General features: G+C 72.0%; 103 protein-coding genes, 4 tRNA genes and 2 pseudogenes (2 of these 109 running past the window's edge). 45 read left to right on the top strand and 64 right to left on the bottom strand.

From position 1 onward, the window contains the following. On the top strand, nt 1-1,473 hold the 3' portion of the coding sequence (locus ACQEUU_RS32880) for a transketolase (RefSeq protein ID WP_433073169.1). It extends 354 nt beyond the left edge of the window; 1,473 of the gene's 1,827 nt are visible here — the last part of the coding sequence; its start codon lies beyond the left edge, outside the window; it ends in the stop codon at nt 1,471-1,473. Between the two features lie 93 nt (nt 1,474-1,566). Here ACQEUU_RS32880 and ACQEUU_RS32875 read toward each other — a convergent pair whose 3' ends face one another. Both ACQEUU_RS32875 and ACQEUU_RS32870 read right to left on the bottom strand, forming a co-directional pair. After that, entirely contained in the window at nt 1,567-1,953 is a 387-nt protein-coding gene (locus ACQEUU_RS32875) for a ChaB family protein (protein WP_433073166.1), read from the bottom strand. An 18-nt stretch (nt 1,954-1,971) separates the two neighbouring features. Continuing rightward, entirely contained in the window at nt 1,972-2,253 is a 282-nt protein-coding gene (locus tag ACQEUU_RS32870) for a DUF6458 family protein (protein ID WP_270156851.1), read from the bottom strand. 37 nt (nt 2,254-2,290) lie between these two features. On the opposite strand from ACQEUU_RS32870, the gene ACQEUU_RS32865 reads away from it, so the two are divergent. The 5 genes from ACQEUU_RS32865 (at nt 2,291) to ACQEUU_RS32845 (ending at nt 6,677) form a co-directional block, all read left to right on the top strand. Further along, on the top strand, nt 2,291-2,800 hold the full coding sequence (locus ACQEUU_RS32865) for a shikimate kinase (RefSeq protein WP_433073162.1): 510 nt from the start codon (nt 2,291-2,293) through the stop codon (nt 2,798-2,800). Between the two features lie 12 nt (nt 2,801-2,812). Further along, nucleotides 2,813-3,367, top strand: a complete 555-nt coding sequence (locus tag ACQEUU_RS32860) for a GNAT family N-acetyltransferase (protein ID WP_433073159.1) — start codon at nt 2,813-2,815, stop codon at nt 3,365-3,367. Nucleotides 3,368-3,477: 110 nt separating this feature from the next. After that, nucleotides 3,478-4,719: a protein kinase domain-containing protein gene (locus ACQEUU_RS32855; protein ID WP_433073156.1), complete on the top strand. Its 1,242-nt coding sequence runs from the start codon at nt 3,478-3,480 to the stop codon at nt 4,717-4,719. Nucleotides 4,720-4,793: 74 nt separating this feature from the next. Beyond that, complete coding sequence (locus tag ACQEUU_RS32850) at nt 4,794-5,765, top strand: sugar kinase (RefSeq protein ID WP_433073153.1); 972 nt, start codon at nt 4,794-4,796, stop codon at nt 5,763-5,765. 60 nt (nt 5,766-5,825) lie between these two features. Further along, the gene (locus tag ACQEUU_RS32845) at nt 5,826-6,677 is read left to right on the top strand and encodes a DUF4429 domain-containing protein (protein ID WP_433073150.1); all 852 of its coding nucleotides are present in this window, start codon (nt 5,826-5,828) and stop codon (nt 6,675-6,677) included. Here ACQEUU_RS32845 and ACQEUU_RS32840 read toward each other — a convergent pair whose 3' ends face one another. The 4 genes from ACQEUU_RS32840 to ACQEUU_RS32825 all read right to left on the bottom strand — a co-directional run bounded on the left by ACQEUU_RS32840 (nt 6,678) and on the right by ACQEUU_RS32825 (nt 10,264). Then, nucleotides 6,678-8,339, bottom strand: coding sequence for a catalase (locus tag ACQEUU_RS32840; RefSeq protein WP_433073147.1), 1,662 nt, complete (start codon nt 8,337-8,339; stop codon nt 6,678-6,680). Nucleotides 8,340-8,484: 145 nt separating this feature from the next. Beyond that, nucleotides 8,485-8,561, bottom strand: a tRNA-Lys gene (locus ACQEUU_RS32835). Between the two features lie 54 nt (nt 8,562-8,615). Continuing rightward, nucleotides 8,616-9,539, bottom strand: coding sequence for a nucleoside hydrolase (locus ACQEUU_RS32830; protein ID WP_433073144.1), 924 nt, complete (start codon nt 9,537-9,539; stop codon nt 8,616-8,618). Between the two features lie 332 nt (nt 9,540-9,871). After that, nucleotides 9,872-10,264 carry an OsmC family protein gene (locus ACQEUU_RS32825; protein WP_433073141.1) on the bottom strand — a complete coding sequence of 131 codons (393 nt, stop codon included), beginning with the start codon at nt 10,262-10,264 and terminating at the stop codon, nt 9,872-9,874. A gap of 52 nt (nt 10,265-10,316) precedes the next feature. Here ACQEUU_RS32825 and ACQEUU_RS32820 point away from each other — a divergent pair, with 52 nt between their 5' ends. Next, nucleotides 10,317-10,847, top strand: coding sequence for a hypothetical protein (locus ACQEUU_RS32820; RefSeq protein WP_433073138.1), 531 nt, complete (start codon nt 10,317-10,319; stop codon nt 10,845-10,847). An 82-nt stretch (nt 10,848-10,929) separates the two neighbouring features. Continuing rightward, on the top strand, nt 10,930-11,703 hold the full coding sequence (locus ACQEUU_RS32815) for an FAD:protein FMN transferase (protein ID WP_433073136.1): 774 nt from the start codon (nt 10,930-10,932) through the stop codon (nt 11,701-11,703). Here the strand turns inward: ACQEUU_RS32815 and ACQEUU_RS32810 are convergent. Then, nucleotides 11,700-11,975: a hypothetical protein gene (locus ACQEUU_RS32810; protein WP_270156836.1), complete on the bottom strand. Its 276-nt coding sequence runs from the start codon at nt 11,973-11,975 to the stop codon at nt 11,700-11,702. The two genes, ACQEUU_RS32815 and ACQEUU_RS32810, sit on opposite strands and share 4 nt — an antisense overlap. A gap of 110 nt (nt 11,976-12,085) precedes the next feature. Here ACQEUU_RS32810 and ACQEUU_RS32805 point away from each other — a divergent pair, with 110 nt between their 5' ends. Continuing rightward, nucleotides 12,086-12,466 (top strand): phage holin family protein, encoded by a 381-nt coding sequence (locus tag ACQEUU_RS32805; RefSeq protein ID WP_433073133.1) that lies wholly within the window; start codon nt 12,086-12,088, stop codon nt 12,464-12,466. Here ACQEUU_RS32805 and ACQEUU_RS32800 read toward each other — a convergent pair. The 3 genes from ACQEUU_RS32800 to ACQEUU_RS32790 are packed head-to-tail and all read right to left on the bottom strand — an operon-like array spanning nt 12,447 to nt 15,345. Continuing rightward, the gene (locus ACQEUU_RS32800; protein WP_433073131.1) at nt 12,447-13,448 is read right to left on the bottom strand and encodes a LacI family DNA-binding transcriptional regulator; all 1,002 of its coding nucleotides are present in this window, start codon (nt 13,446-13,448) and stop codon (nt 12,447-12,449) included. The two genes, ACQEUU_RS32805 and ACQEUU_RS32800, sit on opposite strands and share 20 nt — an antisense overlap. A 56-nt stretch (nt 13,449-13,504) precedes the next feature. Next, on the bottom strand, nt 13,505-14,164 hold the full coding sequence (locus tag ACQEUU_RS32795) for a hypothetical protein (RefSeq protein ID WP_433073128.1): 660 nt from the start codon (nt 14,162-14,164) through the stop codon (nt 13,505-13,507). Nucleotides 14,165-14,175: 11 nt separating this feature from the next. Continuing rightward, nucleotides 14,176-15,345: a CynX/NimT family MFS transporter gene (locus tag ACQEUU_RS32790; protein ID WP_433073125.1), complete on the bottom strand. Its 1,170-nt coding sequence runs from the start codon at nt 15,343-15,345 to the stop codon at nt 14,176-14,178. Nucleotides 15,346-15,415: 70 nt separating this feature from the next. Here ACQEUU_RS32790 and ACQEUU_RS32785 point away from each other — a divergent pair, with 70 nt between their 5' ends. Further along, a complete protein-coding gene (locus ACQEUU_RS32785) occupies nt 15,416-16,396 on the top strand; it encodes a LacI family DNA-binding transcriptional regulator (protein ID WP_433073122.1) in 981 nt (326 codons plus the stop codon). A 6-nt stretch (nt 16,397-16,402) separates the two neighbouring features. On the opposite strand, the gene ACQEUU_RS32780 is transcribed toward ACQEUU_RS32785, so the two are convergent. Beyond that, nucleotides 16,403-17,656, bottom strand: a complete 1,254-nt coding sequence (locus tag ACQEUU_RS32780; protein ID WP_433073119.1) for an MFS transporter — start codon at nt 17,654-17,656, stop codon at nt 16,403-16,405. A 122-nt stretch (nt 17,657-17,778) separates the two neighbouring features. Here ACQEUU_RS32780 and ACQEUU_RS32775 point away from each other — a divergent pair, with 122 nt between their 5' ends. The 9 genes from ACQEUU_RS32775 (at nt 17,779) to ACQEUU_RS32735 (ending at nt 27,998) form a co-directional block, all read left to right on the top strand. After that, nucleotides 17,779-18,783 (top strand): ArsR/SmtB family transcription factor, encoded by a 1,005-nt coding sequence (locus ACQEUU_RS32775; protein ID WP_433073116.1) that lies wholly within the window; start codon nt 17,779-17,781, stop codon nt 18,781-18,783. Nucleotides 18,784-18,903: 120 nt separating this feature from the next. Next, entirely contained in the window at nt 18,904-19,854 is a 951-nt protein-coding gene (locus ACQEUU_RS32770; RefSeq protein ID WP_433073114.1) for a sugar-binding transcriptional regulator, read from the top strand. Between the two features lie 205 nt (nt 19,855-20,059). Further along, nucleotides 20,060-21,151 carry an ABC transporter substrate-binding protein gene (locus ACQEUU_RS32765; RefSeq protein ID WP_433073111.1) on the top strand — a complete coding sequence of 364 codons (1,092 nt, stop codon included), beginning with the start codon at nt 20,060-20,062 and terminating at the stop codon, nt 21,149-21,151. A gap of 9 nt (nt 21,152-21,160) precedes the next feature. Further along, nucleotides 21,161-21,952: an ATP-binding cassette domain-containing protein gene (locus tag ACQEUU_RS32760; RefSeq protein WP_433073108.1), complete on the top strand. Its 792-nt coding sequence runs from the start codon at nt 21,161-21,163 to the stop codon at nt 21,950-21,952. Beyond that, nucleotides 21,949-23,181, top strand: coding sequence for a sugar ABC transporter permease (locus ACQEUU_RS32755; protein WP_433073105.1), 1,233 nt, complete (start codon nt 21,949-21,951; stop codon nt 23,179-23,181). Before ACQEUU_RS32760 ends, ACQEUU_RS32755 begins: the two co-directional genes overlap by 4 nt. Further along, on the top strand, nt 23,181-24,653 hold the full coding sequence (locus ACQEUU_RS32750) for an FGGY family carbohydrate kinase (RefSeq protein ID WP_433073103.1): 1,473 nt from the start codon (nt 23,181-23,183) through the stop codon (nt 24,651-24,653). Before ACQEUU_RS32755 ends, ACQEUU_RS32750 begins: the two co-directional genes overlap by 1 nt. Then, nucleotides 24,650-26,248, top strand: coding sequence for an FGGY-family carbohydrate kinase (locus ACQEUU_RS32745; protein WP_433073100.1), 1,599 nt, complete (start codon nt 24,650-24,652; stop codon nt 26,246-26,248). The genes ACQEUU_RS32750 and ACQEUU_RS32745 overlap by 4 nt, the downstream gene beginning before the upstream one ends. 71 nt (nt 26,249-26,319) lie before the next feature. Next, nucleotides 26,320-26,958 carry a histidine phosphatase family protein gene (locus ACQEUU_RS32740; RefSeq protein WP_433073097.1) on the top strand — a complete coding sequence of 213 codons (639 nt, stop codon included), beginning with the start codon at nt 26,320-26,322 and terminating at the stop codon, nt 26,956-26,958. After that, nucleotides 26,955-27,998 (top strand): 2-hydroxyacid dehydrogenase, encoded by a 1,044-nt coding sequence (locus ACQEUU_RS32735; protein ID WP_433073094.1) that lies wholly within the window; start codon nt 26,955-26,957, stop codon nt 27,996-27,998. The genes ACQEUU_RS32740 and ACQEUU_RS32735 overlap by 4 nt, the downstream gene beginning before the upstream one ends. Here the strand turns inward: ACQEUU_RS32735 and ACQEUU_RS32730 are convergent. From ACQEUU_RS32730 to ACQEUU_RS32720, 3 genes are read right to left on the bottom strand one after another with little or no spacing between them, the layout of a single operon-like run. Then, complete coding sequence (locus ACQEUU_RS32730; protein ID WP_433073091.1) at nt 27,961-28,821, bottom strand: carbohydrate ABC transporter permease; 861 nt, start codon at nt 28,819-28,821, stop codon at nt 27,961-27,963. The genes ACQEUU_RS32735 and ACQEUU_RS32730 overlap by 38 nt on opposite strands. Then, on the bottom strand, nt 28,818-29,699 hold the full coding sequence (locus ACQEUU_RS32725) for a carbohydrate ABC transporter permease (RefSeq protein ID WP_433073088.1): 882 nt from the start codon (nt 29,697-29,699) through the stop codon (nt 28,818-28,820). Before ACQEUU_RS32725 ends, ACQEUU_RS32730 begins: the two co-directional genes overlap by 4 nt. A gap of 46 nt (nt 29,700-29,745) precedes the next feature. Next, nucleotides 29,746-31,038, bottom strand: coding sequence for an ABC transporter substrate-binding protein (locus tag ACQEUU_RS32720; RefSeq protein ID WP_433073085.1), 1,293 nt, complete (start codon nt 31,036-31,038; stop codon nt 29,746-29,748). A 222-nt stretch (nt 31,039-31,260) separates the two neighbouring features. On the opposite strand from ACQEUU_RS32720, the gene ACQEUU_RS32715 reads away from it, so the two are divergent. Then, entirely contained in the window at nt 31,261-33,123 is a 1,863-nt protein-coding gene (locus ACQEUU_RS32715; protein WP_433073082.1) for an ABC transporter ATP-binding protein, read from the top strand. On the opposite strand, the gene ACQEUU_RS32710 is transcribed toward ACQEUU_RS32715, so the two are convergent. Both ACQEUU_RS32710 and ACQEUU_RS32705 read right to left on the bottom strand, forming a co-directional pair. Then, the gene (locus ACQEUU_RS32710) at nt 33,114-34,034 is read right to left on the bottom strand and encodes a hypothetical protein (RefSeq protein WP_433073079.1); all 921 of its coding nucleotides are present in this window, start codon (nt 34,032-34,034) and stop codon (nt 33,114-33,116) included. The two genes, ACQEUU_RS32715 and ACQEUU_RS32710, sit on opposite strands and share 10 nt — an antisense overlap. 78 nt (nt 34,035-34,112) lie before the next feature. After that, a complete protein-coding gene (locus ACQEUU_RS32705) occupies nt 34,113-34,478 on the bottom strand; it encodes a MerR family transcriptional regulator (protein WP_433073076.1) in 366 nt (121 codons plus the stop codon). A gap of 123 nt (nt 34,479-34,601) precedes the next feature. Between ACQEUU_RS32705 and ACQEUU_RS32700 the strand changes: the two genes are divergently transcribed. Further along, on the top strand, nt 34,602-35,522 hold the full coding sequence (locus tag ACQEUU_RS32700; RefSeq protein WP_433073073.1) for an aldo/keto reductase: 921 nt from the start codon (nt 34,602-34,604) through the stop codon (nt 35,520-35,522). A 272-nt stretch (nt 35,523-35,794) separates the two neighbouring features. On the opposite strand, the pseudogene ACQEUU_RS32695 reads toward ACQEUU_RS32700, so the two are convergent. After that, nucleotides 35,795-36,466: pseudogene (locus tag ACQEUU_RS32695) on the bottom strand (helix-turn-helix domain-containing protein); the annotation flags it as partial. 208 nt (nt 36,467-36,674) lie between these two features. On the opposite strand from ACQEUU_RS32695, the gene ACQEUU_RS32690 reads away from it, so the two are divergent. Further along, entirely contained in the window at nt 36,675-37,568 is an 894-nt protein-coding gene (locus tag ACQEUU_RS32690) for an ABC transporter ATP-binding protein (protein WP_433073070.1), read from the top strand. Next, nucleotides 37,565-38,413: an ABC transporter permease gene (locus ACQEUU_RS32685; protein WP_433073067.1), complete on the top strand. Its 849-nt coding sequence runs from the start codon at nt 37,565-37,567 to the stop codon at nt 38,411-38,413. The genes ACQEUU_RS32690 and ACQEUU_RS32685 overlap by 4 nt, the downstream gene beginning before the upstream one ends. Nucleotides 38,414-38,493: 80 nt before the next feature. Here ACQEUU_RS32685 and ACQEUU_RS32680 read toward each other — a convergent pair whose 3' ends face one another. Further along, nucleotides 38,494-39,132 carry a TetR family transcriptional regulator gene (locus tag ACQEUU_RS32680; RefSeq protein WP_433073064.1) on the bottom strand — a complete coding sequence of 213 codons (639 nt, stop codon included), beginning with the start codon at nt 39,130-39,132 and terminating at the stop codon, nt 38,494-38,496. A gap of 80 nt (nt 39,133-39,212) precedes the next feature. On the opposite strand from ACQEUU_RS32680, the gene ACQEUU_RS32675 reads away from it, so the two are divergent. Beyond that, complete coding sequence (locus ACQEUU_RS32675) at nt 39,213-40,532, top strand: GH1 family beta-glucosidase (RefSeq protein WP_433073061.1); 1,320 nt, start codon at nt 39,213-39,215, stop codon at nt 40,530-40,532. On the opposite strand, the gene ACQEUU_RS32670 is transcribed toward ACQEUU_RS32675, so the two are convergent. Beyond that, complete coding sequence (locus ACQEUU_RS32670) at nt 40,521-41,411, bottom strand: coiled-coil domain-containing protein (protein WP_433073058.1); 891 nt, start codon at nt 41,409-41,411, stop codon at nt 40,521-40,523. The genes ACQEUU_RS32675 and ACQEUU_RS32670 overlap by 12 nt on opposite strands. Nucleotides 41,412-41,642: 231 nt before the next feature. Here ACQEUU_RS32670 and ACQEUU_RS32665 point away from each other — a divergent pair, with 231 nt between their 5' ends. Both ACQEUU_RS32665 and ACQEUU_RS32660 read left to right on the top strand, forming a co-directional pair. Beyond that, complete coding sequence (locus ACQEUU_RS32665; RefSeq protein WP_433073056.1) at nt 41,643-44,627, top strand: M14 family zinc carboxypeptidase; 2,985 nt, start codon at nt 41,643-41,645, stop codon at nt 44,625-44,627. A gap of 127 nt (nt 44,628-44,754) precedes the next feature. Further along, nucleotides 44,755-46,188: an aldehyde dehydrogenase gene (locus ACQEUU_RS32660; RefSeq protein WP_433073053.1), complete on the top strand. Its 1,434-nt coding sequence runs from the start codon at nt 44,755-44,757 to the stop codon at nt 46,186-46,188. A 190-nt stretch (nt 46,189-46,378) separates the two neighbouring features. Here the strand turns inward: ACQEUU_RS32660 and ACQEUU_RS32655 are convergent, their stop codons facing one another. Next, on the bottom strand, nt 46,379-47,140 hold the full coding sequence (locus tag ACQEUU_RS32655) for an alpha/beta hydrolase (RefSeq protein WP_433073050.1): 762 nt from the start codon (nt 47,138-47,140) through the stop codon (nt 46,379-46,381). Between the two features lie 9 nt (nt 47,141-47,149). Continuing rightward, nucleotides 47,150-48,382, bottom strand: a complete 1,233-nt coding sequence (locus ACQEUU_RS32650) for a hypothetical protein (RefSeq protein WP_433073047.1) — start codon at nt 48,380-48,382, stop codon at nt 47,150-47,152. A 177-nt stretch (nt 48,383-48,559) separates the two neighbouring features. On the opposite strand from ACQEUU_RS32650, the gene typA reads away from it, so the two are divergent. Both typA and ACQEUU_RS32640 read left to right on the top strand, forming a co-directional pair. Continuing rightward, nucleotides 48,560-50,410 carry a translational GTPase TypA gene (typA, locus tag ACQEUU_RS32645; protein ID WP_433073044.1) on the top strand — a complete coding sequence of 617 codons (1,851 nt, stop codon included), beginning with the start codon at nt 48,560-48,562 and terminating at the stop codon, nt 50,408-50,410. A 319-nt stretch (nt 50,411-50,729) separates the two neighbouring features. Further along, complete coding sequence (locus ACQEUU_RS32640; protein ID WP_433073041.1) at nt 50,730-53,255, top strand: hypothetical protein; 2,526 nt, start codon at nt 50,730-50,732, stop codon at nt 53,253-53,255. On the opposite strand, the gene ACQEUU_RS32635 is transcribed toward ACQEUU_RS32640, so the two are convergent. The 5 genes and pseudogenes from ACQEUU_RS32635 to ACQEUU_RS32615 all read right to left on the bottom strand — a co-directional run bounded on the left by ACQEUU_RS32635 (nt 53,256) and on the right by ACQEUU_RS32615 (nt 56,244). After that, on the bottom strand, nt 53,256-53,909 hold the full coding sequence (locus tag ACQEUU_RS32635) for a DUF2461 domain-containing protein (RefSeq protein WP_433073038.1): 654 nt from the start codon (nt 53,907-53,909) through the stop codon (nt 53,256-53,258). A 30-nt stretch (nt 53,910-53,939) separates the two neighbouring features. Then, nucleotides 53,940-54,704 carry a polysaccharide deacetylase family protein gene (locus ACQEUU_RS32630; protein WP_433074471.1) on the bottom strand — a complete coding sequence of 255 codons (765 nt, stop codon included), beginning with the start codon at nt 54,702-54,704 and terminating at the stop codon, nt 53,940-53,942. A gap of 63 nt (nt 54,705-54,767) precedes the next feature. After that, the gene (locus ACQEUU_RS32625) at nt 54,768-55,073 is read right to left on the bottom strand and encodes a hypothetical protein (protein ID WP_433073035.1); all 306 of its coding nucleotides are present in this window, start codon (nt 55,071-55,073) and stop codon (nt 54,768-54,770) included. A gap of 120 nt (nt 55,074-55,193) precedes the next feature. Continuing rightward, nucleotides 55,194-55,409 (bottom strand): annotated as a pseudogene (locus tag ACQEUU_RS32620) (cupin domain-containing protein); the annotation flags it as partial. A gap of 253 nt (nt 55,410-55,662) precedes the next feature. Next, a complete protein-coding gene (locus ACQEUU_RS32615; protein WP_433073032.1) occupies nt 55,663-56,244 on the bottom strand; it encodes a sigma-70 family RNA polymerase sigma factor in 582 nt (193 codons plus the stop codon). A 247-nt stretch (nt 56,245-56,491) separates the two neighbouring features. Between ACQEUU_RS32615 and ACQEUU_RS32610 the strand changes: the two genes are divergently transcribed. Then, a complete protein-coding gene (locus ACQEUU_RS32610; RefSeq protein WP_433073029.1) occupies nt 56,492-57,565 on the top strand; it encodes a PLP-dependent cysteine synthase family protein in 1,074 nt (357 codons plus the stop codon). On the opposite strand, the gene ACQEUU_RS32605 is transcribed toward ACQEUU_RS32610, so the two are convergent. The 6 genes from ACQEUU_RS32605 to ACQEUU_RS32580 all read right to left on the bottom strand — a co-directional run bounded on the left by ACQEUU_RS32605 (nt 57,562) and on the right by ACQEUU_RS32580 (nt 66,316). Then, a complete protein-coding gene (locus tag ACQEUU_RS32605) occupies nt 57,562-59,154 on the bottom strand; it encodes a tetratricopeptide repeat protein (protein WP_433073026.1) in 1,593 nt (530 codons plus the stop codon). The two genes, ACQEUU_RS32610 and ACQEUU_RS32605, sit on opposite strands and share 4 nt — an antisense overlap. A 376-nt stretch (nt 59,155-59,530) precedes the next feature. Next, on the bottom strand, nt 59,531-60,694 hold the full coding sequence (gene ftsY, locus ACQEUU_RS32600; protein ID WP_433073023.1) for a signal recognition particle-docking protein FtsY: 1,164 nt from the start codon (nt 60,692-60,694) through the stop codon (nt 59,531-59,533). Nucleotides 60,695-60,765: 71 nt separating this feature from the next. Beyond that, nucleotides 60,766-64,488 (bottom strand): AAA family ATPase, encoded by a 3,723-nt coding sequence (locus tag ACQEUU_RS32595; protein WP_433073020.1) that lies wholly within the window; start codon nt 64,486-64,488, stop codon nt 60,766-60,768. A 201-nt stretch (nt 64,489-64,689) separates the two neighbouring features. After that, entirely contained in the window at nt 64,690-64,884 is a 195-nt protein-coding gene (locus ACQEUU_RS32590; RefSeq protein WP_049556952.1) for a hypothetical protein, read from the bottom strand. 191 nt (nt 64,885-65,075) lie between these two features. Then, nucleotides 65,076-65,351, bottom strand: a complete 276-nt coding sequence (locus ACQEUU_RS32585; RefSeq protein WP_270158031.1) for an acylphosphatase — start codon at nt 65,349-65,351, stop codon at nt 65,076-65,078. A gap of 80 nt (nt 65,352-65,431) precedes the next feature. Further along, nucleotides 65,432-66,316, bottom strand: coding sequence for a LysR family transcriptional regulator (locus tag ACQEUU_RS32580; protein ID WP_433073017.1), 885 nt, complete (start codon nt 66,314-66,316; stop codon nt 65,432-65,434). Between the two features lie 91 nt (nt 66,317-66,407). Here ACQEUU_RS32580 and ACQEUU_RS32575 point away from each other — a divergent pair, with 91 nt between their 5' ends. Further along, nucleotides 66,408-67,706, top strand: coding sequence for an MFS transporter (locus ACQEUU_RS32575; RefSeq protein ID WP_433073015.1), 1,299 nt, complete (start codon nt 66,408-66,410; stop codon nt 67,704-67,706). On the opposite strand, the gene mutM is transcribed toward ACQEUU_RS32575, so the two are convergent. The 8 genes from mutM to ACQEUU_RS32535 all read right to left on the bottom strand — a co-directional run bounded on the left by mutM (nt 67,654) and on the right by ACQEUU_RS32535 (nt 75,352). Beyond that, entirely contained in the window at nt 67,654-68,499 is an 846-nt protein-coding gene (gene mutM, locus ACQEUU_RS32570; protein WP_433073013.1) for a bifunctional DNA-formamidopyrimidine glycosylase/DNA-(apurinic or apyrimidinic site) lyase, read from the bottom strand. The two genes, ACQEUU_RS32575 and mutM, sit on opposite strands and share 53 nt — an antisense overlap. A 1-nt stretch (nt 68,500) precedes the next feature. Beyond that, a complete protein-coding gene (rnc, locus tag ACQEUU_RS32565; RefSeq protein WP_433074468.1) occupies nt 68,501-69,220 on the bottom strand; it encodes a ribonuclease III in 720 nt (239 codons plus the stop codon). Between the two features lie 212 nt (nt 69,221-69,432). Beyond that, nucleotides 69,433-69,612, bottom strand: a complete 180-nt coding sequence (rpmF, locus tag ACQEUU_RS32560; RefSeq protein ID WP_082535183.1) for a 50S ribosomal protein L32 — start codon at nt 69,610-69,612, stop codon at nt 69,433-69,435. A gap of 1 nt (nt 69,613) precedes the next feature. Then, on the bottom strand, nt 69,614-70,183 hold the full coding sequence (locus ACQEUU_RS32555; RefSeq protein WP_433074465.1) for a YceD family protein: 570 nt from the start codon (nt 70,181-70,183) through the stop codon (nt 69,614-69,616). 50 nt (nt 70,184-70,233) lie between these two features. After that, a complete protein-coding gene (gene coaD / locus ACQEUU_RS32550) occupies nt 70,234-70,710 on the bottom strand; it encodes a pantetheine-phosphate adenylyltransferase (protein ID WP_433073011.1) in 477 nt (158 codons plus the stop codon). A gap of 28 nt (nt 70,711-70,738) precedes the next feature. Beyond that, nucleotides 70,739-71,302 carry a 16S rRNA (guanine(966)-N(2))-methyltransferase RsmD gene (rsmD, locus tag ACQEUU_RS32545; RefSeq protein ID WP_433073009.1) on the bottom strand — a complete coding sequence of 188 codons (564 nt, stop codon included), beginning with the start codon at nt 71,300-71,302 and terminating at the stop codon, nt 70,739-70,741. A 293-nt stretch (nt 71,303-71,595) separates the two neighbouring features. Then, nucleotides 71,596-73,773 carry an ATP-dependent DNA helicase RecG gene (gene recG, locus ACQEUU_RS32540; RefSeq protein WP_433073007.1) on the bottom strand — a complete coding sequence of 726 codons (2,178 nt, stop codon included), beginning with the start codon at nt 73,771-73,773 and terminating at the stop codon, nt 71,596-71,598. Nucleotides 73,774-73,807: 34 nt separating this feature from the next. Further along, complete coding sequence (locus ACQEUU_RS32535) at nt 73,808-75,352, bottom strand: DAK2 domain-containing protein (protein WP_433074462.1); 1,545 nt, start codon at nt 75,350-75,352, stop codon at nt 73,808-73,810. 200 nt (nt 75,353-75,552) lie between these two features. On the opposite strand from ACQEUU_RS32535, the gene rpmB reads away from it, so the two are divergent. Then, a complete protein-coding gene (gene rpmB / locus ACQEUU_RS32530) occupies nt 75,553-75,738 on the top strand; it encodes a 50S ribosomal protein L28 (protein WP_043618345.1) in 186 nt (61 codons plus the stop codon). Nucleotides 75,739-75,931: 193 nt separating this feature from the next. Here the strand turns inward: rpmB and thiD are convergent, their stop codons facing one another. The 3 genes from thiD to ACQEUU_RS32515 all read right to left on the bottom strand — a co-directional run bounded on the left by thiD (nt 75,932) and on the right by ACQEUU_RS32515 (nt 79,783). Next, nucleotides 75,932-76,717 carry a bifunctional hydroxymethylpyrimidine kinase/phosphomethylpyrimidine kinase gene (gene thiD / locus ACQEUU_RS32525; RefSeq protein ID WP_433073005.1) on the bottom strand — a complete coding sequence of 262 codons (786 nt, stop codon included), beginning with the start codon at nt 76,715-76,717 and terminating at the stop codon, nt 75,932-75,934. A 65-nt stretch (nt 76,718-76,782) separates the two neighbouring features. Beyond that, nucleotides 76,783-78,648 carry a hypothetical protein gene (locus tag ACQEUU_RS32520; protein ID WP_433073003.1) on the bottom strand — a complete coding sequence of 622 codons (1,866 nt, stop codon included), beginning with the start codon at nt 78,646-78,648 and terminating at the stop codon, nt 76,783-76,785. 91 nt (nt 78,649-78,739) lie between these two features. Beyond that, complete coding sequence (locus ACQEUU_RS32515) at nt 78,740-79,783, bottom strand: thiamine-phosphate kinase (protein WP_433073001.1); 1,044 nt, start codon at nt 79,781-79,783, stop codon at nt 78,740-78,742. 47 nt (nt 79,784-79,830) lie between these two features. Between ACQEUU_RS32515 and ACQEUU_RS32510 the strand changes: the two genes are divergently transcribed. Further along, nucleotides 79,831-80,064 carry an Lrp/AsnC family transcriptional regulator gene (locus tag ACQEUU_RS32510; RefSeq protein WP_138708324.1) on the top strand — a complete coding sequence of 78 codons (234 nt, stop codon included), beginning with the start codon at nt 79,831-79,833 and terminating at the stop codon, nt 80,062-80,064. An 11-nt stretch (nt 80,065-80,075) separates the two neighbouring features. Beyond that, entirely contained in the window at nt 80,076-80,504 is a 429-nt protein-coding gene (locus ACQEUU_RS32505) for a DUF3515 family protein (RefSeq protein WP_433072999.1), read from the top strand. Here ACQEUU_RS32505 and ACQEUU_RS32500 read toward each other — a convergent pair. The 3 genes from ACQEUU_RS32500 to ACQEUU_RS32490 are packed head-to-tail and all read right to left on the bottom strand — an operon-like array spanning nt 80,487 to nt 83,367. Then, the gene (locus tag ACQEUU_RS32500) at nt 80,487-81,584 is read right to left on the bottom strand and encodes a D-alanine--D-alanine ligase family protein (protein ID WP_270158043.1); all 1,098 of its coding nucleotides are present in this window, start codon (nt 81,582-81,584) and stop codon (nt 80,487-80,489) included. The genes ACQEUU_RS32505 and ACQEUU_RS32500 overlap by 18 nt on opposite strands. A 57-nt stretch (nt 81,585-81,641) precedes the next feature. Next, nucleotides 81,642-82,652: an NAD(P)H-dependent glycerol-3-phosphate dehydrogenase gene (locus ACQEUU_RS32495; protein WP_433072997.1), complete on the bottom strand. Its 1,011-nt coding sequence runs from the start codon at nt 82,650-82,652 to the stop codon at nt 81,642-81,644. Nucleotides 82,653-82,656: 4 nt separating this feature from the next. Continuing rightward, nucleotides 82,657-83,367, bottom strand: a complete 711-nt coding sequence (locus ACQEUU_RS32490; protein ID WP_433072995.1) for a lysophospholipid acyltransferase family protein — start codon at nt 83,365-83,367, stop codon at nt 82,657-82,659. 77 nt (nt 83,368-83,444) lie between these two features. Here ACQEUU_RS32490 and cofC point away from each other — a divergent pair, with 77 nt between their 5' ends. Both cofC and ACQEUU_RS32480 read left to right on the top strand, forming a co-directional pair. Continuing rightward, nucleotides 83,445-84,083 carry a 2-phospho-L-lactate guanylyltransferase gene (cofC, locus tag ACQEUU_RS32485; protein WP_433072993.1) on the top strand — a complete coding sequence of 213 codons (639 nt, stop codon included), beginning with the start codon at nt 83,445-83,447 and terminating at the stop codon, nt 84,081-84,083. Between the two features lie 18 nt (nt 84,084-84,101). Continuing rightward, nucleotides 84,102-84,302, top strand: a complete 201-nt coding sequence (locus ACQEUU_RS32480) for a hypothetical protein (RefSeq protein ID WP_433072991.1) — start codon at nt 84,102-84,104, stop codon at nt 84,300-84,302. Between the two features lie 48 nt (nt 84,303-84,350). Here ACQEUU_RS32480 and ACQEUU_RS32475 read toward each other — a convergent pair whose 3' ends face one another. The 4 genes from ACQEUU_RS32475 to leuC form a co-directional block, all read right to left on the bottom strand. Further along, a complete protein-coding gene (locus tag ACQEUU_RS32475; protein WP_393406089.1) occupies nt 84,351-84,650 on the bottom strand; it encodes an HU family DNA-binding protein in 300 nt (99 codons plus the stop codon). 98 nt (nt 84,651-84,748) lie between these two features. After that, nucleotides 84,749-84,976, bottom strand: a complete 228-nt coding sequence (locus ACQEUU_RS32470) for a hypothetical protein (protein WP_433072989.1) — start codon at nt 84,974-84,976, stop codon at nt 84,749-84,751. Further along, complete coding sequence (gene leuD, locus ACQEUU_RS32465) at nt 84,955-85,542, bottom strand: 3-isopropylmalate dehydratase small subunit (protein WP_433072987.1); 588 nt, start codon at nt 85,540-85,542, stop codon at nt 84,955-84,957. Before leuD ends, ACQEUU_RS32470 begins: the two co-directional genes overlap by 22 nt. Before the next feature lie 13 nt (nt 85,543-85,555). Beyond that, the gene (gene leuC, locus ACQEUU_RS32460; protein WP_433072985.1) at nt 85,556-86,941 is read right to left on the bottom strand and encodes a 3-isopropylmalate dehydratase large subunit; all 1,386 of its coding nucleotides are present in this window, start codon (nt 86,939-86,941) and stop codon (nt 85,556-85,558) included. 180 nt (nt 86,942-87,121) lie between these two features. On the opposite strand from leuC, the gene ACQEUU_RS32455 reads away from it, so the two are divergent. Beyond that, complete coding sequence (locus ACQEUU_RS32455; RefSeq protein ID WP_433072983.1) at nt 87,122-87,838, top strand: IclR family transcriptional regulator; 717 nt, start codon at nt 87,122-87,124, stop codon at nt 87,836-87,838. A gap of 125 nt (nt 87,839-87,963) precedes the next feature. Continuing rightward, complete coding sequence (locus ACQEUU_RS32450) at nt 87,964-89,679, top strand: hypothetical protein (protein WP_433072981.1); 1,716 nt, start codon at nt 87,964-87,966, stop codon at nt 89,677-89,679. 152 nt (nt 89,680-89,831) lie between these two features. Here the strand turns inward: ACQEUU_RS32450 and ACQEUU_RS32445 are convergent. The 4 genes from ACQEUU_RS32445 to ACQEUU_RS32430 all read right to left on the bottom strand — a co-directional run bounded on the left by ACQEUU_RS32445 (nt 89,832) and on the right by ACQEUU_RS32430 (nt 90,840). Further along, nucleotides 89,832-89,904, bottom strand: a tRNA-Glu gene (locus ACQEUU_RS32445). A gap of 18 nt (nt 89,905-89,922) precedes the next feature. Continuing rightward, nucleotides 89,923-89,998: transfer RNA gene (locus ACQEUU_RS32440), tRNA-Glu, on the bottom strand. A 149-nt stretch (nt 89,999-90,147) separates the two neighbouring features. Next, nucleotides 90,148-90,726, bottom strand: a complete 579-nt coding sequence (locus tag ACQEUU_RS32435; protein ID WP_433072979.1) for a hypothetical protein — start codon at nt 90,724-90,726, stop codon at nt 90,148-90,150. 42 nt (nt 90,727-90,768) lie between these two features. Further along, nucleotides 90,769-90,840 (bottom strand) — tRNA-Gln (locus ACQEUU_RS32430). A gap of 144 nt (nt 90,841-90,984) precedes the next feature. Between ACQEUU_RS32430 and ACQEUU_RS32425 the strand changes: the two genes are divergently transcribed. Then, a complete protein-coding gene (locus tag ACQEUU_RS32425) occupies nt 90,985-92,952 on the top strand; it encodes a M3 family metallopeptidase (RefSeq protein WP_433072977.1) in 1,968 nt (655 codons plus the stop codon). Between the two features lie 116 nt (nt 92,953-93,068). Here ACQEUU_RS32425 and ACQEUU_RS32420 read toward each other — a convergent pair whose 3' ends face one another. From ACQEUU_RS32420 to ACQEUU_RS32410, 3 genes are all read right to left on the bottom strand, one after another. Beyond that, entirely contained in the window at nt 93,069-93,182 is a 114-nt protein-coding gene (locus tag ACQEUU_RS32420) for an NmrA family NAD(P)-binding protein (protein WP_433072975.1), read from the bottom strand. Nucleotides 93,183-93,258: 76 nt separating this feature from the next. Then, nucleotides 93,259-94,632 (bottom strand): glutamate--tRNA ligase, encoded by a 1,374-nt coding sequence (gltX, locus tag ACQEUU_RS32415; RefSeq protein ID WP_433072973.1) that lies wholly within the window; start codon nt 94,630-94,632, stop codon nt 93,259-93,261. Further along, a complete protein-coding gene (locus ACQEUU_RS32410; RefSeq protein ID WP_433072971.1) occupies nt 94,625-95,401 on the bottom strand; it encodes a fumarylacetoacetate hydrolase family protein in 777 nt (258 codons plus the stop codon). Before ACQEUU_RS32410 ends, gltX begins: the two co-directional genes overlap by 8 nt. Nucleotides 95,402-95,502: 101 nt before the next feature. On the opposite strand from ACQEUU_RS32410, the gene ACQEUU_RS32405 reads away from it, so the two are divergent. Beyond that, entirely contained in the window at nt 95,503-95,883 is a 381-nt protein-coding gene (locus ACQEUU_RS32405) for an antibiotic biosynthesis monooxygenase family protein (RefSeq protein ID WP_433072969.1), read from the top strand. A gap of 7 nt (nt 95,884-95,890) precedes the next feature. Here the strand turns inward: ACQEUU_RS32405 and ACQEUU_RS32400 are convergent, their stop codons facing one another. Continuing rightward, nucleotides 95,891-96,490 (bottom strand): HD domain-containing protein, encoded by a 600-nt coding sequence (locus tag ACQEUU_RS32400; protein ID WP_433072967.1) that lies wholly within the window; start codon nt 96,488-96,490, stop codon nt 95,891-95,893. Nucleotides 96,491-96,671: 181 nt separating this feature from the next. On the opposite strand from ACQEUU_RS32400, the gene ACQEUU_RS32395 reads away from it, so the two are divergent. After that, nucleotides 96,672-98,303 carry a heparinase II/III family protein gene (locus tag ACQEUU_RS32395; RefSeq protein ID WP_433072965.1) on the top strand — a complete coding sequence of 544 codons (1,632 nt, stop codon included), beginning with the start codon at nt 96,672-96,674 and terminating at the stop codon, nt 98,301-98,303. A gap of 15 nt (nt 98,304-98,318) precedes the next feature. Here ACQEUU_RS32395 and cimA read toward each other — a convergent pair whose 3' ends face one another. Continuing rightward, entirely contained in the window at nt 98,319-99,893 is a 1,575-nt protein-coding gene (gene cimA, locus ACQEUU_RS32390) for a citramalate synthase (protein ID WP_433072963.1), read from the bottom strand. A 192-nt stretch (nt 99,894-100,085) separates the two neighbouring features. Continuing rightward, nucleotides 100,086-100,733, bottom strand: coding sequence for a DsbA family protein (locus tag ACQEUU_RS32385; protein WP_433072961.1), 648 nt, complete (start codon nt 100,731-100,733; stop codon nt 100,086-100,088). 248 nt (nt 100,734-100,981) lie between these two features. On the opposite strand from ACQEUU_RS32385, the gene ACQEUU_RS32380 reads away from it, so the two are divergent. The 3 genes from ACQEUU_RS32380 to ACQEUU_RS32370 all read left to right on the top strand — a co-directional run bounded on the left by ACQEUU_RS32380 (nt 100,982) and on the right by ACQEUU_RS32370 (nt 103,195). Next, on the top strand, nt 100,982-101,326 hold the full coding sequence (locus tag ACQEUU_RS32380) for a YciI family protein (protein ID WP_433074459.1): 345 nt from the start codon (nt 100,982-100,984) through the stop codon (nt 101,324-101,326). 1 nt (nt 101,327) lies between these two features. Continuing rightward, nucleotides 101,328-102,569, top strand: coding sequence for an RNA polymerase sigma factor (locus ACQEUU_RS32375; RefSeq protein WP_433072959.1), 1,242 nt, complete (start codon nt 101,328-101,330; stop codon nt 102,567-102,569). Nucleotides 102,570-102,649: 80 nt separating this feature from the next. Further along, nucleotides 102,650-103,195 (top strand): Uma2 family endonuclease, encoded by a 546-nt coding sequence (locus tag ACQEUU_RS32370; RefSeq protein ID WP_433072957.1) that lies wholly within the window; start codon nt 102,650-102,652, stop codon nt 103,193-103,195. Nucleotides 103,196-103,212: 17 nt separating this feature from the next. Here the strand turns inward: ACQEUU_RS32370 and ACQEUU_RS32365 are convergent, their stop codons facing one another. From ACQEUU_RS32365 to serA, 3 genes are all read right to left on the bottom strand, one after another. Beyond that, nucleotides 103,213-104,310 (bottom strand): branched-chain amino acid aminotransferase, encoded by a 1,098-nt coding sequence (locus tag ACQEUU_RS32365; protein WP_433072955.1) that lies wholly within the window; start codon nt 104,308-104,310, stop codon nt 103,213-103,215. Between the two features lie 169 nt (nt 104,311-104,479). Then, entirely contained in the window at nt 104,480-105,526 is a 1,047-nt protein-coding gene (locus ACQEUU_RS32360) for a 3-isopropylmalate dehydrogenase (protein ID WP_433072953.1), read from the bottom strand. A 686-nt stretch (nt 105,527-106,212) separates the two neighbouring features. Beyond that, the gene (serA, locus tag ACQEUU_RS32355) at nt 106,213-107,802 is read right to left on the bottom strand and encodes a phosphoglycerate dehydrogenase (protein WP_433072951.1); all 1,590 of its coding nucleotides are present in this window, start codon (nt 107,800-107,802) and stop codon (nt 106,213-106,215) included. Nucleotides 107,803-108,040: 238 nt separating this feature from the next. Between serA and ACQEUU_RS32350 the strand changes: the two genes are divergently transcribed. Further along, nucleotides 108,041-108,892, top strand: a complete 852-nt coding sequence (locus ACQEUU_RS32350; RefSeq protein ID WP_433072949.1) for a hypothetical protein — start codon at nt 108,041-108,043, stop codon at nt 108,890-108,892. Between the two features lie 61 nt (nt 108,893-108,953). Then, nucleotides 108,954-110,336, top strand: coding sequence for an MFS transporter (locus ACQEUU_RS32345; RefSeq protein WP_433072947.1), 1,383 nt, complete (start codon nt 108,954-108,956; stop codon nt 110,334-110,336). Here ACQEUU_RS32345 and ACQEUU_RS32340 read toward each other — a convergent pair. Next, nucleotides 110,293-111,422, bottom strand: the final stretch of a protein-coding gene (locus tag ACQEUU_RS32340; protein ID WP_433072945.1) for an FtsX-like permease family protein. Its footprint extends 1,510 nt past the window's final position; 1,130 of the gene's 2,640 nt are visible here — the last part of the coding sequence; its start codon lies off the right edge, out of view; its stop codon occupies nt 110,293-110,295. The two genes, ACQEUU_RS32345 and ACQEUU_RS32340, sit on opposite strands and share 44 nt — an antisense overlap.

Genomic DNA, 111,422 nt, shown 5'->3' with positions numbered 1-111,422 from the left:
CTCGGCCAGGGCCTGCCCGTCGGGGTCGGCGTCGCGATGGCCGGGCGGCTGGAGCGCGGACCGTACCGGGTGTGGGTGCTGTGCGGCGACAGCGAGCTGGCCGAAGGCTCCATCTGGGAGGCGGCGGAGCAGGCCGGCGACACGGGGCTGGACAACCTGACGCTGATCGTGGACGTCAACCGCCTGGGCCAGCGCGGGCCCACCCGGCACGGCTGGGACACCGGGGCGTACGCGCGCAGGTTCGGCGCGTTCGGCTGGCACACGATCGAGATCGACGGGCACGACCCCGGCCGGATCGACGAGGCGCTGGAGCAGGCGCGCGGCACTCGCGGCCGGCCCGTCGCCATCCTGGCCGCGACCCGCAAGGGCGCGGGCGTGCGGGCGGTCGAGGATCGCGAGGGCAAGCACGGCAAGCCGCTGAAGGACCCGGACGTGGCCGTCGCGGAGCTCGGCGGCCGGCGCGACCTGCGGGTGACGGTGCGCCGCCCGGAGCGCTGGGCCGAGCCGCGGCGGTTCGAGGGCGGCGAGCTGGTCGTCCCCGAGTACAAGGTCGGCGACCGGGTGGCGACCAGGAGCGCGTACGGCGAGGCCCTGGCCGCTCTGGGCGCCGCGCGCGGCGACGTGGTGGCGCTCGACGGCGAGGTCGCCGACTCGACCAAGGCCGAGGAGTTCGCGCACGCGTTCCCCGAGCGGTTCTTCGAGCTGTACATCGCCGAGCAGCAGCTCGTCGCCACCGCCATGGGCATGGCCACGCGCGGCTGGGTCCCGTACGCGGCCACCTTCGCCGCCTTCCTCACCAGGGCGTACGACTTCATCCGGATGGCCGCGGTGAGCCGGTCGCCGATCCGGCTGGTCGGCTCGCACGCCGGGGTGTCCATCGGCGAGGACGGCCCGTCCCAGATGGGGCTGGAGGACCTGGCCATGATGCGGGCCGTGTACGACAGCACCGTCCTCTACCCGTGCGACGCCAACCAGGCGGCGGCCCTGACCGTGGAGATGGCGGACCTGGCCGGCGTGTCGTACCTGCGCACCACGCGCGGCGCGACGCCCGTCATCCACCCGCCCGGCGAGCGCTTCCCCGTGGGCGGCTCGCGCGTGCTGCGCCGCTCGCCGTCGGACCGGGCCACGGTCGTCGCCGCGGGGATCACCGTGCACGAGGCGCTGGCCGCCGCCGACACGCTGGCCGACGACGGGGTGCGGGTCGGCGTGCTCGACATGTACTCGGTCAAGCCGATCGACAGGGCGGTGCTGGTGGAGGCGGCGACCACGACCGGCAACCTCATCACGGTGGAGGACCACCGGCCAGAAGGCGGTCTCGGCGACGCCGTGCTGGACGCGGTCTGCGAGCTGGGGCCGCGGGTGGTGAAGCTGGCAGTGCAGGGCATGCCCGGCTCCGCCACGCCGCAGGAGCAGCTCGCCGACGCGCGCGTCGACCGCCACGCCATCGTCGCGGCCGTCAAGGGACTGATCTGAGGGCTCCACCCGGGGCGGCGGGCCGAGCCGAGTCTCCGCATGGGACCGGGCCGGCCGCCTTCCCGGCGACCGGCCCGCCCCACGCGGTGCGGATCAGCGACGCGCCTTGGCGGTCGCCTTCCTGTTGGCCTTCTTGATGGCGTCCACGAGCTCCTGCTTGTTCATCTTCGAACGACCGCTGATGTCCAGCTCGGCGGCCACGCGCCGCAGGTGCTCCTTGCTGGCGTTGGCGTCGACGCCCTCCGCCGTACGTCCCGAGCGGTCCGTCGCGCCCTTGTCCGACGGCCCCTTCTCCGCCTTCGGCTCCCAGTGGTCGCCCACCTTCTCGAAGGAGTGCTTCAGCGCGGAGAAAGCCGTCATGTGGGCGCGCCGGCCCTCGCCGTACGTCTCGACGGCCGAGTCGTGCGCCTTCATCCACGTGTCCTGCGCCTTCTTCGGGGAGCGGCGGACGGTGGACGGGAGTTCCTCTCTGGCCGGCATGCGCGGCCCACCTCCTCCTTACAACGGCGGCTCGTCGTAGCGGCGACGCTCCTCGTACACGGTCGTCCTGCGTGCCTCGGGCTCCTCGTAGATCTCGTGACGATGGACCGGCTCCTCGATGGGGCCGACCGCCCTGCGGGCAACCTGGATCCGGTAGAGCGCGAACAGGAGCCCGACCAGCCCACCGAGCATGATGATCACACCGACGACATTGATGTCCACACCGGCGAGATCGAATTCGACGGCCCACGTCAGGATCGCGCCGAGCATGATGAGGATGATGCTTCCGGCGATGGTCATTTGATTTACCTCCTTGACACGAGGAACCTCTATCCACATGACGAAAATCAAACCCATCGTGGTGATAGGGCTGATGGGAAGCGGTAAAAGCACGGTAGGCCGCCTCATCGCCGGTGCTCTCGGGCTTCCTTTCAGCGACAGCGACCCCTTTCTGAAGGAGAAGTACGGGGGCAGCGCCGCCGAGTTCGCCGCCCGTGAGGGGGTCGACGTGCTGCACGCGCGGGAGGCCGAGCATCTGGTCCAGGAGCTCGCCGGCGAGCCGAAGGTGGTCGCCGCCGCGGCCAGCACGGTGGAGAGCGCGCCGGCCCGAGAGGCGATGCGCGAGGCGCTGGTCATCTGGCTCGACGCGGAGGACGCGGTGCTCGCCGAACGGATGCGCTCCAGTGACCACCGGCCCGGCTTCTCCCCGGCCGACATGCGCGCCCGGCGCGAGGGCCATTTCCGGGAGGTGGCGGATCTGACGTACGACGTGGGCGCGTCGAAACCGGAGGAGGTGCTGGCGGCCGTGTTGCGCGATATCGGCTTGCCCGCCGCCGGCCAGGGCTGATAACCAGGGGCGATGTTCTCCGAGAAACCTGTCCTGACCGGCGAGCGGGTGACGCTGCGGCCGGTCGGGCCCGAGCACGCCGACGGTCTGTACGCGCTGGTCTCCGATCCGGAGGTGCGGCGGCTGACCGGCTCGCACGCCGCCTTCGACCCTGAGGCGTGCCGCCGCTGGTGCGCCACCAGGGGTGACCAGCCCGACCGCCTCGACCTGGCCATCGAGGCCGGCGGCGAGTACGTCGGCGAGGTGGTGCTCAACGAGGTCGACCCGGCCAACCTGTCGTGCAACCTGCGCATCGCGCTGATCGGCGCGCGGGCCTTCGGCAAGGGGTACGGCACCGAGGCCATCGCGCTCACCCTCGGCCACGCCTTCGGCACCACGCCGCTGCACCGGATCAGCCTGGAGGTGTTCGCGTTCAACGACCGGGCCCGGCACGTCTACAAGAAGCTGGGTTTCGTCGAGGAGGGCCGGCTCCGCGACGCCCTGCGCTGGGAGGGCGCCTGGCACGACGCCGTGGTGATGTCCGTGCTGCGGCCCGACTGGCTTTCAAGATCTGACTTCCTGACATAATGATCATCACCCACGGGCTCCCCGAGGCGCGCGGGGGGCCTGTGGTGCCCGGGAGCCCTGCGCAACCAATGCGCGTCCGGCCGCGTCTAAGCCTTCTGATGATGCGTTCGGTGCCTGGCGATCCCGAGAAGCTCGGCGGCTACTGGCTGGCGGGGCGGATCGGCGCGGGCCGGCACGGCGTGGTCTACGACGCCTACGACGACGCCGGCCGCCGCTTCGCGGTCCGGGTCCCGCGCGGCCCGCTCCCCCGCCTCCGGCCCGTGACCCACCCGCACCTGGCCGGCGTGGTCGACGTCCGGCCCGGCGGGCCGTTCCCCTACGTGGTCAGCGAGTACGCGTGCGGGACGTCCCTGCGCGAGGCGGTCGCCCTGCGCGGCCCGTACGCGGGCGAGCAACTGGTCGCGCTGGCCACCGCCGTGGCGTCCGCGCTCTCCTGCCTGCACGCCGCCGGCCTGACCCACGGCGACCTGCGGCCCGGCAAGGTGCTGCTCACCGGCGACGGGCCGAAGGTCGTCTGCCCCGGCGGGCCCGGCGCGGTCGGCTGCGCCCGCACCTACCTCGCCCCCGAGGTCGTCACGGGCACGCGGCCTGGGGCGGCGGGCGACGTGTTCGCCTGGGGGGCGCTGGTGCTGTTCGCGGCCACGGGCGAGGACCCGTTCCGGGGCGGGTCCATGGGCGAGGTCATGCACCGCCTGCTGTCCTGCGACCCGGACGTGACCGTGCTCCCGTGCCGGCTGCGCGACCCGGTGGCGCGCGCCCTGTCCAAGGACCCGGCGTCCCGTCCCGGCGCCGCCGGCCTGCTGATTCCGACGCCGGCCCGGGTGCCGCCGCTGCCTGGGCCGCCCGCCCTGGGCGAGGTGGCGGAGGAGCTGTACGCGTCCTTGACCGCCGGCGATCGGGCCCGGCTGAGGGACCTGCTGGTGGAGCTGGACTCCGGCACGGCGCCGGTCGTCGGCCACGGGCCCGTCGAGCCGGTGATCTCCCGGCTGCTGGAGTCGGGGCTGCTGGTCCGGCCCGGCGTCGCCGTCCCGCCCACCCGCGCGGAGGCCGGCACGCTGGTGGCCGTCACCGGCGACCGCCTGGCCCCGGCCAGCCGCGCGCTCTTCCACGCCTGGCCGCGCCTGCGCGGCTGGCTCGACCAGCCGCGCGAGGAGACCCGCTCCTGGGCGCCGGCCTGCCTCCCACCCTTTCGGCCCCGCCGGCCCGGGTTACGGTGGCCGTCGGCGGCGGCCGTGGCCGCCGCCGCGTTGGCCGCGTCCGTCGCCCTCCGGGACGCCCGCCGGACGGCCGAGCGGCTCGGCGCCGCCTTCTCCCGCCCCCGCTCCCCCTTCCGCCCACACGCCAGACCCTGAACGGGAAGCTCTGCGCGGGGTGAGCCTCGACGAGCCGCTGGCGTACGGGCCCGCGCCGAAATAGGTTTCTGCCCGTGCCCGAACTCGATCCCGCGCCGGACCTGGTGACCTTCGGCGAGACGATGGCCCTGTTCGTCTCCCGCCGCACCGGCCCGCTGCGCTTCGCCCGCGACTTCGACCTGGGGCTCGGCGGCGCCGAGTCCAACCTGGCGGTCGGGGTGACCCGGCTGGGCCGCTCGGCCTGCTGGGTGGGCCGGGTGGGCGCCGACGAGTTCGGTGACCTCATCCGCTCGGCCCTCACGGGCGAGGGCGTGGACGTGCGGGCCCTCCCCGACCTGGAGGCGCAGACCGGGCTGATGATCAAGGGCAGGCGTACGGCCGACCACGTCGACGTGCGCTACTACCGCGCGGGCAGCGCCGGCTCCCGCCTGCGGCCAGAGGACCTGGACCCCGCCCTGATCAGGGGCGCGCGGGTGCTGCACGTCACGGCGATCACCCCGGCCCTGTCGGAGTCCGCCCGCGCGACCGTACGGCACGCCGTGGAGGAGGCGCGGGACGCGGGGGTGCCGGTGTCGCTGGACGTCAACTACCGCAGGGCGCTGTGGAGCCAGGACGCGGCGGGCGCATGGCTGCGCGAGGTGGCGGGGCGGGTGGACGTGCTGTTCGCCACCGCGGACGAGGCCCGCCTGATCGCCGCCGACGCCCCGCGGGACGACCCGGCCGCGACGGCGGCGGCGCTGGCGGCGCTGGGGCCGCGGCACGTGCTGGTCAAGCTGGGGTCGCGGGGCGCGGTCGAGTGGTCCGACGGGGTCTGCCGCCGGGCGCCGGCCTACCAGGTGACCGCGGTGGACCCGGTGGGCGCGGGCGACGCGTTCGCCGCCGGATGGCTGGCCGACTGGCTGGAGGGCGCCGAGCCCGACCAGCGGCTGCGCACGGCCTGCGCGGCCGGGGCGTTCGCGGTCACCTCGCAGGGCGACTGGGAGAGCCTGCCCACCCGCGCCGACCTGACGCTGCTGGAGCGCTCAGCCGACGGGGTCAGCCGGTAGCGGCCGGCCGGAGCCGATCAGCGCGGTGCGTGACCGTTTCGCCCCACTAGGCTGGCAATCATGGCTGAGATCGCACTTGCCGACGGGGTGTGGACGTTCAACGGCGAGACCCTGAGGGTCGTGCCCGGCAGCGGGCGCGACGTGCACGAGGTGCGGAAGACGCTGGGCGAGCTGGTCATCCCGCTGGAGGCGATCGCGGGGGTCACGTTCGAGCCCGCGCGCAAGGGCGGCCACCTGCGGCTGCGGCTGCGCAAGGGGGCCGACCCGCTGACCGACGCGGTGGCGGGCTCCCTCACCGCGCCCGCCGACCCGTACCGGCTGCAGATCCCGAAGGACCGCACCGGCGCGGCCGAGTACTTCGCCGACGAGATCCGCGACAGCCTCACGGTCTGGCAGACCCCGGCGGGGCCGTGCGAGGAGTTCCTGCTGCCCGGCCCCGCCGTGCCGATCACCGCGACCGCGGGCGACGGCACGGTCAGCTTCGACGGGGAGCGCGTCCGCATCGAGTGGACCGGGTTCGCCTCGACGTCCAAGGAGGAGGCGGGTCCGCAGGAGTTCGCGGTGACGGACCTGACGGGCGTGGAGTGGAAGCCGCAGACCGGCATCAGCCACGGCGTCCTGCGCTTCCACCCCAAGGGCGAAGGGCCGCTCAAGCAGCCGCAGAAGGACCCGCGCTGCGTGGCGTGGGGGATGCAGCGCTTCGGCGGGACGACCTGCCTGGTGGCGGCGGCCGTCCTGGCCCGCATCCCGCGCGGGCCCGCCGAGCTCCCCCCGCCGCCGCCGAACACGACGGCGGAGACGGAGACGATCCTGCGTCACCTGTCGGAGCTCGGCGAGCTGCACCGCCAGGGCGTGCTGACGGACGAGGAGTTCAGCGCGGCGAAGCAGGCCCTGCTCCGCCGCCTGGGGTGACTACCTCTCGGCGTGCGCGGCCCGCTCGTTGGGCACGCAGTGCGTCATCTTGAGGTCCCCCACCTCGCGCGGCCCGTTCCGGCCCAGGTTGGCCAGGCGCTCCTGCTCCTCCTTGGTCAGGTCCTGGGTCGCGAGCGGCTTGAGGTGCTTGACGTCGTCGGGCGTGATGCCGAGTCCCTCGCCCACGCGCAGGCCCAGTTCGTCGTCGACCATGAGGAAGTGCCAGACCATGCGCTCGGCGATGCGCCGGTCGCACTGCTTGAGGTTCGTCACGAAGTTGAGGACCAGGTCGTCGCGCTCCCAGTCCTCCATGAGCCGGAAACGCTGCCCGGCCTGGGTGTAGTCGTTGGTCCTCGGGATGCGCTTGCGGGTCAGCCGCCCGCTGAGGACCGGCCCCTCCTCGTCCACGGTCGGGTACTCGGCCTCGCGCAGCCCGTCGAGCAGCGACGGCTCGTAGTTGATGTGCGGCGACTCACCGGCGGTGTCGACGAAGTACGTCATCTGGCCGTCGCGCTGGTTGGTGTTGATCTCCGCGTTCTTCGCCTGGTTGACCGGCAGCTGCAGGTAGTTCGGGCCGACCCGGTAGCGCTGCGTGTCGCTGTACGAGAACGTCCGGCCGACCAGCATCTTGTCGTCGGAGAAGTCCAGCCCGTCGACCAGCACACCGGTGCCGAACGAGATCTGCTCGTTCTCGGCGAAGTTGTTGGACACGTTGCGGTTGAGCACCAGGCGCCCGACCGGCCGGGCGGGGAACTCGTTCTCCGGCCACAGCTTGGTGTCGTCGAGCGGGTCGAAGTCCAGCTCGGGATGCTCGTCGTCGCTCATGATCTGGACGAGCAGCTCCCACTCGGGGTAGTCGCCCCGCTCGATCGCCTCGTGCAGGTCGCGGGTCGCGTGGCCGAGGTCGTTGGCCTGGATCGCCGCCGCGTCCGCCTCGGTCATGCTGCGCACGCCCTGCTTGGGCATCCAGTGGTACTTGACCAGCACGGTCTCGCCCTGCTGGTTGACCCACTTGTAGGTGTTGACGCCGAACCCCTGCATGTGGCGGTAGTCCGCCGGGATGCCGCGCGGGCTGAACAGGTTGACCAGCATGTGCATGCTCTCGGGCGTCTGCGACATGAAGTCGAAGATCCGGTTCGGCTCCTGGCGGAACGTCACCGGGTCGGGCTTGAGCGAGTGGATCACGTCGGGGAACTTGATCGCGTCCCGGATGAAGAACACGGCCAGGTTGTTGCCCACCAGGTCCCAGTTGCCGTCCTCGGTGTAGAACTTGACCGCGAACCCCCGAGGGTCGCGGGCCGTCTCCGCCGAGTCGCGACCGCCGATGACGGTGGAGAACCGCAGCGCCACGTCGGTCCGCTTGCCCGCCTCCTGGAACAGCTTCGCCCGGGTGTAGCGGCTGACCGGCTCGTCGCCGATCTTCCCGTACGCCTCGAAGTAGCCGAAAGCGGTGACGCCCCGGGCGTGCACGACCCGCTCGGGGATGCGCTCCCGGTCGAAGTGGCTGATCTTCTCCAGGAACTGGTAGTTCTCGAGCGTCGCGGGGCCGCGAGCGCCGACCGTCCGCTGGTTCTGGTTGTCGTAGACAGGGTGCCCCTGCCGGTTCGTCAGGATCCGCCGCTGGTCCTCCGGGCCGGACCCCTGACCGGAAACATCAGTCATGTCACCGTTCCTCTCCTTTGATGAGCCTCTTCCCCCCATGCCCTCAACTCCGGGCAGCTCACGGGCAAAGACTCATCGGGCGGACCGGCCGCACCGGTCCAGGAACGAGAAAAACCCAAGCCGACCAGTGGCTTGGGTTTCCCGGTGGTGCGCCGCCAGGGACTCGAACCCCGGACCCGCTGATTAAGAGTCAGCTGCTCTGACCAACTGAGCTAGCGGCGCCCGCAACACGTGTAACTCTATCAGCCACCGCGTACTGCCCGCACCACGCGTGGATCAGCCGAGGCGCTCCGCCAGCCTCCCGTACGCGGCCAGCACCGCGTCCCAGAAGCGGTCCACCTCCAGGCGGGTGCCGACCAGCGCGTTGGGGGCGCGGCCGTCCGTCCGGAAGTCCACGACGGTCATGCCCCGCGTGTACTCACCCCTGGTCTCCACGTTCACCACCGCCGGCGTCATCGTCACCAGGGTCGGGTCCATCGCGTACGCCACCGCGCACGCGTCGTGGACGGCCGGGCCGGCGTCGGCGGTGACCGTGCCGTACGCGGTGGCGGCCGGGACCAGGAGCTCGGCCAGACGGCCGAGCGGGCGCATGCGGTCCAGCACCTCGGCGTTGATGACGGCCGTCAGGGTCACGTCCAGGCCCAGCATCCGCACCGTCCAGCCGGACTCGAAGACGATGGCGGCGGCCTCGGGGTCGGCGAGCATGTTGAACTCGGCGGCGGGGTTGTGGTTGCCGCGGGTCCAGGAGCCGCCCATGATGACGAGGTCGCGGGCCCACTCCACGACGCGCGGCTCCTTGCGCACGGCGAGCGCGAGGTTGGTGAGCGGGCCGATCGCGATGAGCGTGACCTCGCCGGGGGCGGCGCGCAGGGTGTCGATGATGAGGTCGACCGCGTGCCCGTCGGCCGCGGCGCGCACCGGCTCGGGCAGCACGGCGTCGCCGAGTCCTGTGGGGCCGTGCACGTGGCCGGCGCGCACCACGGGGTGCAGGAGGGCGCCGGGGCTGCCGGGGGCGACCGGGATGTCGCCGAGGTCCAGGAACTCCCGGAGCGCCAGGGCGTTCCTGGTGGTCACCGCCAGGTCGGCGTTGCCGCCCACGGTCGTCACGCCCACGAGCTCCAGGCCCGGGGCGCCCGCCGCGAGGGCCAGCGCCATGGCGTCGTCGATGCCGGGATCGCAGTCGATGAGCACTTTCGTCACGGGACCGTACGATACGCACCGCTTGGACCGGCTGATCGGGGCGGCCGGCTCGCGAGCCCGGATACGCGGAGACGGGGGCCCGATACGCATGAGATCGGGGCCGGGCAGTTCCCCCAAATCTGCCCGACCCCGATCCGGTTGGCGGTCCAGGCCGGCGGCTTTCCCCCAAAAGCCCCGGCGGTCCCGCGCCGCAGACGAGCGGTCCCCCTCCGCCGTCTGCTTTTTCGGTGTAGGTCCTCGGTCGGTCGCACTGCTTCCGACCTGTCTACGACGCTACCGGGGCCTATGCAACGACCGCGTCATAACGCAGTCGAATATCCGTTTAATCAGGGCTACGGGATGTCCAACCGGACCTCGGTGCCCTCTTCCAGCGAACGCCCCACGGTGCAGTACTTCTCGTGCACCCGGTGCGCCACCGCCCTGAACACCTCGTCGGCCTCCTCCGAGGGCAGCTCGACGTCGTAGCGGACGGTGATGGGCCCGAGCCGGTTGGGCTCGGCCTTGTCGGCGGAGATCTCCATGGCCAGGCGCACCAGGCGCTGGCCCCGCTTGGCCGTCAGCGGCTCGACGGTGACGATGTGGCACCCGCCCAGCGCCGCCAGGAGCAGCTCGACGGGGGTGAACACGCCCTCGTCCGTCCCGCCGCCCATCCGCACCTCGGCGCCTCTGGCGTTCGTCGCCAGGAAACCGCCGTCCTCGGTCCGCTCAACCCGCACGTTAGCCATGATTTAGACCCTACTCACCCGGCTCTCATCTTCGGCACGCATGGTGGCTGTCATGGCCAGCGAGCGGAACGTCCTCGGTCCTGTGCTCTTCCTGCTCGGGGTGTGCGCGCCGCTGGCCGCCCACCGGCTCGGCTACGCCTCCCCGGTCACCGGCGCGGCTCTCGCCGTGTACGCGATGGCCGCGGCGATGGCGGCAGGCGTCCTCGATCGGCGCACCAACCGGCACGCCAAGCGGCGTACCAGGGGCACCGTGCTCATCGCCGCCGGGCTGGAGCCGGCCGCGCTGCGGCGGCTGCTCGCCGGCGGGGGCGCCGACACCGTCGCCGTCTACCGCACCGACCGGGTCACCGCCGAACTGCTCGACCTGCGGGATCGCCACGGCGTGGTGCTGGTGGTCGGCGCCGAGCACGACCCGCGGGCCAAGGAGCGGCTGAGCGCCTCCGGCCTGAGCAGGCAGGTGCCGGACATCGCCGAGCGCGAGGTGATCCTCGCCGGTCCGCGGCACTTCCAGCGGTACGTGCGAGGCGCGCTGTCCAGGCTGGCCGTCCCCGGCACACAGGTTCACACCGCAAGGAACCGGTAAAGGACCGGTCAAGCAGGGGTTTCGGTTTAGGACGACATTACCTCTGTTATGAGAGTGTTACTGGTCTAAGGAGGCAAAGGTGATGGCTTTCCCCGGTACCGCCCGCGCCGGACAGTTCATGGGCGCGCACGTCAGCGTCGACATCCGCACCGCCCTGCCGTCACGGGAGCTGGCTCCCGTGCTGGACCACGCGTTCAGGTGGCTGCGCTGGGTGGAGGAGACGTTCGACCCGGACGACGAGGACAGCCAGATCGGCCGGCTCAACCGGGGTCAGACCCTGCGCCAGGTGCCGGAGATCGTCGAGGTGCTGCACCGGTGCGACGAGATGAGCGCCGCGACCGACGGCTGGTTCGACGCCCGGATCAACGGCAAGGTGGACCCGTCCGGCTACATCAAGGGCTGGGCGCTGGAACGCCTGTCACGGGCGCTGACGCAGGCGGGCGCCGTCGACCACCTCATCGACGCCGGCGGCGACATCCGGGTGCGCGGCTCGGTCTCCCCGGGCAGGCGCTGGCGCGTCGGCGTCCGCGACCCGCGCACCGGCGCGGTGCGCCGGGTCCTGTTCGCGCACGACGTGGCCGTCGCGACCTCCGGCCGCGCCAAGATCGTGGACCCCCGTACGGGCGAGCCCCGGCAGGACCTGTCCTCCGTCACCGTGCTCGGCCCCGACCTGGGCGTGGCGGACGCCTACGCCACCGCCATGTACGCGATGGGCCCGGTCGTCGCCCGGCGCTTCGCCACCGGACTGGCCGCCGAGGGACCGTACCAGACCTTGATCGTGGACCTCGACGGGCAGCTCTTCGGCACTCCCGGACTGGCCGCCTACAGCGGAGCGGGCACGCTGCTCGCCGGCTAGGCGTCGGGGTGCTCGCGCAGGTATTCCAGGTAGACCGGGCGGAGCGCCGCCCCCAGGTTTCCCTCACCCGCCGTGATCGCGTCGCTGAGCAGCGCCGACACGCGGGTGAGGTCGGCCGTCGTCTCGCTGTGGTGGCCGGTGGCCGCCTCGGCGGCGGGGATCACCTTGAGCAGGTTCCACAGGAACCCGAGGTCCCCGTGGCGGACGGCGTAGCGCACGGCCCGCTCGTGCAGTTCGCTGTCCGACAGCGTTTCGAGTCCGGTGGCGTCCATCTCGCTCCTTCCTGGTAGAAGCCCCTCTTTCCCCAGTGAGCGGGGCGGTAACGCATCGAAACCAGCCTCGGCCTATCGGTCCGGCACGGTCAGTGGGAGGATCAAGCAGCGTGAGATTCATCATCAGAACCCTGGCGGCCGCGGTCGCGCTCTGGGTGGCGGTCCAGTTCATCGACGGCATCGACGTGACCGCGCCGGAGAACTCCGCGACCTACTGGGGCACGCTCCTGATCGTCGCGCTGATCTTCGGCATCATCAACGCCATCGTCAAGCCCATCGTGAAGGGCCTCGGGTGCGCGCTGATCGTGCTCACCCTGGGGCTGTTCCTCCTGGTCATCAACGCCGCCATGCTGCTGCTGACCAGCTGGGTCGCGGGCCAGCTGGACATCCCCTTCCACGTCGACGCCTTCTGGCCGGACGCGTTCGTCGGCGCGATCATCGTCAGCGTGGTGACCTGGCTGCTCAGCTGGCTCATCCCCGACGGAGACTGAGGTCGGCCACCGAACCACGCTCCCGCAGGGTGGGTCGCTGGACGACGCGCCGGCGCTCACCCCGCCCGTCTGCCGCCTCGCTCATGAGCCGGACGGACGCGGAGACGATGCCGTCGATGTTCCAGTCGACGGTGGCCAGCCCCGGCGTGAGCAGCCCCGACATCGGATGGTCGTCGTAGCCCATCACCGAGACGTCGCCCGGGATGGACAGCCCCAGGTCGCGGGCGGCGGCGTAGACGCCGTAGGCGATCGAGTCGGCGAAGCAGAAGACGGCGCTGGGCCGGGCGCCGGTCAGCAGGTCGCGGGCGGCCCGCGTGGCGCCGGACGGGCCGTGGGCGGCGCTGGCCATCTCGATGTGGAGGCCGAGCCGCTCGGCCTCGGCCATGACGTGCACGTCGGCCGGGCGGTCGGGGGTGCTGGGCCGGGTCGGGGTGAGCACGCCGACGCGGCGGTGGCCCTGCGAGCGCAGGTGTTCGAGCGCGAGGGTGACGCCGCGCCGGTTGTCGAAGATCACCTCGGCGGCGGTGCCGCGCAGCGAGTCGCCGATCGCCACCACCGGCAGCGACGCGCACAGCTCCGGCCAGAACGGCGCGGCCGGGTCGAGCGGCTGCACGATGAGGCCGTCGACGCGCTGGTCGCGCAGCTGCTGGGCCAGGGCCTGCTCGCGCGCGGGGTCGCCGACGGCGTCGAGGATGAGGGCGTAGCGGTCGTGCTCGCGCAGGCCCCGGCTGATGCCCACGGCCAGCGACTGCTGCCAGAGGTCTTCGAGCGAGCCGCAGAGCAGGCCGATCATGCCGGTGCGCCCGCTGGCCAGGGCGCGGGCGATCGGATCGGCCTCGTAGCCCAGCTCGGCCGCGACCGCGCGGACCCGCTCGACGGTCTGCGGGGAGACCTGGATGCCGCGCAGGGCGTAGGAGACGGCGGCGGGTGACAGGCCGGTCGCCCGCGCCACCTCGCGGATCGTCGCTCGCTTGCGGGGCATCCCGTCACGATAGACCGTGCCGCCGACATTCCGGTGACCACGCGGTCACACCACGGTCACGCCGCGTCGGACGTCCGCAGCACGCAGCAGGTCCCGCACGCCTCGGCGTCCGGCAGCGTCACCCACAGGCAGCAGGTCCGGCGGAAGAAGCCGTCGCCGGCCGGCTCGATCAGGCCGTCCACCGGCTTGCCGATCCGCCTGAGCAGCTCCATGTAGTCGCCGGGCACCAGCTCGGTCAGCGGGTGCGCGAACGCCTCGGCCGTCGAGCCCCACAGGGTCCGCTCCCCCACCCGGGCCAGCGCGCCGAGCGCCCTGACCAGGGGCCGCTGCGACTCCTCCAGCGCCTCACGGATCGCCTCCGCGCCCTCCGCCCAGCTCACGCGGGTGGCCGCGACCGTCACCCCGGCGTCGGAGCGCCTGACGTACGTGTCCGCCAGCTTCATGATCGGCACCCGCCCGTCCAGCGCCCAGCCGAGCGCCATCGGCATCGTGTGCCAGTAGCCGTAGGTCTTCCAGAACAGGGCCGCGCCGACGTGGCGCGGCGCGTTCCAGCGCGCCGCCGTCTCGTCGACCAGCTCGCCCAGCGGGACGTACGGCTCGCGCACCAGCTCGGCGACGGCCGTCCAGCTCTCGTCGGGCTCGATGACCAGGCCGGGCTCCACCCCCAGCACGCCACCGCGTGCGGCGGCGGCGCGTTCGAGCACCTCGGTCAGCACGCAGGAACCCCCTAGTTAGGCTTACCTAAGGTAGCAGGGCGTCCCGCGAACCAGCCACTGACGAGCTGCGCGCCCACCACGCCCAGCCCGGCCATCAGCGGCACCGACCAGCCTCCGGACATCTGGGCCAGATACCCGAACAGCAGCGGCCCGAGCGCCGCGATCACGTACCCGACCGACTGCGCCACCGCGGACAGCGCCGTCACGGACGCCGGGTCGGCCGGCCGCAGCGCGATGATCAGCAGCGCCAGCGCGAACGACGCCCCCTGCCCGATGCCCAGCACGATCATCCACAGCCACGGCACGGTCGTCGGCGCCACCAGCACCGCCAGGTAGCCCGCGCCCGTCAGCACCCCCGCCGCCATCACGTACGGGACCTGCGACGCCCGCCGCCCGGCCAGCACCGGCACCCCCAGCGTGGCGGCCACCTGGACCAGGGTCGTCAGCCCGAGCAGGTAGCCCGCCTGGTCGGCGGGCAGGCCGGCGTCCAGGAAGATCTTCGGCAGCCAGGCCAGCATGATGTAGAAGCTCGCAGACTGCAGCCCCATCCAGGCCGTGATCTGCCAGGTCAGCGGGCTGCGCAGGATGGCCCGGATGGGCCGCGGGCCCTGTTGCGGCGCCGCCTGCCTGCCGAACGCCTGCGGCAGCCAGAGCAGGGCGGCCGCCACGGCCGGCACCGCCATGAGCGCCGACACGCCGCGCCAGTCGTGGCCGGTGGCCCGCTCCAGGGGGATGACCAGGGCCGAGCCGCCCGCCGCGCCGCCGACGATGGCCGAGGAGTAGACGCCGGTGAGCAGGTTCACCCGGCCGGGGAAGTGCTGCTTGACGATCGCGGGCATGATCACGTTCATCACCGCGATGGCCGTCGCCGCGATGGCCGAGCCCGCGTACAGGACCGGGGCGCCGTCCAGCACGCGCAGCAGCAGGCCGAGCGCCAGCACCAGCAGGCCGGCCAGCAGCGTGCGGTCCAGGCCGATGCGGCGGGCGAGCAGCGGCGCGAGCGGCCCGAACACGCCCAAGCAGATCACCATGACCGTGGCGATGCCGCCGCCGGCGGCGGGGGTGAGCCCGAGGTCGGTCATGATCTCGTCGAGGAGGGGCGAGATCCCCGCGATGGCGGGCCGGAGGTTCAGCGCGGCCAGCACGAAACCGGCGACGAGCAGCGCGGACCTGAACGACATGGGGCTCCTCCCTTCGCACAGTGGGTTGACAACGTTGTCCGGCACTGCGCGGTGAGAAAGGATCCTAGACGTGAGACCGACGATGAAGGACGTCGCCTCGGCAGCGGGCGTCGCGCTCAAGACCGTGTCCCGCGTGGTCAACGGCGAGCCCGGCGTCCACCCCGCGACCGCCGACCGGGTGCGCGCGGCCATCGACCGGCTCGGCTACAGCCGCAACGAGAGCGCCCGCGTGCTGCGCCGGGGCCGGACCTCCACCGTCGGGCTGGTCATCGAGGACGTGGCCGACCCGTTCTACGCAGGGCTGGGCCGGGCCGTGGAGTCCGTGGCCGCGGCCCACGGCTGCCTGCTGCTGAGCGCGTCGTCCAGCGAGGACCCGGCGCGGGAACACGAGCTGGTGCGGGCGTTCTGCGCGCGGCGGGTGGACGGGCTGATCGTGGTGCCCGCCGGCGCCGACCACTCCTACCTGCGGCCCGAGCTGGACGCGGGCACCCCGGCCGTGTTCGTGGACCGGCCGCCGGGGCCCGGCCTCGACGTCGACACCGTGCTCGCCGACAACGCCGGCGGCGCCGCCCTGGCCACCCGCCACCTCCTGGCGCACGGGCACCGCAGGATCGCGTTCCTCGGCGACCAGCCCACGATCTTCACGGCCGCGCGGCGGCTGCACGGCTACCGGACCGCGCTCGGCCGGCTCTACGACGAGCGGCTGGTGTCCATGCGGGCGCCCACCCTCGACTCCGTACGGGAGGCGCTCGACCGGATGCTGGCCCTGGACCGGCCGCCGACGGCGCTGTTCACCGGCAACGGGCGGCTCACGGTGACCGCGCTGCGCGTGCTGGCGGGACGGCCTACGGCGCTGGTGGGGTTCGACGACTTCGAGCTGGCGGACCTGCTGCGGCCGGCCGTGACGGTGGTCGCGCAGGATCCGGCGCGGATGGGGCGGGTGGCGGCCGAGCTGCTCTTCCGCCGGCTGTCGGGCGACGGCGGGCCGGCCGAGCATCCCGTCCTGCCGGTGGCGCTGGTCCGCCGCGGCTCGGGCGAGCTGCCGCCGTAAGCCGGTTCACGGGGTCCGGGCGGCGGGGCTCGCGGCGGGCGGCGCGGCGGGCGGCGCGGCGGGGGCGGGCGGTTCGGGGCGGAGGGGGCGGAAGAGCGCGAGGGCGGCGAGGACGCCGGCGACGCCCGCGACGACGATCCCGAGGCGGGGCGTGAGCAGCTCACCGGCGACGCCGACGAGGGCCGCGCCCACCGCCTGGCCGGTCATGAGGCCCGTGGACAGCAGGCCGAACGCCTGGCCGCGCACCTCCTCGGGCACCGCGTCGACGAACCGGCGCTGCAGGCCCAGCTGGTAGGCGAGGCAGCCCGCCGCGACGGCGGCGAGCACGGCGGACCACGCGACGCCGGGCGCGGCCAGGAACGCCAGCCACGGCACGCCCATCAGCACGGCCAGCGGCAGCGAGAGCCGCTCCCGCAGCGCCGGCGCGGCGAACCTCCCGACGGCGAACTCCCCCACCGCCATCCCGGCGGCGGCCGCGGCCAGCACCACCCCGGCCTTCCCCTGACCGCCCAGGTACGGCACGATCATCGCCTCCGCCCCGGCCAGGCAGAGCGGCGGCGTCCAGGACGCCAGCAGCAGCCCGCGCACCCGCCGGTCGGCGAGCAGCGTCCTGTTCACCCGCAGCGTGGTCCGCACGGCGCCCCGCCCGTGGGCGGACGCCTGGCGGGGCCGGCGGCCGGGCAGTCCGAAGCGGAGGACCAGGGCGCCGAGCGCGGACAGCGCGGCGGTGGCCGCGAGCGCGCCCTGCGGGCCGGTGGTGGCCAGGAAGGCGCCGCCCACCGCCAGTCCGGCGATCTGGGCGCCGGCCGAGGTCATGCCCAGCAGCGACCGGCCCAGGACGAACGCGTCCCCGGGCAGCACGTCCGGGAGCATGGCGCTGCGCGCCGCGCCGAAGAGCGGCGCGAACACGCCGGTGGCCAGCACCAGCACGATCATCGCCCACACCGGCAGCCCGGCGTACGCCAGGAGCAGGCACACCGCGACCCTGACCAGTTCGCCCGCCACCATGAGTCCCCGCGCCGGGAGCCGGTCGGCCAGCGACAGCAGGAACATGCCGCCGGCGATGTGCGGCAGCCAGCCCGCCATGTACGCGGCCGCGGCCAGGCCGGGCGAGCCGCTCTCCGCGTACACCAGCACCGAGAGCGCCAGCATCTTGATCGAGTCGCCGGAGACCAGCAGCGCGAAGCTGCCGAACAGCACCTGGAACTCGCGGACGGCGAACACCTCGCCGTAGGTGGCTCCGCGTTCGGTGGACGCCACACCAACTCCTCGGGGATTAAGGGGTGGCGGCCCCGGAGGGAGGGCGGGGCCGCCGGGCCTGCTCCTCCCGATGGTGGCCGGGGGCCCCCGCGCGCGGCGAAGCTTTCGGATATAACCGAAAGATGGTGGTAAGAATCGACGTCACCCCTCAGGACGTGGCCGCCAGCCGGTTCGCGATCTCGCCGCTGATCGAGACCATGCACGCGCAATGGCTGCTCGACGGCCGCGGGCCGGGCGGCGTGCACCGGCACTGGGTCGAGCGGTGGCGCGGGACGTACCGGGAGCTGGAGCGCCGTCACCCGGCGCTCGCCGCCGTGGCCGTCGTGTCCGGCAACCGGGGCGACGCCAACGTGGACTTCGTCGCGCCGCCGCCCACCGGCGTGCGCGTGCCGTTCGAGGCGGAGCTGTCCGCCATGCGGCGGACGCCGATCGAGCAGGCGCACGCCGAGATCGCCGCGGTGCTGGCCCGCCGGCCGCCCGCGCCGGCCGCGCTCAGGGACCTGCTGCTGGGCCCGGACGTGGTACGGCTGATCGCGGACGCGTACGAGGCCCTCTGGACGGAGATCGTGTCCAGGACATGGCCGCACTTCCACGCGATCCTGGAGCGGGACGTGGTGCAGCGGGCCGGGCGGCTGGCCGCGTACGGGTGGGCGGCGGCGCTCGACGACCTGAGCGACCAGGTGCGCTGGCACGACGACGGCCACCTCGAGATCGCGATCGGGGCCGAGGAGGAGCGGCACCGGCTGGGCGGTCAGGGGCTGCTGTTCCTGCCGTCGGCGTTCATCGGCAACCTGGGGGCCTATCTCGCGGAGGCGTGGCCGTACGCGCTGATCTATCCCGCGCGCGGGACCGCGGTGGGCCCGCCGTCGCCGAGCTCCGGGCCGGCGCGGCTGGCACGGCTGGCGCGGCTGATCGGGCGCACCCGCGCCCGCGTCCTGGAGGAGCTGGCCGCGCCGGCGACGACCACCCAGCTGGCCGCGCTGTTCGGGCTGAGCGTGGGCACCGCGGGCGGCCATCTGGCGGCGCTGCGCGAGGCGGGGCTGATCAGCGGCACCCGCACCGGCCGCAGCGTCCTGTACGCGCGGACCCCGCTCGGCGACGCCCTCTGCGCGGGGTCGGTTCTCTGACGAGCCGCGCCCGCTCCCGGACGGGCCCCGGGATCGCTAGCCTTTCCTCGGGATGGCACGAAGGTATAGTCGAGCGCATCCGTTCAGCACACTTGTTCACAGACCCCAGGGAGCGCGCGCATGAACGCCGACGCCGCACAGGAAGCCCGCTTCCCCCAGGAGCTGATGTACGCCGCGGCGTCGCAGTACTACCTCCAGGACGCCACCCAGGCCGACATCGCCAAGCGGCTCGGCGTCAGCAGGGCGACCGTGAGCCGGCTGCTGACCGAGGCGCGCCGGCAGGGGATCGTCGAGATCAAGGTGCATCGCCCCGAGCGGCTGGCCGGCGGCCATCTGGCGAGCCAGGTCGCCGACGTGCTGAACCTGGACCGGGTCCACCTGGTGCCCAGGGTCAGCGGCCCGGCGCTGGGCCCGTGGCTGGCCCCCGGCCTGGCCAAGGCGCTGGCGGCGGTGGGGCTGGAGTCGGGTGACGTGGTCCTGGTGTCGTCCGGCAGCACCGTGTACGAGTGCGCCCGCGAAGGGCTCGGCCGCTTCCCCGGCGTGCGGATCGCCCCGGCGGTCGGCGGTCAGCAGGACCCGCAGCCCTGGTTCCAGACCAACGAGACCACCCGGCTGTTCGCCGAGCAGGTCGGGGGCGTGCCTCACTACCTGTACGCGCCCGCGCTGCCGGGCCCCGAGCTGTTCTACTCGCTGCAGCACGAGCCGTCGGTGCGCCGGGTGATGGACCTGTGGGCCCAGGCCAGGTGCGCGGTCGTGGGCGTCGGCTCGCCGCCGCTGATGCGCCAGGTGGTGCCCGCGTTCGTGCCGCGCGAGGAGCCCAGCCTGCGCCGCGCCGTGGGCGACGTGTGCTCGCGCTTCTTCGACCGCGACGGCGACCCGGTCGGCTATCCGGGCAGCGAGCGCCTGGTCGCGGCCGGTCTGGAGGAGCTGCGGCGGATCCCGCACTCGATCGCCGTCGCGGTGGGCGCGGAGAAGGTCCTCTCGATCATCGCCGGGGCCAGGGGCGGCTATTTCAACCGGCTCGTCACCGACGCCCTGACCGCCGAGAGCATCCTCGCCGCCGCGCGCTGAGCCCGTGCACACCTGTTCACCCGAAGGGACCGGGTTGGGTGGTCTAGTGAACACCGGTGCTGGACAAATATTCTGCTCTCACGCTACCGTGTGGCGCACCATGGGACGTCGCCCCTTGTGAGGCACGTCCCGGGTCGCAACCGGGGGACGCGACCACCCGAGGACGCGAGGCGTCCGGCTGGATGAGCGAGTGAGGTAAGTACCCGTGAACAGAATCAAGATGCGGACGTCCGCCTTCGCCGCCGTGGCGGTCCTCGCGACCTCGGCGCTGGCCGCGTGCGGCTCCGGCTCCACCGGCGACGGCGAGGCCACCGGTGGCGGCGCGGGCGGCGCGGAGAACGGCAAGGTCGCCTTCCTCATGCCCGACCTGGCCTCCACCCGGTACGAGCAGCAGGACAAGCCGCTGTTCGAGGCCAAGATGAAGGAGCTCTGCCCCAGCTGCTCCGTCATCTACCAGAACGCCGACTCCGACGCCGCCAAGCAACAGCAGCAGGCGAACTCGGCGCTGGCCCAGGGCGTCAAGGCCATCGTGCTCGACCCCGTCGACTCCACCGCAGCGGCCAGCATCGTCCGGGCCGCGCAGTCGCAGCAGGTCCCGATCATCGCCTACGACCGGCCGATCCCGTCCACGCCCGCCGACTACTACATCTCCTTCGACAACGAGAAGATCGGCTCGATGATCGCCGCGTCGCTGGTCGAGCACCTCAAGGCGGAGGGGGCCGAGGGCGGCGTCCTCCAGGTCAACGGCTCCCCGACGGACGCGGCGGCCGGCCTGATCAAGAAGGGCATCCACAGCGCCGTCGACACCAGCGGCTTCAAGCTGCTGGCCGAGTACGACACCCCCGAGTGGAGCCCGGAGAAGGCGCAGACCTGGGTCAGCGGCCAGGTCACCCAGTTCGGCGACGACATCGTCGGCGTGGTCGCGGCCAACGACGGCACCGCCAGCGGCGCCATCGCCGCCTTCAAGGCGGCGGGCAAGGACGTGCCGCCGGTCACCGGCAACGACGCGGAGATCGCCGCCGCCCAGCGCATCATCAAGGGCGACCAGTACAACACGATCTCCAAGCCGATCAAGATCGTCGCCGAGGCCGCCGCCGGGGTCGCCCACCAGTTCATGCAGGGCCAGAAGCCCGAGGGCAAGACCACCCTGTACGACACGCCTTCCGAGCTGTTCGTCCCCACGGTCGTGACCAGGGACAACATCAAGGAGGTGCTGTTCGACAGCGGCATCATGAAGGCGGCCGAGGTGTGCACCGGCGAGTACGCCGAGGGCTGCGCCGAGCTCGACATCAAGTAGGGGGTCCCCGTGTCGCCCACTCAGCAACCGGACACCGTCCTGTCCCTGCGCGGCGTCAGCAAGAACTTCGGGGCGGTGGCCGCGCTCACCGGCATCGACCTCGACGTGGCGGCACACCAGGTCGTCGCGGTGGTCGGGGACAACGGCGCGGGCAAGTCCACGCTGGTCAAGATCCTCTCGGGGGTCCATCCGCCGGACGCCGGGACGATCACGTTCGCCGGCCGGGTGGTCGACATCCCCAATCCGGCGGCCGCGCACAGGCTCGGCATCGCCACCGTCTTCCAGGACCTGGCCCTCTGCGAGAACCTCAACGTGATCCAGAACCTGTTCCTGGGCCAGGAGATCCGCCCGCTGCGGCTGAACGACGTGGCGATGGAGACCCGCTCGTGGGAGCTGCTCCGGCAGCTCTCGGCCAAGATCCCGAGTGTCCGGGTCCCGGTGGCGGCGCTGTCCGGGGGCCAGCGCCAGACCGTGGCGATCGCCCGGTCGCTGCTCGGCGACCCGAAGATCATCATCCTGGACGAGCCCACGGCCGCGCTGGGCGTCGCCCAGACGGCCGAGGTGCTCAACCTCGTCGAGCGGCTCCGCGAGAACGGGCTCGGGGTGATCATGATCAGCCACAACATGGCCGACGTGAAGGCCGTGGCCGACAAGGTCGCGGTGCTGCGGCTGGGCCGCAACAACGGCGTCTTCGACGTCGGCGACGTCTCCGCCGAGGACATCATCGCCGCGATCACCGGGGCCACCGACAACGCGGTGACCCGGCGGGCGAGCCGGCATCAGGAAGGGCTCCCGTCATGAGCACAGTGGCCACCGACCGCCAGGACGAGCGGCTCCAGCAGCGTGAGGGCCTGCGCGGCGCGCTCACCGACGTGGTCGAGCGGGCGCGCGGCGGCGACCTCGGCGTGATCCCCGTCGTGGTCGGGCTGATCGTCATCTGGAGCGTGCTGCAGATCCTCAACCCGATCTTCCTGTCCAGCCAGAACCTGGTGAACCTGACCATGGAGTCGGCCGCGGTCGGCATCATCGCGCTGGGCATCGTGTGCGTGCTGCTGGTCGGCCAGATCGACCTGTCCGTCGGCTCGGTCAGCGGCCTCTCGGGCGCCGTGCTGGCCGTGCTCTTCGTGGACCAGGGGCTGCCGGTCTGGGTGGCGATCAGCGCCGCGGTCATCATGGGCGCCGCCATCGGCTGGGTGTACGCCCAGCTGTTCAACCGGTTCGGCGTGCCCAGCTTCGTCATCACCCTCGCGGGCCTGCTCGGCTTCCTCGGCCTGCAACTGTACGTGCTCGGCACCAAGGGCGCGATCAACCTGCCCTTCGACTCGGGGCTGGTGAACTTCGCCCAGCTCGCCTTCCTGCCCGGCTGGCTGGCGTACACGCTCGCCGTGGTCGCCGCCGTCTGGCTCTTCGCGAGCGGCTACCTGCACGCCCGCGAGCGGCGCGCGGCCGGGCTGTCGTCGAAGAGCACCTCGGCGCTGGTGACGCGGAGCGCCGCGCTGCTGGCGGCGCTGCTGTTCGTGGTCTGGTACCTGGGCCAGACGCGCGGCGTCGGCTGGATGTTCGTGTTCTTCGTGGCGCTGGTGCTGGTCATGCACTACCTGCTCTCGCGCACCCAGTGGGGCCGGTCCGTGTACGCGGTCGGCGGCAACGTCGAGGCGGCCAGGCGCGCGGGCATCAACGTCAAGCAGGTCTACACCTCGGTGTTCGTGCTCTGCTCCTCGCTCGCGGCGGTCGGCGGCATCCTGGCCGCGGCCCGGCTGGCGGCGGCCAACCAGAGCAGCGGCGGCGGCGACGTCAACCTCAACGCCATCGCCGCCGCGGTGATCGGCGGCACGAGCCTGTTCGGCGGGCGCGGCACCGCCTTCGGCGCGCTGCTCGGCATCATCGTCATCCAGTCGATCTCCAGCGGCCTGACGCTGCTGAACCTCGACTCCTCCATCCGCTTCATGGTCACCGGGGCCGTCCTGCTCCTGGCGGTGGTCGTCGACTCCGTCTCGCGCCGGTCGAGGACCTCGCACGGCAGGGCGTGATGGCGGCCATCAGCGTCGACGCCGGCACCACGGTGATCAAGGCGGTCGGCTACGACGGCGACGGCGCCGAGACCGCCGTGTCCAGGCGGCCCACGGTCGTCTCCAGGCCCGCACCCGGCCATGCCGAGCAGGACATGGGCGCGGTCTGGGACGCCGTCGCCGCCACCGTCCGCGAGGTGGCCGCGGCCCTCGGCGAACCGGTCGACTTCGTGGCCGTGACCGCGCAGGGCGACGGCTGCTGGCTCGTCGACGCCGCCGGCGAGCCGACCGGCCCGGCCATCCTGTGGAACGACGGCCGCGCCGCCGCGATCGTGGACGGCTGGATCCGGTCCGGGCAGGCCGAGCGGGCGTTCCGGGTCAACGGTTCGTCGGCCGCCACCGGGCTGCCGCACGCGATCCTGTCCTGGCTCATGCGGCACGACCCCGACCGGCTGGACCGCTCCACCGCCAACCTCACCTGCGGCGGCTGGATCTTCGCGAAGCTGACCGGAGAGATCGCCGCCGAGGAGTCGGACGCCTCCGCCCCGTTCATGGACCTGCGCGCCCGCCGCTACGCCCCCGAGCTGGTGGAACTGTTCGGGCTGGACCCCGCCGGACGGCTGCTGCCCGAGATCCGCGACGACGCCCGGCGCACGGCCGGGCTGTCGAAGCCCGCGGCCGACCTGCTCGGACTGCCCGAGGGCACGCCCGTGGTGATGGCACCGTACGACATCGTCACGACCGCGCTCGGCGCGGGCGCGGTCAGCCCCGGCCAGGCGTGCGGCATCCTCGGCACCACGCTCTGCGTGGAGACCCTGGTCGAACGGCCGGACCTGGACGGCGACCCGATCGGCATCACCATCGCGGCGCCGGGCGGCTACCTGCGCGCCTTCCCCACGTTCACCGGCACCGAAGTGATCCAATGGGCCTGCCGGCTGCTCGGGCTCGACCGGCCGGGCGAACTGGGCGAACTGGCCGCCCGGAGCGAACCGGGGGCGCGCGGCCTGGCGTTCCTGCCGTACCTCTCCCCCGCCGGTGAACGGCTGCCGTTCTCCGACCCGCTGGCCCGGGGGTCCTTCCTCGGCATGTCGGTCGAGCACGGCCGCGAGCAGGTCGCCCGCGCCGTGCTCGAAGGGCTCACCCTCGTCGTCCAGGACTGCCTGGCCGCGACCCGCGCGGCCCCGCGCGAGCTGCGGGTATGCGGCGGCGGCTCGGCCAGCGCGCTGTGGCTGCGGCTCATCGCCGCCGTCACCGGACTGCCGGTGCTGCGCCCGGTGGACGCCGAGGTCGGCGCCAGGGGGGCGTTCCTCGTCGGCCTCGCCGCCACCGGCGCCTCGACCATCCAGGACGCCGCCGCCCGGCACGTGCGGCTCGGGGACGCCGTCGAGCCCGAGCCCGGCCCGTACGCGGACGCGTACCGGAACTTCCTGACCCTGCGCGATCAGGCGGCCCGCTCCTGGCCGCTGCTCGCCGAGACGCGGAGCCGGACATGAGCGCGTGGATCGGGATCGACCTCGGCACGCAGAGCGTGCGCGCGATGGCCGTGGACGCGGACGGGCGGGTGCTCGGCGCGGCCGTCCGCCCGCTGACCAGCCACCGCGACGGCGTCCGGCACGAGCAGGACCCCGAGGAGTGGTGGGCGGCGCTGGCCGCCGCCACCCGGGAGGCGCTGCGCGAGGTGCCCGCCGGACGGATCGAGGGCGTCGCGGTCGACGCCACCTCCGGCACCGTCCTGCTCACCACGCCGGACGGGACGCCGCTGACGCCCGCCCTCATGTACGACGACCGGCGCGCGGCCGGGCTGGTGGACCGGGTGAACGCGGTGGGCGCGCCCGTCTGGGAGCGGCTGGGGTACCGGCGGATGCAGGCCAACTGGGCGCTGCCCAAGCTGCTGTGGCTGCTCGCGGACGCCCCGCCGGGGGCGCGGGCGGCCCACCAGAGCGACTTCGTCAACCGGCGGCTGTGCGGGCGCGAGGTGGCGACCGACCTGAGCAACGCGCTCAAGACCGGGGTCGACCTGATCGACGAACGCTGGCCGTCCGACGTGCTGTCCGCGCTCGGGGTGCCCACCTCGGCGCTGCCCGAGGTGGTACGGCCCGGCACCCGGATCGGCGCGGTGTGCGCCGAGGCGGCGAGGGCCACCGGCATCCCGGAGGGCACCCCCGTGATCGCGGGGACCACCGACGGGTGCGCCGCCCAGCTCGGCGCGGGCGCCCTCACCCCGGGAAGCTGGAACTCGGTGCTGGGCACCACGCTCGTCCTCAAGGGCGTCACCCGTGAGCTGGTCCACGACCCGCTCGGCGTCGTCTACTCGCACCGCGCCCCGGACGGCTCGTGGCTGCCGGGCGGCGCGTCCAGCACCGGCGCGGGCGTCCTCTCCCGCGACCTGCCCGGACGCGACCTCGACGCCCTGGCCGCCGAAGCCGCCGCCCGCCGCACCGCCCCGGGCGGCGGAGGCGTCCCGGGTTCCGGCAGCACGGGGCGTTCCGACGGCGCGTACGGTCGCGGGAGCGGCGGGGCGTGGGAGGCGGCGGGGCTGCCGATCATCTACCCGCTGGTGTCGCGGGGTGAGCGGTTCCCGTTCGCGGCGCCGGACGCGGAGGGGTTCACGATGGGGGAGCCCGCCGACGACGTGGAACGTTACGCCGCCATCCTGCGGGGTGCCGCGTTCGTCGAGCGGCTCTGCTTCGACTACCTCGACCTGCTCGGCGCACCGGTCGACGGCGAGATCATCCTCACCGGCGGCGCGACCAGGAGCGCGTACGGGAACAGGCTCCGCGCCGACGTGCTGGGCCGTCCGGTGACACTCCGGGAGAACGCCGAACCGGCGCTCGGCATGGCCGTCCTCGCAGCCGGAGCCACCACCGCTCTCGGCACGACCACTCACAGAACACCCGAAACGCCCGGAGTGAACGGAACGACCGGGATCGCCGGGGTGGCCGCGCGGATGGTCCGTACCCGCGAGGTCGTCGAGCCGTCCGGCGCGGACCTGCGGGAGCCGTACCTGCGCTTCGTCGCCGCCCTGGAAGAACGCGGCTGGCTCCCCGAGCCCGCCGCCGCCCACGCCCGCGAAAGGAGCGCGCGATGACTCCCCCGACGCCCCGGAACCATCCGCGCAGCGGCCCCCGTGACCAGCCGGCCTGCGACCAGGAGGCCGTGATGACCGATCGCCCCGCGACCCTGGTGCTGGTGCGGCATGGCGAGACCGTCTGGCACGCCGAGAACCGCTACGCCGGGATCAGCGACATCGAGCTGACCGGCCGCGGGCACGACCAGGCGGCCGAGCTCGCCGCGTGGGCCGCCGGCGCGGGGCTGGCGGCGGTGTGGTCGTCCACGCTGAGCCGGGCCCGGATCACCGCCGCGGGCGCCGCCGCGGCGGCCGGGCTGACCCCGCGGGCGGACGAGCGGCTGCGGGAGCTGGACTTCGGTCAGGGTGAGGGGCTGACCGCGCGGGAGATGCGCGAGCGGTTCCCCGAGGCCCGCGCCGCCTTCGAGGCAGACCCCGGCGCCCACCCGCTGCCGGGCGGCGAGGACCCGGCCGAGGCCGCGGACCGGTTCACGGCCGCGCTGTTCGACGTCGCCGCCGCGTCCCCCGGCGGCCGGGTGCTCGTGGTGGCCCACACCACCGCCATCAGGCTCGCCCTGTGCCGGCTGATCGGCGTCCCGCTCGGCGAGTACCGGCGGCTGTTCCCCCGCCTGGACAACTGCGCGCTCACCGAGCTGCGCCCGTACGGCGGCCCCGCCGGTCCCCGGGCCGCGATCTTGCGGTACAACACCCCGATTGGAGCCGTTCGTTGACCATCCGAGTGCTTGCCGCCGGCGACCACTTCGTCCGCAACGACCTGCTGGCCGCGGCGCTGCGCCGCGAGGTGCCCGGCGATCTGGAGATCAGCGAGCTGACGCTGCCGTGGCCGGTCGTCCCGTTCGGGCCGGTGGGCGAGGTCGACGAGGCTTCGGACGTGGAGGAGGAGCTGATCGCCGCGCTGCGCGGGGTGGAGGTGTGCGTGACGCAGATGGCCCCGCTCACCCGGCGCGTCCTGGACGCCTGCCCCGACCTGCGGCTGTTCTGCGTCAGCCGGGGCGGCCCGGTCAACGCCAACCTGGAGGCCGCCACGGAGGCGGGCGTCGCCGTCACCTTCGCGCCCGGCCGCAACGCGGTCGCCACCGCCGAGCACACGCTGGCGCTGATGCTGGCCGCCACCCGCCGGGTCCCGCAGACGCACGCTGACCTCGCGGGCGGCGTCTGGCGCGGCGACTACTACTCCTTCGACCTGGTCGGCCCCGAGCTGGAGGGCAGCACGGTCGGCCTGGTCGGCTACGGGGCGATCGGCAGCCGGGTGGCCAGGATGGTGGCGGGCTTCGGGGCCGAGGTGCTCGTGTACGACCCGTACGTGGACGTGCCGGGGCGGGTGGAGCTGGACGAGCTGCTGCGCCGGTCGCGGTTCGTGTCCCTGCACGCGCGGGCCACGCCCGAGACCACCGGCATGATCGGCGCCGAGCAGCTCGCGCTGATGCCGCGCGGCTCGGTGCTGGTCAACTGTGCGCGCGGCGCGCTGCTCGACTACGACGCGCTCTGCGACGCGCTGGAGACGGGTCACCTGTTCGGCGCCGCGGTGGACGTCTTCCCCGAGGAGCCGATCCCGGCCGGCTCGCGGCTGCTGGCCGCCCCGAACCTGGTGATGACCCCGCACCTGGCCGGGGCCAGCAAGGAGACGGCCATGAAGGCCGCCTCGATCGTGGCCGGCGACGTGGCGAGGTACGTCCGCGGCGAGCGGCCGGCGCACTGCGCCAACCCCGAGGTCATCCTTTCAGCGCGCCGGCCATCAGGCCGCGCATGAAGAACCGGCCGAGCAGCACGTAGATGAGCATGGTCGGGAGCGACGCCAGGAGGGCCGCGGCCATCTGCTGGCTGTAGGGGGTGGCCTGGGCGCCGGCGATGTTGTTCAGCATCACCATGGCCGTCCAGCTCCGCGGGCCGGTGAGGAAGACGGCGAACAGGAAGTCGTTCCAGAGCGAGGTGAACTGCCAGATGATCACCACCGCGACGGCCGGCCCGGACACCGGCAGCACGACCGACCAGTACGTGCGGAGCATCCCGGCCCCGTCCACCCGCGACGCCTCGATCAGCTCGCCCGGGATGGTCACGTAGTAGTTGCGGAAGATCAGCGTGCAGATCGGGATGCCGTACACGACGTGGGCCAGCACCAGCCCGGGGATGCCGCCGTACCAGACGCCCGGCATCCCGGTCAGCTCGTTCAGCCCGACGAGCAGCTGCACCAGCGGGATCATCACCCCCTGGTACGGGATGAACATGCCGAACAGGAACAGCGTGAACAGCACGTCGGCGCCGGGGAAGCGCCATTTCGCGAGCACGTACCCGTTCATCGAGCCGAGCGCGCACGACAGGATCGAGCCGGGGACGGCGACCAGCACGCTGTTCCACAGGCCCGGCGCGAGCTTCTCCCACGCCACCCGCCACGCCTCGGCCGTCCAGGTGCGCGGCAGGTTCCACGCCTGGCCGGGGTCGGCCTCGGTGAGCGGCTTGAAGCTGGTGACCAGCAGCACGTAGACGGGGATCAGGAAGATCACCACGAACGCGAGCAGGATCGCCGTCCTGGCGAGGGAGGGCACCCGCCGTCCGCGCCGCGCCACCGCCGTCATGGCCGCCTCTCCCTGCGTACGGTCCAGATCAGGTACGGGATCACGAAGACGGCCACGCTGAGCACGATGTAGGAGGCGATGGTGGCCCCCTTGGCCGGATCGTGGGAGTCGAAGACCGCCACCCACATGAACACCGCCGGCACGTCGGTGATGATCTGCTTGCCCGCGACCGCCACGATCAGGTCGAACACCTTGAGCGAGATGTGCCCGAGGATGATGAGCGCCGACAGCGTGACCGGGCGCAGCAGGGGCAGCACCACGTGCCGGTAGACGCCCCACTCGGTGCAGCCGTCCACCCGGGCGGCCTCGCGCAGCTCCTCGGGGACGGCCCGGAACCCCGCCAGGAATAACGCCATGACATATCCGGACATCTGCCAGATCGCGGGGAGCGCCATGGCCGCCATCCCCCACTCCTGGTCCCGGAACCAGTCCCACTGCGGCAGCCCGAGCCAGCCGAACAGCCGGTTCAGCCCGACCGCCCGCTCGTCCTGACCCGAGTTCATCAGCCACCGCCACACGATGCCGGTGGCGACGAACGACACGGCCATCGGGAACAGGTAGACCGCCCGGAACGTGCCCTCGCCCCGGACGCCCTTCTCCATCAGGAACGCGAGGAACCACCCGAGCAACAGCGCCCCGGCCACGAACACGACCGTGAACACGATCGCGTGGTTGACCGAGAGATGCCAGCGGGCCTCGTCCCAGAGGTCGACGAAGTTCGTCAGACCCACGAAGTCGCCCTCGGACACCTCGTCGTGCTTGTCCGTCATGGCCAGCCGGACGTTCCACCCCAGCATGCCGTACACGAACACGCCGATCGCCACGATCGACGGCGCGACGAGGAACAGGCCCGGGAGCCAGGTGCGCACCCGTCTCACCGACCACTCCCTCCGTCGAAAGGACGGCAGGCCCGCCCCTCCCGTGCTACTGGGCGTTCGCCGTCGCGGCGTCCGCCAGGCCCTTCTGCAGCGCGGCCACGTCCTTCGTGCCGAGGAACAGGCCGACCTGGGTGTTGATCTCGGCCAGCCACGGCTGGCCGACCGCGACGCCGTGCTGGATGGAGCCGGCGAGCTTGTCGCCCGACCAGTCCTTCAGCGCGTCGGCCAGGTAGCCGGTGTAGAGCGACTGGTCGGCGTCCTTCCGGGCGGGGATGGAGCCCTTCTTCGGGTTGAACGCGTCCTGGCCCTCCTTGCTCGCCGCGACCTTCAGCCACGCGATGGCGCCGTCACGGTTCTTGGCGCCCTTAGGGAGGGTGAAGCTGTCGGACAGCCACAGGTACGTGCCGTCGGTGCCGGGGGCCGGCGCCCAGTCGAAGTCGGTCTTCGACGTCTTGCCGAGCCCGCCCTCCGGGGGGTTGTGGAAGTAGCCGTACGCCCAGTCGCCCATGACGTTGAACGCGGCCTCGCCGTCGGCCACCTGCTTGGCGGCCGGCTGCCAGTCGTCCTGCGGGTCGCCCGCGTACGACATGATCGTCTTGAAGTTCTCCAGCGCCCTGGTCACCTCGGCGCCGTTCCAGTCGGCGCCCGGCGCGAACAGGGCGTTGTAGGCGTCGGTGCCGAGCGAGCCCAGCAGCACGCTCTCCAGCAGGTGGACCGCGGTCCACTCGGAGCCGATGGACAGCGGGATCTTGCCGGTGTCCTTGACCTTCTCCAGGGCGGCGACGAACTCCTCGACGCTCTTCGGCGGCCCGGCCACCCCGGCCTCCTTGAGCACGCCGGGGTTGAACCACAGCACGTTGGACCGGTGGATGTTCACCGGCACGGAATAGACCTTGCCGTCCACGCTGATCTGCTCGACGAGCTGGGCGGGGAAGACGTCCGCCAGCTTCAGCTCGTCGTACAGGAAGTTCAGCTCCTCCAGGTCACCCGCCTTGATGTAGCCCTGCAGCTCGGCGCCCGCGTGTCCCTGGAAGGTGTCCGGCGGGGTGTCGGCCTGCAGCTTGGACGCGAGCAGCGCCTTGGCCTTGTCGCCTGACCCGCCCGCCACGGCCGCGTCGAAGAACGCCTGACCGGGGTTGCGCTGCTCGAAGATCTGCCGCATGGCCTGCAGGCCGTCGGCCTCACCGGGGCCGGTCCACCATGAGAAGACCTCGACCTGCTGCTTCCCGCCGCCCGCGGCGCCCGGGTCGCCGTCGGACGAACCGTCGCCGCCGCAGGCCGACAGGCCGAGCACGCTCGCGAGGATGACCGCGGCGGCTGACCTCCACCGTCGTCTCATCGCACACCATCCCTTCGAGAAGCCCCCGAACTTCGGTGATTTGACAACGTTGTCAACATCGCCATCAACCCACCTCCCCCGCGCGCCCGTCAAGGACGGCCGCATAACAGGTCGGCATACCGCCTCGTCGTCCCAAGTGGCACCGGCGTGGCGCGCCGGCCCCGGTCACGTGAGAGAACATCGCGTGCGGATTCGCCGGTGCCGCAGGGAACACTTCCCGGTATGGCCGACGAGCCCCTCGAACTGGGCGAGATCTCCCTCTCCGACTGGCACGCGCACGCTGACACGATGACCGAGGTGGGGTTCCTCACGATCGCCCGCCGGCTCCCCTCCCTGATCCGCCAGGCCATGGGCATGGCCTGGCAGGCCAGCCCTCGCGACACCCTCGCCACCGTTTCCCTCAACCTGCTCGGCGGCGTCTTGACGGCCTTCGGGCTGCTGGCGACCACGGGCGTGCTCAACGCCCTGTTCAGCGAGGGGCCCACGCCGGAGCGGGTGCGGGCGGCGCTGCCCAGCCTGATCCTGGTCGCCACCGCCGCCGCGCTGCGCGCCGCGGTCACGGCGGGCGCGGGCTGGGCGCAGGCGCGCCTCGAACCCCAGGTCACCCGGCTGACCGAGAAGCGGCTCTACGAGCTGACCAGCCACGTCGAACTCTCCGCCTACGACGACCCGGACTTCCACGACGCGCTCCAGCGGGCCAGGCTCCGCGGCGTGTCCACGGTCGACTGGGTGGTGGCCTCCGCCATCGGCGTGGTGACCGCCGCCGTCGGCATCGCCGCCGTGGGCGGCGTGCTCGGCGTGCTCCACCCGGTGCTGCTGCCGCTGCTGCTGCTAGCCGTGGTGCCCGACGCGTGGGCCGCGGTGCGCAGCGCCAGGATGCGCTACACCACGATGTTCGCGCTGATCCCGGTCATCCGGCGCAAGTGGATCATGGCCCAGCTGCTGGCCGAACGCGACTCGGCCGCCGAGGTCCGCTCGTTCACCATGCGCGGCTTCCTGCTGCGCGTCTACGACACCGCCGCCAAGGCGGAGCAGGACGTCATGCTGCGGCTGGCCAGGCGGCAGACCGTCGCCAGGCTGGTGGGCGAGGCCCTCGGCGGGCTCGGCACCGGCCTCGTCTACGTCGCCCTGGGGATCCTGCTGGCCGCCGGCGCCATCCCCCTCGCCGTCGCGGGCACCGCCGTACTCGCCATCCGCTCGGGCTCCCAGTCACTAGGCAACCTCATGTACGCCACCAACCGGCTCTACGAGGAGGGCCTCTACTTCACCGACTTCCTGGAGTTCTGCGCCGACGCCGAGCCGCGCCTGCCCGACACGGACCGCGCCCCCGCACCCGAGCGCTTCGAGCGGATCAGCGCCCGGGACGTGACCTTCACCTACCCCGGCTCGGACGAGCCCGCGCTGCGCGGCGTCAGCGTGGAGATCAAGGAAGGCGAGGTGGTCGCCCTGGTCGGCGAGAACGGCTCGGGCAAGACCACCCTCGCCAAGATCCTCTCAGGTCTGTACGAGCCCGACACCGGCAGCGTCCGGTGGGACGACGTCGACCTGCGCCAGGTCAGCCCCGAGGACCTGCGCCTGCGCACCGCCGTCATCGCCCAGGACCACACCCGCTGGCCGCTCGCCGCCCGCTACAACGTCACCATGGGCACCAGCAAGGGCGAGGCCGCCCTGCACGCGGCGGCCGCCGTCGCCGGGGCCGACGAGGTGATCGCCCAGCTGCCCCACGGCTACAGCACACTCCTCGACCGCCGCTTCAAGGACGGCCAGGAACTGTCGGGCGGCCAGTGGCAGCGCATCGCGGTCGCCCGCGGCTTCCACCGCGAGGCCCGGCTGCTCATCTGCGACGAGCCGACGGCCGCCCTGGACGCGCGGGCCGAGCACGCGCTCTTCGAGCGCATCCGCGACCACTCCGACGGCCGCACGGTCCTGCTCATCACGCACCGCCTGGCCAGTGTCCGCCACGCGGACCGCATCTACGTCCTCAAGCACGGAAAGGTGACCGAACAGGGCGACCACGAGACCCTCATCGCGCTGAACGGCCTCTACGCCGAGCTCTACACCCTCCAGGCCTCCGCCTACCGCTGACCTTCGCCGGTCGACGGGCCGAACAGGTCGTCGAGCGCCCGGACGGTGGCCGCGCGGGTGAGCCAGGCTTCGAGCTGGTCGAGGTCCGTGCAGGAGACCACGCGCGCCCGGACCTCGTCGGGAACCTCGAACCCCCGGGCACTCAACACGAGCAGCACCGACTTGGCGCTCTCCTCCGCCTTCCCTTCGGCCTTCCCTTCCGCCTTCCCCTCGGCTATGCCCTCTTGAAGGCCGCGACCATAGTGTTCGCGGGCCCATGGCGTGTAGACCGGCCAGTCGGTGGACGTCATGATCTCCTCCATCAGGCGGCGAATCTCGGGTGCGGCCATGCTGTATGCGTATTCAGTGTACTTCGTAGCGTGACGGCCGTCCGGGCTCTTGGACATCCCTTGGGCGAAGGCCTCGACCACCTTGCGATCGCGCCCGTGAACCATGACCGACAGGGCCGCCAGCCCCGGATCGGCGGTGACCTCGTCAGGATCGGTCATGCAGGGAACACTGTCGGGCCCCAGCACCCGGGCCTCGAAACAGTAGCCGTCCAGACTGGTGCGGACGGGCTCCCCGTAGAAGGCGGCGGTGGCGCGATCAGGACAGATGAGCAGGACCGTGACGCCGCAACGCAGTTGCAGCCACAGGGCGGCGGCGTAGCGAGCGAGTTGCTGCGGGTCCTTGGACTGATCCTGCTGGATTTCCACGATGACGGCATGCGCCGTCTCTTGCGGCGGGCCCAGAGTGAAGATCAGGTCCGAGGCGATGTCCTCGGAGTTGCGGGTGTTGAAGGTCGCGCTCTCCCGCCGGATCAGCGGAGTCTCGGGCAGGTCGGCCCCCAGCAGGTCCCGCAGGATCTTCATCACCAGCTGGGGGCGGTCGGCGAACAGCTTGACGAGCGTGTCATGTCGGGGGGACGGCATGACACGTATTGTCACACAGCAAGTACGGCGCGTGAGCACATTCGCGTGACCAGGGGTGAGACTTCCAGGGAACGAGGCTCAGAGGACGCTGCGGTAGTAGGAGATCTTGTTCCTGATGTAGCGCCTGCGTTCGTTGAGGTTGTCGATCTGGCCCTCGACGCGGCCGTCGTGCTCTTCCAGGAGCTTGATGCGGTCGGGGATGGTGTGGTCGCCGGCGCGGGTCAGCTCCGCGAACCGGAGCATCTGGGCGATCGGCATGCCGGTGTCGCGCAGGCATCGGAGCATGCCGAGCCAGCCGATGTCCTGCTCGCTGAAGCGGCGCTGGCCTGCGGCGTTGCGCTCGACGCGTTCGAGCAGGCCGATCTTCTCGTAGTAGCGCAACGTGTCCAGGGTGAAGCCGGTCTCCTCGACGACTTCTGCGGGGGTATAGACGCTCACGGGCATGAGCATCTCATCTGGAGCGGACTCCAGGTCAAGCTCCAGGTCGAAGCGTCCGGAATATGGTAAAAATTCCGGATCGATGCGGCGGTTGACATGGAGTGCGCTCCAGATTCCATTGTCGTAGCCATGAACATCGCACTCGGCACCATCCCGTTCGGCACGACCGTCAGCGAGAAGGACACCTTCGCCATCCTCGACCGTTTCGTCGAGGCCGGCGGCCGGATGATCGACACCGCCGACAACTATCCGTTCTGGGTGCCCGGACGCACCGGCGACGAGAGCGAGCTGGCCATCGGTTCCTGGCTCGCCGCCCGGGGCAACCGGGACCAGGTGTTCCTGAGCACCAAGGTGGGCGCGCGGCCGACCGTGCCCGGCGACACCACCCTCGACTCGGCCGAGGGCCTGTCCGCCGCGGCGATCCGTACCGCAGTCGAGGGCAGCCTGCGCAGGCTGGGCACCGACCGGGTGGACCTGTACTGGGCGCACATCGAGGACCGGTCGGTGCCGCTGGAGGAGACGCTGGGCGCCTTCGACGAGCTGGTCCGCGCGGGGAGGACGGCGGCGATCGGGGCCAGCAACCTGCCGTCCTGGCGGCTGGAGCGGGCCAGGAACGTCTCGGCCGCGCACGGCTGGACGCCTTACACCCATCTGCAGCTCCGCCACACCTACCTGCGCCCGCGGCCGCACACCGAGCTGGCAGAGGCGGGGCACACGCTCACCACGGACGAGCACCTGGCGTACCTCAAGGACACCGGGATGACGCTGTGGGCGTACAACACGCTGATGTTCGGCGCCTACACGCGCGAGGACCGGCCGATCCAGGACATCTACCACCACTCCGGTACGACCCACCGCCTGCAGGTCCTGCACGAGACGGCGCGGGAGCTGGGCGCGACCCCGAACCAGGTGGTGCTGGCCTGGCTGCTGGCGGACGGCCACGTACCGATCGTCGGCGTCAGCAGCCTGGACCAGCTGGAGGAGGCCATCGGCGCGACGGAGCTCAAGCTGGACGACGAGCTGAAGTCCCGGCTCGACGCCGCCGGCTGACCCGCGGGGGGCGGTCAGGGGGCCAGGGCCGCGCGCTGGGCGGGGCCGAGCCGGCCCGGCCGCACGGTGACCGTGTACGCGTCAGTACCGGCCCGCTGGACGGCGACGGGGTCGGCGACGGCCGGATGGCGCTCGGCGTCGCCGAGCGCCGCGGCGACCCGCTCGGGCGGCCAGCCGAGGGCGCCGGCCAGCACGGCGGCGGTGAGCGGGCGGCCGGCGTGGAGCAGGGCGGCGGCCACGGTCAGCACATCGTCGGCCGCCTGCGGCCCCAGAGCGCCGCTCATGTCCTGCCCGAGCTCGGCGAAGAACCGGCCCATCTGGCGCATCCGGTCCCCGGCGGGCGTGTCGGGGCCGAGCAGGGTGACGCCCTCACGCGCCGCCTGCGCCCAGTCGGCGACCTTGCGCGAGCTGGCCGACCAGGCCCCGAACCACACGTCGTCCTCGACGACGTAGCGCTCCCGGCGCGGCCGGGCGTCGCGCTCGCGCCGCACCATGCCCAGCCCTTCGAGGTAGCCGATCGCCTTGGACACCGACGCGGGGCTCACCTGCAGTCGCCGCACCAGGTCGGCGGCCGTCAGGCTGGCCGAATCGGTGGCGAACAGGCAGGCCAGCACCCGTGCCGCCATCCTCGGCACTCCCGCCTCCACCATCACCGCCGTGAACCGCTCGACGAAGCGCCGCACCGCCTCGGGGTCGCGCCCGTGCGGGTCGTCGGCGGGCGACACCGGGGGCGTGGCGGGCCCGCGCCTGCGGGCCCGCCACCCGGTCGCCTGGTGGGCGTGGTCGGGCCGGTACGCGCCGGGCCCGCCGTTGCGGCCCACCTCCCTGCTGACGGTCGAGGTGGGCCGGTCGAGCCGCCGGGCGATCTCCGCGTATCCGAGTCCCTCGGCCAGGCCGGCGGCGATGCGCCTCCGGTCCTGCCAGGTCAGCCTGCTTCCCGGCATCCCACCTCCCGTAGCCGGTCCCAGTATGCGTTCGCCGCCAGCCCATTGCAACGCGATGGCGAGCCGGGCTTGCGTTCACCGTCACCGCCATTGCACTGATTCGCCCTTACGCCCTGCCAAATAGGCCATCTACTCGCCCATTTTGTTGCCGTCATCGGAAACGCAACGTAGCTTCACGCCCAGATGAACGACCAGGAAGGGCGATGGGATGAACACGGCGGAAGAGGTCGCGCTGGACGTGGAGGGGCTGCGCATGCGCTACGGCGCCACCGACGTCCTGCGTGAGGTGACGTTCCGGGCGCGGCACGGCGAGGTGCTGGCCCTGCTCGGCCCGAACGGCGCGGGCAAGACCACGACGATCGAGATCCTGGAGGGGTTCCGGATGCGCTCGGCGGGCCGCGTCACGGTGCTCGGCACCGACCCCGCGCGCGCCACCGAGGACTGGCGGGCCAGGATCGGCGTGGTCCTGCAGTCCTGGCGCGACCACGGCAAGTGGCGGGTGCGCGAACTGCTGGCGCACCTGGGCGCCTTCTACGCCGGCTACGCCACCGAGCGGGTCCCCCGGCCGTGGGACGCCGACGAGCTGATCGCGGCGGTCGGCCTGACCGGGCACGCGGACAAGAAGATCCGGATGCTCTCCGGCGGCCAGCGCCGCCGCCTGGACGTGGCGATCGGCCTGGTGGGCAGGCCGGAGCTGCTGTTCCTCGACGAGCCGACCGCCGGGCTCGACCCGCAGGCCAGACGCGAGTTCCACGAGCTGGTCCGCGGGCTGGCGGGCTCGGGCGAGACCACGATCCTGCTGACCACGCACGACCTGGACGAGGCGGAGAGGCTGGCGGGCCGCATCGTGATCCTCGACGGGGGCAGGATCATCGCCGACGGCACCGCCGAGGAGCTCGCCCGGCGCATCACGGGCGAGGACGAGGTCCGCTGGACGCTGGACGGGCAGCGTTTCACCCGGTCCACCCGCGACTCCACCGCGCTGGTCTTCGACCTGTTCCAGCGGCACGGGAGGCGGGTCGGCGAGCTTGAGGTCCGACGGTCCTCGCTGGAGGACACCTACCTCGCCCTGGTGCGGCAGGCCGAAGGGGCGGCGCGATGAGCCCGGCGGCCGCGGCGGTGCGCGCGGGGTGGACGCGCGGCCTGATCGAGCTGCGGCAGTCGTTCACCAACGGCGCGGAGCTGTTCGCCCACCTGCTGTGGCCGGGGCTCACGCTGGCCGTGGCGTGGTGGCTGCGCGACGTGCCGTTCGGCGACAGCGGCTACCCTCTCGGCACCCTGATCCTGCCGAGCGTCCTGGGTATGAACGTGGCCAACGGCATGATCGCTATGAGCCAGCAGCTCACGGCCGAGCGTGAGGACGGGACGCTGCTGCGGGCGAAGGCGGTGCCGCACGGCATGCTCGGCTACCTGACCGGCAAGGTCGTCTCGGTGGCCGGCGGCACGGTGGCCGACCTGGCGATCTTCCTGATCCCCGGGCTGCTGATCATTCCCGGCCTGGTGGCCGGGGACCCGGCTGCCTGGCTGACCCTGGCCTGGGTGGTGGCGCTGGGGCTGGTGGCGACCCTGCCGGCCGGGGCCGCGCTCGGCTCGTTGTTCGGCAGCGCGCGGGCGCAGGGCCTGATCATGCTGCCGTTCCTCGGCCTGATCGCGATCTCCGGGATCTTCTACCCGATCAGCTCGCTGCCGGGGTGGCTGCAGGGGGTCGCGCAGGTCTTCCCGTTCTACTGGCTGGGGCTCGGCACGCGCTCGGCGCTGCTGCCCGACAGCGCCGCGGCCCTGGAGATCGGCGGGTCGTGGCGGCACCTGGAGACCGCCGGGGCGCTGGGCGTGTGGGCGGTGGCCGGGCTGCTGCTCGCGCCGATCGTGCTGCGCCGGATGGCCCGGCGCGAGTCGGGCTCGAACGTGGCCGCGCGGCGCGAGCGCGCGCTACGGCGGATCGGCTGAGCGCCTGCGCACGTGAGCCGCCGAGCGGCCGCGTGACGGATCGGCTGAGCCGCCCTAGCCGAGCCGGCAGCGCCGGACGTTCACGGCAGGTGGACCGCCAGGTAGCCGTGGACGAGTCGTTTGCACTCGGCGACCAGCTCCCGGTCGCCCTCGGGATCGACCCGGAAGGCCAGCTTGAGCACCGCGTCGGCGGCCTCGACCGCGACCAGGATCGCGCGGTCGAGCGCCGGCCCGGCGGGCGCGTCGAGCAGGTCGACGGTGATGGCGCGCAGCCGGTCGGCGACGATCGCGTTGTTCTCCAGCGCCGTGTCGAGCATCCGGTTGGTGCCCTCGATGGCGGGACCGCCGGGGGCGCGCAGGATCTCGCCGAAGTCGACCACCGCGAACCCGGGTGTGGTCCGCTTCATCGCCACGAACTCGTCGATCGCCAGGTCGACCAGGTCGGTCCAGTGGCCGAGCTCGGCGGCGGCGAGGCGCTCGGTGACGCGGTCGAGGAACGCCTCCAGGTTGCGCAGCGCCAGCGCCCGCACCAGCCCGTGCTTGTCGGGGAAGAACTGGTAGAAGGTGCCGATCGGCACCTCCGCGCGCCGGGCGACCTCCTTGGTCGTCAACGCCTCGTAGCCGATCTCGTCGAGGAGCAGCGCGCACTCGTCGAGCATCCGCTCCACCCGCTCCAGGCTGCGGCGTTGCGCCGGACGGCGACGCAAGGTACTCGTCATGTCCCCCATCCTGACGCACTACCGGCAGGTAGTGACCGGCTCAGCTAACATGAGCCGGACTCAAGCAGAGGGAGCACGGCATGTTCCTGTGGGGCACGGCGACGGCCGCCTACCAGATCGAAGGCGCCGCGGACGAGGACGGCCGGGGCCCGTCCGTGTGGGACACCTTCTCCCGCGAGCCGGGCCGCACCAGGGACGGCCACACCGGCGACGTCGCCTGCGACCACTACCACCGCTGGCCGGAGGACGTCGCGCTGCTGTCGGACCTCGGCGTGAACGCCTACCGCTTCTCCCTGGCCTGGCCTCGGATCCAGCCGCGGGGCAGCGGGCCCGCCAACCAGAAGGGCCTGGACTTCTACGACCGGCTGGTGGACGCGCTGCTGGCGGCCGGGATCACGCCGGTGCCGACGCTGTTCCACTGGGACCTGCCGCAGGCGCTGGAGGACGGCGGCGGCTGGCTCGCCCGCGACACGGCCCACCGGTTCGCCGAGTACGCCGCGCTGGCCGCCGAGAGGCTGGCCGACCGGGTACGGATGTGGATCACGCTCAACGAGCCGTTCGTGCACATGGCGTACGGGTACGCGATGGGCGTCCACGCCCCCGGGCGGGCGCTGCTGGCCGGCGCGCTGCCGGCGGCGCACCACCAGTTGCTGGGCCACGGCCTGGCGGTGGGGGCGCTGCGGGCGGCGGGCGCCGGGCAGGTGCTGATCACCAACAACTGCACCCCCGTCTGGCCGGCGTCGGACGCGGAGGAGGACCGGGCGGCGGCGCGGGCGTACGACATCCTGCACAACCGTCTCTTCAACGACCCCGTGCTCCTGGGCGAGTATCCCGATCTGTCGGCGTACGGGGTGGGCCGGTGGGACGTGGTCCGGGACGGGGATCTGGAGGTCATCGCGGCCCCGCTCGACGGGATCGGGATCAACTACTACAACCCCACCCGGATCGCCGCCCCCTCCTCCGACGGCCTGCCGTTCGAGGACGCCGGGATCCCGGGCTACCCGACCACCGCCTTCGGCTGGCCGATCGTCCCTGACGGACTGCGGGAGCTGCTCGTCCGGCTGAAGGACCGGTACGGGGAGGCGCTGCCGCCCGTCTACGTCACCGAGAACGGCTGCTCCCAGGAGGACGTGCCGGGCCCGGACGGCGTGGTCGACGACCGGGGGCGCATCGCGTTCCTGGAGCGGCACGTCGAGGCGATGGAGCGGGCCCGGCGGGAGGGGGTGGACGTGCGGGGGTACTTCGTGTGGTCGCTGCTGGACAACTTCGAGTGGGCCGAGGGCTATCACCAGCGGTTCGGGCTGGTGCACGTCGACTTCGCGACCCAGCGCCGCACCCCGAAGGCCTCCTACGCGTGGTTCAGGGACTTCCTGGCCGCCGGCGGGCGGTCAGAACACTGAGACGTGCACGTGGTCGTAGTGGTTGGCCGTCACGCCGCCCCGGTCGGACATCATGTCCCAGCCGCCGCCCGACCTGATGTCGTAGTAGCGCTGCTTCCAGATGATGTACATCACGCCGAGCCGGTCGCCGTTGCGGATGAGCCATTCGGCCAGGGCGTCGCCGCGGTCGGACTCGCCGCCGGTGGCCATGCCGCGGGAGATCATGAAGTCGCAGGCCCGGCCCTTGCCGTGCTCGCCGGGGTCACCAGGGCGCAGGCAGCCGACCCCGTACGGCATCGGGAAGTTCTGCATGACCTCGGCGCGTACGCTGATCATGCGCTGGGTCAGTCCGCCGGCGTTGCCGGGCTGCTGGAAGCCGTACTTGGCGAGCAGCCGGTCGAGCTCGCGCCGCCTGCTCTGGAGATTCTTGATCTCCTTCTCCAGCTTCTTGACCCTGTCGTTGGCGCGGAGCCTGGCCTTCTGGGCGTCCTCGATGAGCTTCTCGACGCCCGCGACCCGGCTGGCCCGTTCCTTGACCATGTAGCTCATGTTGGCCGCCTGCCCGAGCGCCTTGTGGGGGTCGACCTGGCTGCTGAAGAGGCGGGTGGTGTCGAGCGGGCCGAGGATGTAGGCGGTCTCGGCCAGGGAGGCCAGCTCGGACTCGGCGGCGGCCAGGCGCCGCTGCAGCGAGCCGGAGGTGTCGACGGCCCTCTTGGCCTGGATGCGGATGTCCTCGAGGCTCTGGATGGAGCCGCGGTAGCGGTCGTTGAGCTGGGCGGCCTGTTTGGTGAGTCTGCGCAGCTGGGCGGGGCTGGGATCGGCGGCCGCCGGCGAGGGGCCGGGAAGCGCGAGCAGCGCGGTGAGGACGATGGCGAACACGGCCACACGTCCGGCTCTCACGCCCGCCCTCCCCTCGTAGACGTCGGAAACTATAGAAGATGATCTTGAAAGCTGTCATCTTAACCTCCGAACTGCTGCCCGGTTAGAGAGAATTGTCGGAATCTGTCCGAGATAAGACACAAATAAAGATTGGGTCTTGCCGGGATCGTCGCACCACATTGAGATGGCGGCGTACGCGTCTCTGCGAAGGGGCAGGAACCTGTGTCTCGTTCACTCACCCTTGTCACGGCCGTGATCCTCGGCTTAGGCACCTCCATGGTCGCGCTGGAAGCCCAGGCGTCCGTGGACCCGCTCCCGCCCGGCGACCGCATCGAGCTCTACCAGCTCGACAGCCCGCCCGGCACCGCCCAGAACCTCAGGGAGAAGGGCTTCGACGTCGTCCACCAGGAGATCGAGAACGGCAAGGAGCACATCGAGCTCACCGCCGCCCAGAACGATCTCGAAGGACTGCGCAAGCTCGGCCACCGGCCCCAGCCGGTACGCAACCCGCAGGGCCAGACCCAGTTGCAGGCGGCCAGGGCCCAGGCGGCGAGCGGCTACACGGTCTTCAAGTCCTACTCCGAGCGCGGCGGCGTCGCCGACCAGCTCAGGAAGATCGCTGACGAGAACAAGGACATCGTCAAGCTGCAGTCCATCGGCAAGACGATCCGCGGTCAGGACATCCTCGCCGTCAAGGTGACGTCCCTGGCCCGGGTCCTGCCCGACGGCGTCAAGCCCGCCACGCTCTACTCGGCCACCCAGCACGCCCGCGAGTGGATCGCCACCGAGACGAACCTGCGGCTGCTCAAGCACGTGGTGGCCAACAAGCGGCAGCTGTCGGACGTGCTGAACAAGAGCGAGCTCTGGTTCGTCCCGGTCGCCAACCCCGACGGCTACGACTTCACCTTCACCGAGGGCAACCGCCTGTGGCGCAAGAACCTCCGCGACGTGAACGGCGACGGCCGGATCACCGTGGGCGACGGCGTGGACCTCAACCGGAACTTCCCCACGAACTTCCACTACGACGAGGAGGGTTCCTCCTCGGTCCCGAGCAGCGAGACCTACCGCGGCGCCGGCCCGGCCAGCGAGCCGGAGACCAGGGCCATGGACGGCCTGCTCCGGCGGGTGCGGTTCGAGATGCAGCTCAACTACCACTCGTTCGGCCCGCTGCTGCTCTACCCGACCGGCTTCCAGGTCGCCACGGAGACCGCCGACAACCCGATCTACGAGGCGCTGACCGGGAACGACGAGCGGCCGGCCGTGCCCGGCTTCGACCCGGACCTGGGCGCCGAGCTGTACACCACCAACGGCGAGACCACCGACCACGCCCACTCCACGTACGGCACCCTCGCCTGGACCCCCGAGCTGAACGAGGGCTGTGACGGCTGCGGCTTCGTCTTCCCCGACGACGAGGCGCTGGTGCAGGCCGAGTTCGAGCGGAACCTGCCGTTCGCGCTGGACGTGGCCAGGTCGGCCGTCAACCCGGTGGAGCCGGTGACCCACCTGGGCAACACGACGCCGGACTTCGTCCTCGACCCGTTCGAGGTCAGCTACGGCAAGAACCAGACGGTGCAGGTCAACGCCAAGCGCAAGCTCGGCCCGGTGCTGCTCAACTACCAGGTCAACAACGGCCGCACCCAGGTGAAGCCGACCAAGGAGTGGAAGGGCGGCGAGCGGTACGGCAAGGGCTACGACCGCTACTACCACTGGATGCGCGGCCAGGTCACCGGGACCAAGCCGGGCGACACGGTCAAGGTCTGGTTCAGCGCCCTGGGCAAGAAGAGCGCGACGTTCACGTACAAGGTGCACGACGACATCGGCGGCAAGGTGCTCGTGCTGGCCGCCGAGGACGTCACCGGCCTGAGCCCGGCGCAGGGCGTGACCGAGGCGAAGTACGCCGGCGCCTACGCGCAGGCGCTCCAGGCGGCCGGTTACAGCTCCGACGTGTACGACATGGACAAGATGGGGCGTAAGGCTCCGCACCCGCTCGGCGTGCTCAGCCACTACAAGGCCGTCATCTGGGAGACCGGCGACGACATCATCCCGCGCAGCGCGGGCCAGGTGCCCGGCACCACCTCCAAGGCGGGCGTGGACACCGAGCTGGCCGTGCGCGACTACCTGAACGAGGGCGGGAAGGTCATGCACGCGGGCAAGTACCCGTCGTACGCGGCCAACGCCAACGGCGCCTACTACTACGAGCCCGACCAGCCGGGCCAGCCGGAGTGCGCGGCGCCGAGCGACCCGCCGTGCATCCCGGTGTTCAACGACTTCCAGCAGTACTGGCTGGGGGCCTACGTGTTCTTCGACAACTCGGGCAGCGATCCGGCCACCGGTCAGCCGTACCCGCTGAAGGGCGTGAAGGGCGCCTTCGACGGCTTCTCCGGCACGCTGGAGCCGGACGTGCACACCAACGCGTTCGTGGCCACCTCGGCGATCCTGCCCCCGGACCGGTTCCCGCTGTTCGCCAGCTCGGCCCCGATCAAGTGGGACCGGCCGGGCGCCCCGTTCGACCCGCACACCGGGTCCTGGGACGTCTACAGCGGCATCTCGGACGTCGCCTGGAAGCGGCTCACCAAGACGATCGACCTGACCGGCCGGTCGAGCGGCGAGCTGACGTTCTGGACGTCGTACGACACCGAGGCCGACTGGGACTTCCTCATGGTGGAGGCGCGCACGGCGGGCGGCGACGACTGGACCACGCTGCCCGACGCCAACGGCCACACCAGCCAGGCGACCGGCAGCAGCTGCCAGTCCGAGTGGAGCAGCATCCATCCGTTCACCCAGCGCTACCAGGGCCCGAACTGCGAGCCGACCGGCACCTCCGGCTCCTGGAACGCGGCCTCGGGCAACTCGGCCGGCTGGCAGCAGTGGCGGATCGACCTGACCCCGTACGCGGGCAAGCGGGTCGAGGTCTCGATCGCGTACGTCAGCGACTGGGCCACCCAGGGCGCGGGCGTCTTCGTCGACGACGCGGTCGTCACGCTGGACGGCGCGACGGCGGAGGAGACCTCGTTCGAGTCCGACCTGGGCGGCTGGACGGTGACGGGCCCGCCGGAGGGCACCTCGCCCTCGGTCAACAACTGGGCCCGCACGGACCAGGTGTTCGAGGAGGGCGCGGGCGTCACGACCACGGACACCGTGTACCTGGGATTCGGCGCGGAAAGCCTGCTCGACCAGGCGACCAGGACCGATCTGGTGAAGCGGTCGATGGCACACCTGCTCAACGGCCGGCGCTGATCGGCTGAGGAGGGGCACGGCACCCGGGTGCCGTGCCCCTCTTGCGTGCCCCTCTTGCGTGCCTGGACAGAACATGATTCGGTCTGCTTGCGAAGCAACCAATCGGTTCCGGCAGGAGGCTCACGACATGCGCCAGCACGACAAGCTGTTCATCGGGGGCGAGTGGGTGACCCCGGCGGGCACCGGCACCATCGACGTGATCAACCCGCACACCGAGGAGGTCGTCGGCCGGGTCCCCGACGGCACCACCGAGGACGTGGACCGGGCGGTGGCCGCGGCCCGCGAGGCGTTCGACCACGGGCCGTGGCCGCGCATGACGTTCGCCGAACGGGCGGCCGTCCTCGGCAGGCTCGCCGAGATCTACGCCGAGCGGCAGGGCGAGATGGCCGCGCTCATCACCGAGGAGATGGGCTCCCCGATCACGTTCTCCAACCTCGCCCAGGCGCCGCAGCCGCTGGGCATGCTCAACTACTACGCCCAGTACGGCGCCACGTTCGAGCAGGAGGACCAGCGGCCCGGCGTGTTCGGCCCGGTGACCGTGCGCCGCGAGCCGGTGGGCGTGGTGGCGGCCGTGGTGCCGTGGAACGTCCCGCAGTTCGTCACCATGACCAAGGTCGCGCCCGCGCTTCTGGCCGGCTGCGCGATCGTGCTCAAGCCTGCCCCCGAGACGCCGCTGGACGCGTACCTGCTGGCCGAGATGGTGCGCGAGGCCGGGGTCCCGGCGGGCGTGCTCAACATCGTGCCCGCGGGCCGCGAGGTCAGCGAGCACCTGGTCTCCCACCCGGGCGTCGACAAGGTGGCGTTCACCGGCTCGACCGCGGCGGGCCGGCGCATCGCCTCCATCTGCGGCGAGCAGCTCAAGCGCGTCAGCCTGGAGCTGGGCGGCAAGTCGGCGGCGATCGTGCTCGACGACGCCGACCTGACCTCCTCGATGGGCATGCTGGCGATCGCCTCGCTGATGAACAACGGCCAGGCGTGCGTGGCGCAGACCCGCATCCTGGCCTCGCGCAACCGCTACGACGAGGTCGTGGACGCGGTGGCGAACATGGTCAACTCCCAGCCCGTGGGCGACCCCGCCGACCCCGCCACCGGGATCGGCCCCCTGGTGGCCAAGCGGCAGCAGGAGCGCGTCGAGGGCTACATCAAGATCGGGATGGACGAGGGCGCGAAGGTCGTCGTCGGCGGCCTCGACCGCCCGTACGACCGCGGCTGGTACGTCGCCCCGACGGTGTTCGCGAACGTCACCAACGAGATGCGCGTCGCCCGCGAGGAGATCTTCGGCCCGGTCCTGGCGGTGATCCCGTACGACGACGAGGCGGACGCCGTGCGGATCGCCAACGACAGCGACTACGGCCTGGCCGGCACGGTGTGGACGGCCGACACCGAGCACGGCATGGAGGTGGCGCGTCAGGTGCGGACCGGCACGTACGGCGTCAACTGCTACATGATCGAGACGGCCGCGCCGTTCGGCGGCTACAAGGCCAGCGGCCTCGGCCGCGAGCTGGGCCCCGAGGGCCTGGGAAGCTACCTGGAGTACAAGACGATCGCCCGGCTGGGCTGACCGGCGGCGAGGGGTCCCGGTGCACGACCGGGCCCCCTCGCCTCCGCGACGCTCAGCGACCCAGCGCGCCCCCGCGACGCTGGTCCCGCCGGTCGGCTACGAGAAACGGAGCCACGTCCCCAGGCCGTGGCGTCCCCCGAGGCTCCTCCTTGCGGTTCGCTGCCATCCGCCCTAGGTAGACGTGTCCCGCTCAGGAAAAGTTCGAAGAGATCCACTTTCCGATGCGGCGGATCAGCTCAGGGGTCGCCGCGGCCTCCGCGTGGCCGTACCCAGGCTCGATCCACAGCTCCTTCGGCTCCCGCGCGGCCTCGTAGAGCTGGCGGGCGTGGTCGAGCGGGAAGAACGCGTCCGCGTCGCCGTGCACGATGAGCAGCGGCGTCGGCGCGACCAGCGCGGCGGCCTCGTGCGGCGGCATCGGGATCGGGTCCCAGCGGCCGACGGCGATCCTGGTCCGCTTGGCCACCCTGGCCGCCCAGCGGCCGAGCGGCTGCTCGATCGCCCAGTGGACCTGGCGCATCGGCTTGGTGCCGCGGTAGTACCACCGCGCCGGGCCGCTGACCGCGACCACCGCGTCCGCGCCCTCGCACAGCCCCGCGTGCCGCACCGCCACCGCGGCCCCCATGGAGAAGCCGACCACCGCGATCCTGCGGTAGCCGGTCGCCTTCGCGTGCCGGACGGCGGCGGCCACGTCCAAAATCTCCTTGTCGCCCACGGTGCTCTCGCCGCCGGACCGGCCGTGGCCGCGGAAGTCGAAGGCGACCACTCCGCCGTAGCCGCTGAGCACGTGCACGATCCGCCGCGCGGACCGCTCCCGCCACGACCCGGTGAACCCGTGGGCCACCACGATCCCCACGTCCGCGGCCCCGGCCCCGCCGGGAGGGGTGTGCGCGGCGTCGATGCGCACCCCGTCGTCGGTCCTGAGTGTGACGGGAAAGCTGGTCGCGAGTGGCATACTCCGAGCTTAAATTCCTCCTCCGACCAGCTCTTCCCCGCCCTCCCCCCGGCCGGTCAGCGCCGGTCGGCCGCCCATGGCGCGCAGCAGCGGCAGGGCCCGGCCGCGGTGGCGGGCCGCCCCCTCCTCGTCCCCCACCGCCTCGGCGACGGACGCCAGCCGCCGCAGCGCGGCGACGACCACGCGCGGGTCGCCCGCCTCCCGGCCCAGCGCCAGCGCGTCCCCGGCGCAGCCGCGCGCCGCGCGCGCCTCCCCCGCCAGCAGCGCCAGGTCGCCCCGCGCCAGCCGCGCCCCCGCCAGCGCCACCAGGTCGTCGCCGGCCGCCGCCGCGTCCTCCAGCTCGCGCAGGTAGCGCCGGCCGAGCGCGGGCCGTCCCCGCGCGAAGCAGACCCGCACCGCCGCGTTGTAGCCCACCCCGAGCCAGTACGAGTAGCCGTCAGCACGCAGGCCCTCGACCCCCGCCACGACGGGCTCCACCACCCCGCGCGCGCAGCCCAGCAGCACGTTCGCGCAGTCGGCCAGCTCCCCCGGCGCCCCGAGCGCGGGCAGCCGCTCCAGCGCCTCACGCGGGCAGGCGACCCCCATCGCCGTCGCGGCCCTGGCCAGCCGCAGCCCGGGCGCCGCCGCTCCGGCCCGCACCGCCCACGCCAGGGCGGCGTCGCACTCCGCCGCCAGGGCCCGCGCCCTGCGCAGGTAACGCACCCGTTCGCGCCACGGCAGCCGCCGCGCCAGCGACACCCTCTCGTGGCACTCCTCGTACGCCGCGCAGACCGCCTTCAGGTGGCGGTCGCGCAGCCGGTCGTCCTCCCCCGCTTCCCGCAGCCGCTCGGCGGCGTACTCCCTGACCACCCCGCGCAGCGCGTACGAGCCCGTCACCAGCCGCGCGGCCACCAGCCGGTCGAGCAGCGCGGGCACCTCGGCCCGCCGCAGGATCCCGCCGTCGCCGCACACGGCCGCGGCCAGCTCCGCGTCGAACGCCCCGGCGAACACCGCGAGCCTGCGCAGCAGCACCCGCTCCCGGGGCGCCAGCAGCTCATGGCCGAGCCCCACCACGGCCCGCACCTTGGCGGTCCGGTCGGCGGCGGCGGGCAGCAGGCCGTGCCGGCCGCCGAGCCGGTCGGCGATGCGCGCCGGGGGCAGCGCGCATCCCGCGGCCAGCTCCAGCGCCAGCGGAATCCCGTCGAGCAACCGGTGGAGCCGCTCGGCGTCCTCCACCGGCGCACCGTCGAAGAACTGCGACATGGGGTCACCATCTGTGGCGAAGGGATCACTCGTACGTGACAGTGTGACACTTTCGCGAGGTCAGCGTGCCGGGAAGCGACGTCCTGGCACCGCACGCGTCATCTGAGGGGATCAACTAAACTTGTGGGGTCGCGAGTTCGCGCGGCCGGCCCCATCGATACAGAGCGAGAACTCATCATGCCTTTGAACAGCCGCGACGACCTGAGGAACATCGCGATCATCGCGCACGTCGACCATGGCAAGACCACTCTTGTCGACGCCATGCTGTGGCAGTCGGGGGCGTTCCGCGCCAATCAGGACGTCGACGACCGGGTCATGGACTCCAACGACCTCGAACGCGAGAAGGGCATCACCATTCTCGCCAAGAACACCGCCGTACGCCACGGCGGCATGACGATCAACATCATCGACACCCCGGGCCACGCCGACTTCGGCGGCGAGGTCGAGCGCGGCCTGTCCATGGTCGACGGCGTGGTGCTGCTGGTCGACGCCTCCGAGGGCCCGCTGCCCCAGACCCGGTTCGTGCTGCGCAAGGCGCTGTCGGCCAAGATGCCCGTCATCCTGTGCATCAACAAGGTCGACCGGCCCGACTCCCGCATCGCCGAGGTGGTCGACGAGGTCTACGAGCTGTTCATGGACCTCGACGCGACCGACGACCAGATCGACTTCCCGATCGTGTACGCCTCGGCGAAGGCGGGCCGCGCCTCGCTGGAGCGCCCCGCTGACGGCGGCATGCCCGACTCGCCGGACCTTGAGCCGCTGTTCGACATCATCAAGTCGACCATCCCGGCGCCCACCTACGACCCCAACGCGCCGCTCCAGGCGCACGTCACCAACCTCGACGCCTCGTCCTACCTCGGCCGCATCGCGCTGTGCCGGATCCACCAGGGCCGGCTGACCAAGGGCCAGCAGGTCGCCTGGTGCCGCACCGACGGCAGCATCCAGAAGGTGCGGATCACCGAGCTGCTCATGACCGAGGCTCTGGAGCGCAAGCCCGCCGAGGAGGCCGGCCCCGGCGACATCATCGCGATCTCCGGCATCCCCGAGATCATGATCGGCGAGACGCTGGCCGACCCCGAGGACCCGCGCCCGCTGCCGCTCATCACCGTCGACGAGCCCGCCATCTCGATGACGATCGGCACCAACACCTCGCCACTGGTCGGCAAGGTCAAGGGCGCCAAGGTCACCGCCCGCATGGTGAAGGACCGCCTCGACCGGGAGCTGGTCGGCAACGTGTCGCTGCGCGTGCTGCCGACCGAGCGGCCCGACTCGTGGGAGGTGCAGGGCCGCGGCGAGCTCGCGCTGGCCATCCTGGTCGAGCAGATGCGCCGCGAGGGCTACGAGCTGACCGTGGGCAAGCCGCAGGTGGTCACCAGGGAGATCGACGGCAAGGTGCACGAGCCGGTGGAGCGGCTCACCGTCGACTGCCCTGAGGAGTACCTCGGCGCCGTCACCCAGCTCCTGGCCGTCCGCAAGGGCCGCATGGAGCACATGACCAACCACGGCACCGGCTGGATCCGGATGGAGTTCGTGGTGCCGGCGCGCGGCCTGATCGGCTTCCGCACCGAGTTCCTCACCGAGACGCGCGGCACCGGCCTGGTGCACCACGTGTTCGAGGCGTACGAGCCCTGGTTCGGCGAGCTGCGCACCCGTGGCAGCGGCTCGCTGGTGGCCGACCGCTCCGGCCCCGTCACCGCGTTCGCGATGCTCAACCTGCAGGAGCGCGGCACCCTGTTCGTCTCGCCCGGCACCGAGGTCTACGAGGGCATGGTCATCGGCGAGAACTCCCGCGCCGACGACATGGACGTCAACATCACCAAGGAGAAGAAGCTCACCAACATGCGCTCCTCCACCGCCGAGGAGACGGAGAAGGTGATCCCGCCGCGGGTGCTCTCGCTGGAGCAGGCGCTGGAGTTCATCCGCGAGGACGAGTGCGTGGAGATCACCCCCGACGCGGTGCGCATCCGCAAGGTGATTCTCGACGCGGCCACGCGCGGCCGCGCCGCGGCCCGCGCCAAGCGCGCCTGAGCGTTCTGACTCGAAAGTCACCCCGCCGTGTGGAGAAGCATTCTCCGGTACGGCGGGGTGACTTTGCTCATTTACCGGCCCGGACAATGGGGAAACCGGGCCATGGGCCACGGATGCCCAGGTCGGAGCCGCTGTGACGCACGGGTGGGGATTTCCGTCACCTCTCTAGTGAGGTGTGCGGGACACGCCCGCAGGGAATTCAAAGATTGGCGTGATTTTCCGCCCCGGAAAAGACCGAAGGCGTCAACGCCGGGGCAACGTCATCACACCGTTACCCGTCAGAGAGAACAATCGGCCGGACGAGTGAATCATCCAGACTGTGGAAAGGCTCCGAGCTGTCATCGGGTTCGGGCTGGCTGTCCTGTCGCTGGGCGCCATCGCCTGGTGCGCCGTCACGGCCCAGCCCGTGCCGCCGCCTGCCTCTCCGCCCTGGCCGGCCGAGACCGACTCGTGGGACGTGTCCGCCCCCCGCGCCGGACCGGCCGTCGAGCGTGACCGTGAGGCGCTCACCGAGGTGACGGTCGCCCCGGCGAGCGCCGCCGACCTGGCCGGGGTGCCCGAAGGGCGGCTGGACGAGCGGCTGCGGCAGGTGAGGGTGACGATCGTGCACCGGCTGCGGATGGACGCCGCCGACAGCCTGGCCGGGACGCTCCGGCAGGGCGCCGAGTTCCCGCGCGGGATGCGCCGCTTCACCGACGACGGGTTCGGCGCCGTCAAGGTCAACGGCACCGTGCTCGCCCCGGCGGGCCGGCTGCCGCCGCTGCTCACCACCGCCGGCGGCCGCACCACGGTCCGCTTCACGGTGACCCTGCTGCGCCAGGTGCGGCCCGAGGAGCTGCTGCGGCTCGACTTCAACGCCCCCACGGCCCGGCCGCTGCTGGTCGTCTACCGCAAGGTCACCCTGCGGCCGGGCGAGTGGACCGTGCTCCGGGCGACCTCGATCGAGCCCGACCGGGAGGAGCCGGAACGGCTGGAGTTCACCGTCGGCCTCTACCCGGTGAGCGTCACGCTCGCGCCGGACGCGTACGGCTTCCCCGACGTGCGGGAGGAGGACGACTTCTCCTGGGCGACCGCGCTCGGCGTGCTCACCGCGATCGTGCTGGCGGTGCTGCTGCTGCGGGCGCTCGGCGGCCGCTGGTGGCGGCGCCGCCCCAACCGGGAGCTGGCCGCCGGGCTGGGCCTGGCGGCGCCGGTGATCCTGCTGGTGGCCGTGGCCGAGGAGTTCACGCTCCTCGCGTACCTGATGCTGTTCGTCGGGCTGCCGCTGCTGGCGCTGCGCCACGCCGTCCAGGTGCTGCCGAGCGGCCCGCAGTGGACGCCGCGCGACGCGCTCGGCGCGACCGGGGTGGGCGTGCTGCTCGCGGTCGGCATGCTGTCGTGGTCCTACCGCTACGGCCAGTTGCCGGGCGACACGCTGGTCACCGGGACGGCCGTGGCGGCGGCCGCGGCGGCCGGGTCGGCGATGGTGCTCAGCGCCGACCTCGGGGTGCGGGCCGTGGTCGTGCGGCTGACCGCCTTCGCCGCGGGGTCCGCTGTCGCGCTGCTCGCGCTGGTGCTGTGGGCCAGGGCGCTGGCCACCCAGGTCTATCCGCCCGACAGCGTCCGGTTGCTGCTCGCGTTCTGCTGGGCGCTGCTCCCGGTGGCCGCCGTCGCCGTCGCCGTCAAGCAGTGGACCCGCGGCGCGGTCGTGGTCGCCGTCGTGGTGAGCCTGCTGGTGCAGGGCTGGCCGACCGAGTGGCTCGACGCGGGCTCGTGGAGCCGGGCGCTGCCCGAGCAGGCCGTGCCGCGCATCGGCGAGCTGGAGCTGACCCCGCTGGTGCGCGGGGTGATGGGCCTGCTGCTGCTCGGGTTCCTGCTGCTGGTGCTCCGGCTCAGGCGGCTCGGCACCGCCCTGGGCGCGACGCGGGACTCCGCGGCGGAGTCCACGATGATCGTCTGTCTGATGGTGGCCTACCTGGCCCCGCAGGGCAGCGCCACGCTGGGCGACATCAACGTGCCGCTGCCGATGCTCTCCATCACCGCGCTCATCGCCTGGGTGACCGCGCGCTGGCTGCTGGCCGACCCGCACCCGTCGGTCGTCGAGCCCGGCGACCAGGAGGAGCATCGGGAGCTGATCAGGGCCGCGCTGCACCGGCGGCTGCTGCTGGGCTCCGAGCAGGAGTTGTACCGCGCCGGCCGCGGCCGGCTGGGCGCAGGCGAGCTGTCGATGGCGGAGTTCGACCGGCAGCGCGAGGCGCTCGACACGGCGCTGCGCGGACACGGCAGCCATCCCGAGACCGCCTTCGCCACCGCCGCGGGCTGCTCACCCTGGCACAACGGCGTCTACGGGTTCATCGTCAGCCTGCTGCTGAGCCTGCCGTTCCTCATCGTGTTCGGGGTGCCGATCGGGGCCGACCTGAGCAGTTTCGTGTTCGAGGCCCGCTCGGTGATCGCGCTGCCCGCGTTCGGCTTCCTGTTCGGTTACTTCTATCCGCGCATCCGCGGCACCCAGCCGATGACGAAGGCGCTCAACCTGATGGCGGCCGCGCTGGCCACCGAGCTGTCGGGCTACGTGGCCGCCCTCGCCGAGCCCGACCTGGGCGCGATGGACAAGGTGCAGGTGGTGGCCATCATCGTGGGCAAGGTGGCGCTGGTCTCGATCGGGCTCGGCCTCTACTGGGAGTGGCGGATCATGCACCTGGCCGGCGAGCCGTGGGCGAGGGTGCGCAACATCCGCAGCCTGCGCAGCCTGGCGACGCCGCTGCTGGCCATCATGATCGCGGCGATCACCACCGCCGCCACCTCGGCCGCCGGCCAGACCGTCGACCGCATCCTGCGGGGGGACGAGACGTCCCAGCAGCCGTGATCAACTCCGGTCCGGCAGCTCGCTCCCCCGTACGTGCGCGCAGAGCCAGTCGATCAGCGGCCCGAAGTCGCGCCAGCAGGCGCGCACCCGGTCGGCGGCCTCGGCGGTGTGCACCCACGGCTCCGGTTCGAACCCGCGGCCGGCGTACAGCGACCTGTGGCGCAGCAGGTCGAGCCTGGGGTGGTCGGCGGGCACGCCGCGCGGCCTGGTCTTGAGCCGGTCGCCGCCGCGCTCGTAACCGGCGGCGTCGAGGGCCGCCACGACGCGTTCCAGCGGTTTGCCGGTCACGTCCTCGTCGACCGCCGCGCGGAACCGGGCCACCTGGTCGGGGGCCTGCGAGTAGACGCCGCCCGCGGCACGCAGGCCGTCCGCGCTGACCTGGGCGTAGAACCCGATGCCGGGCATCAGCCCGACGAAGGCGCCCTGGTGGGTCTTGTACGGCGACTTGTCCCTGGCGTAGCGGACATCCCGGTACGGGCGGAAGAGCTTGGCCTCACCGAACTCGTCCGCCAGCTCGTCGGCCAGTGCCTGCATCGGCGCCCGCACCGCCTCCTCGTACAGGCTCTTGTGGCGGGCGAAGTAGGTCTTGGAGTTGTCCGCCTCGAGGCCCTCGTAGAACATGAACGCCTCGTCAGGGATGCCGGTGAAGCCCATGCCTCCCAGCCTGCCATGCCGCTTCGGCGGTCACCGCTCCGGAGGGGCCTGGCGGTAGCGCCGGCCCGGCCGCGGCGGCGTCCGGTAGAGCTCGCTCACGGTCACCATCCGGTAGCCCTCGCGGGTGAGCGTGTCGAGGATCCGCGGGACCGCGTCGACCGTGGTGCGGTGGATGTCGTGCAGCAGCACCACCGCGCCGGGTCTGGCCCGCGACGCGCGCCTGGCCACGACGGAGCTGACCCGGTCGCGCCAGTCGTAGGTGTCGACGTTCCACAGGATCTGCGCCAGCCCGCGTTCCCGGGACTCGGCCGCGACCCGGTCATCGGTGGACCCGTACGGCGGCCGCATCAGGCGCATCCGCACGCCAGTCAGCGCGCGCACCAGGTCGCCGGTCCGCTGCAGTTCCCGGGCGATCAGCGGGCGCGGCAGGGTGGGCAGCTCGGCGTGGCTCCAGGAGTGGTTGCCGAGCTCGTGGCCCTCGGCGACGATGCGCCGCAGCCGGGCGGCGCCGCCGGGGGCCTGCGCCATCTGCCCGACGACGAAGAACGTGGCCCGGGCGCCGTACTCGCGCAGCATGGTGAGCAGCCGGTCGGTCTCGGCTCCCGGCCCGTCGTCGAAGGTGAGGGCCACGCACCGGCGGCATCCGGTGACGGCGGGCGGAGGCCAGTCGCGCTGCATCGGGGTCAGCCGTTTGACCAGCGTCTCCGGGTCGGCCGCGGAAGGCGGGCGCGCCATGAGGGGCACCCGTGCCGGCGGCTGGGCCGCGCATCCCGTCACCAGCGCCAGCACCGCCATCGGCAACACGGGCGCAGCCCTCCACGCGCGCATGTTCCCCCCGGCGGCACGCTCACGAGGGCATCACGGATAGTCGCCGGCAGGCCGCCCCCGCAAGTCCCTGACCAGCTCTTCCCACCATGATGGGATATCCGCCTGCAACTCCTTGTAACGACGCGCCACTCTTAGGGCACATCCGGCCGGATCGGTCCCAAGATGGCGGCGTTTCACCGGGCCTTCACGCCAGCGGTAGAAACCGTCCCGGTAGCGCACGACAAGCCCGATCCAGACGGGCAGGGTCGCGCCGTCCCCCAGTTCGTACGCGGTGGTCACGCCGAGGCCGTGCAACTCCGCATGGAGTTTCTCCGTCGCCGCACGGGACTCACTCACGCGCCACCCCCTGCCGACGATCCGCCGTACACGAGGAGGTGTACCCATTCACAGCCCGCAGCCGTCAAGGACATGGAGTAATCATGAAACTCCGCCCGGCGATCAGGAGGGCGTTCGACGTTATTGGTCGGCCGCCTCGCGCGGCTCCGCCACGACCATGATGAACCGCAGCTCGCCGGCTCCGGCGTTGGCGTAGCGGTGGGCTCTGTCGGCGGTGAAGAGTACCGCGTCGCCGGCCCTGACCACGTGACTCTTGCCGTGGACCGTCAGGGTCAGCTCACCGTCGAGCACGGTCAGCATCTCCCTGGTGCCCGCCGGGTGCGCGTCGCCGTCGTGGTGCTCGCCGGGACCTGCTGGCCCAGCGGCAGGGCCTGCTGAGCCTGGTCGCCGTGCTCGTCTCGCTCTACCCGGCGAGCACGCTCCTGCTGGCCCGGCGGGTGCTCGGCGAGCGGCTGCACGCGGTGCGACTGACCGGCGTGGCCTGCGCGCTGGGCGCGGTCGCCCTCATAGCCGTCGCCCAGCGCCGCGGACCAGCAGGCGGCTCCCGCGGCGGGGCCGCATGGATCCAGGGGCGGGTGAGAGACGGGGATCAGGCGGCGTCGGCGGCGGTCCGGAGCGCGCCCTCCTCGCGGGCGTACTCCTCCAGCATCCCCCGCAGCTGCCGGCGTCCCCGGTGCAGGCGGGACATGACGGTGCCGATGGGGGTGCCCATCCGCTCGGCGATCTCCTTGTAGGCGAACCCCTCGACGTCCGCCAGGTAGACCGCCACCCGGAAGTCCTCGGGGAGCGAGCGCAGCGCGTTCATCACGACGCTGTCGGGCAGCCGGTCGAGCGCCTCGGTCTCGGCCGAGCGCAGCCCGGTCGAGGTGTGGGACTCGGCGGCGTGCAGCTGCCAGTCCTCCACGTCCTCGGCGGCCGACAGCTTGGGCGAGCGCTGCTTCTTGCGGTAGTCGTTGATGAAGTTGTTGGTGAGGATGCGGTGCAGCCACGCCTTGAGGTTGGTCCCCTCACGGAACTGGTGATAGGACGTGTAGGCCTTGGCCACGGTCTCCTGCACCAGGTCCTCGGCGTCGGCGGTGTTGCGGGTCAGGCGCATGGCGGACGCGAACAGCTGCGACGTCACAGGTACGACATCGCGCTCGAACCAGTCTTGACGCTGCTCTTCGGTCATCGTGATCAAATCATTCCCCCTTGCGCTATCCCCCGTTTCGGCACCGGCCGGCTGACAGCGGTTCCATCGTCTCAGGCCCCGCGTAAGGGCCGCGTTAGGGGTTCCGCGCTGGTCAGAGAGGTTTCCGGTCTCTGTGCTCGCGGCGCGCTTCGTCACGTCCACGGCAGGACACGTTTCATAATAGTAACACTATTTCCTCATTTCTATGGAAAGAGTGGCGGGAATCACATGAGATAGCGTATAGACCATGGATTTTGTGGACCGGCATGCTCCGGCGACGCGACGGTGGGTGGCCGAGGCCGTCCACAAGGTGGAGGCCGACGCCAACCGGAGCTGTGATACGCACCTGCACGTGTTTCCGCTGCCCTCCGAGTGGGGGGTAAACCTCTACTTGAAGGACGAGTCGGTGCACCCCACCGGTTCACTGAAGCACCGCCTCGCCCGGTCCCTCTTCCTGTACGGCCTGTCCAACGGCTGGATCGGCCCCTCCACCACGATCGTCGAGGCGTCCAGCGGGTCCACCGCGGTGAGCGAGGCCTACTTCGCCCGGCTGCTCGGGCTGCCGTTCATCGCGGTCATGCCCGCCGCCACGTCGCCGGAGAAGATCCACCTGATCGAGTTCTACGGCGGCAAGTGTCACCTGGTCACCGACCCGGGCGCGATCTACGAGGAGTCCAGGCGGCTGGCGGCCGAGACCGGCGGCCACTTCATGGACCAGTTCACCTACGCCGAACGGGCGACCGACTGGCGGGGCAACAACAACATCGCCGAGTCGATCTTCGACCAGATGAGCATGGAGCCGCACCCCGAGCCCACCTGGGTCGTGGTCGGCGCCGGCACCGGCGGCACCAGCGCGACGATCGGCCGCTACATCCGCTACCGCCGCTACGCGACCCGGCTGGCCGTCGCCGACGTGGAGGGCTCCGCCTTCTACCCCGGCTGGGTGTCCGGCGACGCGGAGGTCACCGCGCCCGGCTCGCGGATCGAGGGCATCGGCCGGCCCCGGATCGAGCCGTCGTTCCTGCCGACGGTGATCGACCGCATGATCGCGGTGCCCGACGCCCGCTCGATCGCCGCCATGCACTGGGTGCGCGAGGTCACCGGCCGCGACGTGGGCGGCTCGACGGGCACCAACGTCGCCGCCTGCGTCGAGCTGATCAGGGAGATGCGCGAGGCCGGGGAGCCCGGCAGCGTCGTCACGCTGATCTGCGACAGCGGCGACCGCTACCAGGGCACCTACGGCAACCCCGCCTGGCTCGCCGGCCAGGGCCTCGACATCGGCCCTCACCTGGCCGAACTACGCGCCTTCCTCCCGACCTAGACGACGGCGAGTTCGGCCAGGGCCTGGCGGATCTGCTCGTCGCCGGGGTCCAGGGCCGCCGCGCGCCGCAGGTCGGCCCGCGCCGCGTCCAGCTCACCGAGCGAGCGCAGCGCGTAGGCCCGGTTGAACCGCACCTCCGCCCCGTCCTGGAGCTCTATCGCCCTGGTCAGGTCGGCCACCGCCGCGTGCGCGTCACCCTCCTCGAACGCCAGCGCGCCCCGCCCGGCCCAGGCCACGGCCAGGTCAGGGGCCCGTTCCAGCGCCGAGTCGAACGCCTTGCGGGCCTCCACCAGGTCGCCCCGCGCCGACTCGATCTGGCCGAGGACGCTGAGCAGGAACGGGTTGCCGGGATCGCGCCGCGCGTCCGCCCTGGCCCGGTCGAACTCCTCCAGGGCCACCAGCAGGCCGGCCCGGTTCACGTACGCGTCGGTGAACCCGGGATCCAGCTCGATCGCGTGGTCGAGGTCGGCCAGCGCCCCGGCCATGTCGCCGCGCGCGTAGCGCGTCTCGGAGCGGTTGTAGTAAGGCTCGGGGAAGGGCGGCCCGGCCCGCATGGCGCTCTCGTAGTCGGCCTCCGCCTCCTCCCGCCGACCCAGCCGATACAGCAGGTTGCCCCGGTCGACGTAGTGGTCGGGATAGCCGGGGTCGGCGGCGACGGCGGCGTCCAGGTCGGCCAGCGCCGCCTCCAGGTCGCCGCGCATGGCCAGCAGCCGCGCCCGGTTGGCCCGCAGCACCAGCCGGTGGATCGGGTGGTGCGGCGCCAGGTCCCGTTCGGCCAGGTCGATGGCCTCCTGCACGAGCCGCATGGCCTCGTCGGCGCGGCCCAGGCGGACCTGCACCAGCGCCTTGCCGTTCAGATCGAACCCCAGGTGGAACGCCCGCTCGCGCCGGTCGGGCAGCAGGGAGGTGAGCGCGACCGCCTGGTTGATCCAGGCCAGCGCCTCCCCGGGGTCCCTGCTGCCGGGGTCGTGGTGCCTGACCAGCAGCATCGCGGTCGCGTACGCGGCGGTCGCGAGGTTCTTGGGGTCGGTGCTCGCCCGCCGGCCGCGGTCGAGCAGCTCGCGCGCCTCGTCCTCGCGGTCGAGCGCGGCCAGCGCGGTGGCGGTCCGGTGCGCGAGCGTCCACCACTCCTCGCCGCCTTCCGGCAGCGCGGGCAGCAGCGCCGCCCCGGCCTCGGCCATCGCGTGGTGGAAGCCCTCGTTGCGGTAACGGTCCAGCTCGGGTCCGAGCGCGTACGCGGGAGCTGGATGCGGGGGCCCCGAGGACTCGCGGGAGATCGTGAGCTCGGGCACCCGCCGTTCGAGCACGTCCAGCAGCCGCAGGTCGGTGGGATCGGCGTGCGCGGTGTTGACCACCCGCAGCTCCAGCGGCCCGGTCGCGGCCAGGTGGGCGCGGGCGAACTCCGCCAGCCCGTTCGCCAGCCGCAGCGTGCGCAGCGGCGCGGGCACCAGGATGCGCTCGGGCTGGGGCAGCCGGTCTGCCAGCGTCACCCGCCGGGCCGGCACCCGGTCGCGCAGCGCGGGCGCCACCGCTCTGATCTCGATGTCGTGGGCGGCGATCAGCGCGTCGTCCGCCTCGGGCACGAGCACGTCCAGGAATGCGGCCCCGAACGTGTAAGGCCCCCGGAGCCCGCGATGAGCGTCAAAAGTGATCCGTCTCAGAACCGTCGCTCCCCTGGCACGAAGAAATGACCAGAATTCACGGTATGAACTATCCGAATTCTGGAGAAAAAAGTGGGCGGCGCTCCCCTCGGAAAGCGCCGCGCCCTATGCCACAGAGGAGGTCAGGCGGCGTGCTTCGGCGTCGCCGCCCCTGCCAGTGCGACGGTCCCAGGCTTGTGGACCACGACCTTCTTCATGTTGGCCCTTTCCGACTCCATGTCCGACAGACCGTCCAATGTCAGCACGGCTACCGGCGGACGACAAGGGCTGCCACGAAAACTGATATTTCCGGATCAGTCACCACTTACTCGCCCAGGATGGCGTCCACAAAAACCTCCGGGTCGAACGGCGCCAGATCGTCCGGACCCTCGCCCAGACCCACCAGCTTGACCGGAACGCCCAGCTCCCGCTGGACGGAGATCACGATGCCGCCCTTGGCGGTGCCGTCGAGCTTGGTCAGCGCGATGCCGGTGATGTTGACCACCTCGGCGAACACCTGGGCCTGGCGCATGCCGTTCTGACCCGTGGTGGCGTCGAGGACGAGCAGCACCTCGTCGACGGTGGCCTTCTTCTCGATGACCCGCTTGACCTTGCCCAGCTCGTCCATCAGGCCGGTCTTGGTGTGGAGGCGGCCGGCCGTGTCGACGATCACCACGTCGGCCTTCTCCGTCATGCCCCTGGCGGTCGCGTCGAACGCCACCGAGGCCGGGTCGCCGCCCTCGGGGCCGCGCACGACGTCGGCACCCACCCGGTCGCCCCAGGTCTGGAGCTGGTCGGCGGCGGCGGCGCGGAAGGTGTCGGCCGCGCCCAGCACGACCTTCTTGCCGTCGCCGATCAGCGAGCGGGCCAGCTTGCCGGTGGTGGTGGTCTTGCCGGTGCCGTTGACGCCGACGACCAGCACCACCGCCGGCCGCTCACCGTGCCTGGCCACGTGGAGCGTGCGGTCGAGGTCGGGGTTCACCTGGATGAGGAGCTGCTCGCGCAGCAGCGCCCTGACCTCCTCGGGCGTGCGGCTGCCGAGCACCTTGACCTTGGTCTGCAGCTCCTCCACCATGGCGCGGGTCGGCGCGACGCCGACGTCGGCCGTGATCAGCCGCTCCTCGATCTCGTCCCACACCTCGTCGTCGAGGCGGTCTCGGGACAGCAGCTCCAGCAGGCCCCGGCCGAAGGAGCTCTGCGACTTGGCCAGCCGGGAGCGCAGCCGCACCATCCGGCCCGCCGACGGCGGCGGCACCTCCACCTCGGGCGCCTTGACCATGGGCTCGGCGGGGGCGGTGGGCTGAGCCGGCGGCGGGATCGTCGTGGTCGCGCCTTCGGCCTCCCCGGCCGCCGGCGGGCGCTTCTCCTCCTCCTCGGGCAGAGGAGGCGCCTGAGGAGGAGGCGGCGGCGCCGCTTTGCCTCCCGGCCGGAACAGCAGGAACAGGCCACCTGCCGCGATGAGGGCGACAAGGACCACGATCACGATCACGCCGAGGTAACCATCCACAAGATGTCAGTTTTCCAGATGGACCGGCATGGTCAGGACCAAGGGCGCGCCGATCAGGCCGGCTCGCGCTCCCGCAACCGCTGACTGACCACCTGCGTCACCCCGTCACCGCGCATCGACACGCCGTAGAGGGCGTCGGCGATCTCCATCGTGCGCTTGTTGTGCGTGATGACGATCAGCTGGGAGCTCTGCCGCAGCTCCTCGAAGAGCGTCAGCAGCCGCTGCGTGTTGGTGTCGTCGAGCGCGGCCTCGACCTCGTCCATCACGTAGAACGGCGACGGCCGCGCCTTGAAGATCGAGATCAGGAACGCCACGGCGGTGAGCGACCGCTCGCCGCCCGACAGCAGCGACAGCCGCTTGACCTTCTTGCCCGGCGGCCTGGCCTCGACCTCGATGCCGGTGGCGAGCATGTCGTCGGGCGCGGTGAGCACCAGCCGCCCCTCACCGCCGGGGAACACTCTGGTGAAGATCTGCTCGAACTCGCGGGCCACGTCCTCGTAGGCGGAGGCGAACATCCGCTCCACCCGCTCGTCGACCTCCTTGACCACGGTCAGCAGGTCCCTGCGGGTCTTCTTGAGGTCCTCGAGCTGCGAGTTGAGGAAGGCGTGGCGCTCCTCCAGCGCCGCGAACTCCTCCAGGGCCAGCGGGTTGACCTTGCCGAGCTGGTTCATCTGCCGCTCGGCGACGCGGGCCCGCTTCTCCTGCTCCTCGCGCACGTACGGAACGGGGGGGTCGCCCGGCACCGGCGCGTCGGGGCCGTACTCGACGACCAGGGCCTCGGCCTCCACCCCGAACTCGTCCATCGCCCGCCGCTCCAGCTGCTCCAGGCGCATCCGCTGCTCGGTACGGGCGACCTCGTTGCCGTGGACGCGGTTGACCAGCTTGTCGAGCTCCTGGCCCAGCTCACGCACGTGCAGGCGGACCTGCTTCAGCTCGGCGTCGACGGCGACCCTGGCGAGCTCGGCCTCGTCGCGCTCGCGGGCGGCCAGCTCGACGGAGGCCGACAGCGCCGTCAGGACCTTCTTCGCGCCCTCGCTCACCCGCCGGGCCACCTCCGCCTGCCTGCGCCTCCTGGCGCGCTGAGCGGCCGCCTGGGCGCGCTCCTGGCGTTCCCGCTGCGCCGCCCTGGTCAGGCCGTCGGCGCGGCCCTCGATGCCTTTGACGCGCTCCTCTGCGGTGCGCACCCGCAGGCGGGTCTCCATCTCGCGCTGGCGGGCCGTCCCGGACGCCGAGGCCAGCTCGTCGCGCCGGTCGGTGGTCGGCTCGCTCTCCAGCTCCTGCGCGTACTCGGCCTCGGCCAGCCTGATCTCCAGCTCGGCCAGCTCCTCCAGGCCCTCGGCGCGGGCCTCCTGCGCGGCGCCGACGCTCCGCCCGAGGCGCTCGGCCTCGCCGCGGGCCGCCTGGGCGGCGGCCTCCAGCTGGGCCAGGCGCCTGGCCACCGCCGCGGTGGCCTGGTCGGCCTCCCGCTGGCGGGCCCTGACCCGGTCCAGCTCCGCCTGGGCCGTGTTGACGCCGCTCTGGGCGGCGCCTGCGGCGGTCTGCGCCTGGCTCACCCCGGCCTGCGCCGCCTCCAGCGCCGCCTGGGCGGCGTGCTCGGCCTCGACCGCCTCCGCCAGCCCGGCGGCGGTCTGACCGGCGCGGGTCTCGGCGTCCTCCAGATCGGCGACGGCGTCGTCGAGCGCCGCCCGCACCTGCAGCACCGACGTGCCGCCCTCGGACCCTCCGGCCGCGACGTGCGCGCTCACGAGGTCGCCGCCCGTCGTGACGGCCCGCAGCTCCGGACGCTCCCCGACCACTCGCCGCGCGGTCTCCAGGTCCGCCACCACCACGACGCCGCCCAGCACCTGATCGAGCGCGGCCCGCAGGCGTGCGGGCACGCTGACGAGCCCGACCGCCCAACGCCCACCGGCCGGCGCCTCGGCGAACTCGCCGTCACCAGCCGGCCCGCCCGCGTGGTCAGGGCCCGCACCGCCGGGGCCCGCGCCGTCAAGGCCGGCGACCAGGAGCGTCGCCTGGCCGGCGTCCTTGACGCGCAGCAGCTCCAGGGCCGCCACGGCGGTGGTGACCGACTTCACGGCGATGGACTCCGCCACCGGGCCGAGCGCCGCCGCCACGGCGAGCTCCGCGCCCGGGGTGACCTGCATGACCGCGGCGAGCGGGCCGAGCACCCCGGCCAGGTCGGTCTCCAGCAGGGCCGCGCCGCCGTCGCCCTTGGCCAGGCCCAGCTCCAGCGCGTCGCGCCGGGCGCGCAGCGCCGCCACCGCCTGCTGAGCCTCCTGGTCGGCGGACCTGGCCGCGCCGACGCCCGCGCGGGCGGCCCGCAGCGCGGCGCGCGGGCCCTCCAGCGCCGCCTCGGCCTCCTCGGCGGCGGCGCGCGCCTCCTCGGCCGCCGCTCTGGCCTCCTCGACCCGCGCCTGGGCGACGGCCAGCTCCTCGGCCAGCGCCGGATCGAGCTCCGGCTCCTCCAGCCGCTGCGTCTCCAGCTCCTCGCGGGCCAGCCGCTCGCGCTCCGCGGCCTCGGCCGCCGACCGTTCCAGCCGCCCGATCTCCTCCTCGGCCGCCCGCGTCCTGCTCCGTACGGCGTCGACCTGGCCGCGCAGCCTGGCCAGGCCCTCGCGGCGGTCGGCGGCGGCCCTGGCCGCCATCGCCAGCCGGCGTTCCTCGGCGGCCAGCTCGGTCTCGGCCTCGGACCGGCGCTCGACGGCCTCCTCCAGCAGCTCCTGGGCCTGTTCCAGCTCGGCGCGGAGGATCAGCTCGCGCTCGCGGACCTCGGCCGCCTCGCGTTCGAGGTCCTCGGGGTCGCGGCCGCGCCGCTCGATGGCGGCGGCGTCGAGCGCGTGGCGGTGGCGTTCGGCGGCGAGCTGCTCCAGGCCGGAGAGACGCTCGCGCAGGGAGGACAGCCGGAAGTAGGTCTCCTGGGCGGCGGCCAGGCGCGGCTGGGTCTCGGCCTCGGCCGCGTCGAGCGCGGTCTCGCGCCGCTGGGCCTCGGCCAGCGCGGCCTCCACCTGGGAGCGCCTGGTCAGCACCGCCGCCTCGTCGGCGGCCTCGCGCTCCAGCCGGACCCGGAGCGTGCAGACGTCGTCGGCCAGCAGCCGCAGTCGCGCGTCGCGCAGATCGGCCTGGATGACGGCGGCCTTGCGGGCGATCTCGGCCTGGCGGCCCAGCGGCTTGAGCTGGCGGCGCAGTTCGGTGGCGAGGTCCTGCACGCGGGTCAGGTTGGCCTGCATCGCGTCGAGCTTGCGCAGCGCCTTCTCCTTGCGCTTGCGATGCTTGAGCACGCCCGCGGCCTCTTCGATGAAGGCCCGCCGGTCCTCGGGGCCGGCGTGCAGCACGGCGTCGAGCTGGCCCTGACCGACGATCACGTGCATCTCGCGGCCGATGCCCGAGTCGGACAGCAGCTCCTGGATGTCGAGCAGGCGGCAGGTGTCGCCGTTGATCGCGTACTCGCTCTGCCCGGACCGGAACATCAGCCGGCTGATCGTCACCTCGGTGTAGTCGATGGGCAGCGCGCCATCGGTGTTGTCGATGGTCAGCGTGACCTCGGCCCGGCCGAGCGGCGGCCGGGACGAGGTGCCGGCGAAGATGACGTCCTCCATCTTGCCGCCGCGCAGGGACTTGGCGCTGTGCTCGCCCATCACCCAGGCGAGGGCGTCGACGACGTTGGACTTGCCGGAGCCGTTAGGGCCGACGACGCAGGTGATGCCGGGCTCGAACCGCAGGGCGGTGGCGGAGGCGAAGGACTTGAATCCGCGCAGGGTCAGGGTCTTCAAATACACGCGCGGACCCCCTTCTCCCTGGACGGACTCCGGGAAAGACTACTGGTCCCGACTGCCCGTCGTTTGCCGGTGCGGTCGGGACCTGAGGGAGCCCTGTCGAGAAGGTAGGAAACTGTCTCTTGTCAGAACATTGTTTTAACTACGGCACATAACAAGGGACGCCTCGTGGAGACGTCCCTGGATCTTGCGCTCCGATCACTCTCAGGTGAGTGCCGGCTCGCGCTCCTGCATGCGACTGATCGCCTCGTCGCGGGTCTGTGCCGCAAGAGCGTCATTCTGGGCCTGGAGTCGGATGAGTTCTGCCTCCAGGTCACGGATACGCTGCTGCAAGCGGCGCATTTCCGAGACCATACGAGGGTCAGGACCGCCGACGTGGCCGAGTAGAGCCTTCGCCATGGTAAAGGGTCCTCCACGCTGAGTGACCAGACTGGTTCGCGCACTTCTTATTCCGCGGGAGGGGTGCGCGTGGTACCTAACAAGGGTCGCACCGGCAGAGTGGGCGGTCAAGTCGAAGCACGGGCTGAAGCCCACCCGCAAGCACTCCCGACATATAACTATACCCTATTTGCACGGTTCAACGAAAGCGCCTACCTCTCCACAAAACCACCCAAACTACCTCGGGGTTCGCTCCACCGTTCCACTACTCCATCGACTTTCCCCGGCGTGTCGCAACCTCGGAGCAGGTCGAGCAACTTGACGCAGGCCTCGCGCCGCCCTTCGGCCACGATCTCCACCCGCCCGTCGCCGGTGTTCCTCGCCCAGCCCACCAGGCCGAGCTCCAGCGCCCTGGCCCTGGTCCACCACCGGAACCCGACCCCCTGCACCCGCCCGCGCACCCACGCCGTCAGCCGTACGTCATCCATGTCTCCCCGGTGATCCTCTCCGCCCCACGACGCCCCGCCGTCTCCGGGGCCACCTCGCCCGATCATGCTTCGCGCCCTTCTCACGCCACCCGCGACCCGGCCGCCGCCGCGCCGAACGCCCTGATGGCCGCGGTCTCCAGCTCCCCAACCCAGGCCAGCCCGAGCACCGACGGGGGCAGCCCGGTGACGGGCACGAAGCTCACGTCCGGCCGCCGGTGATGGGCCGCCGTGGGGGCGCAGAACAGCATCCCGCCCCGCCCGAGCGCCACCTGGGTCAGGCCCTCCTGTCCGGTGGTCACCGTACCCGCCCGCGGGATCGGCCTGCCGGAAGGAGTCGCGGACGGGGTCACCCGTTCCCTCCACGCGCGCGGCGCGGGACCGTCGAGGCCGATCATGGGGAGTCCGGCCAGCTCTTCGGCGTCGACGCCGGTCCGCCCGGCCCATGGATGCCGGGCGGAGACGCCCAGCAGGTAGGAGACCCGGTTCAGCCCCTCCCCCGTCTCCAGGTCGGGCTCGTCCACGGGCAGCAGCGTGAACACGACGTCCACCCGCCCCGCCCGGAGCTTGCCGAACGGGTCCGAGAGCGGGATCTCCACCAGCTCCACCTCGCAACCCGGATGCCGGCGCTCGAAAGCCCGCACGCTTCCCGTGACGACGTCCGTGGGCGTGGCCAGGAAGCCCACCCTGAGCAGCCCGGTCACCTCGCGGGCGACCGCCTTGGCCCGGCACACCGCGCTCGCCAGCCCGTCGTAGGCGGGCCTCAGGTCAGCGAGGAACCGTTCGCCGAACGGCGTCAGCCGCACCCTTCTGCTGGTCCGGTGGAACAGCCTGGCGCCGATGCGGCTCTCCAGCGAGCGCGTGAGCTGGCTCACCCGGCCCGGCGACAGGTAGAGCCGCTCCGCCGTACGAGCGAAATGCAGTTCCTCGCTGAGCACCACGAAGCACTCCAACTCCCTGAACTCCATCCCATCCTCCGCGGATCGCTTAGCCTGACTCAACCAAGCCTTCGGCCTTCGCCATTGTTCCCGGGGGCGCGCCGCGGCGAGTCTGAGCGTCATGACCATGACCGTCGACTCCACTTCCGGCCGGGCGCGGTGGCTCGCCGTGGCCTCCCTGGCGATGGGCACCTTCGCCATCGTGACCAGCGAGATGCTTCCCGTCGGACTCCTGACCTCCATCAGCGGCGAGCTGGGCGTGTCGGACGGCACGGCGGGTCTGATGATGTCGGCTCCCGGCCTGGTCGCCGCAGTTTCGGCGCCCGTGCTCGCGATCATCGCCCGGCGGCTCGACCGGCGCCTCACGCTGGTGGGGCTGATGGCCCTGCTGGCGGTCGCCAACCTGGGGTGCGCGCTCGCCCCCGACCACCTCGTCATGCTCGCCGCCCGGGTGCTGACCGGGGTGAGCATCGGCGGTTTCTGGGCCTTCGCGGCGGGCCTGGGCCCGCGGCTCGTGCCGGACCGGTCCGTCGGCAGGGCCACTTCGACCATCCTGTCGGGCGTGTCCGTGGCCTCGGTGCTGGGCGTGCCGGCGGCGGCGTTCGTCTCCTCGTTCGCGGGGTGGCGAGTGGCCTTCGCGGCCCTGGGGCTGGTCGCCTTCGTCCTGGTGGCGCTGCTGGCCGCGACGCTCCCCCCGCTCCCCGGCCACCCCCGTCCCCAAGCGTCCCCGCACCGCGAAGCACCCGGACCGGCTGCGCCGTCTCCCGGGCCGTCTCCCGACATGTCCGGCTCCGCACGCCCGGAGGCGTCCGGGCCGGTGCTGGACGTGCTTCGCTCCGGATCGGCGGAGCGCGAGGATCCGGGGAGCCGCCGTGGGAAGATCTCTCGGCCGCTCAGGATCGTCCTCGTGCTGACCGTCCTGATCATCTCCGGCCACTTCGCGGCCTACACGTACGTGCGGCCGTTCCTGGAGCAGGAGGCGGGCGCCGGCTCCGGCCTCGTCGGCACGGCGCTCCTGCTGTACGGCGCGGCGGGCGTGCTGGGGAACTTCGCTGCAGGCGCACGGGCGGCCAGGCGGCCCAGGGCGGTGCTCATCACGCTGGCCGTGCTCATGGCCGTGGCCACCGCGGCGCTGCCGCTGATCGGGCAGCCCCTGGCCGCGCTGATGGTGTGGGGCCTGGGCTACGGCGGCGTGGGCGTGACCCTGCAGCTGTGGATCATGCGCTCGGGCGGTGGCGAGCTCGGCACCGCGCTCTTCGTCGCCGCCTTCAACGTCTCCATCGCCCTCGGCTCCTTCGCGGGCGGCCGGGTGGCCGACGGCGTCTCGGTCGCCGCGACCATGTGGCTGGCCGCGGCTCTCACCGCCGTCAGCGTGGCCGTCGCTGGCATCGGGGGCAGAAGTACGAGGAACGGTTCATGAAGGGCTCCCGCCTGATCGGCGTGCCGCACCGCGAGCAGGGCTGCTCACGCCGCCCGTAGACCTCCAGCGAGCGGTCGAAGTAGCCGCTCTCCCCGTTGACGTTCACGTACAGGCTGTCGAAGGACGTGCCGCCCTGCAGCAGCGCGGCCCCCATCACCCGGCGGACCGCCTCCAGCAGCTCGGCGATCTTGGGACGGGTCAGCGTGTTGGTCGGCCGCGCCCAGTGGAGCCGGGCCAGCCAGAGCGCCTCGTCGGCGTAGATGTTGCCGACCCCGCTGATCAGCGACTGGTCGAGCAGCGCCCGCTTGATCTCGGTCCGCTTCCTGCGCAGGCCGGCGGCGAAGCGGGCCTCGTCGAACGCGCTCTCGAAGGGGTCGGGCGCGATGTGCGCGATCGGCTCGGGCACCCCGCCGGCCAGAGGGCTGACCATGACGTGGCCGAACGTCCGCTGGTCGACGAAGCGCAGGTCGGGGCCGCCGTCGTGGAAGCGGAGCCGTACGCGCAGATGCTTCTCCTGCGGCGCGTCGTGCGGCACCACGAGCAACTGGCCGCTCATGCCGAGATGCGCCATCAGCGCCTCCTCGGCGCCCGACAGCGGAAGCCACAGGTACTTGCCGCGCCGCTCGGCCGAGAGGGGCGTGCGGTTCTGGAGCCGGGCGGCCAGCTCCAGCGCCCCGGGCAGGTGACGCCTGATCGCACGGGGGTGGAGCACCTCGGCAGAGGCGATCTCCCGCCCGGTCACCCACTGTTGGAGACCGCGGCGGACGACCTCTACCTCGGGCAGCTCCGGCAACCTAACCCGCCGGCTGGCTCTCGCGCTGATCGCGCCCGGCCCGGATGCGGGTCCAGGCGGCCTCGGCGGCCTGCTGCTCGGCCTCCTTCTTGCTGCGGCCGGTGCCGGCGCCGTAGGACTCGCCGCCCACCCGCACCTCGGCGGTGAACGACTTGGCGTGGTCGGGGCCGCTCTCCTCGACGTGGTACTCGGGCACGCCGAGCGCCTCAGAAGCGGTCAGCTCCTGCAGCGAGGTCTTCCAGTCGAGCCCGGCGCCGAGCGAGGCAGAGCGCACGATCAGCGGGTCGAACAGGCGGTGGACCACCCGGAACGCCTCGTCGAGGCCCTTGTCGACGTAGACGGCGCCGATGAGCGCCTCCAGCGTGTCGGCCAGGATCGAGGACTTGTCGCGCCCGCCGGTGCCCTCCTCGCCTCTGCCGAGGCGAAGGAACCGGCCGACGCCGAGCCCGCGGGCCACGTCGGCCAGGGCGCGCATGTTGACCACCGCGGCCCGGAGTTTGGCCAGCTGGCCCTCGGGCAGGTCGGGATGGTTGTGATAGAGGGTGTCGGTGACCACGAGTCCGAGCACCGAGTCGCCCAGGAACTCCAGGCGCTCGTTGGTCGGCAGGCCGCCGTTCTCGTACGCGTAGGAGCGGTGCGTGAGCGCCCGCTCCAGGATGTCGGGATCGAGGGCCACCGACAGGACTCGCTCGATCTCGTCTCTGGCGACCTCCACGGCCACCGGCTTAGGACCTGCGCCCACGTGCTTTCCTCCTCGGACATCTCCACACGGCGCGACGGCTGCGGAAGATGCCCGAAAACGTGGTGGGCGTCGGGGGACCGGATCTCCGGCGTCCACCACGGCCGCGGGCGAAACCGCCACCGCACACGTCTGAGACGGTAACGCCGGCCGGGGCACGATGGCACCGGCCGGAATCACGTCAACTCGGCGGATCAGGCAGACGGCTCGACGACCTGACGACGGTTGTAGGTGCCGCAGGTGGGGCACGCGATGTGCGGCTGCTTCGGAGACCGGCACTGCGGGCAGCTCACCAGGGCGACAGCAGTCGTCTTCCACTGGGAGCGACGGGCGCGGGTGTTGCTCCGCGACATCTTTCGCTTCGGGACGGCCACGTCACTTCTCCTGATCGTTATCGTTCTCGGTCATCAGACCCTGCAACGACGCCCAGCGGGCGTCGATCTTGTCGTGCCGGTGATCGTCGCCGGCCTCGGCCAGCTTGATCCCGCATTCCGTGCACAGCCCCGGACAGTCGTCCTGGCAGACGGGGCTCAGCGGCAGTGCGAGCACCACCGCGTCGCGGAACGTCGGCTCGAGGTCGAGCAGATCCCCGTCGAGCAGCGAGTCCTCCTCCGAGGCGTCCTCGTCGGAGTAGAAGAACAGCTCCTGGAGCTCGACCTCGATGTCGGAGGACACCGGGTCCAGGCACCGCGCGCACTCCCCCGTCAGCGGGGCCTGCGCCGTGCCCGAGACGAGCACGCCTTCCATCACTGCTTCGAGCCGGAGGTCCAGCTCGACTTCGGCGTCTTTCGGCACGCCGATCATGTCGACGCCGAGATCTGCCGGTGCCGGAAGGACCAGGGCAAGCTCCCGCATCGTGCCCGGCCGCTTTCCCAGGTCGTGGGTGGAGATCACCCAGGGGGAGCGGGGGTCGAGGTGCTGAGTCATCCTGCTCTCGCTAGGCATGGCGAAAACGCCGTCGTACAAGGCCGAAATCAAAGAATACCAGGTCGCCGTCAGCCCTTGAGCCGCTCGGTGAGCAGCTGGTGGACCAGGTCGGGGACCAGGCCTGACACGTCCCCACCGTACCGGGCGATCTCCTTCACCCGGCTCGACGACAGGAACGAGTATTCGGGGTTGGTCGGCATGAACAGCGTCTCCACGCCCGACAGCCGGTAGTTGAGCTGCGCCATCTGGAGCTCGTAGTCGAAGTCGCTGACCACCCGGATGCCCTTGACGATGGCCGGGATGTCGTTCTGCTTGCAGAAGTCGACCAGCAGGCCGTGGAACTTGCGCACCTTGACGTTGGGGTACTCCTTCGTCACGGTCTGCAGGACGTCGATCCGCTCGTCGACGGTGAACAGGCTGCTCTTCTCGATGTTGATCAGCACCGCCACGACGACCTCGTCGTACAACCTGGCGGCTCTGGCGATGATGTCGAGGTGGCCGTTGGTGATGGGGTCGAACGACCCCGGGCAGACTACGCGGCGCAAGACGCCTCCTCTGGTCTACGGGCGGTCATCATTCCCCGGCGGCGCGACCGTACCAAACGGACGCTTCACCGTAACGGCGGACCCTCTCCTCAATGAAGCCATCAGGCCACACCAGGGCCTTTCCCCTGCTTTCCCGCTCAAAGGCCACCAAAGCCCCGGACAGCAGCCAGCCGTTGTCCCGCAGCGCCGCCAGCACCCGGGCCACCTCCTCGTCACCCACCGCGTACGGAGGATCGGCGAAGACGATGTCGAACGGCTCCGCGCACGGCTCGGCCAGCACCCGCTCCACCCGGTCGGCCAGCACCGCCGCGCCGTCGAGCCGGAGCGCGGCCATGTTGGCCCGGATCGTGCGCACCGCCTTCGGGTCGGACTCCACCATCAGCGCGTGCGCCGCCCCCCGCGACAGCGCCTCCAGGCCGACCGCCCCCGAACCGGCGTACAGGTCCAGCACCCGGGCGCCCGCGAGCCCGTACAGCGAGTCGAGGGTCAAGAAGACGCCTTCGCGCGCCCTGTCGCTCGTCGGTCTCGTGCCGCGGCCCGGCGGCACGTCGAGCCGCCTCCCACCTGCGGCGCCCGCGATGATCCGAGTCATGGGAGCCATTGTTCCGCATGCCGGAGCAGGTCAAGAGTGGACAAGTGTCGGCCTCGACTGCGCAAGGGTGATTCACACCGGGTGGCTCGGTGAGCATGATGAGTTCTGCGGCCTTCGAGGTGACCCAGAGAAGGCCGACCGGCGTGATCGTGAGCCCTTCCGCACGCCGGTACCCTCGGCACCTGACCCGGGGGATGGGCCCAGCCGGGGACGGCATTCGGGGGGAGGCCGTCCCCGCGGCTGGGCCCAACATCTTCTTTCTCCCTCACCCCGCGCCGGCGGCGCTCCCCCGCTCAGGTCTTCTCGAGGTATTCGGCCTTCTCGTCCTCCAGCAGCCGGTCGATCTCCGCGCGCAGCGCGGGGTGCGAGGCCAGGCCGGGATCCCCGGCCAGGACCGCGGCGGCCTCCTCACGGGCCTCGGCGATGACGTCCTCGTCCCGGAGCAGCTGCAGCAGCTTCAGGGACGAGCGCTTGCCCGACTGCGCGGCGCCCAGGACGTCGCCCTCGCGCCGCTGCTCCAGGTCGACCCGGGAGAGCTCGAACCCGTCGAGCGTCGAGGCGACCGCGTCGAGGCGGGCCCGGGCGGGGGTGCCCTCGGCGAAGTCGGTGACCAGCAGGCAGAGTCCCGGCAGGCCGCCCCGGCCCACCCGGCCGCGGAGCTGGTGGAGCTGGGAGACCCCGAACCGGTCGGCGTCCATGATGATCATGACGGACGAGTTGGGCACGTCCACGCCGACCTCGATCACCGTGGTCGCGACCAGGACGTCCAGGTCGCCCCTGGTGAAGGCGCGCATGACCGCGTCCTTCTCCTCCGGTGGGAGCTTGCCGTGCAGGACGCCCAGCCGCAGGTCGGCGAAGGGGCCCTGGCCGAGCAGCTCTGCCACGTCGAGCACCGCCAGCGGAGGGCGGCGCTCGTCGTCGGCCGCCTGGGCCGCCAGGTCGCCCTCGTCGCCTTCGAGGTCGCCGATGCGCGGGCAGACGATGTAGGCCTGCCTGCCGAGCGCCACCTCCTCGCGCACCCGCTCCCACGTGCGCTCCAGGTAGTGGGGCTTCTGAGCGGCGGGCACCACGTGGGTGGTGATCGGCGCGCGCCCCGACGGGAGCTGCGAGAGCGTGGACACCTCCAGGTCGCCGAAGACGGTCATGGCGACCGTGCGCGGGATCGGGGTGGCGGTCATCACCAGGACGTGCGGGCGAGCCTCGCCCGCCTTCTCGCGCAGCGCGTCGCGCTGCTCGACGCCGAAGCGGTGCTGCTCGTCGACCACCACCAGGCCGAGGTCGGCGAACTGGACGTGCTCCTGCAGCAGGGCGTGGGTGCCGACGATCACGCCTGCCGTCCCGGAGGCCGCGTCGAGCAGGGCGGCCCGGCGGGCCTGGGCGCCCATGGAGCCGGTCAGCAGCGTGACCGCGGTGCCGCCGAACATGCCGCCCTGGGCCAGGTCGCCCAGCATCGAGGTGATCGAGCGGTGGTGCTGCTGGGCCAGCACCTCGGTGGGCGCGAGCAGCACCGCCTGCCCGCCCGCGTCGACCACCTGGAGCATGGCACGCAGCGCCACCACGGTCTTGCCCGCGCCGACCTCGCCCTGCAGCAGCCGGTGCATCGGATGGGCCGCGGCCAGGTCGGCGGCGATCTCCTCGCCGACCTGGGCCTGACCCTCGGTGAGCGCGAACGGCAGCCGCCCGTCGAAGGCGGCCAGGATGCCGTCGTCGCGGCGCGGCCTCGGCCTGGCGGGCCAGGCGGTGGCCGCGTGCCTGCGCCTCAGCAGCACGGACTGCAGCACGAACGCCTCGTCGAACTTCAGCCGCTTGCGCGCCCGCTGCACGTCGGCGAGGTCCTTCGGCCGGTGGATCGCCTCCAGCGCGTCGGCCAGGCCGGTGAGCCGGTGGCGGGCGCGCAGCTCGCCGGGCAGCGGGTCGTCCAGCGGCCCCAGCGTGTCGAGGACCACCCCGACGGCCCGCCTGATCGCCCACGGCGTGATGTCCTTGCCCGCCGGATAGATCGGCACCGGCGCGGCGGCGAACTCGGCGGCGCTGGCCTCGCCCTCCTCGAACAGCTCGAACTCCGGGTGGGCGAGCTGCCAGCGCGGCTTCGCGCGGGCGCCGAACAGCCCCACCTTGCCGGCGAACATGCCGCGCCGCCCCGGCTTGAGCCGCGACTCCGCGGCGTGGGAGCCCTTGCCGAAGAACGAGAGATAGATCTTGTTGCCGGTGCCGTCGACGACCTCGACCTCCAGCCAGGTGCCGCCGCGGTTGCGCATCGGCTTGCGCATCAGCCTGCTCACCTCGCCGACCACGGTGACGTGCTCGTCGACCGCCAGCGCGTCGAGCGAGGTCAGCTCGCCGCGCTCGGCGTAGCGGCGGGGATAGTGGCGCAGCAGGTCGCCCACCGTCTCCAGGCCGAGCACCTCGCCCAGCAGTTTGGCGGTCTTCGGGTCGAGCGCCTTCGTCAGCGGCTCGTCGAAACGGCTCACGGCACCTAGTTCTACCTCGTACGGCCGACAGGAATCACTCGACACCGATGAGAAGCGGGTAGCCGCCCTGCTCGCCGCCGTAGACCACGAGGTCCGCGTCGGGCCTGACGCGGCGCAGGTGGTCGGCCACGCCGGTGGCGAGCCCGTCCGGCGCGTCGGCCCCGGTCACCAGCGTCACCAGCTCGCCGCCGCCGGCCAGCATCCGGTCGACCACCAGCGCGGCGACCTCCTCCAGCGTCCGCCCGATCACGGCCACGTCGCCGTCGATCAGCCCCAGCACGTCCCCGGGCCGGCACAGGCCCGCGCTGGTGACCCCCTCGCGGTCGGCGACCACGAGATGGCCGTGGCGGGTGTGGCCGGCGGCGCCGGTCATGGCGACCACGTCGTCGTCGTAGCGCCGCGACGGGTCGTGCACCGCCAGCGCCGCCAGCCCCTGCACGGTCGCCTCGGTGGGCAGCACGGTCACCACCACGCCGTCCTCACGGGCGATCTCCGCGGCCGCCACGGCCACCGCGCCGGCGTCCTCGTCGTTGGGCAGCACCACGACCTCGCGGCCGGCCTGCCGGATCGCGGCGAGCATGGCGGCCAGCGCGGGCCGTCCGCCCGGCTCGCGCCGCACCACGACCGCGCCGCACTCCTCGAACAGCTTGGCGATGCCCGCGCCGGCGGCCACCGCGACCACTCCCCTGCCGTCGCCCGCGGCCCGGGCGCGCTCGGCGAGATAGGTCACCCTGATGCGGTACGGCCTGCCCACCCGCAACGCCGCCTCGATGGCGGGGCCGGCCTCGCCGACGTGCACGTGCACGTTCCACAGCCCGTCGCCGCCGACCACGACCAGCGAGTCGCCCATCGCGTCGAGCTCCGCGCGCAGCTTGCCCACCGCGTCGTCGTCGGCGTCGAGCAGGTACATCACCTCGTAGCCGGCGCCCACCTCGGTCATCGGCGTGACCCGCGCGGTCGGCGCGGGCACGTCGTAGCGCTCGCGGTGGCTGCCGGTGATCGCCGCGGCCAGCGACTCCAGCACCACGGTCAGCCCCGCGCCGCCGGCGTCGACCACGCCGCTGCGGGCCAGCACGTCCAGCTGGCCGGGCGTGCGGCGCAGCGCCGCGCGCGCCTCCTCCGCCGCCCGCCGCGCCACCTCCGCCGGCCCTGTCTCGACCCCCCGCACGGCCTCGGCCACCGCGCTCAGCACGCTCAGCACGGTGCCCTCGACCGGCCTGGCCACGCACCCGCGCGCCAGGTCGGCGGCCCTGGCCAGCGCCGCACGCAGGTCGCCGCCGTCCTTCAGGATCTCGGCCAGCCCGCGCAGCGCCTGGCTGACGATCACACCGGAGTTGCCGCGCGCCCCCACCAGCGCCCCGTACGACAGCGTCTGCCACACCACGGCGGCGTCCACGTCGTCGGGCAGCGACTCCACCGCCTCGGCGGCCGAGAGCATGGTGAGGTGGAGGTTGGTCCCGGTGTCGCCGTCGGCCACGGGGAACACGTTGAGCGCGTCGATGTCGGCCCTGGCCCTGCCCAGCGCGTCAGCGGCCAGCCGCGCCCACCGCCGCACCGAAGGCGGGTCGAGAACGTCCATGGGCACGTGTCCCGACCTCCCGGTGCTACAGTTCGCTACAGAGGAGAATATCGTCGTGCCGGGCCCGGTCCCAGTGATCGGTTCGCACCCACCCGTGGCGATCCGATATTCTTGCCTGGCTGGCCGGTTGTCCCGGCATGCCCTCCGCCCTCACAGCATCAGCGGACAGGGCTACATCGACTGTTTTAAGGAGCGATACCGTGGCTTCCGTCTGCGATGTCTGCCGCAAGGGGCCGACTTTCGGCAACAACGTTTCCCACTCCCACCGCCGCACCCGCCGCCGCTGGAACCCCAACATCCAGACGGTCCGCGCCGTCGTCGGCGGGACGCCGAAGAAGCTCAACGTGTGCACCTCCTGCATCAAGGCCGGCAAGGTCACCCGCTAGGTCGCACGTCAACGACAAGCCCGCGCTCCACGAGGAGCGGCGGGCTTTTCGCTTTCCCGGCCCGGCCCTGTCCGGCGGCCCCGCGCCTTCCGCGCGGGGCCGCGGTTTCCCACGCCCTACGTAAGGGGCCGCGGTTTCCGCGCCTTCCGCGCGGTGGCCCGCAGGCCGCCCGTGCCTTTCCGTCCGTACGAGGTCAGCGCCAGCGCCAGGCGTGGTCCACGGGCCCGATGCCGGCGCCGAGGGGGAAGCCGCGCGCGATCGCGCCCGTGACGTACTCCTTGGCCTTGCCCACCGCGCCCGGCACGTCCTCGCCCAGGGCCAGGTAGGAGGCGATGGCGGAGGCCAGCGTGCAGCCGGTGCCGTGCGTGTGGCGGTTGTCGTGCCTCTCGGCGGTGAAACGGTGCTCGGTGACGCCGTCCGTCAGCAGGTCGACCGGCGCGCCCGGCAGGTGACCGCCCTTGATCAGCGCCCAGCGGGGGCCCAGCGCGAGCACGGCGTCGGCGGCGCGGCGCAGTCCGTCCTCGTCCTCGACCTTGACGGAGGTGAGCTGCTCCACCTCCCACAGGTTCGGGGTCACCACGGTGGCCGCCGGCAGCAGGCGCTGCCGTACCGTCTCCACGGCCTCCGGCGCCAGCAGCGTGTCACCGTGCTTGGAGACCCCCACGGGGTCCACCACGACGGGCGCCGCGTACCCGCCCAGCGCCTCGGCCACGGTCTCCACGAGCGCGGGCGAGGCGAGCATGCCGGTCTTGACCGCCTGGGCGCCGATGTCGCCCAGCACCGAGTCGAGCTGCGCACGCACCGCCTCGGCCGGGAGTTCCCAGTAGCCCTGGACGCCGACGGAGTTCTGCGCGGTCACCGCCGCGATCACGCTCATGCCGTGCACGCCGAGGGCCAGCATGGTCTTCAGGTCGGCCTGGATGCCCGCGCCGCCGCCGGAGTCGGATCCGGCGACGGTGAGGACGCGGGCGGGACTCATGGGGGAAGCTGAATCCGTCATATCCCCCATCCAACCACTTGACCAGGTGGGCGACGGCCCCCGGCTCAGGCGATCGCGCAGTCACCGCCCACGAGGCCGCAGTTCTTCGGCGTGCCCGCCCGGCCCGTGGCCGAGATGGTCAGCTCGGCGCTGTCACCGGCGGCGATCGGCGTGGTGATGTCCACGATCAGCAGGTTGCCGTCCTGCGTCCACTCCACGCCCCGCACGTCCAGGATCTTGCCCCGGACGGGCATGGACAGGGTGAAGGAGTCCAGCGTCCGCGGTGAGTCGTTCGTCACGCTCATCGTCGCCGTGTAGCCCGCCACCCGCTGCCGGTCCACGTTGAACCGGACGTTGACCGTCGCCGCGCCGCCCGACAGCGGCCGGCTCCGGGGCGCCGCCTCGGTCGTCGGCGTGGAGTCCGGCTGAGGCACGCCCTGGGTGGGGACGGTGCCGTTGCCCACGTCACCGGGCGAGGGGGACTCGGTCGGCTCGTCGGTGACCTCGTCGTCGGTGACCTCCTCGACCGTCTGCTCATCGACCGGCTCGTCCTCGACGGGCGGCGCCGACCTGGTCTTCGTGGGCCTCGGCGTCGGCGCGGAGGTGCGGCGCGGGGCCGGCGAACCGGTGTCCGACCGCGTCGGCTCCGGCCGGGCCTCCTCCTCCGTGGCCTCCTCGTCCGGCGTCTCCTCGTCCTCGACCGGCTCGGTCTCCTCCACCGGCTCGGACACCTGCGGGCCGGGCTGGTTCGATCCCTGCACGGCGGCGCACCGGCCGCCGGGGCAGGCTTCGTCGCCGCCGCCCATCATCTTGACGCCGATCACGGTGCCGCCCAGCACGACGGCGACGGCGGCCACCGACAGCAGGGCCAGCCGTCCCCGGCCGCCGGACCTGCCACCGGACCGGCCGTCGAACCCGCCGGGATCGTCGGGGTCGTCCGGGGGCTTGCGCCGTCCGCGCCCCCGGCGGGGCTCGGGGTCGCCCTGCTCCTCGCCGGACCGGTCCGGGCCGAGGAAGCCGGTCTCCGCCTCCGCCCATGCCGGGGTACGGGCGACCATGGTGGGCTCGCCGGCCACCTTGACGTCGCCGGGCTCGGGCGGCAGGCCGGGCGCGTCGAACCTGCCCGTCGCCTCCTGCCCGAACGGGTCGCCCTGCTCCCGGGACAGGCTCCGGGTGTCGCCGCCGAACGGGTCGTCCCGCGGCGGCCGGAAGGCGCCGTGCGGGTCTCCCTGGCGGAACGGGTCGTGCGGGTCCGGCTGGCCGAACGGGTCGCCCTGCTGCGACCGGAACGGGTCGTGCGGGTCCGCCTGGCCGAACGGGTCGCCCTGCTGCGACCGGAACGGGTCGTGCGGGTCCGCCTGGCCGAACGGGTCGCCCTGCTGCGACCGGAACGGGTCGTGCGGGTCCGGCTGCTGGGACCGGAACGGGTCGTGGGCGTCCGCGAAGGGGTCGCCCGCCGGCGGCCGGAAGGCACCGTGCGGGTCGGCGGGGCCGAGCCCGGGGTTCGGGCCCTGGTCGGGCAGGCGGCCCTGCGGGTGGCCGTCCGGGGCGTCGTCCCAGGACTGCGGCCGGGCGAACGCGCCGGTGGTCTCGAACGGCTGGTCGTCCCGCGGGCGCCCGTGATCGGCGCCGGGGCGGGGGGACGCCGCGAAGGCGCCGGTGGTCTCGAAGGGGTCGGACCGGTGACCCGTGGCCGGGGGCGGGGTGTCCCGCTTCGGCATGGGCGCCCACTGGCCGGTGACTTCCGGCTGGTCGGGCAGGGAGGGCCAGCCTGGAGGCTCGGGCCTGTCGTCCTTGCCCCAGAAGCTGTCGGACTGCTGGTCGTCAGGGCCCCAGAAGGCGCTGTCCCCCCGATCGTTCGCGTCTTCGGATCCACCTGTCCCGTGGCGGCCCATGAACAGCCCTTTCTGCCGGTTACAGTTGGCCGCCAATCTTCATAACACCTCGGCTACGCCCTTGTCCCATCAATCTCCATAGTCACACCCTAAATCCGGAATTTTTCCGGCAAATTAGGACACTCGGTCACCGAAAGTGATCCCAGCCGCCGGGCCCCGGCGCACGACCCCGCACGTGCACGCCCTCCCCCTCCGACACCCTGCCGACGACCCGCCACGCGTCCGGCAGCGGCACCTCCGGGGGGAAGGCGGCGGCCAGCGCGTGGTCCTCCCCGCCGGTGAGCACCCAGTCGAGCGGGTCGGCGCCGAGCTCCGCCGCGGCCGCTGCCACCGCGTCCGGCACGGCGAAGGCCCCGGGATCCAGGTCGATCCGCACGCCTCCGGCCCGCGCGACGTGCCCCAGGTCCTGGAGCAGCCCGTCGCTCACGTCGATCAGCGCGCTCGCGCCCAGCCGCGCCGCCTCGGGCCCGCACGCGTAAGGAGGCCGCGGCCGCAGATGCACCGCGACGGCCTCCGCCAGCGGATCGCCTCCGGGTCCCGGGACGGGGGGACGCGAGCCGGCCGGTGAACCGTCCGATCCCCCGTACGAGCCGGACCCGGGAGACGGGAGCACCCGGCCGGAGTCGAGCAGAGCGAGGCCGGCGGCCGAGCGGCCGAGGACGCCCGCCACCGCGATGACGTGGCCGGGCCGCGCCCCGGAACGCTCCACCGGCGCGCGGCCCTGAAGGTCGCCGAGCACCGTGACGCCGACCACCACCAGGTCGCACCTGGTCACGTCGCCGCCCGCCACGCTCGCCCCGACCAGCGCGCACTCGTCGCGGAAGCCGTCGGTCAGCGCGTCCAGCCACGTGACGGGAAGGCCGGGCGGGATGCCCAGCCCGACCACGATGGCCGTCGGGACCGCGCCCATGGCCGCCACGTCGGCGAGGTTCTGGGCGGCGGCCTTGCGTCCCACGTCATAGCCGCTGGACCAATGGCGGCGAAAGTGCCTACCCTCGATCAGGACGTCCGTGGACACCACCACGCGCCCGTCGGGCGCGCGCACCAAGGCGGCGTCGTCGCCAGGGCCGAGCAACACCGTCTCACCCTGGGGCAGCCGCCCGGAAACACGCGCTACAACACCGAACTCGCCGAGATCCCCGACTGTGATGACGCACCTCCTGACGCACACAGGGTACGGTGGCCCTTCGGCGTGATCCAATCGCCTGGGAGGACGTAATGGTGCAGGCCTACATCCTTATTCAGACCGAGGTCGGCAAGGCCGCCGCAGTGGCTCACGAGATCTCCGGCATTCCCGGGGTGACTCAGGCGGAAGACGTCACGGGACCGTACGATGTGATCGTCCGCGCCGAGGCGCGCAACGTCGACGAGCTGGGCAAGCTCGTGGTGGCCCAGATTCAGGCCGTGGAGGGGATCACGCGTACCCTTACGTGTCCGATCGTCCATATCTGAGGTTCCCATCGATGCGTGCGGCCACCGCCCTGTTCGTCCTTCTCGCACTCGCCGGATGCGGCGCCGTCCAGGTGGAGCCGCCCGTTCCGGAGGGTGAGGCGGCGGCCGCCTGCGACCGCCTCGCCGGGTTGCTGCCGGAGACGCTCGACGGCGACGGCCGCACCGCGAGCGTGCCGGAGTCGCCGTACGTCGCGGTGTGGGGCGAGGGCGCGATCGCGCTGCGCTGCGGCGTGCCACGGCCGGCCAGGATGGCCCCGACCGACCGGCTCCAGGAGATCGACGGGGTGGGCTGGTTCGCCGATCCGGAGACGCCCACGTTGTTCACGGCCGTGGCGGCGCCGCTCTACGTGGAGGTCGCCGTCGGCGGCACGCACGTGGCCGGCGAGGTGCTGGCCCGACTGTCGGAGCCGATCGGGCAGGTCTCACCGCAGGCCCGGTGACCGGTTCAGGGCGAGCTGGATGAGCCGGTCGACCAGCTCCGGGTAGGACAGCCCGGACGCCGCCCACAGCTGCGGCGCCACCGACAACGAGGTGAAGCCCGGCATGGTGTTGATCTCGTTGAGCACCAGCTCGCCCTCGGGCGTGTAGAAGAAGTCGACCCGGGCCAGCCCTTCACAGCCGAGCGCCTCGAACGCGCGCACCGCCAGCGCCCGCACCTCCTCGGCGGTCTCGGCGGGCAGGTCGGCGGGCACCGTGAGCGACATCTGGTCGGGGTAGTACTTGGCCTCGAAGTCGAAGAACTCCTGGCCGCCCTCGACCCTGACCTCTCCGGGAGCGGACGCGGCGGGCGGGTCGTCGCCGAACGACTGCAGCACCGCGCACTCGATCTCCCGGCCGCCGACCGCCGCCTCGATGAGCACCTTGGGGTCGTGCTCGCGGGCGAACTCGACGGCGCGCTCCAGCTCGGCCCGGTCGTGCGCCTTGGAGATGCCCTGCGAGGACCCGGCCCTGGCGGGCTTGACGAACAGCGGCCAGCCGAGCTGCTGCTCGGCCTCCTTCATCACCCGGTCGCGGCCGACGCGCCAGTCCCGGTCGCGTACGGCGAGGTAGCGGCCGATCGGCAGGTCGGCGGCGGCCAGGACCGCCTTCATGTAGCCCTTGTCCATGCCGACGGCGCTGGCCAGCACGCCGGAGCCGACGTAGCGGACCCCGGCCATCTCCAGCAGGCCCTGGATGGTGCCGTCCTCGGCGAACGGCCCGTGCATGACGGGGAAGACCACGTCGACCGAGCCCAGCTCGACCGGGATGCTCCCCTGGTCGTACGCGATCAGGCCGGTGCCGCCGGTGGGCAGCGCCAGCGAGGCGCCCGAGGCGTCGACGGCGGGCAGCTCGCCGCCCTCGATCTGGAACCGCTGGTCACCGGCGGCCAGCACCCACCTGCCGTCCTGGGTGATCCCGATCGGGATCACCTCGTACTTGCTCGTGTCGATCGCTTCCAGCACGCTGCCCGCCCCCATCAGGGACACGGCGTGCTCAGAATTGCGACCTCCGAAGACGACGGCGACGCGTGGCTTGCTCATGACGTCCGAATCTACCGGGGCGTACCCCCCGCAGCGAGCCAAGCACGCGGTGGCGGGTCAGAGGCCGTAACGCTCGGGCTTGGGAGAACGGGACATCAGGAGCATCCCGGCCTCGGTCGGGGACATGCCGTCGTGGACCACGCCCACCACGACCTCGGTGATCGGCATCTCCACGTCGTGCTTCCTGGCGAGCTCCAGCACGGACTCGCAGGACTTGACGCCCTCGGCGGTCTGGCGGGTCGCGGCGATCACCTCCTTGAGCGTCATGCCGCGCCCGAGGTTCTCGCCGAAGGTGCGGTTGCGCGACAGCGGCGACATGCAGGTGGCCACCAGGTCGCCCATCCCGGCCAGGCCGGCGAAGGTGTGCGGGTCGGCGCCGAGCGCGGCGCCCAGGCGGGAGATCTCGGCCAGCCCGCGGGTCATGAGCATGGCGCTGACGTTGGCGCCCATGCCCATGCCGGCGGCCACGCCGACGGCCAGTGCGATCACGTTCTTGACCGCGCCGCCCAGCTCGACGCCCACCACGTCGGTGTTGGTGTAGGGGCGGAACCACGGCGGCAGGTGGCAGGCCTTCTGCAGCCGGTCGGCCACGCTCTCGTCGGAGCAGGCCACGACGGCGGCGGCGGGCTGGCGCTGCGCGATCTCCTTGGCCAGGTTGGGGCCGGAGACGACGGCCACCCGCTCGTCGGGCACCCCGGCCACCTCCCGGATCACCTCGCTCATCCGCTTGGTGGTGCCGAGCTCGACGCCCTTCATCAGGCTCACCAGCACCGCGTCGCGCGGGATGTGCGCGCGCCAGGACTCCAGGTTGGCCCGCAGCGTCTGGGAGGGCACGGCGAGCACCACGAACTCCGCCCCGTCGAGCGCCTCGGCCACGTCGGTGGTCGCGCGCAGCGAGGTCGGCAGCGCGATGCCGGGCAGGTAGTCGGTGTTCATGTGGGTGCGGTCGATGGACTCGACCACCTCGCGCCTGCGCCCCCACAGGACGGTCCGGTTGCCCGCCTCGGCGAGGACCATCGCGAACGTGGTCCCCCACGACCCGGTGCCGAACACCGCGATCTTCGCCATCTCGTCACCGTCCGTCGGGGTCGTAGGAAGTCTCCGGCGCCTTCTCGCCCCGGAGCACGGCGAGCTGCTCGGTGATCGCCGCCATGATGTCGGCGGTCGCGTCGCGCAGCACCGGCGCGTGCGGCGGCAGCCCCGCGTACTTGGACAGGTCGACCGGCTCGCCGACCGTGACCCTGAACGTCTTGCGCGGGAACAGCCTGGGCCTCTTCTCACCGTACGGGAGCAGCTCCTGGGCCCCCCAATGGGCCACCGGGATCACCTTGACGCCGGTCTCCAGGGCCAGCCGCGCGGCGCCGGTCTTGCCGGTCATCGGCCAGAGCCGCGGGTCGCGGGTGCAGGTGCCCTCGGGATAGAAGAGGATCGCCCCGCCCTCCTTGAGCCGCTCCGCCGACTCGTGCAGCGACCTGGCCGCGTCGCTGCTGCCCCGGTAGACCGGGATGGCGCGCAGCGAGCGCACCGCGTAGCCGAGGAGCGGCACCTTGAACAGGCTGGACTTGGCCAGGACGATCGGCCAGCGGCCGTGGTCGTAGAGGAAGTGGGCCAGCAGCACCGGGTCGGCCCACGACAGGTGGTTGGCCACGAGGATGACGCCCCCGGTGCGCGGGATGCGGTCACCCCGGCGCCAGTCGCGCTTGATCAGGAGCCACGAGAGCGGCTTCACGATCACGACGGCCAGCGTTTCCCAGAAACGCGATGGACGCGTCAAGCCGCTCATGGTCTCCTCCAGCGCTGACGGTTGCGCCCAAGTCTCCCGGTTGGCGGCACGGGCTGTCGAGGCGCGATGCTTAGCCTATGAGCTTGCGCTGGTCCCTGGTGATCCCGGTGAAGACGCTGGTAGCGGCGAAGACGCGGCTGGCCGCCGCGACCGGGCCGCACCGCACGCGACTGGCCGTGGCCGTCGCCTGCGACACCGTGACGGCGGCGCTGGCGTGCCCGCCGGTGGCGCGGGTGATCGTGGTGACGGCGGACCCTGCCGCGGCGGGGCCGCTCGCGGCGCTCGGCGCGGACGTGGTGGAGGACCCGGACCGGGGGCTCAACACGGCGCTGCGCACGGGCGCGGCGCACGCCGCGCGGCTCGCGCCCGGCGACGCGGTGGGAGCGCTGCAGGCCGACCTGCCGGCGCTGCGGCCGGCGGAGCTGGCGGCGGCGCTGACCGCGGCCGCCGAGTTCGACCAGGCGTTCGTGCCCGACGCGCTGGACGTCGGCACCACCTTCTACGGGGTACGGCCCGGCCGCCCGTTCCGTCCCCGCTTCGGCGGGGAGTCACGGGCCAAGCATCTGGCGGGCGGGGCCAAGGAGCTGTGCCCGCACGGCCTCGACTCGCTCAGACGGGACGTCGACACGCCTGACGACCTGCGCGCGGCGATGGAGCTGGGGCTGGGCCGGCACACCGCCGTGGTGGTGGCCGAGCTGTGGCCGGACTCCGGCTGACCCTCTAGATTGGCTCACGTGCAGGCCACCGTGCGCAGCTTCGACACCGCGACCCGATCCGGCACCGTCTTCCTCGACGACGGGACCGTGCTGGCCTTCCCCACGCACGCCTTCGACGCGGGCCCGCTGCGGCTGCTCCGCGCCGGGCAGCGGGTCAACATCGCGGTGGCGGGCGGCGAGATCACCTACATCACGCTGTCGACGTTCCCGCTGCCATGAAGAAGCCCGGGCCGCCGATCATGGAGCCCGGGCGCCGCCGTCCGCGGTCTACTTCTTCTTCGCGGCCTTCTTGCCGCCCTCGTTCACCAGCTCCTTGAAGTCGGAGCCGGGCCTGAACTTGGGCGCCCAGCTCTCGGCCACCTTGATCTCGGCGCCGGTCGAAGGGTTCCGCGCCGTGCGGGCCGGCTTGTGCACCATCTCGAAGGCGCCGAACCCGGTGATCGACACCTTGTCACCGTTCGACACCGCCTTCTGGACGGCGTCGATGATCGCGTTGACGGCCTCGGTGGCCGTTCTCCTGTCGCCCACGCGGTCCGCGATGGCGTCGACGAGCTCCCGCTTGTTCATGAAGTTCTTTCCCCCCAGTTATGGCTCGGGGTTCCAGCTCACGAGTCCGGCGTAGAAACCCCGTACGCGCTTGAAAGTAGGCGGGATCGCGGGGGAACTCAATCACCGTGCGTGTTTTCGGCATCGCGTGGCGTGTCGAGCAGGGTCATCAGGCTTTCCAGGCGGGCGGCCGCCCTGCCGGGATCGCGCTTGGCCAGGTCGCAGATCGCGAGGAAGCGGCGGCCCAGCCTCTCCCGGTCCGCGGCGGGCAGCAGGCGGACGCGGCGGTGCGCTTCGCGCAACCGCCGCGCCAGTGCGTCGTCCTCTAGACGGTGGTCGGCAGCCATGGCTGCCGACCATTCTCGTACGAGGTGATGTCGTCGGCGTGCCGCAGGGTCAGCCCGATGTCGTCGAGGCCCTCCATCAGCCGCCAGCGGGTGTAGTCGTCGATCTCGAACGCGACGGTCTCGCCGGCCCAGCGGACCTGGCGTTCGGCCAGGTCGACGGTCACGTCGAGCTCCGGATCCGCCTCGACGGCCCGCTGCAGGGCCTCGACCCGGTCGCCGGGCAGCACGACCGGGAGCAGGCCCATCTTGGTGGAGTTGTTGCGGAAGATGTCGCCGAAGCGGGCGGCGATGACGACGCGGAAACCGTACTGCTGCAGCGCCCAGACGGCGTGCTCCCGCGAGGACCCGGTGCCGAAGTCGGGCCCGGAGACCAGGATCGAGGCGCCCGCGTAGGCGGGGTCGTTGAGCACGAACGAGGGGTCCTCGCGCCAGGCGGCGAACAGGCCCTTCTCGAACCCGGTGCGGCTGACCTGCTTGAGCCAGACGGCCGGGATGATCTGGTCGGTGTCGACGTTGCTGCGGCGCAGCGGCGCCGCCTTGCCGGTGTGGGTGGTGAAGGCGTCCATGGTGCGTGGTCTCCTAGAGGTCGGCGGGGGCGGTCAGGCGGCCGGTGATCGCGGTCGCGGCGGCGACCTGCGGCGACACGAGGTGGGTGCGGCCACCCTTGCCCTGCCGGCCCTCGAAGTTGCGGTTGGAGGTGGAGGCGCTGCGCTCGCCGGGCTGGAGCGTGTCGGGGTTCATGCCCAGGCACATGGAGCAGCCGGCCTCGCGCCACTCGGCGCCGGCGGCCTTGAACACCTCGTCCAGGCCCTCCTCCTCGGCCTGCTTCTTGACCATCATCGAGCCGGGCACGACCAGCATGCGGGTGGTGACCTTGCGGCCGCGCAGCACCTCGGCGGCCGAGCGCAGGTCCTCGATGCGGCCGTTGGTGCAGGAGCCGACGAAGACGGTGTCGACCTGGACGTCGCGCAGGGGCGTGCCGGGGGTCAGCGCCATGTACTCCAGCGCCCGCTCGGCCGCCGAGCGGGCCACCGGGTCGGTGAAGCTCTCCGGGCCGGGCACGCTGGCGCCGAGCGGCAGGCCCTGGCCGGGGTTGGTGCCCCAGGTGACGAACGGGGTGAGCGTCGTGGCGTCGATCTCCACGACCTTGTCGAACACGGCGTCGTCGTCGGTCCTGAGGGTCTTCCAGTACGCCACGGCCTGGTCCCACGCCTCACCGGTGGGGGCGTGCGGGCGGCCCTTGAGGTAGTCGAACGTGGTCTCGTCGGGGGCGATCATGCCCGCGCGGGCGCCGGCCTCGATGGACATGTTGCAGACGGTCATGCGGCCCTCCATGGAGAGCTTGCGCACGGCCTCGCCGCGGTACTCGATGATGTAGCCCTGGCCGCCGCCGGTGCCGATCTCGGCGATGACCGCCAGGATCAGGTCCTTGGCCGTGACGCCCACGGGCAGCTCGCCGGAGACCTCGATGGCCATGGTCTTCGGCCGGTAGGCGGGCAGCGTCTGGGTGGCCAGCACGTGCTCGACCTCGCTGGTGCCGATGCCGAACGCGATGCCGCCGAACGCGCCGTGGGTGGAGGTGTGGGAGTCGCCACAGACGATCGTCATGCCCGGCTGGGTCAGACCGAACTGCGGGCCGATGATGTGGACCACGCCCTGGCCGGCGTCGCCCATCGGGTGCAGCCGGATGCCGAACTCGGCGGCGTTCTTGCGCAGGGTCTCGACCTGGGTCTTGGAGACGGGGTCGGAGATCGGGCCGAGCACCGTGGGCACGTTGTGGTCCTCGGTGGCGATCGTCAGCTCGGGCCTTCGCACCTTCCGGCCGGCGAGCCGGAGCCCGTCGAACGCCTGCGGGCTGGTGACCTCGTGGATGAGGTGCAGGTCGATGTAGAGCAGGTCGGGCTCGCCGTCGGCACGGCGCACGACGTGCTGCTCCCAGACCTTCTCCGCCAGTGTGCGGCCCATGGTTTCCTCCTGTTTCACATGCGATGCTGCGCATCGCCGCTCGGTCGCCGAGACCCGGTCTCTCGTCCCTCGTCGCTCCGGTCGCTTCGCTTCCTGCGCTCCTCAGCCGAGAGACCGGCGCTCCCTCGCGGGCACCCGACCGACTTGCCTTCTCATATGGCGAGACTGCAGTATCGGTGTATGGACAACTCTAGCGGAGTCGGAGTACTGGACAAGGCCGTTCTGGTACTCAACGCCCTCGAAGCCGGACCGGCATCACTGGCGCAGCTCGTCCAGGCGACCGGCCTGGCCCGCCCCACGGCCCACAGACTCGCCGTCGCGCTCGAACACCACCGCATCGTGAGCCGCGACACCCAGGGCCGGTTCGTGCTCGGCCCGCGGCTCTCAGAGTTGTCGACCGCCGCAGGGGAGGACCGGCTGCTGGCGGTGGCCTCCCCCGTGCTCATCCAGTTGCGCGACACCACGGGCGAGAGCGCGCAACTCTACCGCCGCCAGGGAGACGAGCGGGTGTGCGTGGCCGCGGCCGAACGCTCCAGCGGCCTGCGCGACACCGTGCCCGTCGGCTCCGCGCTGCCCATGACGGCGGGCTCGGCCGCGCAGATCCTGCTGGCCTGGGAGGAGCCCGACCGGCTGCACCGCGGGCTGCGCGGCGCCAAGTTCACCGCCGCGACGCTGGCGTCGGTGCGGCGGCGGGGCTGGGCGCACAGCGTGGGCGAGCGCGAGCAGGGCGTGGCCAGCGTCTCCGCGCCGATCAGGGGCAACGGCGGCAAGGTGGTCGCGGCCGTCTCGGTGTCGGGCCCGATCGAACGGCTGACCAGGGCGCCGGGGCGGCTGCACGCGGTGCCGGTGATGGCGGCGGCGGAGCGGATCACCGAGGCGATGCGGCGCACCTCGTGACCGGCCGCCGGCGCTCATCGGCCCGCCCTCGCACGTCGCCGTGAGCCGCCGGGACGGGTCATGAAGCGGACCTCCCATCGGAATTCGGGGAGCCGAGTGTCTCGCGGGAGCACTAGCCTGAGTGCGTGACAGATCGCATCGAGGTAGCCGCCACTGAGCTGCGACCCCTGCTCGAAGAGTTCATCTTGTGGGCGCGCGTCAACGCGCCTGACAGCGACCCCGAGCTGGTGGGTCCCGCCGCCCTGTGGCACCGTCTCGCCTTCTCGCAGGACCTCGGCACGTGGAAGCGCGCCGACCTGCGCAACCTGCTGCTGGACCGCATGCCGAAGGTCGTGGACGATCCCGACGCCGCGGCCGACGGCATGCTGCCCGCCGTCGACGCCTACCTGACGTTCCTCTCGGAGACCGGCAGGCTGACCACGGGCTCCGACAGCCTCGACGATCTGCGGGCCGAGCTCGACGACGTCGAGGAGCCGTTCGTCGAGCTCATGGAGGACCTCATCGACGACCTCGAAGGCGACGAGGACGACGAGGAGGCCGGCGACCTGGGCGACCTGGAGCCGTTCGCCGAAGCGCTGGCGGCCCTGCCGACGATCCGGCTGCGTCCCGACACCGAGCTGGCCGCGGCCGCCCGGGAGGTGCCGCTGATCGCCCAGGCCCGCGACCTGGCCCTGTGGGTGGGCTCGGGCCGGCGCATGGGCGACGACACCCTGCTCAGCGACGCCGAGATCGAGGAGGCGCTGGCCGCCGTCGGCCTGCCCAGGCCGGACACGCAGGGACCGCTGGCCGAGGTCGTCCCGCAGCTGTGGAACGTCTGGAACCTCGCCGTGGACCTGGAGTTCCTGGAGCCGGGCGAGGGCAACACGGTCGCGGTCCAGGACGACACCTCGGAGTGGCCGTTCGACGACGACGAGGACGTGCTCGACGCCTGGATGCTCGGCCTGCACTCGGTCGACTACGGCGACCCGGAGCCGGCGGACGACGACCTCGCCATGGCCCTGGCCGGTCTGACCCGCAACCTGCTCGTCCGGCTGCTGCTCGCAGGCGGTTCGCGGGAGCTGCCCGAGCTCCGCGAGGAGCTGGCGCGGGCCGTCGCCGACAACGACGAACTGGGCGGCGACGCCTGGGAGGCGACGGGTGACCCGCTGGCCCCCGTGCTTGACTGGCTGACCGGCTACGGCATGGTCGAGGTCGACGGCGACACGGTCAGGCTCACCCCCCTCGGCACCGAAGGCGTCGTCCACCTGGTGGACGACTCCGACATCGAGGTCGACGCCCGCCCGGCGATCGAGACGATGAGCGCCCACGAGCTGCTGGTGCTCAGCGCCGAGCTGCCGGAGGAGGAGGCCGACGCCGAGCTGGCTGCGTGGATGCGGCTGCGCGAGCCGGTCACGGCCGCCCAGGAGCTGCTGGAGGCGGCGGCCGAGGACGAGGCCGACGCGCTGATCCGGGTGCAGGCGGCCAGCGTGGTCGGCTCGCTCGGCGCCGCCGCGGTCCCGGCCTGGCAGGCGGCTCTCAAGCAGCCGTCGTTGCGCCCGTACGCGGCCACCCACCTGAGCCAGCTGGAGGTGGAGGACGCGCCGCAGCCTACGCAGGACGACACCTACTGGCTGATCCTCGACATGTGGACGATCTCGGCAGGGCTGGGCCGGGCGGAGTTCGTGGGCAGCCTGCGCGACATCGATCCGGAGATGCTCAACGAGCTGCTCGAGGTGATCTGGAAGATCCCGCACGCGCACGTCGAGGAGCTGCTGGACCGGATCTCCCAGGTCCACCCCGACAAGCAGGTGGCCAAGGCGGCGCGCCGGGCGCTGTTCAAGGCCCGGTCGGCCACGCCGTAGCCGTCCGGTGAAACCCGCCGCCCGCCCGGTTCCGGGGGCGGCGGGTTTCCCGGAAAAGCGGGACGTTCGAAAAAGGCGACCGGGTTCAGGAAAAGCGACCGGCCGGAAAAGCGAAAAGACCCGGTCCGCGGACCGGGTCTTCGTCGAAGGCGTAGTCCCGACCGGATTCGAACCGGCGCTACCGCCTTGAGAGGGCGGCGTCCTGGGCCACTAGACGACGGGACCTTCGTGAGCTTGCGACAGTGGTAGTCCCGACCGGATTCGAACCGGCGCTACCGCCTTGAGAGGGCGGCGTCCTGGGCCACTAGACGACGGGACCCTGTCCACAAGCGGTGTGCCGAGGACCTCCTCGGCAACGGACGTAACTCTACCGCACCCCAAGGAGCACTCCAAACCGCTTTGCCTCCCCTCAAGGGGCATGATCCCGGTCCGGACGGGCGTCAGGAGCGGGGTCCTCCGCCGTCAGGGTCAGGCCAGCAGATCGGGCCGGTGACGGCGCACCCACTCGCCCATGCGCCCGTGTTCCCACAGCGGTTCGACGGCTCCCAGAGGGATGCCGAGCCACTGCAGGCCGGTGACGGGATCGACCGGCACCCGGGCGAGGTGGGCGCGCATCCAGCCGGGGACGCGCGGTGGCACCTCACGCTCGCCCCAGCCGACCAGGCCGAGGCTCTGCATGGCCCCGGCGCGCACCCGGACGCCGCCGGGCCGGGTCACGCGCCGGGGGCTGGGCATGCGGCTCTCGACGGCGTCCACTCGCTCGATGTCGGCCCACTTCAGCCGGAGGCGGAAGCCGTACGTGTCGGTCATCTCCACCCCCGCGTCGGAGAAGCGGACGACGGTGCCGCGGACCATGCGGCGGTATCGGGACACCAGCGCGCCGACGAGCGCGCCGGTGGCGGCCATGGCGATGACCAGGCTCCACAGACCGTCGCGGGTGAGGACGCCGCCCAGCACGACGGCGGCGACGAAGAACAGCACGAGATGGAGGGCGAAGGGAGCGACGAAGCGGCCCAAAGCCCGCTGCCGGATTCGGAATTCTTCCACAGAACCAAAAAACGGATGCCCTTATCGGACATCCGTCTCATGCTGGGGTACCAGGACTCGAACCTAGACTAACTGAACCAGAATCAGTCGTGCTGCCAATTACACCATACCCCACCGCTCGCGAGCCCCTGCGGAGCGCGCTCGGCGACGTCCGAAAGAATAGCCCAGCAGAGGGGGTAAGGCCAAAACGAATCCGCGACACCCCTGCGGGCGTGCCAAGCTGAAGGGGACGAACCGCCTCGTGGAGGAGCCCCAGCGTTGGCCGACAACCCCTTCTTCGCCCCCAGCAGCCTCCCCTACCGGCTGCCTCCGTTCGCCGAGATCCGCGAGGAGCACTACCTGCCCGCGTTCGAGCGCGGGATGGCCGAGCACCTGGCCGAGGTCGCGGCGATCGCCGGCGACGAGGACCCGCCCACCTTCGACAACACCATCGCCGCGCTGGAGCGCTCCGGCCGGATCCTGCGCCGCACGGCCACGGTGTTCTTCAGCGTGGCCGCGTCCAACACCTCCGACGCCGTCATGGAGATCGAGAAGCGCGTCTCGCCCGAGCTGACCCGGCACAACGACGCGATCCTGCTCGACCGGGCGCTGTGGGCCCGCGTCAAGCGGGTGACCACCGACGACCCGGAGCAGGCGTGGCTGCTGGAGAAGTACCGCGAGGACTTCGTCAGGGCCGGCGCCGACCTGACCGAGCCGGAGCAGGACCGGTTGCGGCGGCTCAACCAGGAGCTGTCCAAGCTGGCGACCGAGTTCTCCCAGAACCTGCTGAGGGCCTCGACCGAGTCGGCGCTGGTGGTCGAGGACGCCAAGGAGCTCGACGGGCTGGACGAGGCCACGGTCAGGTCGCTGGAGAAGGACGGCCGTTACGTGCTGCCGCTGCTCAACTTCACCAACCAGCCCGCGCTGGCCCAGCTCACCGACCGGGACGTGCGCAGGCGCCTGTTCGAGCTGAGCGTCGGCCGCGCGCCGGCCAACTTCGGGCTCGCCGTCCGGATGGCCACGCTGCGCGCCGAGCGCGCCGCCCTGCTCGGCTTCCCGAACCACGCCGCGTACGTGGTCGCCGACCAGACGGCCAAGACCGTGGAGGCGGTCGAGGAGATGCTGGGCCAGCTCGTCGGCCCGGCGGTGCGCAACGCCGAGGCGGAGGCGGAGGCGCTGGCCGAGCAGGCGGGGTTCGCGATCGAGCCGTGGGACTGGTCCTTCTACGCGGAGAAGCTGCGCCGGGCCCGCTACGACCTCGACGCCGACGCCATGCGGCCCTACTTCGAGCTGGACCGGGTTTACCGCGACGGGGTGTTCAAGGCGGCGACGCTGCTGTACGGGGTGACCTTCACCGAACGGCCCGACCTGACGGGCTACCACGCCGACGTGCGGGTCTTCGAGGTGTTCGACGAGGACGGCTCCGCGCTCGGCCTGTTCCTGCTGGACCCGTACGCCAGGGCGAACAAGCGCGGCGGGGCGTGGATGAACAACCTGGTCGACCAGTCGTTCCTGTTCGACGAGAAGCCGGTGGTGATGAACAACCTGAACATCACCAAGCCGGCCGCCGGGCCGACGCTGCTCTCGTACGACGAGGTGAACACCGCCTTCCACGAGTTCGGCCACGCGCTGCACGGGCTGTTCAGCCATGTGCGCTTCCCGCGGGTGTCGGGCACGAAGGTGCCGCGCGACTTCGTGGAGTACCCGTCGCAGGTCAACGAGATGTGGCTGACCTGGCCCGAGATCCTGGAGAGCTACGCCCGCCACCACGAGACCGGCGAGCCGATGCCGGCCGAGCTGGTGGAGAAGCTGAAGGCGGCGGAGAGGTTCAACCAGGGCTTCAAGACGCTCGAGTATCTCGCGGCGACGCTGCTCGACTGGGCCTGGCACAAGCTGCAGCCCGGCGAGGAGGTGGCCGACGCCGAGGCGTTCGAGAAGGCGGCGCTGGAGGCGGCGGGGATCGCCTTCGCGCTCGTCCCGCCGCGCTACCGGACCAACTACTTCATGCACATCTTCTCGGGCGGCTACAGCGCCGGCTACTACTCCTACATCTGGAGCGAGGTGCTGGACGCCGAGAGCGTGGAGTGGTTCAAGGAGAACGGCGGGCTCAAGCGGGCCAACGGCGACCACTTCCGCCGCGAGCTGCTGTCGCGGGGCGGCAGCGTGGACCCGCTGGCGTCGTTCCGCGCCTTCCGCGGCCGCGAGGCCGGCATCCGCCCGCTGCTGGAGCGACGCGGCCTGCTCTAGACGGCTCTCAACGGGCTCTGGCGGGCCTCAGAGGAACGCCTCGGCGTGCCCGGCCGCCCACTGCTGTCTCCGGGCGGCCGAGGTCGCCGCGGACGACCTGCACCCCCGCGGGCAGGTCAGCGGCGGCGGGGGTCGCGGGTGAGCGCCCGCACGGGCGCGCCCACCCTGATCAGCTCGGCCACGACGTGCCGGCCGGCGGATCCGGTTGCTCCGGTGATGAGGAACGTCATGCGGGCGACCGTACGAGCCGAAGAGGAACGTCCAGTCCCGCGAGGCGACATCCCGGGCGTGCGGGGGGGGCGGCGATCAGCCTCGCAGGCGTGACAGCGCGGCGCGGACGCGGTCCCTGGCGCGCTCGCGGCCGAGCACCTCGATCGACTCGAACAGCGGCAGGCCGACCGTCCGGCCGGTGATCGCCACCCGCACCGGGGCCTGGGCCTTGCCGAGCTTGAGCCCGTGGGCGGCGCCGACCTCCTCCAGCGCCTCCTTGAGCGACTCGGGGTCCCAGCTCACGGTGTCGAGCCGCTCAAGGTAGCCGCTGAGGATCTCCTCGGGGGAGTTCTTCATCGCCTTGTCCCAGGAGGGCTGGTCGAACACCGGCTCGTCCAGGAACAGGAAGTCGACGTTGTGCCGGATCTCCGACAGCACCGCGACCCGGGTCTGCGCCAGCGGGGCGACCTTGCTGAACAGCTCGTGGTCCCAGGACGGTTCGAGGTAGGGCAGGCAGCGCTCCTCGAACGTCTCCAGCGGCAGCGCCCTGATGTACTCGCCGTTGAAGGCGCGCAGCTTCTTCTCGTCGAAGAAGGCGCTGGAGGAGTTGACGTCCTCCAGCCGGAACAGCGGCACCATCTCCGACCACGGCATGATCTCGCGGTCGTCCCCCGGGCCCCAGCCGAGCAGCATGAGGTAGTTGACCATGGCCTCGGCGAGGTAGCCCTCGGCGCGGTAGTCCTCCAGCGCGACCTTGTCGCGGCGCTTGGAGAGCTTCTTGCGCTGCTCGTTGACGATGACCGGCAGGTGGGCCCACACCGGCGGGGTGGCGCCCAGCGCCGGCCAGAGCAGCTCCTGCTTGGCGGCGTTGCCGAGGTGCTCCTCGCCGCGCACCACGTGGGTGATGCCCTGGGTGATGTCGTCGACCGCGTTGGCCAGCACGTACAGGGGCGAGCCGTCGGTGCGGGCGATGACGAAGTCTTCCTGCGCCTCGTTGGGGAACTCCACGTTGCCGCGGATCAGGTCCTCGACCAGGGTCACCCCCTCGTCGGGAGTGCGGAAGCGGACCGCGCCGGCGGTCAGGCCGCGCTCGCGGCAGTGGCCGTCGTAGCCGCGGTGCTCGGAGCCGGTGCGGGCGACCAGCCGCTCGCGGGTGCAGTCGCAGTAGTAGGCCTTGCCGTCGGCCAGCAGCTTGGCCACCGCCTCGCGGTGCTGCGGCTCGAACGTCGACTGGAAGTAGGGGCCCTCGAACGCGGGGTTGGTGCCGTTGACGCCGATCCAGTCGAGGGCCGAGATGATGCCCTCGGTCCACTCCGGACGGTTTCTCGACGCGTCGGTGTCCTCGATGCGCAGCACGAACCGGCCGCCGGACTGCTCGGCCAGCGCCCAGTTGAACAGGGCCGTGCGGGCGCCGCCCACGTGGAACATGCCGGTCGGGGACGGGGCGAAGCGCACCCGTAGATCAGTCACGTGCAACCACCTTGTTCGTGAGAGTGCCGATGCCCTCGATGCCGACGCTGACCTCGTCGCCGATCTCCAGCGGGCCGACGCCCGCGGGCGTGCCGGTCAGGATCACGTCGCCGGGGATCAGCGTCATGACCGCGCTGACGTGGGCGACCAGGGCGGGGATGTCGTGGATGAGCTGGCTGGTGCGGCCGCTCTGCCGGATCTCGCCGTTGACCGACGTGGTGAGCGCCAGGTCGGACGCGTCGAGGTCGGTCCGGATCCACGGGCCGAGCGGGCAGAAGGTGTCGAAGCCCTTGGCCCGGGTGAACTGCACGTCCTTCTTCTGCAGGTCGCGGGCGGTGACGTCGTTGGCACACGTGTAGCCGAAGACGACGTCCTTGACCCGCTCGACCGGCACGTCGCGGCAGAGCCTGCCGATCACGACGGCCAGCTCGCCCTCGTGGTCGACGCGGTGGGAGAGCGACGTCGGGTAGGCGATGGACTCGCCGGGACCGATCACCGAGGTGGACGGCTTGAGGAAGATCAGCGGCTCGTCGGGCACCTCGTTGCCCATCTCCCTGGCGTGCTCGGCGTAGTTGCGGCCGATCGCCACGACCTTGCTCGGCAGCATCGGGGCGAGCAGCTTCACCTGCGACAGGGGGAACCGCTCGCCGGTGAACTGCACCTGGTTGAACGGATGACCCGCGACGGCGGAGACGACCTCCTCGCCGGGGCCGCCCTCGACCACGCCGAACGCCACGCCTTCGCCTGCGGAGAACCTCGCTATACGCACCTGACAAGGCTATCGCCGCCACCGGCGGGGTCCGCCCCGGAACGGGCCGCCGCCATGATTTGCTTGTCGGGCAATCGCCGGAACGTCCTGGAGGAGCTCCCGTGTCCGTGGTGAAGATCAACGTGCTGACCGTTCCCGACGAGATGCGCGAGACGCTGGAGAAGCGGTTCTCGAACCGGGCGGGGCTGGTGGAGTCGGCCGACGGGTTCGAGTGGTTCGAGCTGCTCCGCCCGGTCGAGGGCACCGACCTCTACCTCGTCTACACGCGCTGGCGCAGCGAGGAGGACTTCCAGCGCTGGCAGGAGAGCCAGGCCTTCCAGCGCGGCCACGCCCAGGCCGCCGCGGAGCGCGGCGGCGAGGGACACGGTCATGCGCAGGGCCAGGCGCACGGACACGGGCACGGGCATGGGCAGGGCCCGGCCGCCTCCGCCTCGGAGGTGTGGACCTTCGAGGTGGTGCAGAACGCCTCACCGGCGTCCTGAGCCCGCCTCAGAGGCGGTCCAGCGGGTTGGCGGCGATCCGGTCGAGCACGCCGGCCCGCAGGGCGGACCCGGCGACGCTCGACGGCTTGCGACGCCCCTGCTCGCTGATGCACCCGGCGAACTCCGCGGGCAGGTCGAGCCTCGGGTAGCGGCGCAGCACCTCGTCCCGCACGTCCGGCGGGATGTCCTCGGTGCTCCGGCCCGAGATGTCCATGGCGGTCGACAGCTCCAGCAGGTGGCCCTCCGGGTCGTGGTCCACCGGCACCTCGTCCCACATGTGACGGACGATCACCTCGGCGGCGCGCACCCGGCGCTCCTCCGGCCACCCGGCGCCCGCGGTGAACGCCCAGGCCAGGTGGCCGCCCGCCTCCTCGAACGGCACCGAATGGCTGTCGAACTCCGGCGTCAGGCCCATGTCGTGCAGCATCGCCGACACGTAGAGCAGCTCCGCGTCGAACGCGATGCCGTTCGCCTGCCCGTAGGCGGCGGCGAACAGGTAGGCCCTGATGGAGTGGTTCAGGAGCGAGGGCGTGTGGTACTTGGCGGCCACCTCGCGGGCCGCCTGGCACACGGGCGTGCCGGGAAGCACGATGTCGTCATATCTCATGGCATTCAGCATGTCCGATACCGTGTCCGAGTGTGTGCCCGAGTGTGTGCCCGGCAGGCGACCTGACGGGCACCGGACCCGAGGGCATCGGCGGCCGACGATCGCGCACCCGACTTGACCAGGTGATCGGGATTCGGACAGCATGATTCACCCTCACCTCTTTGGCTCGAAAGGAATCGGCGTGCGCCGCCTCGCGATCCCCCTTGCTCTCACGCTCGTCCTCGGCGCTGCTGGGAGCCCGGCCCAGGCGGACGCCCCCGTCAAGCGCACCGCCGAGTGCCAGGGCGACTGGCTGCCCGGCACCCCCACGGCCGACGACGTGATGCGCGGCGAGATCTCGCTGGTCGGGCTGCCCGCCTACAAACTGGGCAAGAAGATCAACTGGGCGGCGAGCCCGTACAAGAACCGCTCGTGGGAGTACGTCTTCCACTCGCTGCGCTGGATGGGCACGCTCGTCGTCGAGTACGAGAACACCGGCGAGAAGCGCTACCTGGAGCGCGCCAAGGAGATCACCAAGGACTGGGTGGCGAACAACAGGCACGGCGCCCGCGGCACCAGGTCCTACGTCTGGAAGGACCACCCGGTCTCGCTGCGCACCCAGCCGCTCGTCTGCCTGAGCAGGCACGTCAAGGAGAGCTGGCTGAAGGAGAGCCTGTCCGTCCACGCCAAGCTGCTGTCGGACCCCCGGCTCTACAAGAAGGGCCACAACCACGGCATCGACCAGGACATCGCGCTCATGGCCATCGGCTGCCGCCACGGCCGCAAGGACTGGTCCGACCTGGCGTCCAGGCGGCTGACCGGCACCGTGAAGCTGGACGTCGACGCCCAGGGCGCGCTGATGGAGCAGGCGCCGCGCTACGCCGTCTACGTGTACGGCAGGCTCCAGGTCGCGATGACCAACATGCGCGCGTGCGGCCGTAAGGTGCCCGGCGAGATCGGCAGGCGGGCCGAGGCGCTCAAGGGCTTCATCGCCCACTCCACCCAGCCGAACGGCTACATGGTGCCGATCGGCGACGGCAGCGCCGAGACCGAGCCGAAGATGGACGCGGGCACGCCGAAGGAGAAGGTCCGCACGTACCGGGCCGGATACGTGTACGGCCGCACCGACTGGGACAAGCGCGACTCGGCGTACTACTCGATCAGGTTCGGCCCCGGCATGAAGGACCACGGCCACGAGGACCACCTCGGCGTCACCTACTACGCCCAGGGCCGCGACATCCTCGTCGACGCCGGCTTCCACTCCTACGAGAAGAGCGCGTACCGCTACTGGACCCTCTCCCCCGAGGCGCACAACGTGCCGACCGTGGTGGGCCAGCGGTTCCGGCCGCGCACCGCCAGCAAGCTCGACAAGGCCGTGTACGGCAAGGACAGCCAGGCGTTCCGGCTGTCGGACAAGGCCTACGGCGTCACCCGTACCCGGTCGGTGCTCGTCGGCCACGGCGAGGACGTGATGGCGGTGCACGACACCGCCGCCGGCGGCAAGAAGATCCGCAACCTGTGGCGCTTCGACGAGGACCTGAAGCTGATTTCCAACCAGGGCGGCCGGGTGGTGCTCGGCGACGGCTCGTTCAAGGTCACGCTGGTGCAGCTCTCCTCCTGCCGGCCGGTGGGCGGGCAGAAGGTCGAGCGGGGCGGCAGGCTCGGCTGGGTGTCGCCGACCTACCTGTCCAAGAAGCCTGCCGACGTCGTCGTCTCGCCGGCCGCGACGTCGCTGCTGACGATCGTGGTGCCGGGCACGGACGACCCGAAGGTGTCGTGCTCGGCCGGGAAGGTCACGGTCAACGGCGTGACCTTCCCGGCGCGCCTCCTCTGACGACGCGCCCGGGGATCAGCACTCGTGTCCGGCGCGGAGCAGGCCGTACGTGACCGCCTGCTCCAGCGCCTGCCAGGACGCGTCGATGACGTTCTGGCCGACGCCGACCGTGGACCACTCGGTGGCGTCGTCGCTGGAGGTGATGAGCACGCGGGTGACGGCGCCGGTGCCGTGGGTGCCTTCCAGGATGCGGACCTTGTAGTCGACCAGCTCCACCTTGGCCAGGTCGGGGTAGAGCTTCTCCAGCCCCAGCCGGACCGCCCTGTCCAGGGCGTTGACGGGGCCGTTGCCCTCGCCGGTGGCGACGATCCGCTCGCCCTTGGCGTGCAGCTTGACCGTGGCCTCGCTGACCAGGTCACCGCCCTTGGTGTGCTCGACGATGACCCGCCAGGACTCGACGTCGAAGTGGCGCCTGCGCTCGCCGCGTACGGTGTCGCGCAGCAGCAGCTCGAACGAGGCGTCGGCGGCCTCGAACGTGAAGCCCTTGGACTCCAGGTCCTTGACCCGGTCGACCAGCTCCTTGGTGTTGCCGGGGGTGAGCTCGTAGCCCAGCTCGCGGCCCTTGAGCTCGACCGAGGCGCGCCCGGCCATGTCGGAGACCAGCATGCGCATGTCGTTGCCGACCTGGGCCGGGTCGATGTGCTGGTAGAGGTTGGGGTCGACCTTGATGGCGCTGGCGTGCAGGCCGGCCTTGTGGGCGAACGCCGAGGCGCCGACGTACGGGGCGTGGGAGTTGGGGGTGACGTTGGTGACCTCGGTGATCGCGTGCGCGATGCGGGTCATGTCGGCCAGCGCCTGCGGCGGCACGAGCTCGAACCCGCGCTTGAGCTGCAGGTTGGCGACCACGGTGAAGAGGTTGGCGTTGCCGGAGCGCTCGCCGTAGCCGTTGGCGCAGCCCTGCACGTGGGTGGCGCCGGCCTTGACCGCGGCCAGCGTGTTGGCGACCGCGCAGCCGGTGTCGTCGTGGCAGTGGATGCCGACCCTGGCGCTGGTCTGGACGGCGGCGTGGACGATCTCGGCCAGCTCGTCGGGGAGCATGCCGCCGTTGGTGTCGCACAGGGCGATCACGTCGGCCCCGGCCTCGGCCGCGGTCCTGACGACCTCCAGCGCGTAGGCTGGGTTGGACGTGTAGCCGTCGAAGAAGTGCTCGGCGTCGAGGAAAACGCGCTGACCCTCCGCACGAAGGTGAGAGACCGTGTCGCGGATCATCGCGAGGTTCTCCTGGAGAGTCGTGCGGAGGGCCAGCTCCACGTGCCGGTCGTGACTCTTGGCGACAAGGGTCACGACCGGCGCGCCGGATTCGCGCAGAGCGGCGACCAGAGGGTCGTCGGCCGCCTTCACACCTGCCCGGCGGGTCGCGCCGAACGCGGCTAGCTGCGCGTGCTTCAGGTCGAGCTCTGTGCGAGCGCGCCTGAAGAACTCGGTGTCCTTGGGGTTGGCGCCGGGCCAACCGCCCTCGATGAAGCCGACGCCCAGTCCGTCCAGGTGGCGCGCGACAGCGAGCTTGTCGGCCACCGTGAGGTTGAGGCCCTCCTGCTGTGCGCCGTCACGCAGCGTGGTGTCGTAGACGTGGAACCGGTCGTCGGCCATGGGTTCTCTTTCTGGAAGTCGAGGAAAAGAAAAAGACCCCTCACGGACGTGAGAGGTCTGCGCGCTGGCGGTGTCCCTGCGTCAGCCAGCGCGCCTGCCGATAATGAGCAGACCGTAGAACATGGTGCTCCCGAGTCTGCCACACGGATTCAGTGCTCTGGACATCGATCTCATGATTCGGGACAGTTTTTGTCAGACGGTGACCCCGTCACCGCCTGTGATGGCCTTCTCCAGCGCCGCCGGGTCGAACGCCTCATTGCCGAGCACCGTGCCGTCGAGCACGACGGTCGGCGTGCCCTCGATGCGGATGCCGGCGGTGTCGCGCAGGTGCGCCTCCGCGTAGGCCTGGGAGGTGACGCACGATTCGGCGGAGGGCGCGCCGGCCTTCCGCGCGGCGGTCACCAGCTCCGCCACCGTGAATCCGGACGCCACGCCGTGCGGCGCCGGCTGCATCGCGTACAGCTCGTCCCGGAACGCCAGCCAGTTCGACTCGGGCACGCACCGCGCGGCCGCGGCGGCCCTGACGGAGTTCGACCGGGACGGCTCCTGGCGGAAGATCGTGACGGGGTGGTAGACGACCTTGACCTTGCCCTCCCGGGCCAGCCGCTGGATCGTGTCGTCGACCCGTTCGTGCAGTTCCTTGCAGACGGGGCACTCGAAGTCCTCGTACAGGTCGAGCACCGGCGCGGTCCCGCCCCGGTCGGCCAGCACCATGGACCCGTCGGGCTGCCGCATCAGCCGTACGCCCTCGGACGTCGGCCCCTGCTGGACCAGCGTCACGACGGCCATCACGGCCAGGACCGCCACGGCGGCCACCACGGCCGCCACCCTCTTGTTCATCCGCCCCGCTCTCGTACACCGATCGCCGCGACCCTACCGGAACCAGGACATGGGGTGTTATCCGGCAGCTTCAGGCCAGAATCACCCCCATGAGGTCGATCGGTGCACGGCCCCGGCACGACGTCGGCCACTCCGCCGCCGCCCGATCCGATGCCGGCGGAAAGACGTGCCGCGGGCCTGTCCATCCGCCGGGATCCCGTTCGTAGACAGGGCACAGGCACGACAGAAGGAGCGAGAACGTGAAGTACATGATGCTGATCAACAGCGGCGGGACCGGCGAGGCCCAGGAGGAGGCGTGCGAGGCGTCCTTCGAGGACTGGCAGGCCTTCGACCGGGCCGTGAAGGACGCGGGGATCTTCGTGACCGGTCACTCGCTGGCCGACCTGACCACCGCGACGGTCGTGCGGGTGGACGCCGGGGGGCGGCGGACCATCACCGACGGGCCGTTCGCCGAGACCCGCGAGGTCCTCGGCGGCTACTACGTGATCGACGTCCCCGACCTCGACGCGGCGCTCGACTGGGCGGGCCGCTGCCCGGGCGCCACCGGCGGCGGCTCGGTGGTGGTGCGGCCGATCGCCGAGTTCGAGGGCTGACATGACCGGTCCGCACGCCGAGCACGTGGAGGCGGTCTTCCGCGAGGAACGCGGCCGGCTGCTCGCCGCCCTCACGCGTCGCTTCGGCGATCTGGACCTGGCCGAGGAGGTCACGTCCGAGGCGATCGAGGCGGCGCTGGTGCGCTGGCCGGTCGACGGCGTTCCGCCCAGGCCGGGGGCGTGGCTGATGACCACGGCCCGGCGCCGGGCCGTGGACCGGCTGCGACGTGACAGGGCGTACGCCGCCCGGCTCGCCCTCCTCGCGGTGGAGGCGGACCGGGCGGCGCCCGCCCCCGGCGCGGGCGGCGACCTGCCCGACGAGCGGCTGCAGCTCTTCTTCACCTGCGCCCACCCGGCGCTGAACGCCGAGGACCGCGGCGCGCTGACGCTGCGCTGCCTCGCCGGGCTGTCCACCCCGGAGGTGGCGCGCGCCTTCCTGGTGCCGGAGGCGACGATGGCCAAGCGGATCGTGCGCGCCAAGAGGAAGATCCGCGAGGCGCGCATCCCGTTCCGCGCACCCGGCAGGGACGAGCTGCCCGAGCGGCTCCCCGGGGTGCTCCAGGTGATCTACTCGATCTTCACCGAGGGGTACGCGGCCAGCGCGGGGCCGGATCTGCAGCGGCCCGGCCTCGCCGAGGAGGCCATCCGCCTGGTCAGGATCCTGCGTCGCCTGCTGCCCGCCGAGCGCGAGGTCGCCGGGCTGCTCGCGCTCATGCTGCTGATCCACGCCCGGCGCGACGCCCGCACCGGCCCCGGCGGCGAGCTCGTCCTGCTCGGCGAGCAGGATCGCGGCCGCTGGGACCGGACGATGATCGAGGAGGGCCTCCGGCTGGTGCCCGTCGCGCTGGGCGGCGGCCCGCCCGGCCCGTACGGGGTCCAGGCCGCGATCGCCGCGCTGCACGACGAGGCCGCGGACGTCGCGACCACCGACTGGCCGCAGATCGTGGCGCTCTACGACCTCCTGCTCGTTCTCGCGCCCTCCCCCGTCGTGAAGCTGAACCGGGCGGCGGCCGTCGCCCTGCGCGACGGCCCGGAGGCGGGCCTGGCGCTGCTCGACGAGCTGGCCGGCGAGCCCCGGCTGCGCGCGTACGCCCCCTATCCCACGGCCCGGGCCGACCTGCTGCAACGGCTCGGCCGACTGCCGGAGGCCGCGGCGGCCTACCGCGAGGCGCTCGGCCTGGCGGGCACCGAACCGGAACGCGCCCACCTGCGCCGCCGCCTCGCCGCCGTCGACCCGGACTGACCTTTACCCGGCCATTGCCCCCGCGACCAGGGACGATTACGCTCTGCACGGAAATGGTGACCCACGGCGAGAGCGGGGACATGATCAGGCCTGTCGAAGAGCGCTACCGCACCGTCCGCGACCTGTTCCCGGAGCTCCGCATCGAGCTGGTCAACGGCCGCATCGTGGTCAACGAGCCCGGCACCTGGCAGCACAACACCGTCATCGCCCAGCTCCTCGCCCAGCTCGCGCCCGTGGTCGCCGAACGCCGCTGGGAGATCTGGCCCAACATCACCGTCCACCTGGGCGACGAGGCCGACCGTTACGTCCCCGACCTGACGGTCGTGCCGCAGGATCCCGTCATGGAGACCGACGAGGCCGTGCGCGGCGCCAGCACCCTCCTGCTGGTGGACGTGGTCTCGGCCGGCAACGCCTACGACGACCACGTGATCAAGCCGATGGGCTACGCCCCGGCCGGGGTGCCGCTCTACCTGGTGGTCGACCCGTTCCAGCGCCTGCTCAAGCTGCACAGCCGGCCGGAGCCGGGCGGGTACGCGTGCGAGACGGTGGAGCCGGTGGGCGCTCCGCTGCCACTCCCGGCCCCATGGGACTGCCTGCTCGACACGACGAGGCTGCTGAACCTCTGACCCGCCCGCCCGGACGTTCAGCCGATCTTGTGGACCCAGTCGCGCGTGTCCGGGCGCGCCCCGTACTGGATGCCCACCAGCTCCTCCCGGATCCGCATCGTCACCGGACCCGGCGTCCCCTCTCCCACCGTCCAGGACCGGTCGGCCCCCTTGACGAACCCGACGGGGGTGACGACCGCGGCGGTCCCGCAGGCGAACACCTCCGTGAGCTCGCCGGACTCGCACCCGGCCTGCCACTCCTCGACGGTGATGGCGCGCTCCTCCGCCCGCAGCCCGAGATCGTCGGCGAGGGCGAGGATGGAGTCGCGGGTGATCCCGGGCAGCAGGGTGCCGGTCAGGGCGGGGGTGACGAGCGTGTCGCCGAAGACGAAGAACAGGTTCATCCCGCCCATCTCCTCGACATACCGGTGTTCGGCCGCGTCCAGCCAGACCACCTGGTCGCAGCCGTTCTCGACGGCCTGGCGCTGGGCGACGAAGGCGGCCGCGTAGTTGCCGCCGCACTTGGCGAAGCCGGTGCCGCCGGGGGCGGCGCGGGTGTACTCGGTGGACAGCCAGACGGACACGGGCTTGAGGCCGCCGGTGAAGTAGGACGCCGCGGGCGAGGCGATGACGAGGTAGCGGTAGGTCTTGGAGGGCCAGTTGACGCCCAGCCCGACCTGGGTGGCGATCATGAAGGGCCGCAGGTAGAGGCTGTGGCCCTCGGTGGTGGGCACCCAGTCCCTGTCGGTCTGGACGAGGAGTTCGAGCGACTCGACGAAGGTGTCCTCGGGCAGCTCGGGCATGGCCATGCGCTCGGCGGAGCGGTTGAACCGCGCGGCGTTGGCGTACGGGCGGAACATCACCACCGAGCCGTTGACCTGGCGGTAGGCCTTGAGCCCTTCGAAGAGCTCCTGGGCGTAGTGGAAGACGGAGGTGGCGGGGTCGAGGGTGAGCGGCGCGTACGGCTCAAGCCTGGCGTCATGCCAGCCCCGGCCCTCGGTGTAGTCGATCGAGACCATGTGATCGGTGAAGACCTGCCCGAAGCCGGGGCCGGCCAGCACCTGCTCGCGCTCGGCCGCGGTGCGAGCGTGGTCGGATAGCTGCACGTCGAAGCTGAGCTTCTGAGCGATGGTCATGAGGTGGTCCTTGTCTCTGCGGTTCCTGCGGGCTGCCGCGCGACGGCAGTCCGTACTTCCTATTGTCTCGCCATTTGGGATTGCAAGGGGTACTTGTCCGTTTGGACATGAAAAAGCGCCCGGTGGTCCTCGTACGGACCGCCAGGCGCTTTCTGAGCAAGGGCGGCCCCTAGCTCGATACTCGCTCGGTGATGTCGTCGCCGATCTCGCGGGTGGAGCGGCTGCTCCACCCTGCCAGCCGCTCCACGATGTCGTCGGCGACGGCCTGCTCGACCTTGGCCGCCTCGTCGCGCAGGCCCAGGTGGTCGAGCATCATGGCGACGGACAGGATGGTGGCGGTGGGGTCGGCCTTGCCCTGCCCGGCGATGTCGGGCGCGCTGCCGTGGACCGGCTCGAACATGCTCGGCGCGGTGCCCTCGGGGTTGATGTTGCCGCTGGCGGCCAGCCCGATGCCGCCGGCGATGGCGGCGCCGAGGTCGGTGATGATGTCGCCGAAGAGGTTGTCGGTGACGACCACGTCGAACCGCTCGGGCTGGGTGACGAAGAACATCGAGGCGGCGTCGACGTGGCTGTAGTCGGTCGTGACGTCGGGGTACTCCTCAGCGACCCGGTTGACGGTGCGCTGCCAGAGGTCGCCGGCGAAGGTGAGCACGTTGGTCTTGTGGACCAGGGTGAGCTTCTTGCGCGGACGCGAGCGGGCCTTCTCGAACGCGTAGCGCACCACCCGCTCGACGCCGTGGGCGGTGTTGAGCGACTCCTGGGTGGCGATCTCGTACGGGGTGTCACGGCGCATGGTGCCGCCGGTGCCGGCGTAGAGGCCCTCGGTGCCCTCGCGGATGACGACCATGTCGATGTCCTCGGCCGGGGTGTCGGCCAGCGGCGTCTCGACGCCCGGGAAGAGCTTGACCGGGCGCAGGTTGACATAGTGGTCGAAGGCAAAGCGGATCTTGAGCAGCAGGTCGCGCTCCAGCACGCCCGGCGGGACGCTGGGGTCGCCGACGGCGCCGAGCAGGATGGCGTCGTAACCGCGCAGCTCCTCCAGCACGGAATCCGGCAGGGTCTCACCGGTGCGGTGGTAGCGGGCGGCCCCCAGGTCGTAGTGGGTGGCATCGATCTTGGTGCCGACGGCCTCGAGGACCTTCAGCCCCTCGGCCACCACCTCGGTGCCGATGCCGTCTCCCGGGATGACGGCCAGGCGGATGTTGCGCGACTCCATGGGTGTACCTTACCGGCTCGTCTCGACAGACGAACACTTGATCTCATCTTGTGGACATGTGGCACTGCTGCCGAGCTCAATCTTTCACACCGGAGGCGCACCGTGGCGTCATGGCGGCCGAGAAGGTGTGTCTCGACGGCAAGGCCACGCTCCTCGCCACCGGCGCGCTCGGCCTGCCGGGCCGCGACCGGCTCTCCAGAGGACCGCGCCTGACCACCGGGCCGGCGGAAGCGGTGCCCCCGATGCGGCGGGCGGCCGTCCTCTACCGGCTGGAGCTCTCAGGCGCGCCGCCGTTGTCACGGCGGTCCAGGGCGGTCTGCAGGGCCTCGGCGGCCTCGTCGCGGTGCTCGTCGGCGGTGTACTCGCGCATGATGATCATCTCTTTCGCGGGGTGTGTGGTTGCAGTGAGTCGGAACCCCGGTCGCGGACCCGACCGGACCTGATCTCGCCGGTCCGGGTCACGGACCGGGCGATGGGGCTTACCGGCCGACACGACGCCGCTCACCGCGGCGGGTCGTCGACCTGCCCTAACAGGCCCCGCCGCGGCAGGTAATGAGTACGAGCACCTGACGCATCACCTGTCAGATTACCCGAGCATCTCGTTGGGCGTCCTAGCATCTCGCATGCCGAGACAACAAGGCGGCCGCCGCCGGAGTCCCGGCGGCGGCCGTCAGCCTCTCGGTGGATCAGTCCTCCAGATCGACCGAACGTCCGCTCTCGGCGCCGATCTCCTGGCCGATCTGCTCGACCACCTCGGCCGGGATGGCCGTGTCGACGGTCAGCGCGATGAGCGCCTTGCCGCCCTTGGCGTGGCGGGAGACCTGCATGGAGGCGATGTTGATGCCCTGCTCGCCGAGGATGCGGCCGACCACGCCGACCATGCCCGGCCGGTCAGTGTAGGTGAAGAACGACAGGTGGGCGGTCGGCTCGATCTCCATCGGATAGCCGTTGACCTCGACGATCTTGGTGATCTGCCGGGGGCCGGAGAGCGTGCCGGAGACCGAGACCTGGCGGCCGTCGGCCAGCACGCCGCGGACGGTCACCACGTTGCGCCAGTCGGGGCTGTCGGAGCTGGTGACCAGCTCGACGCTGATGCCCCGGTCCTTGGCCAGCAGCGGCGCGTTGACGTACGTGACCTGCTCCTCGATCACGTCGGTGAAGACGCCCTTGAGCGCGGCCAGCTCGATGACCCGCACGTCCTGCGCGGCGATCTCGCCGCGCACCTCGACGTCGAGCTTGGTGGCCACCTCGCCGGCCAGCGCGGTGAAGACCCGGCCCAGCTTCTCGGCCAGAGGCAGGCCCGGCTTGACGTCCTCGGCGACAGCGCCGCCCTGGACGTTGACCGCGTCGGGCACGAACTCCCCGGCCAGCGCGAGCTTGACGCTCCTGGCGACCTGGGTGCCGGCCTTCTCCTGGGCCTCGTGGGTGGAGGCGCCCAGGTGGGGCGTGACGACGACCTGGTCCAGCTCGAAGAGCGGGCTGTCGGTGCACGGCTCCTTGGCGAACACGTCGAGGCCGGCGCCGGCCACCCGGCCTTCCTTGATCGCCGAGTAGAGGGCGGCCTCGTCGACGATGCCGCCGCGGGCCACGTTGATGATCCGCACCGAGGGCTTGACCTCGTGCAGCTCGCGGTCGCCGATGAGCCCCAGGGTCTCCTTGGTCTTGGGCAGGTGGACGGTGATGAAGTCCGCCTGCTTGAGCACCTCGTCCAGGCTCATGAGCTTGACGCCCATCTGCGCGGCGCGGGCCGGCGGCAGGTAGGGGTCGTAGGCGATCAGCTCGACGCCGAACGGCTGCAGCCGCTGCGCCACGAGCTGGCCGATCTTGCCCAGGCCGAGGATGGCGACGACCTTCTCGTCGAGCTCGACGCCGGTGTACTTGGACCGCTTCCACTCGCCGTTCTTGAGCGCGGCGTGTGCCTGCGCGGTGTTGCGGGCGCTGGCCAGGATGAGCGCGACGGTCTGCTCGGCGGCGCTGGTGATGTTGGAGGTGGGCGCGTTGACCACCATGACGCCGGCCTTGGTGGCCGCCTCGACGTCGACGTTGTCCAGTCCGACGCCGGCCCGGGCCACCACGCGCAGCTTGGGCGCGGCGGCGATCGCCTCGGCGTCGACCTTCGTGGCGGACCGGACGATGAGCGCGTCCACGTCGGCGAGGGCGGGCAGCAGCTGGGACCGATCGGCGCCGTCGGTGTGGCGGACCTCGAAATCGGCGCCGAGGACGGCGAGGCCGGCCTCGGACAGCTCCTCTGCGACCAGTACGACGGGCTTGTTCACGAGCGTGAGTCCTTAGTGGCGTGCGGCGGGCGTCAGGGACACGTCGATGGGCCCCCGGGTTCGTTCCGAGTCTATCGGTGGCTTGTGAACGCTTTCACGAAGGCTCGGCATCTGAGACGAGACGCCTCGTACCCAGGCGGACAGAAAGTCATCCACACCAGAGCCATCTTCATCTTGATCGGGAGAATTATTCGCCATTAGCCTGATAAGCCGTGGCCGACTACCTATGGTTCGTCATATGAGCATCGGGAACCCTGCGCTTGCCGACGTGCTCGCCCAGCATGGTGCCCCGCACCGGTTGCTGGCGGCTCTGGCCGACGGTGGAGTCCTGGTGGCCGTGCGACCAGACCGATCCGTCGTCCTGGGCACCACCCAGGCCGGTGACCGGGTGCTGCTCGGATACACCAGCGCGGCGACCTACGCCAGGCACCACGGCAGCCATTCGCTGTCGGCGTGCGATGCCGACACCATCCTCGACATCCAGCGCGTCACCGGCGTGCGGGAGATCGTGATCGACGCCGCCGGCCCCGCCGCGGCCGCCGTGCCCATCGACGATCTCCAGCGCTTCCTCACCTCGACCCGCACCGGGCCCACCCCCGTGCTGTCGGGGGCCGCCCCCGCCGCCTACGCGACGGGCGCCATGGCCACGGTGTCGCGCAGCGGCACGATCGCCGCAGCGCCGAGGCAGCAGGAGGCGCCGTCGATCCCGTGGATCCCCGCCCCCCGGCCGCACCTGTCGGGGCCGATGCAGCAGGTGGACCCCGGTTACCGGCGATGCTCGCACCCGATCCTGCCCGCGCTGCGCCAGGCCGTCGCGCAGCTGCTCATGGACTTCCCGCTGGTCCACCACGTGTGGATCTCCGAGGCCCGCACCGCCTCCGGCGCTCCCGGGATCATGCTGCACGTCAAGGTGCACATGTCGGCCGCCGAGGACGTGGTGCGCGACCTGCATCGCGGCGTGCGGGCCAGGCTCCCGCAGCTCGCGGCCAGCGGGGCGCCGATCCTCATGGCCAGGGTGGCCGACGCGCGCAGCGAACGCCGCATGGTGGAGATCGGCGCGCACGTGGTGTGCGCCAACGTGAACGACTGACGGCGAATCCGGCGAACCACGGCGAACTAGGCCCTACCGCACGGCCTCCCGCTGGGCTTCAATGAGTTCCGTGATCGCACCCGCCGTGGCCGCCCCCACGGTCCCCCGAGGCGTGCGGCTGGGCTACGGCGTGGGGTCCTTCTGCACCGCCACCTTCGGTTCCGTGCCCGGACTGCTCCTGCTGTTCTACATGACCAACTTCCTGGCGGTGCCCGCGTGGCTGGCCGGGATCGTGGTGACCGCGCCCAAGGTGTGGGATCTGCTGCTCAACCCGATGGTGGGCCGCTGGTCCGACCGGACCTCCTCGCGGCTCGGGCCGCGCCGTCCCTGGCTGCTGGCCGGCGCCCTGACGCTGCCGGTCGCCTTCTTCCTGGTGTTCGCCGGCCCGCCGCTGACGGGCTACCCCGCCGCGCTGTACGTGGGAGCCTGCTTCATGGCGGCGGCCACCGCCTACGCGCTGTTCGAGGTGCCGTACAAGGCGATGCCCGCGGAGATGACCGACGACTACCACGAGCGGACGTCGCTGCTGCAGTGGCGGATGGTGTTCGTCGGCGCGGCCACGGCGATCGCCGGCGTCGCGGCCCCCCTCATCGTCAACAGCCAGGGCGAGAGCGGCACGCTGGCGAGCTACCGGCTCATGGGCGGCGTGATCGCCGCCGTGCTGCTGGCCGCCATGCTGGGCGCCTTCTTCGGCACGGCGCGCGCCCCCATGACCGGGGCGCCGGAGGCGGACGGGGGCAACCTGTTCAAGCAGTTCGCCGTGGTCAAGGGCAACAAGGGGTTCCTCTGGCTGACGGCGCTGAGCTGCACGCAGCAGCTCGCGGTGGCCATCATGCTGGCCGCCGCCCCGTACTTCGCCACGTACACGCTCGGCGATCCCCGGGCCACCACCACGCTGTTCGCGGCGCTGGTCGGCCCGATGATGCTGACGATGCCGATGTGGACGTGGCTGTCCAGGCGCTTCGACAAGCGAGGCGCGATGATCATGGCGGCCGCCACCTTCTCGGGCGGCACCGCGCTCGCCCTGGCCACGCCGGTCTTCGGCGCCTGGTACGCCCACGTGATGATCCTGCTGATCGGCACCGGGGTCGCCGGGGTGACGCTGCTGCAGTTCTCCATGCTGGCCGACGTGATCGCGGCGGACGCCGCCGACACCGGCAAGCGGCGGGCGGGGGTGTTCACCGGGCTGTGGACGGCGATCGAGAGCGGGGTCAGCGCCTTCGGCGCGCTGATCTTCGGGCTGGTCCTGTCGATCGGCGGCTTCATCTCCTCCGTGGCGAGCCAGCGGGTGGAGCAGCCGGACAGCGCCGTGACAGCGGTGCTCATCGGACAGACGGCGGTCCCGTCGCTGATCATCCTGCTGTCCGTGGCGATGACGCTGAAGTACCACCTCAGGGATCCTAGGCGAACCGTCTCCCCGGCGGTGCCTGACGCGACCGTGTGAGCAGCCCTGCCAACAGCACCGCCAGCAGCGGCGCGCCGAGCACGACCAAGGCCGTGGCCGTCCACGGCACGGTGAACACGGCCGGCTCCAGGCCGTCCGGCGGTAGGTCCCGCCTGGTCAGCGGAACGGCCAGCGCCGCGCCCATGACCGCGCCGCCGACCGCGCCCACGAGGGCGCCGATCCCGGCGATGAAGCCGGCCTGAGCGGCCAGGATCGCCCTGCGCGTCCTGGGTGACCCGCCGACCGCCGACACGATGTCCAGGTCGCGGCGCAGGTCGGCCGCGGCCAGCCCGGTGGCGGCGAAGGTGCCGCCGAGGCTGAGGACCAGCGCCAGGCCGAACACCCACCAGAACATGCCCAGGGTCGAGGGCACCTCCACGTCGAGGGCGGCCACGTCCGCGCGCGCGGTCGGCAGGCTGAGCTGCCGTTGCAGTCGCCGAAGGTCGGCGGACCGATGCGTGGTGTACAGCACACGCTCGGCCACCGTGTACCCGGCCTTCTCCAGGACCGCGGGCGGGACCACTACACCGATCCTGCGCGGGTCGCTGGGCACCGCCACCACGGCAGGGATCCGGACGAGACTGCCTCCCCCCCTGCCGTTCGCGCTCAAATGGAGGGCGAGGATGCCGTTATGGAGCAGCGCGGGATTGAACACGACCGCTTTGCCGTCGGTCAGCGCCTCGACCGCCCGGGGGTCGGGCCGTCCCTGGAGGAAGGCGAGCAGCCGGGCGTCGCCGATGGACGGGTCCACGAAGAGCTCGCCGGTCCGGGGCTTCTCGGGTCCCGCCACTAGCTGCACGGCCCTCCCCTCGCCGTCGAACACCTTCCCCGCGGGCACCAGCGGCACGCCCGGCAGCGCCTTGGCGGCAGCCGCGCGCAGGTCGGCCCATCCCCGATCGTCGACCTGCCTGGCCGCGATCCGCAGCGTGTCCGGTGGCTGCTCGGCCCGGTACCTCATGAGGGCGGCGGTGATCGAGCTCTCGACTCCGATGCCCAGCGTGAAGGCCCCCATCGTGGCGGCCATCACCGCAGCCGCCGCGGACGCCGTACGGGTCCGATGGCGGGCGGCGTCGCGTACGGCCAGCC

The sequence above is a fragment of the Nonomuraea sp. CA-218870 genome, assembly GCF_050936535.1.
GTDB classification, from domain to species: Bacteria; Actinomycetota; Actinomycetes; order Streptosporangiales; family Streptosporangiaceae; genus Nonomuraea; species Nonomuraea corallina.
This window is presented reverse-complemented; position numbering and strand designations above follow the sequence as displayed.

Bases quoted from the DNA above. Each gene is read 5' to 3' on its own strand.
- ACQEUU_RS32495 (WP_433072997.1), bottom strand. From the start codon at position 82,652: ATGGCGAAGATCGCGGTGTTCGGCACCGGGTCGTGGGGGACCACGTTC.
- cimA (WP_433072963.1), bottom strand. From the start codon at position 99,893: ATGGCCGACGACCGGTTCCACGTCTACGACACCACGCTGCGTGACGGC.
- ACQEUU_RS32650 (WP_433073047.1), bottom strand. From the start codon at position 48,382: ATGTCGCAGTTCTTCGACGGTGCGCCGGTGGAGGACGCCGAGCGGCTC.
- ACQEUU_RS32820 (WP_433073138.1), top strand. From the start codon at position 10,317: ATGGCCAGCGAGCGGAACGTCCTCGGTCCTGTGCTCTTCCTGCTCGGG.
- ACQEUU_RS32580 (WP_433073017.1), bottom strand. From the start codon at position 66,316: ATGGAGTTCAGGGAGTTGGAGTGCTTCGTGGTGCTCAGCGAGGAACTG.
- ACQEUU_RS32685 (WP_433073067.1), top strand. From the start codon at position 37,565: ATGAGCCCGGCGGCCGCGGCGGTGCGCGCGGGGTGGACGCGCGGCCTG.
- leuD (WP_433072987.1), bottom strand. From the start codon at position 85,542: ATGGACGCCTTCACCACCCACACCGGCAAGGCGGCGCCGCTGCGCCGC.
- ACQEUU_RS32630 (WP_433074471.1), bottom strand. From the start codon at position 54,704: ATGGCGGTGCTGGCGCTGGTGACGGGATGCGCGGCCCAGCCGCCGGCA.
- ACQEUU_RS32800 (WP_433073131.1), bottom strand. From the start codon at position 13,448: ATGCCCCGCAAGCGAGCGACGATCCGCGAGGTGGCGCGGGCGACCGGC.
- ACQEUU_RS32385 (WP_433072961.1), bottom strand. From the start codon at position 100,733: ATGAACAAGAGGGTGGCGGCCGTGGTGGCCGCCGTGGCGGTCCTGGCC.
- ACQEUU_RS32705 (WP_433073076.1), bottom strand. From the start codon at position 34,478: ATGCCCGTGAGCGTCTATACCCCCGCAGAAGTCGTCGAGGAGACCGGC.
- ACQEUU_RS32745 (WP_433073100.1), top strand. From the start codon at position 24,650: ATGAGCGCGTGGATCGGGATCGACCTCGGCACGCAGAGCGTGCGCGCG.
- ACQEUU_RS32475 (WP_393406089.1), bottom strand. From the start codon at position 84,650: ATGAACAAGCGGGAGCTCGTCGACGCCATCGCGGACCGCGTGGGCGAC.
- ACQEUU_RS32365 (WP_433072955.1), bottom strand. From the start codon at position 104,310: ATGACCATCGCTCAGAAGCTCAGCTTCGACGTGCAGCTATCCGACCAC.
- ACQEUU_RS32845 (WP_433073150.1), top strand. From the start codon at position 5,826: ATGGCTGAGATCGCACTTGCCGACGGGGTGTGGACGTTCAACGGCGAG.
- ACQEUU_RS32860 (WP_433073159.1), top strand. From the start codon at position 2,813: ATGTTCTCCGAGAAACCTGTCCTGACCGGCGAGCGGGTGACGCTGCGG.
- ACQEUU_RS32615 (WP_433073032.1), bottom strand. From the start codon at position 56,244: ATGACCGAAGAGCAGCGTCAAGACTGGTTCGAGCGCGATGTCGTACCT.
- ACQEUU_RS32610 (WP_433073029.1), top strand. From the start codon at position 56,492: ATGGATTTTGTGGACCGGCATGCTCCGGCGACGCGACGGTGGGTGGCC.
- ACQEUU_RS32490 (WP_433072995.1), bottom strand. From the start codon at position 83,367: ATGAGCGGCTTGACGCGTCCATCGCGTTTCTGGGAAACGCTGGCCGTC.
- rsmD (WP_433073009.1), bottom strand. From the start codon at position 71,302: ATGACTCGGATCATCGCGGGCGCCGCAGGTGGGAGGCGGCTCGACGTG.
- ACQEUU_RS32790 (WP_433073125.1), bottom strand. From the start codon at position 15,345: ATGTCGTTCAGGTCCGCGCTGCTCGTCGCCGGTTTCGTGCTGGCCGCG.
- ACQEUU_RS32770 (WP_433073114.1), top strand. From the start codon at position 18,904: ATGAACGCCGACGCCGCACAGGAAGCCCGCTTCCCCCAGGAGCTGATG.
- ACQEUU_RS32360 (WP_433072953.1), bottom strand. From the start codon at position 105,526: ATGGAGTCGCGCAACATCCGCCTGGCCGTCATCCCGGGAGACGGCATC.
- ACQEUU_RS32730 (WP_433073091.1), bottom strand. From the start codon at position 28,821: ATGACGGCGGTGGCGCGGCGCGGACGGCGGGTGCCCTCCCTCGCCAGG.
- ACQEUU_RS32455 (WP_433072983.1), top strand. From the start codon at position 87,122: ATGGACAACTCTAGCGGAGTCGGAGTACTGGACAAGGCCGTTCTGGTA.
- ACQEUU_RS32775 (WP_433073116.1), top strand. From the start codon at position 17,779: ATGGTGGTAAGAATCGACGTCACCCCTCAGGACGTGGCCGCCAGCCGG.
- ACQEUU_RS32420 (WP_433072975.1), bottom strand. From the start codon at position 93,182: ATGACGTTCCTCATCACCGGAGCAACCGGATCCGCCGGCCGGCACGTC.
- ACQEUU_RS32510 (WP_138708324.1), top strand. From the start codon at position 79,831: ATGGTGCAGGCCTACATCCTTATTCAGACCGAGGTCGGCAAGGCCGCC.
- ACQEUU_RS32555 (WP_433074465.1), bottom strand. From the start codon at position 70,183: ATGCCTAGCGAGAGCAGGATGACTCAGCACCTCGACCCCCGCTCCCCC.
- ACQEUU_RS32870 (WP_270156851.1), bottom strand. From the start codon at position 2,253: ATGACCATCGCCGGAAGCATCATCCTCATCATGCTCGGCGCGATCCTG.
- ACQEUU_RS32350 (WP_433072949.1), top strand. From the start codon at position 108,041: ATGAGCATCGGGAACCCTGCGCTTGCCGACGTGCTCGCCCAGCATGGT.
- ACQEUU_RS32590 (WP_049556952.1), bottom strand. From the start codon at position 64,884: ATGGCGAAGGCTCTACTCGGCCACGTCGGCGGTCCTGACCCTCGTATG.
- ACQEUU_RS32875 (WP_433073166.1), bottom strand. From the start codon at position 1,953: ATGCCGGCCAGAGAGGAACTCCCGTCCACCGTCCGCCGCTCCCCGAAG.
- ACQEUU_RS32755 (WP_433073105.1), top strand. From the start codon at position 21,949: ATGAGCACAGTGGCCACCGACCGCCAGGACGAGCGGCTCCAGCAGCGT.
- ACQEUU_RS32715 (WP_433073082.1), top strand. From the start codon at position 31,261: ATGGCCGACGAGCCCCTCGAACTGGGCGAGATCTCCCTCTCCGACTGG.
- thiD (WP_433073005.1), bottom strand. From the start codon at position 76,717: ATGAGTCCCGCCCGCGTCCTCACCGTCGCCGGATCCGACTCCGGCGGC.
- ACQEUU_RS32375 (WP_433072959.1), top strand. From the start codon at position 101,328: ATGACCGGTCCGCACGCCGAGCACGTGGAGGCGGTCTTCCGCGAGGAA.
- ACQEUU_RS32345 (WP_433072947.1), top strand. From the start codon at position 108,954: ATGAGTTCCGTGATCGCACCCGCCGTGGCCGCCCCCACGGTCCCCCGA.
- ACQEUU_RS32575 (WP_433073015.1), top strand. From the start codon at position 66,408: ATGACCATGACCGTCGACTCCACTTCCGGCCGGGCGCGGTGGCTCGCC.
- ACQEUU_RS32825 (WP_433073141.1), bottom strand. From the start codon at position 10,264: ATGGCTAACGTGCGGGTTGAGCGGACCGAGGACGGCGGTTTCCTGGCG.
- ACQEUU_RS32655 (WP_433073050.1), bottom strand. From the start codon at position 47,140: ATGCCACTCGCGACCAGCTTTCCCGTCACACTCAGGACCGACGACGGG.
- ACQEUU_RS32700 (WP_433073073.1), top strand. From the start codon at position 34,602: ATGAACATCGCACTCGGCACCATCCCGTTCGGCACGACCGTCAGCGAG.
- typA (WP_433073044.1), top strand. From the start codon at position 48,560: ATGCCTTTGAACAGCCGCGACGACCTGAGGAACATCGCGATCATCGCG.
- ACQEUU_RS32400 (WP_433072967.1), bottom strand. From the start codon at position 96,490: ATGAGATATGACGACATCGTGCTTCCCGGCACGCCCGTGTGCCAGGCG.
- ACQEUU_RS32675 (WP_433073061.1), top strand. From the start codon at position 39,213: ATGTTCCTGTGGGGCACGGCGACGGCCGCCTACCAGATCGAAGGCGCC.
- ACQEUU_RS32840 (WP_433073147.1), bottom strand. From the start codon at position 8,339: ATGACTGATGTTTCCGGTCAGGGGTCCGGCCCGGAGGACCAGCGGCGG.
- ACQEUU_RS32720 (WP_433073085.1), bottom strand. From the start codon at position 31,038: ATGAGACGACGGTGGAGGTCAGCCGCCGCGGTCATCCTCGCGAGCGTG.
- ACQEUU_RS32810 (WP_270156836.1), bottom strand. From the start codon at position 11,975: ATGGACGCCACCGGACTCGAAACGCTGTCGGACAGCGAACTGCACGAG.
- ACQEUU_RS32380 (WP_433074459.1), top strand. From the start codon at position 100,982: ATGATGCTGATCAACAGCGGCGGGACCGGCGAGGCCCAGGAGGAGGCG.
- cofC (WP_433072993.1), top strand. From the start codon at position 83,445: ATGAGCTTGCGCTGGTCCCTGGTGATCCCGGTGAAGACGCTGGTAGCG.
- ACQEUU_RS32470 (WP_433072989.1), bottom strand. From the start codon at position 84,976: ATGGCTGCCGACCACCGTCTAGAGGACGACGCACTGGCGCGGCGGTTG.
- ACQEUU_RS32680 (WP_433073064.1), bottom strand. From the start codon at position 39,132: ATGACGAGTACCTTGCGTCGCCGTCCGGCGCAACGCCGCAGCCTGGAG.
- ACQEUU_RS32815 (WP_433073136.1), top strand. From the start codon at position 10,930: ATGGCTTTCCCCGGTACCGCCCGCGCCGGACAGTTCATGGGCGCGCAC.
- ACQEUU_RS32635 (WP_433073038.1), bottom strand. From the start codon at position 53,909: ATGGGCTTCACCGGCATCCCTGACGAGGCGTTCATGTTCTACGAGGGC.
- ACQEUU_RS32585 (WP_270158031.1), bottom strand. From the start codon at position 65,351: ATGGATGACGTACGGCTGACGGCGTGGGTGCGCGGGCGGGTGCAGGGG.
- ACQEUU_RS32535 (WP_433074462.1), bottom strand. From the start codon at position 75,352: ATGGACGTTCTCGACCCGCCTTCGGTGCGGCGGTGGGCGCGGCTGGCC.
- ACQEUU_RS32500 (WP_270158043.1), bottom strand. From the start codon at position 81,584: ATGAGCAAGCCACGCGTCGCCGTCGTCTTCGGAGGTCGCAATTCTGAG.
- leuC (WP_433072985.1), bottom strand. From the start codon at position 86,941: ATGGGCCGCACACTGGCGGAGAAGGTCTGGGAGCAGCACGTCGTGCGC.
- ACQEUU_RS32690 (WP_433073070.1), top strand. From the start codon at position 36,675: ATGAACACGGCGGAAGAGGTCGCGCTGGACGTGGAGGGGCTGCGCATG.
- ACQEUU_RS32740 (WP_433073097.1), top strand. From the start codon at position 26,320: ATGACCGATCGCCCCGCGACCCTGGTGCTGGTGCGGCATGGCGAGACC.
- ACQEUU_RS32505 (WP_433072999.1), top strand. From the start codon at position 80,076: ATGCGTGCGGCCACCGCCCTGTTCGTCCTTCTCGCACTCGCCGGATGC.
- ACQEUU_RS32710 (WP_433073079.1), bottom strand. From the start codon at position 34,034: ATGCCGTCCCCCCGACATGACACGCTCGTCAAGCTGTTCGCCGACCGC.
- ACQEUU_RS32660 (WP_433073053.1), top strand. From the start codon at position 44,755: ATGCGCCAGCACGACAAGCTGTTCATCGGGGGCGAGTGGGTGACCCCG.
- ACQEUU_RS32750 (WP_433073103.1), top strand. From the start codon at position 23,181: ATGGCGGCCATCAGCGTCGACGCCGGCACCACGGTGATCAAGGCGGTC.
- ACQEUU_RS32865 (WP_433073162.1), top strand. From the start codon at position 2,291: ATGACGAAAATCAAACCCATCGTGGTGATAGGGCTGATGGGAAGCGGT.
- ACQEUU_RS32370 (WP_433072957.1), top strand. From the start codon at position 102,650: ATGATCAGGCCTGTCGAAGAGCGCTACCGCACCGTCCGCGACCTGTTC.